The organism is Paenibacillus sp. P4_E11 (genome assembly GCF_056401635.1).
Genome location: NZ_JBFUIX010000005.1, coordinates 1 through 115343, shown reverse-complemented (window position 1 = coordinate 115343; position 115343 = coordinate 1). Strand labels below are relative to the sequence as shown.

The 115343-nt window shown below is 51.3% G+C and carries 95 protein-coding genes (1 of these 95 running past the window's edge); 27 read left to right on the top strand and 68 right to left on the bottom strand.

Going from position 1 to position 115343, the window contains the following annotated elements; translation table 11 throughout:
* Together AC1DWB_RS03985 and AC1DWB_RS03980 are read right to left on the bottom strand one after the other, a co-directional pair.
* Positions 1 to 33: the 5' end (the start) of an O-methyltransferase gene (locus AC1DWB_RS03985; RefSeq protein WP_477539733.1), read on the bottom strand. Its footprint begins 339 nt before the window's first position; 33 of the gene's 372 nt are visible here — the first part of the coding sequence; the start codon lies at positions 31 to 33; its stop codon lies off the left edge, out of view.
* 195 nt (positions 34 to 228) lie between these two features.
* On the bottom strand, positions 229 to 456 hold the full coding sequence (locus AC1DWB_RS03980) for a hypothetical protein (RefSeq protein ID WP_477539732.1): 228 nt from the start codon (positions 454 to 456) through the stop codon (positions 229 to 231).
* A 227-nt stretch (positions 457 to 683) separates the two neighbouring features.
* Between AC1DWB_RS03980 and AC1DWB_RS03975 the strand changes: the two genes are divergently transcribed.
* The gene (locus AC1DWB_RS03975; protein WP_477539731.1) at positions 684 to 1943 is read left to right on the top strand and encodes a methyl-accepting chemotaxis protein; all 1260 of its coding nucleotides are present in this window, start codon (positions 684 to 686) and stop codon (positions 1941 to 1943) included.
* Between the two features lie 36 nt (positions 1944 to 1979).
* On the opposite strand, the gene AC1DWB_RS03970 is transcribed toward AC1DWB_RS03975, so the two are convergent.
* Positions 1980 to 3770, bottom strand: coding sequence for a M3 family oligoendopeptidase (locus tag AC1DWB_RS03970; protein ID WP_477539730.1), 1791 nt, complete (start codon positions 3768 to 3770; stop codon positions 1980 to 1982).
* A gap of 150 nt (positions 3771 to 3920) precedes the next feature.
* On the opposite strand from AC1DWB_RS03970, the gene AC1DWB_RS03965 reads away from it, so the two are divergent.
* The 3 genes from AC1DWB_RS03965 to AC1DWB_RS03955 all read left to right on the top strand — a co-directional run bounded on the left by AC1DWB_RS03965 (position 3921) and on the right by AC1DWB_RS03955 (position 5495).
* Positions 3921 to 4076: a YycC family protein gene (locus AC1DWB_RS03965; protein ID WP_477539729.1), complete on the top strand. Its 156-nt coding sequence runs from the start codon at positions 3921 to 3923 to the stop codon at positions 4074 to 4076.
* Positions 4076 to 4318: a hypothetical protein gene (locus AC1DWB_RS03960; protein ID WP_477539728.1), complete on the top strand. Its 243-nt coding sequence runs from the start codon at positions 4076 to 4078 to the stop codon at positions 4316 to 4318. The genes AC1DWB_RS03965 and AC1DWB_RS03960 overlap by 1 nt, the downstream gene beginning before the upstream one ends.
* Positions 4319 to 4397: 79 nt before the next feature.
* A complete protein-coding gene (locus tag AC1DWB_RS03955; protein ID WP_477539727.1) occupies positions 4398 to 5495 on the top strand; it encodes a diguanylate cyclase in 1098 nt (365 codons plus the stop codon).
* A gap of 162 nt (positions 5496 to 5657) precedes the next feature.
* Here the strand turns inward: AC1DWB_RS03955 and AC1DWB_RS03950 are convergent, their stop codons facing one another.
* Together AC1DWB_RS03950 and AC1DWB_RS03945 are read right to left on the bottom strand one after the other, a co-directional pair.
* On the bottom strand, positions 5658 to 6374 hold the full coding sequence (locus tag AC1DWB_RS03950; RefSeq protein WP_477539726.1) for a DUF2225 domain-containing protein: 717 nt from the start codon (positions 6372 to 6374) through the stop codon (positions 5658 to 5660).
* 34 nt (positions 6375 to 6408) lie between these two features.
* Entirely contained in the window at positions 6409 to 6795 is a 387-nt protein-coding gene (locus tag AC1DWB_RS03945; protein ID WP_477539725.1) for a globin domain-containing protein, read from the bottom strand.
* A 418-nt stretch (positions 6796 to 7213) separates the two neighbouring features.
* On the opposite strand from AC1DWB_RS03945, the gene ylbJ reads away from it, so the two are divergent.
* Complete coding sequence (gene ylbJ, locus AC1DWB_RS03940; RefSeq protein ID WP_477539724.1) at positions 7214 to 8512, top strand: sporulation integral membrane protein YlbJ; 1299 nt, start codon at positions 7214 to 7216, stop codon at positions 8510 to 8512.
* A gap of 88 nt (positions 8513 to 8600) precedes the next feature.
* The gene (locus AC1DWB_RS03935; RefSeq protein ID WP_477539723.1) at positions 8601 to 9410 is read left to right on the top strand and encodes an NAD kinase; all 810 of its coding nucleotides are present in this window, start codon (positions 8601 to 8603) and stop codon (positions 9408 to 9410) included.
* A gap of 514 nt (positions 9411 to 9924) precedes the next feature.
* Here the strand turns inward: AC1DWB_RS03935 and AC1DWB_RS03930 are convergent.
* Together AC1DWB_RS03930 and lipA are read right to left on the bottom strand one after the other, a co-directional pair.
* A complete protein-coding gene (locus tag AC1DWB_RS03930; protein WP_477539765.1) occupies positions 9925 to 10566 on the bottom strand; it encodes a YutD family protein in 642 nt (213 codons plus the stop codon).
* 85 nt (positions 10567 to 10651) lie between these two features.
* Entirely contained in the window at positions 10652 to 11545 is an 894-nt protein-coding gene (lipA, locus tag AC1DWB_RS03925) for a lipoyl synthase (protein WP_477539722.1), read from the bottom strand.
* A gap of 193 nt (positions 11546 to 11738) precedes the next feature.
* Between lipA and larE the strand changes: the two genes are divergently transcribed.
* The 3 genes from larE to larC are packed head-to-tail and all read left to right on the top strand — an operon-like array spanning position 11739 to position 14439.
* Complete coding sequence (gene larE, locus AC1DWB_RS03920) at positions 11739 to 12608, top strand: ATP-dependent sacrificial sulfur transferase LarE (protein WP_477539721.1); 870 nt, start codon at positions 11739 to 11741, stop codon at positions 12606 to 12608.
* Positions 12608 to 13402 carry a nickel pincer cofactor biosynthesis protein LarB gene (gene larB, locus AC1DWB_RS03915; RefSeq protein ID WP_477539720.1) on the top strand — a complete coding sequence of 265 codons (795 nt, stop codon included), beginning with the start codon at positions 12608 to 12610 and terminating at the stop codon, positions 13400 to 13402. Before larE ends, larB begins: the two co-directional genes overlap by 1 nt.
* Before the next feature lie 8 nt (positions 13403 to 13410).
* Complete coding sequence (gene larC, locus AC1DWB_RS03910; RefSeq protein WP_477539719.1) at positions 13411 to 14439, top strand: nickel pincer cofactor biosynthesis protein LarC; 1029 nt, start codon at positions 13411 to 13413, stop codon at positions 14437 to 14439.
* 116 nt (positions 14440 to 14555) lie between these two features.
* Here larC and AC1DWB_RS03905 read toward each other — a convergent pair whose 3' ends face one another.
* From AC1DWB_RS03905 to larC2, 3 genes are all read right to left on the bottom strand, one after another.
* Positions 14556 to 16460: an LTA synthase family protein gene (locus AC1DWB_RS03905; RefSeq protein WP_477539718.1), complete on the bottom strand. Its 1905-nt coding sequence runs from the start codon at positions 16458 to 16460 to the stop codon at positions 14556 to 14558.
* Between the two features lie 254 nt (positions 16461 to 16714).
* Positions 16715 to 17740 carry an S-layer homology domain-containing protein gene (locus tag AC1DWB_RS03900; RefSeq protein WP_477539764.1) on the bottom strand — a complete coding sequence of 342 codons (1026 nt, stop codon included), beginning with the start codon at positions 17738 to 17740 and terminating at the stop codon, positions 16715 to 16717.
* A gap of 65 nt (positions 17741 to 17805) precedes the next feature.
* On the bottom strand, positions 17806 to 18297 hold the full coding sequence (gene larC2, locus AC1DWB_RS03895) for a nickel pincer cofactor biosynthesis protein LarC2 (protein WP_477539717.1): 492 nt from the start codon (positions 18295 to 18297) through the stop codon (positions 17806 to 17808).
* Between the two features lie 145 nt (positions 18298 to 18442).
* Between larC2 and AC1DWB_RS03890 the strand changes: the two genes are divergently transcribed.
* Positions 18443 to 19486, top strand: coding sequence for a M23 family metallopeptidase (locus AC1DWB_RS03890; RefSeq protein ID WP_477539716.1), 1044 nt, complete (start codon positions 18443 to 18445; stop codon positions 19484 to 19486).
* A gap of 66 nt (positions 19487 to 19552) precedes the next feature.
* Here AC1DWB_RS03890 and yunB read toward each other — a convergent pair whose 3' ends face one another.
* The 25 genes from yunB to AC1DWB_RS03765 form a co-directional block, all read right to left on the bottom strand.
* Positions 19553 to 20371, bottom strand: coding sequence for a sporulation protein YunB (yunB, locus tag AC1DWB_RS03885; RefSeq protein ID WP_477539715.1), 819 nt, complete (start codon positions 20369 to 20371; stop codon positions 19553 to 19555).
* 106 nt (positions 20372 to 20477) lie between these two features.
* Complete coding sequence (locus AC1DWB_RS03880) at positions 20478 to 21281, bottom strand: LamG-like jellyroll fold domain-containing protein (protein ID WP_477539714.1); 804 nt, start codon at positions 21279 to 21281, stop codon at positions 20478 to 20480.
* Between the two features lie 665 nt (positions 21282 to 21946).
* On the bottom strand, positions 21947 to 22717 hold the full coding sequence (locus tag AC1DWB_RS03875; RefSeq protein ID WP_477539713.1) for a DeoR/GlpR family DNA-binding transcription regulator: 771 nt from the start codon (positions 22715 to 22717) through the stop codon (positions 21947 to 21949).
* 25 nt (positions 22718 to 22742) lie between these two features.
* A complete protein-coding gene (rhaB, locus tag AC1DWB_RS03870; protein ID WP_477539712.1) occupies positions 22743 to 24218 on the bottom strand; it encodes a rhamnulokinase in 1476 nt (491 codons plus the stop codon).
* A 6-nt stretch (positions 24219 to 24224) separates the two neighbouring features.
* Positions 24225 to 25490, bottom strand: coding sequence for an L-rhamnose isomerase (gene rhaA / locus AC1DWB_RS03865; protein ID WP_477539711.1), 1266 nt, complete (start codon positions 25488 to 25490; stop codon positions 24225 to 24227).
* A gap of 23 nt (positions 25491 to 25513) precedes the next feature.
* The gene (locus AC1DWB_RS03860; protein ID WP_477539710.1) at positions 25514 to 25891 is read right to left on the bottom strand and encodes a sensory rhodopsin transducer; all 378 of its coding nucleotides are present in this window, start codon (positions 25889 to 25891) and stop codon (positions 25514 to 25516) included.
* Between the two features lie 27 nt (positions 25892 to 25918).
* Positions 25919 to 27988: a bifunctional aldolase/short-chain dehydrogenase gene (locus AC1DWB_RS03855; protein ID WP_477539709.1), complete on the bottom strand. Its 2070-nt coding sequence runs from the start codon at positions 27986 to 27988 to the stop codon at positions 25919 to 25921.
* A gap of 155 nt (positions 27989 to 28143) precedes the next feature.
* On the bottom strand, positions 28144 to 28704 hold the full coding sequence (locus AC1DWB_RS03850) for a DUF1700 domain-containing protein (RefSeq protein ID WP_477539708.1): 561 nt from the start codon (positions 28702 to 28704) through the stop codon (positions 28144 to 28146).
* Positions 28701 to 29045, bottom strand: coding sequence for a PadR family transcriptional regulator (locus AC1DWB_RS03845; RefSeq protein ID WP_477539707.1), 345 nt, complete (start codon positions 29043 to 29045; stop codon positions 28701 to 28703). The genes AC1DWB_RS03850 and AC1DWB_RS03845 overlap by 4 nt, the downstream gene beginning before the upstream one ends.
* A gap of 172 nt (positions 29046 to 29217) precedes the next feature.
* The gene (locus AC1DWB_RS03840) at positions 29218 to 29853 is read right to left on the bottom strand and encodes a hypothetical protein (RefSeq protein WP_477539706.1); all 636 of its coding nucleotides are present in this window, start codon (positions 29851 to 29853) and stop codon (positions 29218 to 29220) included.
* A 75-nt stretch (positions 29854 to 29928) separates the two neighbouring features.
* Positions 29929 to 30378 (bottom strand): YdeI/OmpD-associated family protein, encoded by a 450-nt coding sequence (locus AC1DWB_RS03835; RefSeq protein ID WP_477539705.1) that lies wholly within the window; start codon positions 30376 to 30378, stop codon positions 29929 to 29931.
* A gap of 138 nt (positions 30379 to 30516) precedes the next feature.
* A complete protein-coding gene (locus AC1DWB_RS03830; protein WP_477539704.1) occupies positions 30517 to 31362 on the bottom strand; it encodes a sugar phosphate isomerase/epimerase family protein in 846 nt (281 codons plus the stop codon).
* Positions 31363 to 31380: 18 nt separating this feature from the next.
* Positions 31381 to 32193 (bottom strand): carbohydrate ABC transporter permease, encoded by an 813-nt coding sequence (locus AC1DWB_RS03825; RefSeq protein ID WP_477539703.1) that lies wholly within the window; start codon positions 32191 to 32193, stop codon positions 31381 to 31383.
* A gap of 19 nt (positions 32194 to 32212) precedes the next feature.
* Positions 32213 to 33055 carry a carbohydrate ABC transporter permease gene (locus tag AC1DWB_RS03820; RefSeq protein ID WP_477539763.1) on the bottom strand — a complete coding sequence of 281 codons (843 nt, stop codon included), beginning with the start codon at positions 33053 to 33055 and terminating at the stop codon, positions 32213 to 32215.
* A gap of 156 nt (positions 33056 to 33211) precedes the next feature.
* Complete coding sequence (locus tag AC1DWB_RS03815) at positions 33212 to 34540, bottom strand: ABC transporter substrate-binding protein (RefSeq protein ID WP_477539702.1); 1329 nt, start codon at positions 34538 to 34540, stop codon at positions 33212 to 33214.
* 121 nt (positions 34541 to 34661) lie between these two features.
* Complete coding sequence (locus tag AC1DWB_RS03810; RefSeq protein ID WP_477539701.1) at positions 34662 to 35459, bottom strand: HAD-IIA family hydrolase; 798 nt, start codon at positions 35457 to 35459, stop codon at positions 34662 to 34664.
* A 303-nt stretch (positions 35460 to 35762) separates the two neighbouring features.
* Positions 35763 to 41885 (bottom strand): glycerophosphodiester phosphodiesterase family protein, encoded by a 6123-nt coding sequence (locus tag AC1DWB_RS03805; protein ID WP_477539700.1) that lies wholly within the window; start codon positions 41883 to 41885, stop codon positions 35763 to 35765.
* A 347-nt stretch (positions 41886 to 42232) separates the two neighbouring features.
* Positions 42233 to 42796, bottom strand: coding sequence for a glycerol-3-phosphate responsive antiterminator (locus AC1DWB_RS03800; protein WP_477539699.1), 564 nt, complete (start codon positions 42794 to 42796; stop codon positions 42233 to 42235).
* Between the two features lie 71 nt (positions 42797 to 42867).
* On the bottom strand, positions 42868 to 43776 hold the full coding sequence (locus AC1DWB_RS03795) for a response regulator (RefSeq protein WP_477539762.1): 909 nt from the start codon (positions 43774 to 43776) through the stop codon (positions 42868 to 42870).
* Positions 43751 to 45037, bottom strand: a complete 1287-nt coding sequence (locus AC1DWB_RS03790) for a sensor histidine kinase (RefSeq protein WP_477539698.1) — start codon at positions 45035 to 45037, stop codon at positions 43751 to 43753. Before AC1DWB_RS03790 ends, AC1DWB_RS03795 begins: the two co-directional genes overlap by 26 nt.
* Positions 45038 to 45125: 88 nt before the next feature.
* A complete protein-coding gene (locus tag AC1DWB_RS03785) occupies positions 45126 to 45776 on the bottom strand; it encodes an amino acid ABC transporter permease (RefSeq protein ID WP_477539697.1) in 651 nt (216 codons plus the stop codon).
* A gap of 13 nt (positions 45777 to 45789) precedes the next feature.
* Positions 45790 to 46443, bottom strand: coding sequence for an amino acid ABC transporter permease (locus AC1DWB_RS03780; RefSeq protein ID WP_477539696.1), 654 nt, complete (start codon positions 46441 to 46443; stop codon positions 45790 to 45792).
* Between the two features lie 65 nt (positions 46444 to 46508).
* The gene (locus tag AC1DWB_RS03775; RefSeq protein ID WP_477539695.1) at positions 46509 to 47351 is read right to left on the bottom strand and encodes a glutamate ABC transporter substrate-binding protein; all 843 of its coding nucleotides are present in this window, start codon (positions 47349 to 47351) and stop codon (positions 46509 to 46511) included.
* A gap of 37 nt (positions 47352 to 47388) precedes the next feature.
* A complete protein-coding gene (locus AC1DWB_RS03770) occupies positions 47389 to 48117 on the bottom strand; it encodes an amino acid ABC transporter ATP-binding protein (protein ID WP_477539694.1) in 729 nt (242 codons plus the stop codon).
* 451 nt (positions 48118 to 48568) lie between these two features.
* Positions 48569 to 51892: an FIMAH domain-containing protein gene (locus AC1DWB_RS03765; protein WP_477539693.1), complete on the bottom strand. Its 3324-nt coding sequence runs from the start codon at positions 51890 to 51892 to the stop codon at positions 48569 to 48571.
* Positions 51893 to 52416: 524 nt separating this feature from the next.
* On the opposite strand from AC1DWB_RS03765, the gene AC1DWB_RS03760 reads away from it, so the two are divergent.
* The gene (locus tag AC1DWB_RS03760; RefSeq protein WP_477539692.1) at positions 52417 to 53808 is read left to right on the top strand and encodes an ABC transporter substrate-binding protein; all 1392 of its coding nucleotides are present in this window, start codon (positions 52417 to 52419) and stop codon (positions 53806 to 53808) included.
* A gap of 74 nt (positions 53809 to 53882) precedes the next feature.
* Here the strand turns inward: AC1DWB_RS03760 and AC1DWB_RS03755 are convergent, their stop codons facing one another.
* The 7 genes from AC1DWB_RS03755 to AC1DWB_RS03725 all read right to left on the bottom strand — a co-directional run bounded on the left by AC1DWB_RS03755 (position 53883) and on the right by AC1DWB_RS03725 (position 63582).
* Positions 53883 to 54896: an FAD-dependent oxidoreductase gene (locus AC1DWB_RS03755; RefSeq protein WP_477539691.1), complete on the bottom strand. Its 1014-nt coding sequence runs from the start codon at positions 54894 to 54896 to the stop codon at positions 53883 to 53885.
* The gene (locus tag AC1DWB_RS03750; RefSeq protein ID WP_477539690.1) at positions 54893 to 56848 is read right to left on the bottom strand and encodes an FAD-dependent oxidoreductase; all 1956 of its coding nucleotides are present in this window, start codon (positions 56846 to 56848) and stop codon (positions 54893 to 54895) included. The genes AC1DWB_RS03755 and AC1DWB_RS03750 overlap by 4 nt, the downstream gene beginning before the upstream one ends.
* 65 nt (positions 56849 to 56913) lie before the next feature.
* The gene (locus AC1DWB_RS03745) at positions 56914 to 58488 is read right to left on the bottom strand and encodes an extracellular solute-binding protein (RefSeq protein ID WP_477539689.1); all 1575 of its coding nucleotides are present in this window, start codon (positions 58486 to 58488) and stop codon (positions 56914 to 56916) included.
* Positions 58489 to 58524: 36 nt separating this feature from the next.
* Positions 58525 to 59397 carry a carbohydrate ABC transporter permease gene (locus AC1DWB_RS03740; RefSeq protein WP_477539688.1) on the bottom strand — a complete coding sequence of 291 codons (873 nt, stop codon included), beginning with the start codon at positions 59395 to 59397 and terminating at the stop codon, positions 58525 to 58527.
* 10 nt (positions 59398 to 59407) lie between these two features.
* Complete coding sequence (locus AC1DWB_RS03735; protein WP_477539687.1) at positions 59408 to 60370, bottom strand: ABC transporter permease; 963 nt, start codon at positions 60368 to 60370, stop codon at positions 59408 to 59410.
* 150 nt (positions 60371 to 60520) lie between these two features.
* Positions 60521 to 62332 (bottom strand): sensor histidine kinase, encoded by a 1812-nt coding sequence (locus tag AC1DWB_RS03730; protein ID WP_477539686.1) that lies wholly within the window; start codon positions 62330 to 62332, stop codon positions 60521 to 60523.
* Positions 62329 to 63582 carry a helix-turn-helix domain-containing protein gene (locus AC1DWB_RS03725; RefSeq protein ID WP_477539685.1) on the bottom strand — a complete coding sequence of 418 codons (1254 nt, stop codon included), beginning with the start codon at positions 63580 to 63582 and terminating at the stop codon, positions 62329 to 62331. The genes AC1DWB_RS03730 and AC1DWB_RS03725 overlap by 4 nt, the downstream gene beginning before the upstream one ends.
* 127 nt (positions 63583 to 63709) lie before the next feature.
* Between AC1DWB_RS03725 and AC1DWB_RS03720 the strand changes: the two genes are divergently transcribed.
* The 7 genes from AC1DWB_RS03720 to AC1DWB_RS03690 all read left to right on the top strand — a co-directional run bounded on the left by AC1DWB_RS03720 (position 63710) and on the right by AC1DWB_RS03690 (position 74065).
* Positions 63710 to 65677, top strand: a complete 1968-nt coding sequence (locus tag AC1DWB_RS03720) for a sensor histidine kinase (protein WP_477539684.1) — start codon at positions 63710 to 63712, stop codon at positions 65675 to 65677.
* Positions 65655 to 67157 (top strand): response regulator transcription factor, encoded by a 1503-nt coding sequence (locus AC1DWB_RS03715; protein WP_477539683.1) that lies wholly within the window; start codon positions 65655 to 65657, stop codon positions 67155 to 67157. Before AC1DWB_RS03720 ends, AC1DWB_RS03715 begins: the two co-directional genes overlap by 23 nt.
* Before the next feature lie 104 nt (positions 67158 to 67261).
* Positions 67262 to 69220, top strand: coding sequence for an FAD-dependent oxidoreductase (locus tag AC1DWB_RS03710; RefSeq protein ID WP_477539682.1), 1959 nt, complete (start codon positions 67262 to 67264; stop codon positions 69218 to 69220).
* A 164-nt stretch (positions 69221 to 69384) separates the two neighbouring features.
* Positions 69385 to 70287, top strand: coding sequence for an ABC transporter permease (locus AC1DWB_RS03705; RefSeq protein ID WP_477539761.1), 903 nt, complete (start codon positions 69385 to 69387; stop codon positions 70285 to 70287).
* The gene (locus tag AC1DWB_RS03700) at positions 70281 to 71141 is read left to right on the top strand and encodes a carbohydrate ABC transporter permease (protein ID WP_477539681.1); all 861 of its coding nucleotides are present in this window, start codon (positions 70281 to 70283) and stop codon (positions 71139 to 71141) included. Before AC1DWB_RS03705 ends, AC1DWB_RS03700 begins: the two co-directional genes overlap by 7 nt.
* Positions 71142 to 71200: 59 nt before the next feature.
* Complete coding sequence (locus tag AC1DWB_RS03695) at positions 71201 to 72712, top strand: extracellular solute-binding protein (protein WP_477539680.1); 1512 nt, start codon at positions 71201 to 71203, stop codon at positions 72710 to 72712.
* A gap of 51 nt (positions 72713 to 72763) precedes the next feature.
* Positions 72764 to 74065, top strand: coding sequence for an FAD-dependent oxidoreductase (locus AC1DWB_RS03690; RefSeq protein ID WP_477539679.1), 1302 nt, complete (start codon positions 72764 to 72766; stop codon positions 74063 to 74065).
* A 124-nt stretch (positions 74066 to 74189) separates the two neighbouring features.
* Here AC1DWB_RS03690 and AC1DWB_RS03685 read toward each other — a convergent pair whose 3' ends face one another.
* Together AC1DWB_RS03685 and AC1DWB_RS03680 are read right to left on the bottom strand one after the other, a co-directional pair.
* Positions 74190 to 75092, bottom strand: a complete 903-nt coding sequence (locus AC1DWB_RS03685; RefSeq protein ID WP_477539678.1) for a TrmH family RNA methyltransferase — start codon at positions 75090 to 75092, stop codon at positions 74190 to 74192.
* A 7-nt stretch (positions 75093 to 75099) separates the two neighbouring features.
* Positions 75100 to 75762, bottom strand: coding sequence for a potassium channel family protein (locus AC1DWB_RS03680; protein WP_477539677.1), 663 nt, complete (start codon positions 75760 to 75762; stop codon positions 75100 to 75102).
* A gap of 172 nt (positions 75763 to 75934) precedes the next feature.
* Between AC1DWB_RS03680 and sspI the strand changes: the two genes are divergently transcribed.
* The 3 genes from sspI (at position 75935) to AC1DWB_RS03665 (ending at position 78502) form a co-directional block, all read left to right on the top strand.
* Positions 75935 to 76138 carry a small acid-soluble spore protein SspI gene (gene sspI, locus AC1DWB_RS03675; protein ID WP_477539676.1) on the top strand — a complete coding sequence of 68 codons (204 nt, stop codon included), beginning with the start codon at positions 75935 to 75937 and terminating at the stop codon, positions 76136 to 76138.
* Between the two features lie 121 nt (positions 76139 to 76259).
* The gene (locus AC1DWB_RS03670; protein ID WP_477539675.1) at positions 76260 to 76970 is read left to right on the top strand and encodes a winged helix-turn-helix domain-containing protein; all 711 of its coding nucleotides are present in this window, start codon (positions 76260 to 76262) and stop codon (positions 76968 to 76970) included.
* Between the two features lie 5 nt (positions 76971 to 76975).
* On the top strand, positions 76976 to 78502 hold the full coding sequence (locus AC1DWB_RS03665) for an ATP-binding protein (RefSeq protein WP_477539674.1): 1527 nt from the start codon (positions 76976 to 76978) through the stop codon (positions 78500 to 78502).
* A 119-nt stretch (positions 78503 to 78621) separates the two neighbouring features.
* On the opposite strand, the gene AC1DWB_RS03660 is transcribed toward AC1DWB_RS03665, so the two are convergent.
* The 3 genes from AC1DWB_RS03660 to zwf all read right to left on the bottom strand — a co-directional run bounded on the left by AC1DWB_RS03660 (position 78622) and on the right by zwf (position 83057).
* Positions 78622 to 80211 (bottom strand): peptide chain release factor 3, encoded by a 1590-nt coding sequence (locus AC1DWB_RS03660; RefSeq protein ID WP_477539673.1) that lies wholly within the window; start codon positions 80209 to 80211, stop codon positions 78622 to 78624.
* A gap of 49 nt (positions 80212 to 80260) precedes the next feature.
* Positions 80261 to 81337, bottom strand: coding sequence for a metallophosphoesterase family protein (locus tag AC1DWB_RS03655; protein WP_477539672.1), 1077 nt, complete (start codon positions 81335 to 81337; stop codon positions 80261 to 80263).
* Between the two features lie 148 nt (positions 81338 to 81485).
* Entirely contained in the window at positions 81486 to 83057 is a 1572-nt protein-coding gene (gene zwf, locus AC1DWB_RS03650; protein WP_477539671.1) for a glucose-6-phosphate dehydrogenase, read from the bottom strand.
* Positions 83058 to 83288: 231 nt separating this feature from the next.
* Here zwf and AC1DWB_RS03645 point away from each other — a divergent pair, with 231 nt between their 5' ends.
* Positions 83289 to 83750, top strand: a complete 462-nt coding sequence (locus tag AC1DWB_RS03645) for a hypothetical protein (protein ID WP_477539670.1) — start codon at positions 83289 to 83291, stop codon at positions 83748 to 83750.
* A 96-nt stretch (positions 83751 to 83846) separates the two neighbouring features.
* Here AC1DWB_RS03645 and AC1DWB_RS03640 read toward each other — a convergent pair whose 3' ends face one another.
* From AC1DWB_RS03640 to AC1DWB_RS03595, 10 genes are all read right to left on the bottom strand, one after another.
* Positions 83847 to 84287 (bottom strand): GNAT family N-acetyltransferase, encoded by a 441-nt coding sequence (locus AC1DWB_RS03640; RefSeq protein ID WP_477539669.1) that lies wholly within the window; start codon positions 84285 to 84287, stop codon positions 83847 to 83849.
* Positions 84288 to 84336: 49 nt separating this feature from the next.
* Complete coding sequence (locus AC1DWB_RS03635; RefSeq protein WP_477539668.1) at positions 84337 to 84522, bottom strand: hypothetical protein; 186 nt, start codon at positions 84520 to 84522, stop codon at positions 84337 to 84339.
* Positions 84523 to 84570: 48 nt separating this feature from the next.
* The gene (locus AC1DWB_RS03630; RefSeq protein ID WP_477539667.1) at positions 84571 to 91875 is read right to left on the bottom strand and encodes a cadherin domain-containing protein; all 7305 of its coding nucleotides are present in this window, start codon (positions 91873 to 91875) and stop codon (positions 84571 to 84573) included.
* A 1003-nt stretch (positions 91876 to 92878) separates the two neighbouring features.
* Positions 92879 to 93520: a response regulator gene (locus AC1DWB_RS03625; protein ID WP_477539666.1), complete on the bottom strand. Its 642-nt coding sequence runs from the start codon at positions 93518 to 93520 to the stop codon at positions 92879 to 92881.
* Positions 93521 to 93523: 3 nt separating this feature from the next.
* Positions 93524 to 94552, bottom strand: coding sequence for a sensor histidine kinase (locus AC1DWB_RS03620; RefSeq protein WP_477539760.1), 1029 nt, complete (start codon positions 94550 to 94552; stop codon positions 93524 to 93526).
* Between the two features lie 35 nt (positions 94553 to 94587).
* Complete coding sequence (gene liaF / locus AC1DWB_RS03615) at positions 94588 to 95235, bottom strand: cell wall-active antibiotics response protein LiaF (RefSeq protein ID WP_477539665.1); 648 nt, start codon at positions 95233 to 95235, stop codon at positions 94588 to 94590.
* 183 nt (positions 95236 to 95418) lie between these two features.
* Entirely contained in the window at positions 95419 to 96168 is a 750-nt protein-coding gene (locus AC1DWB_RS03610; protein WP_477539664.1) for a PspA/IM30 family protein, read from the bottom strand.
* 3 nt (positions 96169 to 96171) lie between these two features.
* Entirely contained in the window at positions 96172 to 96636 is a 465-nt protein-coding gene (locus AC1DWB_RS03605; RefSeq protein WP_477539663.1) for a PspC domain-containing protein, read from the bottom strand.
* Positions 96633 to 97307, bottom strand: coding sequence for a PspA/IM30 family protein (locus tag AC1DWB_RS03600; RefSeq protein ID WP_477539662.1), 675 nt, complete (start codon positions 97305 to 97307; stop codon positions 96633 to 96635). The genes AC1DWB_RS03605 and AC1DWB_RS03600 overlap by 4 nt, the downstream gene beginning before the upstream one ends.
* Before the next feature lie 48 nt (positions 97308 to 97355).
* Complete coding sequence (locus tag AC1DWB_RS03595) at positions 97356 to 97655, bottom strand: LiaF transmembrane domain-containing protein (protein WP_477539661.1); 300 nt, start codon at positions 97653 to 97655, stop codon at positions 97356 to 97358.
* Between the two features lie 287 nt (positions 97656 to 97942).
* On the opposite strand from AC1DWB_RS03595, the gene AC1DWB_RS03590 reads away from it, so the two are divergent.
* Together AC1DWB_RS03590 and AC1DWB_RS03585 are read left to right on the top strand one after the other, a co-directional pair.
* Positions 97943 to 98815 carry an ankyrin repeat domain-containing protein gene (locus tag AC1DWB_RS03590; RefSeq protein WP_477539660.1) on the top strand — a complete coding sequence of 291 codons (873 nt, stop codon included), beginning with the start codon at positions 97943 to 97945 and terminating at the stop codon, positions 98813 to 98815.
* A gap of 2 nt (positions 98816 to 98817) precedes the next feature.
* A complete protein-coding gene (locus tag AC1DWB_RS03585; protein WP_477539659.1) occupies positions 98818 to 99204 on the top strand; it encodes an ankyrin repeat domain-containing protein in 387 nt (128 codons plus the stop codon).
* 298 nt (positions 99205 to 99502) lie between these two features.
* Here the strand turns inward: AC1DWB_RS03585 and AC1DWB_RS03580 are convergent, their stop codons facing one another.
* Entirely contained in the window at positions 99503 to 100483 is a 981-nt protein-coding gene (locus tag AC1DWB_RS03580) for a Gfo/Idh/MocA family protein (protein ID WP_477539658.1), read from the bottom strand.
* A gap of 230 nt (positions 100484 to 100713) precedes the next feature.
* On the opposite strand from AC1DWB_RS03580, the gene AC1DWB_RS03575 reads away from it, so the two are divergent.
* Positions 100714 to 101187 carry a hypothetical protein gene (locus AC1DWB_RS03575; RefSeq protein WP_477539657.1) on the top strand — a complete coding sequence of 158 codons (474 nt, stop codon included), beginning with the start codon at positions 100714 to 100716 and terminating at the stop codon, positions 101185 to 101187.
* A gap of 24 nt (positions 101188 to 101211) precedes the next feature.
* Here the strand turns inward: AC1DWB_RS03575 and AC1DWB_RS03570 are convergent, their stop codons facing one another.
* The 3 genes from AC1DWB_RS03570 to moaA all read right to left on the bottom strand — a co-directional run bounded on the left by AC1DWB_RS03570 (position 101212) and on the right by moaA (position 105278).
* Entirely contained in the window at positions 101212 to 102405 is a 1194-nt protein-coding gene (locus AC1DWB_RS03570) for a GNAT family N-acetyltransferase (protein ID WP_477539656.1), read from the bottom strand.
* A 566-nt stretch (positions 102406 to 102971) separates the two neighbouring features.
* The gene (locus AC1DWB_RS03565; RefSeq protein ID WP_477539655.1) at positions 102972 to 104270 is read right to left on the bottom strand and encodes a molybdopterin molybdotransferase MoeA; all 1299 of its coding nucleotides are present in this window, start codon (positions 104268 to 104270) and stop codon (positions 102972 to 102974) included.
* A 3-nt stretch (positions 104271 to 104273) separates the two neighbouring features.
* Complete coding sequence (moaA, locus tag AC1DWB_RS03560; RefSeq protein WP_477539654.1) at positions 104274 to 105278, bottom strand: GTP 3',8-cyclase MoaA; 1005 nt, start codon at positions 105276 to 105278, stop codon at positions 104274 to 104276.
* Between the two features lie 260 nt (positions 105279 to 105538).
* Between moaA and AC1DWB_RS03555 the strand changes: the two genes are divergently transcribed.
* Positions 105539 to 105940 carry a response regulator gene (locus tag AC1DWB_RS03555; RefSeq protein ID WP_477539653.1) on the top strand — a complete coding sequence of 134 codons (402 nt, stop codon included), beginning with the start codon at positions 105539 to 105541 and terminating at the stop codon, positions 105938 to 105940.
* A 134-nt stretch (positions 105941 to 106074) separates the two neighbouring features.
* Entirely contained in the window at positions 106075 to 106482 is a 408-nt protein-coding gene (locus AC1DWB_RS03550) for a response regulator (protein ID WP_477539652.1), read from the top strand.
* Between the two features lie 60 nt (positions 106483 to 106542).
* Here AC1DWB_RS03550 and AC1DWB_RS03545 read toward each other — a convergent pair whose 3' ends face one another.
* The 7 genes from AC1DWB_RS03545 to AC1DWB_RS03515 all read right to left on the bottom strand — a co-directional run bounded on the left by AC1DWB_RS03545 (position 106543) and on the right by AC1DWB_RS03515 (position 115300).
* Positions 106543 to 107301, bottom strand: coding sequence for a sugar phosphate isomerase/epimerase family protein (locus tag AC1DWB_RS03545; RefSeq protein ID WP_477539651.1), 759 nt, complete (start codon positions 107299 to 107301; stop codon positions 106543 to 106545).
* A gap of 118 nt (positions 107302 to 107419) precedes the next feature.
* Positions 107420 to 108298, bottom strand: coding sequence for a helix-turn-helix domain-containing protein (locus AC1DWB_RS03540; protein ID WP_477539650.1), 879 nt, complete (start codon positions 108296 to 108298; stop codon positions 107420 to 107422).
* A gap of 77 nt (positions 108299 to 108375) precedes the next feature.
* Positions 108376 to 109119 (bottom strand): phytanoyl-CoA dioxygenase family protein, encoded by a 744-nt coding sequence (locus AC1DWB_RS03535; RefSeq protein ID WP_477539649.1) that lies wholly within the window; start codon positions 109117 to 109119, stop codon positions 108376 to 108378.
* A 136-nt stretch (positions 109120 to 109255) separates the two neighbouring features.
* On the bottom strand, positions 109256 to 110137 hold the full coding sequence (locus tag AC1DWB_RS03530; RefSeq protein WP_477539648.1) for a carbohydrate ABC transporter permease: 882 nt from the start codon (positions 110135 to 110137) through the stop codon (positions 109256 to 109258).
* A 25-nt stretch (positions 110138 to 110162) separates the two neighbouring features.
* Entirely contained in the window at positions 110163 to 111095 is a 933-nt protein-coding gene (locus AC1DWB_RS03525; protein WP_477539647.1) for an ABC transporter permease, read from the bottom strand.
* Between the two features lie 66 nt (positions 111096 to 111161).
* A complete protein-coding gene (locus AC1DWB_RS03520; RefSeq protein ID WP_477539646.1) occupies positions 111162 to 112781 on the bottom strand; it encodes an extracellular solute-binding protein in 1620 nt (539 codons plus the stop codon).
* A gap of 155 nt (positions 112782 to 112936) precedes the next feature.
* On the bottom strand, positions 112937 to 115300 hold the full coding sequence (locus tag AC1DWB_RS03515) for a helix-turn-helix domain-containing protein (protein ID WP_477539645.1): 2364 nt from the start codon (positions 115298 to 115300) through the stop codon (positions 112937 to 112939).
* Positions 115301 to 115343 lie beyond the last annotated feature (43 nt).

Genomic DNA, 115343 nt, shown 5'->3' with positions numbered 1-115343 from the left:
TTGGCGGGCAAGCGGAACTTGCGATACGATCATGTAATTCCTCCTTCCGTGCTGAATTTGTAATATTATGTATTTTCTTAGGTCCTACGACTTAATATAAGAACGGCAACTACCTGTTTCAACATTCTTTTACATATTATGTGAACGGGTCCTACAAAATTAATACAAAAGGCCCGTCTCCTCCGAAGAGAAAAACGGGCCCCTTGTGGGATCTATTCAGCAATGTGGTTATGAACTGAATGGGACGTATTCACTATTGCGAAGCTCAAGAATCTTCGAGACGGGTATCCCGGTCTTGGCATGGATCTCCATAACAGTACTCCTCGGATTGACCTTCAGAAATTCACGCATTTGCATGAAATATCGGTTATTCTGCGCTTGGCAATCGCTGCAATATTCGGACTTGATCTGTAAATAAAGCTTTCTGCAGTCTTTGCAATTGGATAGTTCTGGCATGGATATCCCTCTCTTCCGAACATAAACGGCTTCGCGGGCCTTCGTGATTGGATGGTTCCGTTTAGACAATAAGGGTATACAGACTCATTATATACCAGAGTTTACTAGAGTAATAGAGACTTGAGAACTAGCAGGTTCGACCTAACCTACGATAGACCGATTGATTTCGACATGTTATAATTTACCTGTTCTTGTGTTCCATCATTTATTGGAAATGGGGTCGTTCAATGTCTATGTTTCAAGCTCTATCCTTCAAACAAAAGCTGCTGGCTGGTTGTTTCACACTTGTCGGTATCTTCTCTGCCGTAATCTTAGTGTTCGCGGCCAGTTCCGATGTGTCTTTTGTCCTAGCCTGTCTGATCGTACTAGTCATGATCGGGGCCAGTTATCCTTTTATCACATGGTTGGAGAGAGCGCTTACAGATCCTATTGACAGCATTTCACGCGTCGCCTTGAACATCTCCAAGGGTGATTTCTCGATTAAGGTCGATGTGACGAGCAACGATGCACTAGGTGAATTGGGGCGTTCTTTCAATAAAATGATCGACAAACTTCGCGATATTCTGAATGAAACGACAGGTATCACGCGCAGCGTTGCCGATAACACCCGGAACAGCAGCAGCAAGAACCAGAATCTGAAGCAGGTGATGGGAGAAGTCACATACAGCGCGAATGAGCTGGCCTCCGGCTCTCAGCAAATCGCCATCGAGATTGAACGGATGGCTTCCGCCATTAAGGAGATTGAAACGAAGGTATCCAACTACACGAATTCGACCAAAGAAATGAACACCAAGTCGGATGCGATGCTGTCCTTGATTAATCAAGGGCGAACCGCTGTGGAGAGTCAAGGTGAAGGGATGCAGCGTAACGTGGAAGCGACCTCTACCCTATCCAAGACAATCGATCAACTCGCTCATGAGGCGAACGGGATCTCGAAGATCACCCATACGATATCGGAAATCGCGGAGCAAACCAATCTTCTCTCGTTGAATGCTTCGATTGAAGCGGCTAGAGCAGGTGAGCAAGGAAAAGGGTTTGCCGTCGTGGCGCAGGAGGTGCGCAAGCTTGCCGAGGAGTCGGCATCTTCCGCCAAGGCAGTATTCACGCTTGTCCGCAGTATTGGACAAGGCATCGATCAAGCGTTGCAGCAGATTAATCAGAACGAACGCATCGTCGATAAGCAGACGAGCCTGATCCAGGAGACTGAAGCGATCTTCACCCGAATTGTGGAAAGCATCAGTTTCATTACAGACCAAATTGCCCAATTCGCAACGGAGAGCGATCGAATGCTGGATAGTGCCAAGATGATCTCTAGCACGATGGACAGCATCGCTACCATTACGATTCAATCTGCGGCAGGCACGGAAAAAGTATCAGCGGCGATGAATGAACAGATCGCCGCTGTCGAAGATATGGTCGGTCAGTCCGAGCAGATGGCCCAATCGGTAAGCCAGCTGCAGCGGACGATCCAAATATTCAGATTGTAGGTATGGTAAGTAGGGTGAGAAGCGAACACGCTAAGCTTATGATTCTGTCATTTGCAAGAATGTGTTGACATCCGCTACGGCCAGGTCGACCGCACTCTGCCAGAACTCCGGCTCGGTCAGATCGACTCCCAGGTGCTTCATCGCCAATTGCTCGACGGTCATGCTGCCTGTGTCGCGCAGCAAGGCGATATAGCGGTCTTCAAATGCAGCACCTTCCTTCAGAGCACTGGCGTACAAGCCCGCGCTGAACAGGTAGCCGAACGTATACGGGAAGTTGTAGAACGGGACACTCGTAATATAGAAGTGCAGCTTCGACGCCCAGAAGTGGGGGTGATATTCGCTTAATGCGTCTTGATACCCTCGTTTCTGGGCGCTTACCATCAGCTCATTCAATTCTTCGACGCTGAGCAGTCCAGAGCGGCGTTTCTCATAGAACTCCGTCTCGAACAGGAATCTAGCATGAATATTCATGAAGAATGCGACTGATCGCTGAATCTTATCTTCCAATAGAGCTAGACGCTCCTCTTCGTTCGCAGCATGCTTGACTGCCGCGTCGGAGACGATCATCTCGGCGAACGTTGAAGCGGTCTCCGCTACATTCATCGCGTATTCCTGGGCTAGCCCTGGAATATCGTTCATCACATGCTGATGATAGGCGTGACCCAGTTCGTGTGCCAAGGTCGAGACGTTGGATGCCGTATTCGCATACGTCATGAAGATGCGCGTCTCTTCGCTAAGCGGTAAGGATGTGCAGAATCCTCCTGGACGTTTGCCAGCTCTGTCCTCTGCTTCGATCCAACGTTTCTCGAACGCCATCTCCGAGAACTCGGCCAGCTTCGGGCTGAAGCGTCGGAATTGATCGACGATAAGCGTAGCCGCTTCATCGTATGGGTACAGCTTGGTCGCGGAACCGATCGGCGCTTCGACATCGTGCCAGCTTAACTTGTCCACCCCTAGCAGACGAGCCTTGCGCTGCAAATAGGTGACGAATATCGGCTTGTTGCGTTCAATGACGTCCCACATGACCTGCAGCGTCCGGTCTGACATGCGATTAATTGCGAGCGGCTCCTTCAGAATGGAGTCCCAGCCCCTGTTCTTGTAAGTCTGCAGTCGGAATCCAGCTAACCGGTTCAAGGCATCGGCACAGAAATCCGCGGATTGCGACCACGTTTCTTCCCATTGCTGGAATACCCGCTCCCGGACGGTCCGATCTGGGCTATGCAGCTTGTTGTGTGCTTGTCCAGCGGACAACTGGATCGTCTTGCCATTCTCTTCATACGGAATGTTGAACTTGCTGACCGTCGTATTGTACAGTTCGCCCCAGCCATGGTACCCGTCCACGGCCAAATCGCTAATGAGCGATTCTTGCTCAGGGGGCAACTTCTCCTTAGCCTGCTGACGGCGTTCATCGAGCGGGTACGCAATCGGAACGATCGCTTCATCCTTGAGGAGAATCTCCCAGGCGTCGTCTGGTATTTGTTTCAGCAACTGATCGAAGTGGGTTAACGCCGAGTTGAACTGAGCGCCCATCACAGCGACACGTCCGTTCAATTGAACCGCTTTTTTATCGTTCTGATTCTCGGCTGTGAGACAGCTTACGAATGAATCGGCTTCACGAATGCTTAGCAAGATCGCTTGCATCGTCTCCACTAATGGCAACAGCACGGCAAGCGGCTCTGCAATTGGATGCTTCACCTGCTCCAGACTGGCACGGAATTCAATCATTTGCTGGTCGAGACGATCCAGAAACTGAGCGAACGTCGGGGAGGCGCTGCCTCCTGCAAAAATAATGTCCAAATCCCATACGACACTTAACGGTTCTTTCATGTCAATCTCACCTTTCTTTATATAGCTCAAGCTCTCTTTTATTAAATCATACTTCACTCTTGAATTAAAATGCTACAGTCGCCGCATACGGGTTGGACTTCCAGTAAAAGTAGTGTATAACTATAGTATTCAAACTTGGGAGGAAGCCATATGAAACCATTGCAAATATCTCCAGAAACCGCAGTGAAGCTGGCGGAACGATTGAATGTACCGTTGGAGCATTTGATGCACATGCCTCAGCACATCCTTATGCGCAAACTGATGGAACTCGCACAAGAACAAGACGAAGACGGGAAGAAAGAATAATGATTCCTTTTCGTCAAACCATGCCATACGAAACGATTCAAGGTGACGTCTATGTTCACGAATGCCCCTTCTGCCAACGATCGAATGTGATGCTCCCTCTCAAGAAGAAGCATCTGCAGACGATTCATGAAGGACGCAAGTGGTTGATCGTGTTCCCTTGCTGTCATGAGAAAGTAACCGCAATCGACGCGGACACGGACTATATCCTGACTGATCGAATCCTGCGAACAATTCCGAATTAAAGGAAAATAGATACGATATGTAGAATACATATCTTTTCACAAGGAATGTACGGTTTACGTTTCAGGAGCGAATGAACTTATGGAAGAATACCTCATCCCGGTTACGAATGCTTGCACGCTTGTTGCCTTAAGCTATATCGCGTTGAAGATTCGAAATCGCATTGTTGATGGAGCACTCGAATCGCTGATGGTCCCTCTGTTAACAGGTCTATCTTCGATACTAATGATGTTGCTCCCCATGTCTACGGATTTAATTATCCCGGATTTGCGATATATACCGATCATTATGGCAGGCATGCGGTTCGGGTGGCCAATCGGCCTCTTATCCGCCATTCCACCTGCCCTGTATACGTTATGGCTAAACCACCCCTATATGGTCTATGAGCTCCTTGACGGGCTCCTCATTCCCGCGATGGTCAGCATATTGTTCCACCAGAAAGATCGGGACGCAGGCTATGCCCACATCAAGATTGCGAAGGGGCTACAAGCTTGTCTCCTCTTGTTCGTATTCAAGCTGACGGCTGGCTCATTAGTACAGACTGCACCCATGTGGGACTACATCTTGATGAACATCTATATGTTGACCATCACTGTGATCTGCGTCGTCGTGTTAATCGTCATGTATAACGACGAACATACGAGTTGGATGATGCATCGACAGCTGGAACTTGAAGCGAATCAGGACCGGATGACGATGCTGCCGAATTTCCGTGGTTTTACCGAAATCGCCGCCAGTACGTTGCAGAAGCGCAAGATCAGTATTCTCATGATCGATATCGACAATTTCAAAAATTATAACGACACACACGGTCACTTGCAGGGGGACCAATTACTTCGGGAAGTCGGGCAACTGCTGCGTCATAGCGTCGGGGAGCAAGATTATATCGCGCGTTACGGCGGTGAGGAATTCATTGTGATGTGTCATTCGACCGATGTTCGAATGATCGCCTATCTGGCTCATCGGTTGTGCCAGACCGTGGTGGAGCATCCGTTCCACGGCCGCGAATATCAGCCGAGCCACTCCATCTCGATCTCAATCGGGGTTGCTATTGCCGATCGAGCAGGCGATGATCTAATGAGGTTGATGACCGAAGCCGATCAGGCGCTATACGCCTCCAAGCGCAACGGAAAGAACCGGTACACTTTCTTCGAGTTGCCGGTTGAGGAGTCGGTGTGATGGGTGACGAGTAGATGAGTTCAGTTTGGCACGTGAGGAGGGCGTGGGAGGAGATTCCGCTCCGCTTCTCCACCCCCTCCCACGCCCTCTTTCCTTCTTCTTTCGTTTAAGGAGTTACGTTTTACTTACTGGCGACAAACAAAAGCCCAAGGGTTAATTCCCCTAGGGCTTTTCCATTAATTCTTCCGGCAATTCCAACTTATCGGCCAGCATATCTTCCCGGGTAGCTACCCATTGTTCGCGACAAGCGCGGATCATGGCAGCATCCACAATTTTCTTATCGTTAATGACTTTGCCGAACCAACGAATCGCTTCGCCGTATTTCTTCAAGCGTCGGTTAAGCTCTCCCATCAGGTACATGAGTCGAGCGTTGTTCATATTGTCCTCTTCGCCCTCGAATACCCGGACATAAGCTTCCAGAGCATACTTCAGAAACCGGTCTTCCTGCTCCTTGTCATTCCGGACTCTATACAGCCAGGCGATGTGATGAAGCAAGCCTGCCAGGATACGGTCCCGCTCGCCTTTAATTTGCGCGCATAACAAAGCTAACTTGAACGTCTGTAGGGCACTCGCCCAATCTCTCTCTCCGCCATACTCGCGTGCGGACCAATTTTTCCCGAACCGCTCATAATAGTCTTCCTTCTGCTTAGGTGTCATTCGCTCCGAGAAATTCTCAGTTACGGCAAACCCGCAGAATGGGCAAACCCGTACCACATAAAAGTCCGGATTGATATCCTTGTAATGCATGCAGAAGTCGGTATCCGAGCCCTTGGACTTCTTGAAGCTGGGGCGTACCCGCGAAGTTTGAAAATTTTGCTCACAACACAAGCAGGTCACTTTAATTTGATATAACGGCGCTACTTCCACAACTGAGTCCATCCTTTCACGAACTGTACCCTGTACAGGTAACTACTTAGTCCGTATTCACAAAATGATGCGCAGGGCCTCTCAACCGTGTCAATACTGCTCGTTGCAGCTCCTCATCAAGACCAAGCGTTCCAAGCGCAGTGCCCATACAGGCGAGCCATGCATCGGCCCGTTCAGGTGTGATCGGAAACGGCATGTGCCGCCCCCGCATCATCGGATGCCCGTATTGATCGGAATATAGGGGAGGTCCGCCGAAAAACTGGGTCAGAAACATAAACTGCTTCTCCATGACAGGTGTTATGTCTGCTGGAAACAAAGGTCCGATTAAAGGATGCGATTGCACTAGAGGATAAAAAGCTTCAACAAGCTTGTGTACCGCATCCGCTCCGCCAATTGCCTCATAAATTGTCATCCCTTGTTGCTCCGAGTTCATACCTGAATAATCTCCTGACTGTTCCTAAATGTATGCTGAAGTACGATAGAAAGCGTCGGACTCCATTATTATACAATACAAAAATAAGACGATGCCATCTTTTCTGTCGAAAAGTCAGCACCGTGCTTACATGTGGTTCATCCTGAATGGGTCAATTCTCCATATCTTCTTCTGCTGAACTCATCAGCGTTTCCTTGATCACAAAAACGAAGGCACATACGATTAGTCCTGCTACCACGCTCATCATAAGCATCACTCCGTCGGCTTTTTTTCATTGTATCACACTATGGTCTAAAATTCAGCACACTCAACAACATTTTGTATTCGTTTTCATTTCAGGTTTGTCCGCATGACGAAGGACTTGCGAACATATACGTAGAGAGGACAAGATTTAACGCAATCACCTATCGGAGGTGACATGATGCTCACATTGCGGCACTGGTCAACCGCTGTATTCGCGGCTTCGTTCGTCGCTTTATTCGGCCTGATGCTCGTCTATCCAGGGGACGCTTGGCAGGCTGCCTTGCAAGGCCTTTCCATCTGGTGGGACATCTTGTTCCCCGCCCTGTTCCCCTTCTTCGTCATCGCAGAGCTAATGCTAGGCTTCGGTCTCGTACATTTCTTCGGAACCCTGCTTGATCCGATGATGCGTCCGTTGTTCCGGGTACCTGGTATCGGCGGCTTCGTGATGGCCATGGGCTTCGCCTCCGGTTATCCGGTAGGGGCCAGACTGACGTCCCAGCTATGGGATCAACGTCTCGTCACTCGGGAAGAAGGTGAGAGACTGGTAGCGTTCACTACATCGTCTGACCCGATCTTCCTGATCGGCGCGGTGTCGGTCGGCTTCTTCCATGACGTAAGCCTCGCTGTCATTCTCGCAGCCGCTCATTATGGTTCGTCCGTCGTCATCGGTCTGCTGATGCGGTTCCATGGCAGCAAGGAGACACTCCCTGCCCCGCTCACTCCTCTGGCTGGCGCGGCTGGAGCGTCGATCGTCTGGCGTGCGCTTGCGGCCATGCATCAAGCCCGTCTGCGCGATGGACGCTCTCTGGGGCTGATGCTGCAGGAAGCGATTCAAGCTTCCTTGAAGCTTATTATGGTCATTGGCGGCTTGGTCGTGTTCTTCTGCGTTTTCCTTGAAATGATGAGTGTCACGCATATGATGAGCCGCCTCTCTGACATGACGGCCTTTCTGTTGAAAGGCGTCGGCATTCCCCAGGAGCTCTCTCAGGCCGTCATTAACGGACTGTTCGAAGTAACCCTGGGTGCCCGCTCCTCGGCTGAGGCAGGCATCCATTTGCTGCTGCAACATAAGGTAGCGGTTGCTGCCTTCATCTTGTCATGGGGCGGCATATGTGTTCATGCCCAAATCGTCAGCCTGCTCAACCGGACAAACCTGCGGTATTGGCCCTTCATCGCCGCAAGAGGCATACATGCGGTGTTGGCAACTGTCTTCGTCTATGTGCTGTGGTCCCCCTTGCAGCCCCTTCGTAGCCTGATCGCTCATGCCGCAACGACGCTCAACCTTTTCCCCAACACGAGCCCTGCTGCTTGGACAGGCGACACGGCAATTGCGGTAGGGGCTACGTTAGGACACCGCCTTCAGATTGCGCTAGTCTCCGGATCTATCCTCCTTCCATTCGCCATCCTGACGGGCATCCTACTTCTCTTGGTGCTATATTCCATAATCCGGCCGATTCTACGCGCATTCTCCTAGCTCATCCCATTGTGTCTTGGACCGGAATTGATTATGATGAGACTATGTTCAAGCATTGTTCAAGCAGATACAAAGGGGAGAGCCCGTAGTGAAATATAACGTAGTCCATCGAGGCGACGACATATCCATTCAGACCAAAGACCGCTTCCATGAGCTGGCCGCTAGCCGCGGCATGGAGCAAGATAAAGACAGACCAGACATCGTCATCTCAGTCGGCGGCGATGGTACGATGCTACACGCGTTTCATATGTACGCCAACCAATTGGATTCCACTTCGTTCGTCGGCATTCATACTGGCCATCTTGGTTTCTATGCCGATTGGAAGCCGGCGGAAGTCGAAGATTTGGTCAACAGCATGGCAGCCGCTCAAGCGTCACCACCGCTCAGAACGGTCAAATACCCGATCGTGCAGATTGAAATCGAGACCGAGCGAGGCACGGAAACCCATCTCGCGCTGAACGAGTTCACCTTGAAGGGCGGAGAAGCAACGCTTGTGGCCGAGCTGCATATTAATGACGAGCGGTTCGAGATGTTCCGGGGCGATGGCATCTGCATCTCTACGCCATCAGGCAGTACCGGGTATAACAAAAGCTTGAACGGTGCCATTCTGCACCCTTCGCTGGATGCAATCCAGATCGCCGAGATGGCTTCGTTGAACAACCGGGTCTACCGTTCACTCGGATCGTCAATTGTGCTGCCGAAGCACCATCATTGCGACATTTATCCGAAGAAGAAAATGAATATGCTGCTCACCATTGACCATCTGAACGTACAAATGAACGATATCGTATCAATCCGCAGCATGGTCGCCGAACAGAAGGTCAGCTTCGCACGCTTCCGTCCATTCCCGTTCTGGAATCGGGTACGTGAAGCATTTATCGGTGAGATCGTGGAGTAATCCGGGAAGATATGGCTAAGAAAACCTGATCGGTGAATCGACCAGGTTTTCTTAGTGTTGGGTCAGGCTATGGGGATGCCCAATCTTCGTCGACGCCTTCCTTTAAGACAATCGTCCGGAAGATCACCGTACGGTCCTTGGCTGATGAGTTCAGTTAGTACGTGGGGAGAGCAGTCTGCCCTCTCTTATTCCACTTTCTATCAAGGCGTTACGTCTTACTTTCGCCTGATCTAATTCCAGAATGTTACAAAAGTGCAAAAGTGCAGGATTTACCCCATTTATTCGACTAATTCGTGGTTTACTGCATCCATTAAGGTAAGCAATTAAGGGACAGCCTCTGGACTCCCTCAGAAACTCGAGACGATTTACTTTCAGTTAAAAAAAGCTCCTATCGGAGCAACTCGGTGAAGCGGGTTCGTCTTTAGCGGTAACTTTTTATGCCGAATCAGGATGCAACCTCTCGAAGTTTATACTTTCTGATTCTGTTAAAAAAACAAGCTTAGGGACATCGTCCCTAAGCTTGTTCGGCTTTGCGTGAGTCTTGCTTGGCTTGTTGTTGATCTTGCTTCCCTTGTTGCTGATCTTGTTTGGCTTGCTGCTGTTCATGCTTGTTCGATTTATCATGTCTGCCGTGTTGCTCATGTCGATTCGGATGTTCGCGCTTGCCTTGGTGCTGCGGCTTGCCTTGGTGTTCATGTTTGTTCGAGTGTTCGGATTTATTCGATTGTTCGTGCCTGCCCTGAGGCCCGTGTTCCGACCTACCGTGTCTACCCGTCTGACTCTGAGTTTGATTGTGTGCTGGCTCTAGTGGTTGATCCTGAGTTGGCGTAAGCTCTTGACCAGGACTCGGATTCTCATCATTCACGAGTTGGGGAAGCTTGGGTGCATTCTTGGTGATCATCCGCTCAAGCACGAAATAGGCGCAGCCGAAATTGCAATATTCGTTCAAATAGTCGCTAAGACTTGCAACGGAAGTATCCCGGGTGGACTTTTGGTTGTTTTCCTTAAAAAATCCTTTCAGCCTCAGCTGATTGTAACCCCAGTCTCCTACGATATAATCGTAGCGCTCCAGCACTTCGCTGTAACGGTCGCGAAACGCCTCGAAGTTATAGGCATTCCGATGATCGACGACGATTTCGTACGTCCGACCTCCCATATGAATCACAGGCTTCCCCTCCCCGTCATCTAAAAATCCACTGTACGATCCTATCTATGGTGGGTGTCGATGCTAGTTATACGTTTTACGAGTTAACGGTTGCCTCGGCGGAGCGAACTTGTTCGTGGGCATGGTAGGAACTGCGCACGAGCGGCCCGGATTCCACGTGACTGAAGCCCCGCTTCATGCCTTCCGCCTTCAGCATAGCGAACTGCTCAGGAGTGTAGAACTTCTTCACGTCCATATGCTGCTTGGTCGGTTGCAAGTATTGACCGATCGTCATGATGTCGCAATTAACAGCTCTCAGATCGTCCATCGTCTGCAAAATCTCATCCCATTCTTCGCCAACACCTAGCATAATGCTCGACTTGGTTGGAATACCTGGCTGCATCTGCTTCGCACGGGCTAGCAGTTCAAGGGAACGGCGGTACTTCGCCTTAGAGCGGACGCGGTCAGATGTTCGTTCTACAGTCTCCAGGTTGTGGTTCAGAATGTCAGGCTTCGCGTCCATCACGATCTGAAGCGACGCTTCGTTCCCGAGGAAATCCGGGATAAGCACTTCGACGCCGCACATCGGCAGACGCTTGCGGACCGCCTGTATCGTGGCCGCGAATATCGATGCACCACCGTCGGACAGATCATCGCGTGCGACCGACGTGACTACACAATGGCGCAAGCCCATCTGTTCGGCTGCTTCTGCAACACGGTCTGGCTCCTGCATGTCCAACTCGGTCGGAAGACCCGACTTCACGGCACAGAACCGGCAAGCCCGGGTGCATATATCCCCCAAGATCATGAATGTTGCTGTACGGTTCGCCCAGCACTCGTGTATATTGGGGCATTTCGCCTCTTCGCAAACGGTATGCAGCGTCTTGGAACGCATCATTTGTTTCAATTCTTTCACATGGTGGAACTCATCGGCTGACGTCAACTTGATCTTCAGCCAGTCTGGTTTCCGCTGTATCGGTTTGGTTGCCATGATATTCCTGCTTTCCACATCAAAATGCACTTAGCTGTTTTTCTTTTTGTATTATATCATGAAAGCCGCGACTTGCCACACCCGCCTGACATTGTCCTGCAAATCCGTTCGGATATGGTATCAGTGCCCTCCCGCTTTATGTTACACTAAGGCATAAAGAGATCGACGTCTGTTACGGAATGGGGAGATGGAGATGAATATGAAAGCGGACAAGATGATGAATGGACTCACTTTGCAGCAGAAGGACGACAAGCTGGGTCAAATATTGCGGGAAATGGGCCGCGTGATGATCGCTTTTTCCGGAGGGGTGGACAGTACGTTCGTGCTTAAACGCGCGCATCAAGTGCTGGGCGATCAGGTACTGGCCGTGACGGCAGCCTCGGAGACGTTCCCTACGCGGGAATTCAACGCTGCTGTACACATAGCCGAAGAGATGGGTGTGAAGCTGCTCCGCACAGAAGTGAAGGAGTTCGACAATGCCGACTTCGTAGCCAACAATCCCGACCGTTGCTATCATTGCAAGACCGGTCTGTATTCCCATCTGCAGCGGTTAGCCGGTGAGATGGGCTATGACTACATTCTCGATGGCTCTAACATGGATGATCTGGGTGATTACCGTCCGGGCCTGCAGGCCAAGAAGGAGCAGGGCGTACGCAGTCCTCTGCAGGAAGCGGAGTTCTATAAGGAAGAGATTCGTCAATTGTCGAAGGAGCTGGGGCTGGTAACTTGGAATAAGCCTTCCTTCGCCTGTCTGTCTTCCCGGATTCCTTATGGCACGAAGATTGAACGTTATAAAATCGACCAACTCGACGAAGCGGAAGACTACTTGTACCAGCTAGGTTTCTGGCAAGTTCGGGTACGTCACCATGACAAGATCGCGCGCATTGAAGTGATGCCGGATGAAATACAGCGTGTTATTGAGTTGAAGGACCAAATATTCCAGAAGTTCACGGGTCTTGGGTTTACTTACGTGACGTTGGATCTCGCAGGATATCGGACGGGCAGCATGAATGAAGTGCTGAAGGCGGCGCAGAAAACCCCGGAGAAGGAAGCGGCGCTGTAATGGCACATGACAACGATTTGGATTTGGAACAAATTCTGAAGCAGGTGCAGACCGGTGAGCTCGACTTGAGCGAAGCGAAGCGGCAGCTGGAAGAGAAAGCCCGTCGAGAAGCTGACGGCAAGGTCGACGATATCGGCTTCGCCCAGCTCGACCTCGATCGCGAGAAGCGCACCGGTTTTCCCGAGGTCATCTATGGCCTTGGGAAAACCGCTGAGCAGCTGATCGCCATCTTCGAGCGGCTGAAGCTGCACTCTGACCGCGTGCTCGCCACGCGCGTCGACGCAGCCAAGGCCGATCAGGTGCTCACCGCTGTGGACGGCGTCATGTACCACGCGACCGCGCAAGCGCTCACGTGGTTCAAGAAGCCGATCCTCCAGGTGCACGACGGCTACGTTGCCGTCGTATGCGCCGGAACGGCCGACTTGCCGGTCGCCGAAGAAGCGGCGATCACGCTGGAATGCATGGGCAACCACGTCGAGAAAGTATACGACGTGGGTGTGGCCGGCATTCACCGGCTGTTCCGCCGCCTTCCTGTCATTCGTGAAGCGAATGTGATCATCGTCGTCGCCGGGATGGAGGGCGCACTCGCGAGCGTCGTTGGCGGCCTGGTGGCCAAGCCCGTCATTGCCGTGCCGACGAGTGTCGGCTATGGCGCCAGCTTTGGCGGGTTATCCGCTCTGCTGACGATGCTGAACTCATGCGCTAACGGCATCACCGTCGTCAACATTGACAATGGATATGGGGCTGGCTATAGCGCTGGCATGATCAACAAACTAATGTCGAGAAAGGCGTGAATGAAACGATGCGTATCGTATATTTGGACTGCTTCTCCGGCATTAGCGGAGACATGACACTAGCCGCGCTTGTAGACGCAGGCGCCGATCGTGACTATATTGAGCAGGAGCTGTCGAAGATTCAGATCGAGCCGTTCCACCTGGAATGGCGCAGAGTGAATAAGCGGGGGATTTCCTCGCTGAAGGTGGACGTGCTGCTCGACCCGAACCAACCGCCCACCCACCACAGACATTACTCGGACATCATCCGGATGATCGAATCGATTGACTTCAGCGATCGTGTGAAGGCGTTAAGCCTAGCAGTCTTCGAGAAGATCGGTATCGCGGAAGGTAAGATCCACGGCATTCCATTAGATCGCGTACATTTCCATGAAGTCGGCGCCATTGACTCGATCGCCGACGTCATCGGCATCGCCCTCGCGCTGGATTCCTTGCAGGTCGAGCGCATCTACTGCTCGCCTGTCCCGCTCGGCTCCGGTACGGTGAAGTGCGATCACGGCATCTATCCGGTACCGGCACCAGCCACACTGGAAATGATGAGGGGATTACCGATCGCCCCTACTCCGTACACAATGGAGATGACGACACCTACAGGTGCTGGGGTCGTCTCAGGGATCGTGCACGAATTCGCCAAGGGCTTGCCCCCAATGATCGTCGAATCGATCGGCTATGGGGCGGGGACACGTGATTTGCCGAATCAGCCTAATGTATTGCGGGCAGTAGTCGGGACAATCGAGCCTTACTTATCGCAGTGGCAAGTTCAGCACGGTATTGCCCAGTACGAGCAGCATGATCATAGCCATGCGGAGCAACATCATCATCATGACCATCACGATCACGGTCACGATCACCCACATGATCACGATCACCATCACGATCATTCCCATACGCATCGCCTTGGGTCCAATCCCCAGGTACATGAACGCAAAATTTTATATCGCCCTACCCACAGTCATCATGACCATCACCACCCTCATTCACACGAGCACGACCATAAGCATGATGATGAACACCGCAGCTCCACTCCCAAGCAATAAAAAAAAACCGATTCGCCGTGCCACGAGCAGGCGGGTCTTGCTCGCAACAAAGAAGCCGTTCACGGGGCCTACATGATCGTAGGACTTGTGAACGGCTTCTTGTCAATTTCCCAACCTCAGGTCCCGCCTCCATCGCCCGTACTTGCTGACTCTATKGCGGCTTCGGCCAATTTTCGAATATCGCTCTCGGTATAATACTTCGCCACGTACTGTTGGCCGAACAATTGATCATACTGCAGCTCACGGTACTGCTCGATCGTCGGCTTCACAGCATCCGGCACGGCCGAGTACAGATTACCCGCTGCATCCACGACCAGATTGCTTAAGAGCCCCGGAATACTCGTAGACAGTCCGCTGTTCAATGCGAATTGCGCCGGCTTCTCCAAATGCAGAGCATCGAGCACGAACGAACCCAGGAATGAATCGCTCAGCACAGGTACGGTCTGACTCGGCATGGCGAAATTCGACCACGTCACGAATGGAACGCTATGCATGCTCTTGAGCTCATCCAATGACCACTTCGTGGAATCGCTGGACTGAATGAATCCAGCTTGTTTGTATACATCATAATCGTAACCCAACATAGGCAGATGATCACCGAAAAACACGATAATCGTCGGTTCATCCGACTGCTCGAAGTGATCGATCAGCATCTGCAGACTTTGGTCCGCATCATAAGCTCCCTGGCTATAGGTCTCCAGCGTTTGCTTAGCCGCCGGCGTCAGATCCCCTTGCACTTGAATCGAATTTTCTTCGTACCGGAGGGTGTCATAAGGCCCGTGATTTTGCATCGTAACCGCATAGATGAAGGCCGGATCATCTGAATCCTCGACAGCCGTTACAATGTTACGTGACATTTCGGCATCGGAGATGTACGCCCCTTTGTACTCGGGGTTGTCGAATTGCTCCTGACTTTTGAAGCTGTCGAAGCCAAGTTGCTTATACACATTTTGCCGATTCCAGAACCATCCTTCATAAGTATGGAGTCCCATGCTGGCATAGCCTTGATTTTTGAAATAGCTGGCTAAGCTGGGGACGGGCTTGTTGATATATTGTTGATACGGTACCGAACCTGCTGGCAGGAAGCTCATCGATTGTCCAGTCAACACCTCATACTCCACATTGCTCGTTCCTCCACCGAACTGAGGGGATAGCAAATATCCAGATGTGCTTTCCTGTTGCAGCCGATGAACGGTAGGAACCGGGTCCGAGCTGAAACTGACGTTCGTCAATAAGGTCGGGTCCCAGAAAGCTTCGTTCATGATGAAGATCACGTTAGGCTTCCTACCATTCAATTCGTCCTTCACGTCCCAATTCTGTTGCAGCATTTGCGATTCCTGCTCGCTTAACGATTGGGCCAGTGTTGAGATCGAGGCTTCCCCGTAACCGGAAGGCTTCGACACTACTGAATTTTTCACGTTCATTGTAAAAGCGAGTGCTATTCCGTTGTCGGCATAGTTCTGCGGCTGGTTCCAGGCTACTTCATACACCCCCGCTTTATTCAGTAGCTGCTCAGCCCACGGGGAACGAATCCCGACTGAGTACAAGGCGAATAAAGCCAACAGCCCGATCGCCAGTCGGCTGAACGGATGAATACCGAATCGAGGCAGCACGAACCGCAGCATGACGATGAACAGCACGATAACGGTAATCAGTGCAATCCGCTTCAAGGCGGCCGGGCCGGCTACGAGCGGAGCGATGTTCATACTTTCCTTCTTCAGGAATACGTCCCAGGGGAAGAAGGGCTGCCCGATCAACTTCGTTTTGAAAAAGTTAATTAGTGCTGCAAGCGATACGATAGCAGTAGTCAGCCCAATTGCCGGAAAGAGCGAACCAAGCAATGCATATACGATCAAAAAGACAAACAATTGAATAATAGCATTCAGCAGCAGCAGCTTCGGATTCGCAATGACCCAGCTCATCGTACCTGTGATCGAGCCGCGCCCGATCCATTCCATCCCGAACACAAGCAGTACTGGCACTACGATACAGGCTAACAGCACCACCAATTTGCTTGCCATGCGATTATGATCCATCCAGCTCAATCTGGACCGCACATTCCTCCTAAGTTTACGCACTTGACCTACACTTCCTTTACTTTAATCTACAGGACACTCCATCCTCATAGGCTCTATTATATTTACATAACCTTAATACAAACTGAAAATAAGCCTAAATGGGACAAACTGGACAAAAAAAAACTGCCTTCATCCGGATTCCTCCTGGCTGAAAACAGCTCGTCATCGTATTTGTAATTCCGTTCACGAGATACTTTTTATTGTGGTACTGGTTTATATTCGATGTAAAACCAGGTGATCAACGCCGTCCCTTGTCTATGAACAACATGGGATTCAGATTCAACGGAGACACGGTAAAGCCCAGGAGATGGCATCACCAACTCCGCACGGAACGTTCCATCCTTCATCGGTGCAACAACAGTCCCAATCGGTGAAAACCCTTCTGGGGTACGGACTTCATCCACTCGTACGGTCAACGAGTCGCCATACGCCTTGTACACCGCTCCAGTTACTGTATATGTAGGCTTGTTGATAAGCACATACCCAGTTGTGGGCTGATCGAATCCGATATGCGAATATTGGAACATCGGGTCACCGGACGGACTTTGCACCTGAAGCGGCATGCTCTCGGCGGGACTCAACTGCCAAGTATTCGAATCGTAGGTCGTTTCTAGTCTTGGACTTGGGTATACCGTCATCATCTTATCTTTCAATCTGCGGACGAATGTGACCGCTTCTGCACGGGTCAGTGTATCGCTCGCCATATAGCCCTCCACTGAGGCACTGATTTTCCCTTCGGAAAAACCGGCATCAAGCACGTACTTAACGGCATCGATTCGATTATAATGTCGACCATTGGCCGCACCCACTAATTGGGCTACAAAACCTCTTGACGCATAAGGCTCCCCGTTAGTGTTCTTCACTTGGTCCGGCTCGTTGGCTTCACTAATATACCTCCACCTCATTTGCGACATATAGTTCATATAAGGCGCACTCCAAGAATTATCTTTACCCGCTTCTTCATTAAAGTCGCCTGGCTTGAAGGTACGAAGCAGCATCGCCATAAATTCCATCTGGCTCACAGGCTGATCGGGTTGAAATGTGCCGTTGGGGTAGCCGTCTACAATCCCGTTCGCACTAGCCCAAGCAACAGAATCGTAAGCCCAATGATTCGCCTGTATGTCTTGGAATCCGTCCTCACTCGCTTGTACCCCGATCGGCAAGACTCCGATGAGGCAGAAAACCGCACTTAGAAGCAACAATTTACGAAAGGAACCAATCATCACAGCTACTCCTCCTACCTCTTAAATGTTTGATATTTCCCACTTTCCCCATTTCACGCTCACTTCTAAATCTTTTTCTCCCGAACGGTCTCCAGAACCGCGAACGCACGACGGGCTTCTTCATACACTTGCTTGAGCGGCACTCCGTGGGTAAGGGCGGCCTGCTCACAATCTTTGAATTCCGGTGCAACCTGTACAAGCTTCCCTTGATAATAGCCGGTCTTCACTGTTATTGCGCCCCATGGCGTCTCAACTTGAACGAAAGCTCTTCCCAGCCGATGACAATCTGCGCGTAAGTATCTTAACCCGAGTGTCGTTGTCTCACTGAATATGACGTCCTCCATCGCTCCCAGACGCTCATCTGAGCATAATACGTTCAACATAAAGCCTGGCCGTCCTTTCTTCATCACGATTGGGACCCAGTACACATCATTGGCTCCGGCTTCGAACAGTCTGTCCATCACATAGGAGCACCACTCCGGGTTCATGTCGTCCAGATTCGCCTGAATCAATACCATACCTTCCTCGGTGTGCTCCGTTCTGTGCTGCTCAAACATAAGGACAACCCCCTCTGTAAACGCTAATATGACTTATCGTAGCAAAAGGAACGCTGGCTTGTAAACGTTAATCGGGTTCAGCATACAAAATGCCTCCCTAACGCATTCTATACTTATCCATCAATGTGCGTCAGGAGGATTACAAATGAGACCCGCTTCTTGGTACCGAATAGCATGCTTAGCTATTGCCGGCTTTGTTCTGTCTAGCGGCTTCTCCATGGACATCTCGGCTGAACCCGCTCCATCCACCACGAAGAACAAGCCGATGAAAATGATTTTCGCGGAAAGAAAAGCACTGTTTGATCAAGCCAGCCAGGCTACCGGAATTCCATGGGCTTATCTGGCAGCTGTCGATCAGTATGAAAGAGCGCTAAGTATAGCGAATCCTAAGAAACGACCGCCCCGTGATGGGTTGATCGGCATTTACTATTCCGAGCTCGATTGGGTGGGCATGCAAAATCCGGATCATGAGGATACCGATATTCGCAGCATCGCCGTGTTCGGAGGCAAGGGACGAGACGGATCAGGCGACGGACTTGCGGACCGCAACAACGATCAGGATCTGCTCTCTACAACCGCTGCTCATCTTGCTCAGTTCGGGACAAGTCCGGAGAAACTAAAAGCAGCCTTATGGGACACTTACAAACACGCACGAGCTGTAGACCGTATCGAACAATTCATTAAAATTTACGAAACGTTCGGCACGCTGGAACTACATGAACATGCGTTTCCCCTGCCAGTGGGTAACAACTATTCCTACAGAGGTACTTGGGGTGCAGCCAGAAGTTGGGGAGGGTATCGGATTCATGAGGGGACCGATCTGTTCGCAGGACACGGAGTTCCCGTACGGAGCACCTGTTATGGCATTGTAGAAGTGAAAGGCTGGAACAACTACGGCGGCTGGAGAATCGGATTGCGGGACCTGAACAGTGTGTATCATTACTATGCTCACTTATCAGGTTATGACAAGAGCTTAAAGCAAGGCGATCTTGTCAAGCCTGGCCAAATTATTGGTTGGGTCGGCAGTTCCGGCTACGGTAAGCCAGGCACACAAGGCAAGTTCCCGCCTCATCTGCATTACGGGCTATATCGGGATAACGGAACGAAGGAATGGTCGTTCGACCCCTACCCTTATTTACGCAAATGGGAACGTGAAGATCTACTGCGGCAAAAAAAACCGGCTTCGTAATCGTGCAGAGAAGGTAGCACCACGAGCTCGCTCGGAATGATTCGGTCATGTCCGAGCGGGCAAGTGCTAGTGCTTCGCTTTACTATCTGCTGCTGCTCCGGTGGATCCTGTCGCGCTGCCTGTTGTACCTTTAGTATCTGCTGTAGCGGCGGCGTTCCCGTTCGCAGCCGAGTCGCCCTTGACATTGGGCAATGAAATGCTCGGCGGTAAAGCAGGAGAATTGCCGGTTGGGTTCCCTTTATTATCCATGTAATACATCGGTACATCCCCAACAACCAACACATACGAGATCGGAATTTCCGTATCCACAACTTCAGGTTCTGAGTCAAACGGAATAATAATCGACACTTCTGCTGTGATCTTGATGAACACCTCAACGAGAATCATATTGATCCCTGCATTTTGCTGGCGGGTGCTCAAGTCGACTTTTACTGAACCGGCCGGAACGAGCTTAATCGGGATTTTCGGTCCGAACGAGGCAATGATCGCGCTGTCCATCGCTTGCCCAAGCGGAATATGCTCCGGTATTTCCTCAAGCCCTTTCAATGCGCTTTGAACGGTTTCGACGGCTTGTGATCGTATCTTCATATGCTCCGAGTAATTCAGCATGAATCCATTGATCTTGCCATTCCGATCCATCTTCCAATCAATCAATTTCTCCAAATCGGTTCCTTGGGAGATCCGTTCGGAGATCGCATTATTGATCGACTCCGTTGCAATCTGCTTCACTCGCACTTTGGCCAGATTCATAAGCGGGGGCCACAAGTTGCGATCTATGTATACAAACGACTGGATAAAAAACAAAAAGGAAATGACAAGCGCGATAAAAAACGCCTTTCGTTTCCCTTTTTTCGTGGAGCGGCTACGCCAGCGGCGCTTTAACACAGGGCATCCTCTCCGTTCACTAGATCGATCGGTCAGGTTTCCTTACCCAGTGTATGCGATCGTCCCAATAAAAAGACGAGCAACCTCATCCATAGCCACGTTGTAATTAAGATTTCGACTTCATAGTCTCGACAGCAAGTTGTTTCAATTCCTCATCCGACAGTGCGCGATCGAATATAGCCAAGCCGCCTAACAGTCCCGTGTAGAAGTTACCCGGTTCGCCAGAGCGATCCACCGCTCCAACTGTGAAGTCGGCCCCGTCTTCACCTCCGTCGAACAACCCGCCCTCGTAAGCGTACGGATTGAACTGTTCCCGTTCGTCCAACCAACCGTCCAAGTAGGCTTTGGCATAAGAGCCGTCGTATGTGAAGGCAACGAAATGCCATTCGTCCGGCGTGATCGCGGTCTGCCCAATAGCGGCGTCCATACAGTACTTGTAACCTTCTGTCGGTCCGCCGACGGAAGAGACGTGCCCGCATACCTGCTCCGCGCTGTCCCATATTCGCAAATTGAGGAATAGGCAATATTGCCGCTTCTTGCGTGTTTCATCCCACATCCCGGCAATAGCTTCACACCGGATGAAATCCGTTTTGTTCCATTTCAACCAGGCTATTACCGTTACCTGCTTGTTCGACCCATGCAGATTAAGTGCTGGGCACTCAGCGCGGGGGATGCGGAACCATTGGCCGAGGTCGAGTCGGGTGGAGTATGGACCGAATACGCCTTCCTCCACTTGGGCGATCGGTCCGCTCATCTCGGTAAGCCGGTATTCGAATGGCCCTCTTGCGATACGCTCACTACCAGAACTCTCTTGAAAATCCCAGAAGCTGAGCAAGCCTTCGCTCGACAGTACAGCTTGTGATCGAGTCTGTACTTTCCCAGATGCCGTGTAACCTTCTTGCAATGTCATCGTTGTGCTTCCCTCCTTTATCCTATCTGAGAACTATCATATAGGTTGTCGCCTTGGATTTACATGCACTGAATTTTGTTTTTCATATCCTTTTTTGCTTGTTGTACTGCTGCCTAGTTTGAAAAAACCGGCCAGGTACTTGGTCGTCGAGTTTAGTTTGCGCGTTTGGCGGAAGGCAGAGGGTTACGATCCACGCTCTTGTTCTTCTTTCCAATATTGAGTTACGTTAGCCGCACCCGAAAACTTCTCGCCAAAATGCTTTAGTGCGGTTTTTCCGCGCTAATCAGGTCTGAGGCACCCGCCGATAAGGCTGTAGCTCGGTTTTTGAGGCTGTCGATTAACTGTTGATAGAAGCAAAAACGGCCGTTCCAAGTGAAAAAGGACCCCTTTAGCTCAAACATCTTGTTTGAACCTCCCTGATTGTATAAGGGATCAAGTGGTATGGAGGTTCAAGCCAAAACTCGCCAGGGTCCTCTTTTTCACTCTCCACTCCTCTTGTCCACAGTTAATCGACATCCTCTTTTTCCGCGTTATTCGCGCCCGAAGGGCTCGCCGGGGAGGCTGTAGCTCGGTTTTTCCGCGCTATTCGCGCCACCAAAAAACAAACAGCAGGCCACGAGTTTATCGTGATCCTGCTGTTTGTTTTTCCAATAAGCTGCGCCGCGCTACACCATTGTGACCGCGATCCCCTGCTCCGTCAGACGCTCATGCGTCTCACGAGGGAGGTGGCGATCGGTCACGATCGCATCGACCTCGCCGAGCTCCGCCACGTGCGTGAACGCCTGCACGCCGAACTTGCTGGAGTCGGCGAGAAGAATAACCTGATCGGCCATGCCGATCATCTTCTGCTTCACCCTCGCCTGCAGCTCGTTCGACTCGCTGACGCCACGTTCAAGATGAACGCCCTTGCAGGAAATGAACGCCTTGTCGACATGATAAGCATCGAGTGAACGTTCCGCCAGAGGACCGACGTACGACAGCGAGCGTGAAGCCAGAATGCCGCCCGTGGAGATGACCTCGATCTTCTCCTTGCCGCTGAGCTCTATCGCTACCTTGATCGAATTGGTCAGCACGGTTAGCGGAATGTCAGGCAAGCTCGAAGCCATATACCAAGCCGTAGAGCTCGCATCGAGCAGGATTCGATCATGCGGCTGAATGAGCTTGATCGCTTCCTGAGCGATCTGCTTCTTCTCCTCAGCCCGCGTGATCTCCCGCTCGGTATAAGGAATTTCCGGCTGCTGCCGGGCCTGGTGATCCTTGACGCTTACCGCGCCGCCATGCGATCGAAGCAGACGCCCCGCGCGCTCCAACCGATCCAGGTCACGCCGGATCGTCTCCTCGGTCACCTGACATAGCTCACTCAGCTCGGACACCCGAATGCTTCCCCGCTCATTCACCAGCTGAACAATTTTCTCATAGCGCTCTGCAACAAGCATAGATGACCTCTCTTCCAGACATGTATTAAGACGTAAGCCCGGTAACTTCACAAAACTTGCCGTATGCGGACAACCAATCTCCCTGCTCGTTCGGCTCATACACCGTCACCGGGAACGACTCCCGGATGACCCGCCGCGCTTCCCAGATGTCGGACAACTGCCCTTGAGCAATCAACTGAACGACGAGATTGCCAATCGCACTTCCCTCAGCAGGACCGGCCCATACCGGCTTGCCGATGGCATTTGAGGTCCATTGGCAGAGCAGCGTATTGTGAATGCCGCCTCCGACCATATGCAGCCCACTGAACTGCTGCTCCGACAATTGTTCCGTCAGCTCCAGCACATACCGATATTTTAAAGCGAGGCTTTCCAGAATGCAACGAACGAGCGCACCAGGCTCTTCCGGCGGCTGCTGGCCGGTTTGACGACAGTACTGACGAATCTGCGCTGGCATGTCTCCCGGATGCAGGAACATCGCATCGTCCGGATCGATCCATGCCGCGAACGGCGGCGCCTGCTCGGCCATGTGGACCAGCTCAGGGAACGTGTAGGCATGCCCGGCCCGCTCCCACTCCCGCCGGCTCTCCTGCAGCAGCCACAAGCCCATAATGTTCTTAAGCAGACGGAACGTTCCGTTCACGCCTCCTTCATTGGTGAAGTTCATTCGCAGAGCCTGCTCGCCCATGACCGGCCGATCGACTTCCGTGCCCATGAGCGACCACGTCCCGCAGCTCAAGTAGGCGAACGAGCGTTCCGTAGCTGGAACGGCAGCAACGGCCGATCCTGTATCGTGCTCCGCCACCGCGTAGACCGGGATCGAATCGATCCCGAGCTCGGTGCACACGGAAGAGCGTAGACTCCCTACCCGCGTTCCTGGCTGCACGACACTGCCGAACCATGAAGAGGGAATGCCCAACTGACGTAGCAACTCACCGTCCCATCGCCCCTCTAATGGATTGTACAGTTGGGTTGAGGTTGCGTTGGAAAACTCATTGTGCATCTCTCCGGTCAGGAAATATCGCAGCAAATCCGGGATCATCAGAAATCGGTCCGCTTCCCGCAGCCAAGGCGAATCGGCTTGCTTCAACGCATAGAGCTGATAAATCGTATTAAACGGTAGAAACTGAATACCAGTTCGGGCGAAGATGTCCGCTGCCGGGATTTCCCCCAGCAGCTTCTCCATCGCACCATCCGTATGGTGGTCCCTATAGTGGTACGGATTGCCGATTAATTCGCCATTACGGCCGATCAAGCCGAAGTCAACGGCCCACGAATCGATACCTAAGCTCGATATGGCAATCCCTTTATGCTTCGCTTGCAGCAGCGCCTGCTTCATCTCGTGCAACAAGCGAAGGATGTCCCACTGCAGGCGATTACCGACCTGCACCGGATCATTCGGGAAGCGGTGCAGCTCTTCCACTTCTAGCTTGCGGTCCGTAAGACGGCCTAGAAGCGCTCTACCGCTGCTAGCACCCAAATCATACGCGAGCACACTCGTCATTGTTGGTTACCCCCGCTTCAGCAGCACTTCTTGTTCATAGACTTTGACCTCATCCAACCAGGCTTCTCGGACAGGAACGCCCATCTTGGCGCAATAATAGTCCCAGATCGCACCGAACGGATAAGACTTGAATTCCTCCGTAAGCGCCAGGCGAGTTGTATAATCGCCTTGCAACTCAGCTTGCTTTAACATCTCCGTAGGTTCCAGCATGGCGCTAAGCAGCGCCTTGATCGTGTTGCGCGTCCCGATGACCCACGCCGCTACACGGTTGATGCTGCCGTCGAAGAAGTCCAGACCGATATGTGTTGTGCCAAGCAGATTGTGGCGGACAAGTTCCTTCGCGATATCCTGCAATTCATCGTCGAACGTAACGACGTGATCGCTATCCCAACGCATCGGCCGGCTCACGTGCAGCAAAATGCCATCGGTGAACAGCGACAAAGAGGACAACTTGCCCGAAATGCTTTCAGTCGGATGGAAATGCCCGGCGTCAAGGCAGATCAACTTGTTATTTTGCATCCCATAACCCATATAAAATTCATGAGAACCGACGACATAAGCTTCCGAGCCAAGACCGAACAGCTTACTCTCCACCGCATCGAGATTGTGCGCCGGATTCAATTCCTCTGCGAATACAGCATCCAGCGAATCCTTCAATCGCTTGCGAGGACCGAGCTGATCAACGGGCTTATCCTTGAAGCCGTCTGGCACCCACACATTCGTAACACATGTCTGACCGAGCTGCTCCCCGAAGTAAGCACCGATCCGGCGTGACGCCTGGCAATGCTCAATCCAGAACTTACGAACCGCTGGATCTGGATGACTCAAGGTAAAACCGTCGCTCGACATCGGGTGCGAGAAGCAAGTGGGATTGAAATCCATACCGAGTCCTTGCTGCTTCGCCCAATCGACCCAGCTCTGGAAGTGGCGCGGCTCCAGCTCATTCAGATCAACCTTCTCGGTCGTGTCCGCATAGATGGCATGTAAGTTCAGCTTGTGCTTACCCGGAATTAAGGAGAACGCCAGCTCCAGATCGTTACGCAGCTCAGCAGGTGTACGAGCCGCCCCAGGAAAGTTGCCGGTAACGGAGATTCCCCCACTCAACGCCTCGTCCTGGAACAGAAACCCCCGTACATCATCTCCCTGCCAACAGTGCATGGAAATCTTAATTGACGCCAACTGCTCCAACACTTGGTCTACATCGATCCCATGTTGGCTATACAGGCTCTTGGCCCATTCGTATTGCGGCTGCAGCTCTTCTACTCGTGACATCGTCTTGTTCCCCGTCCCTTCGATTATCGTAATGGATACGCAATGACTGACATTAATGCGTTCTCGGCTTGCGTCGCGTCCAGTCGGCTGTACTGCACAATAATGGGAATGCTGCTTACAACTTCGATCGCATAAGGAACGCCTACAGGGATGTACGCGCCGTTATGATGCAGTCCACTTGTGCGAATATGGTGCGTGCGCCTGCCCGGTACGACGACCACGATGTTCTCAATCGGATCGCGATCTTCGAAAAATATCGTGAACCGAACTTCCGCGTCCTCCGAAGACGTGTTCAATACACATACCGATTCGTGGCTTTGCAATGTCCCTGTCTCTGCGCTTGTAGGAGGAATATAGCCATCCGGGATGATCCAACTGAGTTCACCTTGTGCTTTATACATCTCGATCTACTCCTTCACCAATATGGATTATCGGGTAAAAGCGGCCGGAACACCGCCGTCGATTGTCAGCATGCAGCCTGTTGTTTTGTCCGCCTTGGAGGAAGCGAAGAACGCAATTCCTTCGGCAATATCTTTGGGATAAATATTAACGAGTAATGTAGTCCGTTTACGATAATATTCTTCCAGCTGATCCGGCTCGATGCCATACGCGGCTGCCCGCTCATTGCGCCAGCTGCCGTTCCAGATCGTCGATCCTTGCAGGATAGCGTCGGGGAGAATCGTGTTCACTCGGATGCCGAATTCGCCGCCTTCCGCCGCGATGCAGCGAGCCAGATGTGCTTCAAGCGCCTTCGCCGCGCTATAGGCAGAAGCATTTTTGCCTGCATAGACAGAGTTCTTCGAGCCGATAAACACCATGTTGCCGCCAACGGCCTGCTCTTTCATCAGCTTGAACGCTTCGCGAGCGACGAGGAAATAACCGGTTCCTAGCACGTTGATGTTCAAGTTCCATTCCTTGAGCGACGTTTGATCGAACGGGCTGGAAGTAGCAAGCCCTGCATTGTTAACGATGATGTCCACACCACCGAACGCGATTGCAGTATCGGCATAAGCAGCAGCCACATCTTCTTCCTTCGTCACGTCCATCTTCACGGCAATCGCACGATTGTCGCCATACTTGGCGTTAATGTCGGCGGCTACCTTCTCAGCACCTTCCAAGTTCAAGTCGGCCAGTACGACATGCGCGCCTTCGGACACAAGGCGTCTTGCCGTCTCGCTGCCGATCCCGCCTGCGCCGCCGGTAATGAAGGCGACTTTACGTGAGAATTCGGCTTCCGCCGGAGCCAGCGACAGCTTGTAAAGCTCAAGCGGCCAATACTCTACATTGTACGACTCGTTCTCGCTCAGCGAGACGAACTGTCCAAGTGCAGTGGAACCGCGCATGACCGCAATCGCTCGGTGGTAGAGTGCCCCGCTTACCTTCGACATCGCCCAGCTCTTGCCTGTGTTAATCATCCCTACGCCCGGAATAAGAATAACACGCGGCGCCGCTTCGAACATGACGTCGCCTTCATTCTTATTGCGCTCGAAATATGCTTGGTACTGCTCTTTGTAGGAAGCGATGCCAGCCTTCAGCTTCGCCTTCAGGCCGTCGACATCATCCACATTCGGCGTCCAGTCGATATAGAGCGGTACTACCTTCGTATGCACGAGATGGTCCGGGCATGCCGCACCGACTTGCGACAGCTCTGCCGCATTACGACCGCCTGCGAATTGCAGCACATCGGCTTCGTCATCGAACGTCAGAATCATCTTCTTCGCATCGCTCACCGCTCCGCGTACAGTCGGCATCACTTGCGCCGCAACGCTTCTGCGAACATCGGCCGCGAGCGCTTCGTACTTCACGCCGCCGAACAAGTTCGCTTCCTCAACGCGCGCTTCTATGAACGCCTCCGCTTCGCTGATGATGGCAATCGTCTTGGCGTAGCACGCTTCCGACGTATCGCCCCATGTGACAAGACCGTGCTTCTCCATCAGCACCAGCTCGGCATTCGGATTCGCCAGCACGCCTTCTGCGATCATCTTGGATAGCGTGAACCCTGGGCGGACATAGGGCACCCAGACGAATCGGTCTCCGAAGATCGCCTTCGCCAACTCCCGCCCGTTGTCCGCGCAGCAGAGGCTAATAATCGCATCGGGATGCGTATGGTCGACATGCTTGAACGGCAGAAAAGCATGCAGCAACGTCTCTATTGATGCGCGAGGATGTTTGGCATCGATCATACAGTGCGCCAAATAAGCGACCATCTCTTCATCAGGCATCGCGTCACGTTCGAACAGCGGACGAATGTCCTCCATACGCAAGCCTGTGAAGTTGCCCGCCTTCATCGTAGCCAGATCGGAACCGCTTCCCTTCACATACATCACTTCGACATCGCGGCCGCGGAAATCCTTCACCGTCGTCTTGCTAGACGTGTTGCCTCCACCCCAGTTGCACACGCGTCGGTCCGCTCCGATAATGTTGGAACGATACACCAACTCGTTCAGTCCACCCTGCTGTTCAGATGCCTTCGAATTATCCCACAAGCTCTGTACCATGATATTGCCTCCATGTAATTAGTTTGTTTGTGTTTGTTTTCATATTATCATGTTTGTTTATTTTTGAATATACATACTTTAAATGCATCTGCAACAATAATAAAAGCAGACTGCCGATTCATTCTCGACCGCCTGCTTCATGTTACGGATTGAATTCAATGACGATTTCCCGGCAATACAGCCCTGTATCGAGCGGACAGAAACTCCATGTATTTCCGCAAATATTTCCAACTGACATACGCAATACCTCCAACGATACTTCCAACGACTAGAGAAAACACCATACTGTATTCCGTCGGCACTTCAATTCCCGGCCCGATATTCATAGTAATCCAGGTTACGCCGAACGATCGAATAATACCGGCAATAAGAATTAATACGGTGCAGAAGCCGAACCCATAGGCGATCGTCGCCAGCACCGGGATGACCATCACGCTCAAGAGTCCCGTCGTGCAGTAAAACCCAATCCATGCGAGTACATCCTTGATCTTATGAACGGATACTCCTCCTATGAAATGTTCGCTTCTGTAGGCTCTGGCCAGCTTCCGCGGGTCCCCGAGCCGATTGAGAATAGCCGCCTCCAGTTGGCCGTTCGCGATGCCTTCGGCTATATGGCTCTCGATCTCCCGAACAGCATCCAACCGTTCTTCATCCGGCAGCTTCACCAAATATCCATTCAACTTCTCCAGGTAGGCTCTCCCTAGTGGGCTAATCATCCTATATCTCCTCCGTACAATTGAATTTGTCCAACAGCTCCGCTTATTTTATCCCACTCTACGGCCATCATCTCCACCATACGTCTCCCAGAGGCAGTCAAGCTATAATACTTCCGTGGAGGCCCGGATTCGGATTCCTTCCAGAACGATTCAATAACCTTGTCCTTAAGCAGCCGACGAAGAAGCGGATATAGAGTCCCCTCCGTAACAGCTAGCGGCTCCCATTGTTCAAGTAGCGTCACAAGCTCATAGCCATATCGTGGTGCCTTACCGATAAGCTGCAAGATGCATAACTCCAATATTCCCCGACGTACCTGAGAAGTCCATTCCGACATATCCATCGATTCGACCGTCCTTTCACTACTATGTTATCACTTAGTACTATGCTTTGCAAGGTACCTGGCGTACAATGTTTTCATTCATCCCTTATAACGAAAAACATGCTGCCGAGCGGCAGCATGTAAGGTATAGTCTATGAATGGTATTTCCAATCGAACAATCATTTCAGTCAAGTTACAGGAGCTGTTCCATCTGCAGCCATAATTGTTGACCCTCCGGTGCATTCTCCCATGTGTGGAAATGAGGCAGCATGACCTCATGCCAATTCGAAGGCGAATTGTCCGTAGAGAGAAGTCCCTTCCGTTTCGATTCGCTCACAACAGTCGGCAACTCGTAGTAGGAGAACAGAAAAGCACCATGTGATCCAATCATATACGTTTTATTGAAGCTATCCGGTGTTTCCTCCTGCTTCTGGAAGTGGTAGTATATATAGCTTGCCACCATATCAGGCTTGAGTCTTGCCATTGAGCCGATCCGCTTGTCCACCGTACGATCTCTCCGCCACGTAATCGGGTCAACCGGAACTCCATCATGGAATATGTCGAGCATCGGTACCGATAGACTGTGCTTGTGTACCCCCGGCCATTCCTCCAACCATTCGCCATATGAAGCCGGCCATGTCCACGCGTATTCATCGACCGCCGTTTCTATATAGATGCACAGGACTGGGTCACTGACGAAGAGAGAGAAGGCTAGTACTCCTTCGGATTCCAATCGGGTGCGCAGCTGCTCTTCGTCTTGCTGGAGTGCGGAGCGAAAGTCGCCCAACGCATCGGTCTTCAATTGCGAATAATACATGTACCTCTTCATCACATGCCCTCCTTAGTTGAACCGGGAACTGTTCCTTCTGATCATTGGATACACGCCTACATACGCAAACCTAGATTACTGGGTTCGACCCTCTCTCAGCTGACTCATCACTTTGTCGATCCTTCGTTGCCGGGTCTCGGCTGCCTTGGCTTCTTCGATGGAGAGTACAATCCGCAGCTTGTTACTGTAAGACAGCGATTCAAAATAGTTTTTGGCAGCAACGTCTTGATCCAGCACGTCGGCGAAATCGGACGGCACGGTAACTTCGCGAGGCTCCGTATCGAGCACGATGTCTACATCGACCTCATCTCCGGCGGCGACACTGGCACCCGTCCGGTGCTCTGAACTGACAGGGATCATGAACCGTCCTCCCATAGATGCAACTGTGCTGCGGTACGTGTAGTCCCCTATGGTGACTCGGACTGCTGGCTTTTTACTTGACCCAAGGCTGGACACCACATCATCCGGAACCCGTATTCCCGTTGCTGACTTGCCGCTAAGCAGGATCGTGGTACGAAATTTCATACAAGAGCCTCCTCCAATATTCTATCTTCCCTCATAAAGATTATAGAGGATGACCCTGTATTTTCCAATACGCAATCATTAAGACCACCCTCCACGGAAACCCGTGAAGGGTGGTCTTTCATCCAGGTTTCTCCTACCTTACGCGAACAACTTCCCGACCGAATGATGCTGATTCAGCCAATCCGCCGAGGCAAGCGCGTCAGGCATATTACGCATCTCCAGCACCAAGACGCCCGAGTAACCGAACTGCTGCAGGGTAGCAACCAGTTGTTCCAATGGCACGCTCCCTGTGCCGAGCTGTAAATGATCATCATGTTCACCATGATTGTCACTTAGATGCACACTGATCACTTCCGCCATCACACATTGAAGCGACAGCAGGCATTGCCCCTCGCCTATCAAGTGGGCATGGCCGGCATCGAACACGATGCGGATGCGCGGCTTTGCCACCAACCGAAGGACGTGTTCCAGGAATTCAGTATCCACACCCAACAGTCCCGGATAGGGTGGAACATTCTCCAAGGCAATAACTACCTCTGACCCGTCGGTCGCTTGCAAGACTGCCTGCAGAAAAGCCGCTACCCGCTGTGCCGCCTCATCAGGAAGCGCCAAGCTGCCGCTCTCACCGTCAAGCTCTCCGGCGTGCAGCACAATGTAGGTACAATCGAGGTATTCCGCGATCTGCATCGTCCGCAGAAGCAACTCTTGCGAAGCGCGGACCGAATTGGCATCCGTTGCAGCCGGGTTACACCCCGTAATCGGAGCATGGATCGTCCAACGAATCCCGTTCACTTCCCCCACTTGCTTCAACCATGCTAGACGATCCTCCGACCAATCGAGCAGTTCGTCGTGCCGCCCTTCGCCCATGATCTCAATCGCTTTCCAGCCTTCCTCGATCAATTGGAGGACGGCGTCCTGCAGAGGGATCTCCAATAAGGCATATGTGGATATGGAGCAGTCGTTGCGCACAGACATGTTAGTCATCCTGGCTCCCCCTGTCATTTATTTAATTCCTGAATGGATAAAGCTGTTGATGAACTGACGTTGGAACAACAGAAACCCGATCATCAGAGGGGCAATCACGAGCAGCGTCGCCGCGCTAACTTCCGTCCACTGTGCGCCAATCTCGAACGACTGGGCGAAGATCGCGAGTCCAACGGTAAGCGGGCGGTTTTCCACAGAATTCGTGACGATGAGCGGCCATAAGAAGTTATTCCAATGATAGCTGACCGACACTAAGCCGAAGGCGATATAGGATGGGCGGGAGAGTGGAAAATAGATTTTCCACATAATCTGCCATTTGGAGTAGCCTTCCATGACAGCCGCTTCATCAAGCTCGGGCGGAATTGTCTTGAACATTTGCCTCAATAGGAACACACCGAAAGCCGAAGCAAAATATGGAATCATCACACCGAGCTTCGTGTCGAGCAGCGACAGCTCCTTCAGCACGTTATAGTTAGGGAAGATCAGGACGTCAGCTGGCACCATGATCTGGACGAGAAACAGCATGAACAGCACATTTTTCCCGCGAAACTCCACTCTTGCAAAGGCAAATGCCGCCATTGTGGCCGTTAGCATCTGAACCACGAACACGCAGACGACAATTATCACCGTATTGACGTAATACTGCGCGAATGGGGCCGCCGCCCAGACCTTCTGGAAATTATCCAGCGTGAACTCTAAGGAAAACGACGACGATAGCGCAATCTGTCTGGGACGGAACGCGGTAACTGTCATCCATACAAGCGGTACGAGCCACATTGCAGCCCATATATATAGAAGCCATTGGCTTATTTTCAACGTTTTATTGCGCATAGGATCGCCTTTCTTCCCATCAATGATAGTGAATTCGTTTATCCAACCCGAAGAAGTTCAACACAGCGAACAAGAGAAGCACTGCGATCATAACGACCGTTAAAGTGGAAGCTAACCCTTGATCCCAGAAACTGAAGGCCGTCTCGTAAATGTAATAGAGAAGTAGATTGCTGGCATTGTTCGGTCCGCCCTTCGTCATAATGACCAGATGATCGACGAGCTTGAAGGAGTTCGTCAGAGCCACAATCGTCACGAACAGCGTCGTCGGCATCAGCAGCGGAAATGTGATTCGGCGGAATACGGTCCAACGTCCCACCCCGTCCACTTGCGCCGCTTCATAAAGATCCGGTGAAATGTTCTGCAGCCCGGCCAAGTAAAAGATCATGAAATACCCGGCTTCCTTCCAGATAATCATGAAGATCATCGCCCACATCACAGCCTGCGGAGATCCAAGCCAGTTGATATCGGATAGGCTAACCGAGTGCATCACCCTGCTGAGCAGTCCATATTGAGGCGTATAGATGAACAGCCATACATTGGCAGCCGCAATCATCGGAATCAACGTTGGATAGAAGAAGGCCGTACGCAGGAAGTTCGTCCCCCGCAGCGCTTTATTAGCATAGACGGCCATCAGTAGGGCAAGCGCCATAGAAGTCGGTACCGTACCGAGCGCAAACCATAGATTGTTGGACATCACCTTCCAGAAGATCGCGTCATCCAACAGATGAATGTAATTGTCGAACCCAACGAATATCGGCACAGGTGTCGCCAAATCCGCTTGATACAGACTGAGGCGAATCGTACGGGCAATCGGGTAAAAGGTGAACAGGAACAAAAAAAGAAGTGATGGGAGAAGCAGCATCCAGGCAAAAACGTTAGTTCTCCATTGCAGAATCGATTTTCGAAACCCCAAAACGTGAACCTCCCAGCAAAAGTTGTTGATTCCGAGATAGCCTTGGCTGCGGCAGCTCATAGTCAAGTGCCGCAGCCTCGCTTCTCTTTACATTTGGTTGTTTATTTACTTGTTAAATGGAGCCAATGCTTTATCCGCTTCTTCCTGCGCTTTTTGCAAAGCTTCCGCCGGTGCCAGACTGCCGGTCAGGACGGCCTGGACTTGATCGCTTAACGCTTTTACCACTTTGCCGTTATTATGCGTGGACATCTCGGCTGCCGCATATTGAAGCTGGTCGCGGGCAACAAGAGCGGCCGGGAATTCAGCGGCATACTTCTTCATCGTCTCAGTCTCATATGCGGACTTCTTCACGGCAACATAACCTGTATCGATACTCCATTGGGCAGCGCGCTCGGTTTCGGTCATGAACTTGACGAATTTCCAGGCCGCCTCCTGCTTCTTCTTATCGATATCCTTGAAGATATAGAAGTTGCCGCCGCCGGTCGGACTGCCGAAGTTTTTGTTCTTCGGAAGGAAGCTGACGCCGAAATCGAATTTGGCATTTTTCTTCACATTGGTCAAGTTACCCGTCGTGTGGTACATCATCGCCGTCTTGCCTTCCAGGAAGTCCGAAGGCACCGTTCCCCACTCGGTAACCCCTAGTGGACTCACCTTTTCTTTCTTGGCCAGATCCATCCAATATTGGAGCCCTTCCACATTTTCCGGCGTATTGAACATGACCTTTTTACCGTCCTCAGTCATCAGGTTTTTACCATTTTGCAAGGCGAACGTTTGCAGCATCCAGTAGGCGTAGCCTGATACCGGAATTTCCAGGCCCCAAGTCCCGTCCTTGGTCAGCTTTTTGGCGTAGTCCTTCATTTCATCCCATGTTTGCGGAGCTTTGTTCGGGTCAAGCCCAGCCTTTTTGAACAAATCCTTGTTGTAGTAAAGTAGGATGGTGCTGCGTTGAAACGGAATGCTGTATGTTTTGCCGCCCGTTTGGGAGTTCGCCATGAAGGCTGGGTAGAAGTCTGCCAAATACTTGTCCCCGCCTTCCTTAGCGATGAACTCGTCGAGCGGAATAATCGCATTCATGTCGAGCAGACTGAACAGCTCCGTCGATTGAAGCACCGCGACATCCGGAGGATTCTTGCCTTGAACACCTGCTTGCGTCTTGATGGCTGTATCTGCGTAGCTGCCCGTGTATACCGGCTTGACGGTAATGTTGGGATTCTGCTTCGTGAATTCTTGCGCCATCCCTTCGATCGTAGCCGTTAGAGGCCCGCCTACTGCGATCGGATAATAGAAGGATAACTCTACTTTCTCTTCCTTGGCTGCAGTCGGTGAAGCGGTCGGACTTGATGCGGCAGGCTGCTCGGTTGGAGTCTTGGCGCAGCCCAGCATGATGGAGAAGCATAAAGCGAGACAAGTCATTTTCGTGGTAAGGGAACGCATGGGATTCTCTCCTTCGGGATATGGGTGTTGTTGTCTGATTGACACGCTCTTCCTGTCTACTATAGCAAGCGTATGTGTTCCTGGGATTTCGGCAGTGTCAAGCCGGGGTAAACTCGTATAGTTATGACTTAGCAGCTAGTTGTAGCAGTTCRTCCAGTGAGGACCATATATAATCCGGCTGTACGGGGTACCGCTCGGCATCGTGCTTCGTCGCGACCCCCGTTAGGACCAAGGCCGTGTACAGGCCGTTGTTGTGTCCGAACAGAATGTCCGTCTCCAGCCGGTCACCTACCATTAAGCACTGATGACCGGATAGGCCGGTCCATTCCAGTACTTTAGCGCCATAATACGCCGACGGCTTGCCGATGATCACCTCTGTTTCCATGCAGCAGGCCGTTTCGATCGCCTTCACCATCGACCAGGTGTCTGGAATCATGTCATCTTCCACGGGACAATACGGATCTGGGTTGGCCGCGATCAAGGCAGCCCCGTTGCGTACAGCCTTCATCGCTTGATGCAGCTTGTTATAGTCAAAATGCAAGTCCATCCCGACCAGTACATGAGTCGCTGCGTAAGGGTCCGATGTGTGCTCAACTCCTTTCTCCTCCAATTCATACACCATGGCCGGTTCCCCAACTACAAGCACTACCGGATCCTTTGCCTGTTCCTTGAAATACACCGCCGCGGTATATGAGGCTGTCACAATTTCATTCAGCTCGGCTTCCATCCCCAACTTGTGCAGGCGGTCCTTGCATTCCGCGCGTGTACGTGTGGTCGTGTTGCTGAGGAACCGCACCTGTTTCCCCTTCTTACGCAAATAAGCAAGTGTTTCCGAGACACCGGGAAGCAACCGTTCACCAAGCAAAACCGTTCCATCCAAATCAAAAAAATAACCTTCCAGTTCCATTACATCCGGCAAACTTCGAGCAGCTCCCTTCTAGAGAAAACAACAAAAAACCCTTTTACCCATCAAATAGAAGCGGCACGCCTGAATAAGGCTCCTCTATCTGGTGCATAAAAGGGTTTTCTCCTGGTCTCATACCCTTTATATATTCGGTTGTTTATCTCAACTCTTACTTTACCAGCCTAGTGTTAACGGGGTATCAAGCACATGTAAAGATTTTGTAAGGATCTGCAGGCATTCTGAATGCTTTAACTTTCTGGTAACGTCAGAATAGTCCGCCCAAGCTTTACGCCTGAGCGGACTATTGAATGGAGCCGGTTAGTTAATGAATTTCGCTTTGCTTAAGAATCGCATCAAGATCACGGCAGATTGAGCACGTGTGGCTTTACTGCTGGAATTAAGTGTATCTGCGGTCATCCCATTGACAAGGCCTGCATCGATCGCAGCGGCAATCTCCGCACGGGCCCAACTAATTTGGTTAGCATCTTTATACTTGCTAAGAATGTCGTCCTGCTTGGGTTTGGAAACCTTCGCCTCCATGTTAACATAGGCCAAGGCACGAATCATCATCGCCGCTTGCTCTTCGCGTGTGATGGACTGATTCGGGCGGAATGTTCCATCCTCGTAGCCGCTGATCACACCTGCAGCTACTGCTGCTGTCACATCACCGGCATACCAATCCGAGGAAGCAACATCATGGAAGCCAGCATTCGGAGTAGTCTCAGGAGTTAACCCTAACGCACGGACAAGCATCGCCGTGAATTCCGCACGCGTAATATTGCGGTCGCCCTCGAATCGGCTGTCACTGACACCCTCTACCACGAGCTTGTTGGCCARCAGTTCCACTTCCGCCCGGGCCCAATGATTAGCCATATCTGCAAAGCTTTTGTTATTCTCAACTACCGTATAAATACTGTTGCCGTTTCGTTTCATCGTTGCGGTAGTTTTGCCGTCTTTCGTCTCAAATACGGTTGGGACGAATCGAAGCTGCTTCGACTCTGGAATATATTGCACGCCGGTCGCTTTGTTCGGATTCACCGCTTTATGGATAATAAGATCACGGGAAACATAAGTCGAACCGAACGAGACTGTAACCGATTTGCTGTCTTTGCTTATCGCCTGCACTTCGAACTCTACCGCGTCAGCAACAACTTCGCCGCCTGCCGCATGCACTGCGCCACCGACTGCGGCAGCTTCATTGCCGCTTAACTTCTTCATCGTAATGGTGATCGACAAGTCGTTCACATCAACTTGAAGCTGTCGTGCCAAATCTTCGAGCTTCAATACGGACAAAGGTAAGTGATACGTGGCGTCGCCACTCACCAGCACAAGACTGTTATCTTGTTTCCGACTCGGTTCCAACAGCACCACAGCAGATATTTCCAGCTTCTCCCCTGACATACTCACTGCAACCTGGGATGCGGACTCGAATGATTTCTTAAGGGCAGCCTCATCCACTTTTCCGTCTTTGGCAGTGATTGGGTCTTTGCCTTTACCGGGAACGGTTGGTTTACCATCGTTCGGACCGGGATTTGTTCCAGGATTCGTTCCAGGATTCGTTCCTGGATTCGTTCCTGGATTCGTTCCTGGATTTGTTCCTGGATTTGTGCCGGGATTCGTACCAGGATCAGGATTTGTCCCAGGATCAGGGTTTGTACCTGGACCCTCGACCACAGTCGTCACCTTCGTGCTTGGACCATCGTTGCTCCATTTCCCGGCTTGATTACCCGCCTGCACGGTGAACGTGTACTCCGTACCTGCAATCAGTCCGCTCACTTCATAGCTAGTAATGTTGCCTGTGACTTGACTGATTTCTTTATTGCCTTGATACACGCGATACTCGGTTACACCATCTTTATCGCTCGCTCCGGACCATGTTAATGTCAATCCAGTTTGCGTAATCTTAGAAGCTTCCAGCTTGCCGTCCGTCCATACAGGGTTGACAGCTTCTGGCTGTTCTGTCGTCACCTTCGTGCTCGGACCATCGTTGCTCCATTTCCCGGCTTGATTACCTGCCTGTACGGTGAACGTGTACTCCGTACCCGCAGTCAGTCCGCTCACTTCATAGCTAGTAACACTGCCTGTGACTTGACCGATCTCTTTATTGCCTTGATACACGCGATACTCGGTTACGCCATCTTTATCGCTGGCTCCGGACCATGTTAATGTCAATCCAGTTTGTGTAATCTTAGAAGCTTCCAGCTTACCTTCCGTCCATACAGGATTGACAGCTTCTGGTTGTTCGGGGTCCTTACCTTTTACTACCAGCACGACCGGCTTCGTGTATATATCGTACTTGTTGTTGGCATCGATGACGGTCGTGTAACGGAGTAAGGCGTGCGCTGTCCCCGGCTTCTTGCCCGTGACCTTGTTCCCATTCACTTCCACTGCATCTTGTCCGTCAATCAGCACGAGATCAGGTACAACGGTTGCCTTCTTGCCTTCTGCGTAGCTTTCCACGATGGCCGACAAGGTTACGCTCTCCTCTTTGGCGATCTCATACTTGTCTTGTTCTGGCTTAATCGACGCTGCCCAATCGGAAGCCCACAAGGCAAAATCGGTTGTGATCCCATAAGCACCAAGCTTAAAAAATTGTATAAAGTCGTTTTTGTTATTAAACGTCCACGGTGAAATGATGATCCCGCGGTGCTTCGAAGCTTCCATGAATTTTTTGCCTACTCCGCCGTAGCTCGTATTATATGTGACATTCATAGGCTGAACCAACTTAAGCGTATCTCTGAGCGATTTGTTAACATTGGCTTCATTGGCGTAACCGCCGGTCAACAAGCCTGACGGCATCTCCGGCATCAGAGAAGCCAAACGCTTCAACTGATTGGAATCGAAGGACATCGTATTGATCACGTCCTCAGCCCCCATATCCTTGATCAGCTTGACAAAGGCGTCCACCGCGGCAGGCGTATTCGTCTTGATCTCGGCAAATACCATTTTGCCTTTTTGTTTGGCCAGCTCGATTTGCTCATCCAATGTCGGAATCGGCAAGCTCGGATATTTCGTTTTGTGCGTCTGATTCGCATCAAGCAACCGCAATTCCTCATATGTGTAGCTTTCTACAAGTCCGGTTCCATTGGTAGTACCATCCAACGTGAAATCGTGCACGATGACCAGACGGCCGTCTTTGGTAAGGAAAATATCATTTTCAATGAAATCGGCACCCGCTTCGAGGCCCAGCTTATTACTTACGATCGTATTCTCCGGTGCGCCGTCCATCGTGCCTCCAGCTGGCATCCCTCTATGACCGATAATGTAAGGCTTACGAACCAAGGTTGTCTGGTTGGCGTACACTTTGTATGCATCAAATGCTACGTTCGGGGAGTCGGTTACAATCCCGTTCGCTCCGGATGCAATCAGATTATGAATAGAAAGGCTCTTCTCTGCTTGTTTCGCTTCTTCCTTCGTCCATACTACGATCACCCGCTGTTGCAAGTAAGACACATTTTCTCGGGATGCCGCACTTTGAGGCAGCAAAGCAATTTTGGCCAAGCTAGTTGTTGTTTTCCTGCGGATATTCAGCATGTCATCCGGGGACAACTTCTTCTCCCCACTAAAATCTACGATTCCTCGAATGATCGGATAAACGGTTCTAGCTCGCTTCACAAGGTCTCCGTTATCCGAGATCACGAAGGCGTCTTCCAGCCCCTTATTCTTCAACAACTCCATCAATGCGTCTACAGTTGGCTCGTCCTTCACATAGAAAGCCGGCATCATCTTGGTTCCAAGCGTAGCCAACACCGAATCCAGGCTACCGATGTCCTTATTGCCCTTGGAGTCCGTCACCTTCAGCTCGCTGTTTACATGCACGATAACCGTTGCAGGCAGAGTCGGTCCGGCTAGACTCGCTAAAGCCTCAACGCTGTTAATCTCGGTCACTACGGATGGTGCCATGGAGATTTTGGTTTCCGGCTCCGTCACATTAACGAACAAGTCTTCTGGCTTGGGCGGCATAGGAGGCAACGGATCCTGCTGCAGCGAAATCCGGATATTGTCGATCTTCATTGTACTGCCGTTCGACTGCAGCCCGATTCTACCTTTCGCATAGGCAGTGGCCATATCGGTATTGACGATCAGCTTGTCACCAATCAATTGCTCGACTCGGTTCCCGAACGTCTTGATCGTATAATGATACAGCTTCCCCGGATCAATCGCTTCGGTGTAAGAACCTTTGTCCATCACGTTCCAGCCGTTGGACGGGGTTCGCTCGGCAAATTCCACTCCATTGACCGCCGTTGCATCTTTTCTGACCGCCATCTGATAGTACGGGTAGTCGTTGTTTTGAACCCTATACATGATGGAATGCCATCTTGCCGCGTCATTTGCCGCCAGATGCGTAACGTCCGCTTCGATCTTGTAATTGCCGAATAGCCCCAGGTAATCGGGCAGCAATACTCTTGAAGGATTGTCAGGAGAAGCGCTGGCATTCAATTCGAACGCCCCGGATTTGACCGCGGCCGCACTAGCTGTAGTTCCTTCCTTGCGCGTCCAGCCTTGCGGCAATGCGCCCTCCGCAGCGGTATCGAAGTTTTCTTCATACAGCACGTATTCCTGGTCTGCAGCATTCTTAGCTACTACAAGCATCGATACAGACTGGCCATCCTTTTGCACCGTAACCGGATAAACGCCTTTTCGCTGAACATGTATCGTGCCATTGCTGAACGAGATGTCACCGCTGCTTGCGGTCCAGTTCAATTCGCTGCCCTTCAGCGTACTGGAGGAAAAATCGCTGAAATCCGCTTTGAAATTAACTGTATTCAGATCGAACGTCTGGCCGGAAACGAGCACATAGCCATCGTCATGTTTCAGCGAAGTCACCTTGGCGCCCGTTGTAGAAGGTGTTACAGTTATGGGCTGCGACACTTCCGCGTTATAGAAGATCGTCTTCACCGTAGCTTGACCGGCTTTGATCGGATAAATCTGATTTTTCACGATCTTGATGATACTCTCGTCTGAGGAGTACAGCTTCAGCCGATCACCGTATACGGATTCGGTTACTCCGTCTGAGTAGTATACACTGCCCGTCACACTCTTTGGACCGGTCAGAGCTTCCATTGTACTCGGCAGCGTCAGATTAAGTCGATCGGCCGTGATTCTCGTTACTTTCAAGTTATCGAACGACACCTTGCTCTGATCGCCCTGAAACCCGATCTTCCCGCGCTCGAGCAGATCAGCCGTAAAGCTCTTGTCGATTAGCAGCTTATAAGTCGGGTCACTCTTGGCTTTGATATATTCCTTGACGTTGTTATCGAACACTCTCACTTTCATCGTATAATCCGTGTTCAGTGTGAGCGGCTGTGACTCTCCAGTCGCCATGACCGACCAGTTGTTATCCGGCTTGCGGTAAGCTACCTCATAGGTTCCTCTTTGGCGGATCGCCATTTGATTATAAGGATTTTTACCGTTCGAGGCTCCACGGAACATAAGAGATGCCCATCTTCCGGAGTCCAGGACGCTTTCGAATTTCACATCCGCTTCAATCACATAATTGTCCCATTGAACGGGAGCCGTAATTCTGGCCTGCTTACCGGACGCTTTCCCGTCGAACAGCATTCTACCATTCCCGTATGTATCCTGTACTACCGTGAATGGATTGCTGCCAGCGTTCACATCCGAGATCCAGCCGAACGGAGTCTGCCCTGTGGTATACCCGTCGAAGTTCTCCTCCAGCAGAACAGGATTCACATTCCCTGTAACCGGATGGCTGTCCGTCAGGACAAGGGTTCCATAACCCGACGTATCGTTCCAGAAGGACATCGTGTTGAATGCGCTCCAATAACTCGATCTTTGCTTGGAAGGGTCCGTATCATACCGATCCGTAACTCCGATTTCTATCCCTAGCTCTCGTCTCAGCACGGGATCCATATTCAACATGTCCCACGGGACCGCCACTTCCAACGACCAACCCGTATTCGTGGTCTGGATCGCTCTCAAAATCTTCTTCTCGTCTTTGCCGCTATGATTGTTAAGCGCTGCACCGAAGTGGAATTCCGGTGTAGTCGTCCCCGGCTGATACACGAATCCCAGCTGCATATCGTCACTAGCATAGGGAGTGGACCGATGTTTCGCAGGATCTAGAAAAATATTGATGTTGTCCTGCTCGAACCAATAGCCCGAGCCTTTATGGATCGGAGTATCGTCATCCGACTTCACGCCGATATACAGGTACTTATGATCCCACAACAATCCGAATTTGGAGTCCTTAAAGGTACCTTCTCCCACTCGGGCGTTTAGGGGCTGCTCAATCGTCCATACGGCATCGTCCAGTTTCCCGTCAATGATTGGAGCATTTAGCGTTTTATTGATTTCCAGCGTTTTTCTTCCCGCATCCTCGGCATGCGCTTGTGACTGTAACATGTCGAATGGGAGTATTCCGAATACTAACGCGACTATAACAGTAACAACTAATGATACCTTCGAACGTTTTTTCATAGATTCCATTCCCTCCTGTGCTTGGTTTAAGGTGGCTTCAGCTATCCTACTAGTGCAGGCCGCTCCCTTCCGGAGAAAAACACAAAAAACCCTCATCCAATCAAACGAAAGTTGCACACCTATAGATAGGCGCTTTCATTAGTTGCATACAGGGTTTTCTCCTGGTCTCGTACCCTTGAGTATTCGGTTGTATCTCACATCTTCTACTTTATCAGTCCTTTGTTAACGGGACATCAACTATGCGTGAAGAATTTGTAAATTCTACCCCACAAAGTGACGAGCTCCTTCGAAGCCAATTCCTATTACTTTGCGGGGACCCCGGGACTCTTACCTCACAAAGAGACCCCCTAGGTCCATAGCCGTTTGTTGCCCATGGATACCGCACTTGCGCCCGCTTGCAGCGCCGTTTCAATCTCGGCATGATCTTGAATTAATCCGCCTGCAATGATCGGAATAGCGATGCTGTCCCGGAGCTGCGTAATGACACGCGGGATCAATCCCGGCATAATCTCTACCGCATCAGGCTCGCTTTGCTCCATATTGTGAATCCCATGCTCCAACGCAGAAGTATCAATCAGGAAGAGACGTTGGATTGCTAATAGCCCATTCTTCTTGGCATGCTTGATGAAGTGGCTTTTGGTAGAGATAATGCCTGTCGGGCGCAGACGCTCTGCAATAAACTTCATCACAATCGGATCACCGCTCAACCCAGCGATAAAATCAACATGCAGGAACACCTTTTTCCTTGCTTGCAATACTTGTTGGACATAGTCTTCTACCGTAAACAAGTCACCGATCAACAAAAACACAGCGGGCCATTCGCTGCGGCATGCCGCTTGCAAATCCTCAGCCTTGCGCACCGCCGGAATAATTCGCTTGGGTCCCCAATAATCATGCAGATCCTGCTTCAATTTCCTTCCCCCATTCCATGTATGCTCTATTCAAGGTTAACAGAGAAGTGTTATTGGAATGTTAAAAACACTCAGCTCATCTTCAATTCCAAATAAAACGCCTGAAGAAATTTTTTGACGTTCACTTTGCTGCTTGTTCCTTCCGTTTCTTGTTCCAGCTCCCGCATGCGCGTTCGCACTTCCTGAAATTCGAACAGCCGGGAAGCGTAATGCTCGAATATCGGGTTTGCGTAATCGTTCAGCCCGAGCGAAGACAGATGGGTAAGCGTCTGCAGCACCATTCGGCGCATTCGCTGCTCTAGAGCGCGAACCTCTCTTTCCGAATGTTTGTCGGGTCCCGGTTGCGTTTCCATCCGCAGCACTTGACCGTACAATTCCTTCAAGGGCGGCAATTCCCGAAGAGGTCCGTTTCGGTGTTCTTCCTCTTCCAGCCAGTGGATCAGCTTCATTAAATCTCCAGCTCCCGCCTCGCCTGCAATCCCCAACTGCAGCATCAGCGTCCCGGCCCTTTCTTCCAACGAAATCTTCGGCTGCCGCTGCGGGGGGACCGTCGCGGCAGCCCCTCCCAAAGTACTTAGCGACTGGCGGATCGAATCGATGGAACGGACGAGGGTCAAATGGTGCTCGACGCGTTTTAATACCGACAACACTTCATTACGGTTGATCGGCTTCTGGATAAAAGTGTCGACCCCTTCCTGGTAAGCTTCTCCCACGAGCTCCTTATGCTCGACTTGCGAGATCATGACGAACGTTCCGGCGTAGCCTTCCCTTCGAAGTGCTTTGATCGTCTGGATTCCATCCCGGCCCGGCATTAACAGGTCCATGAGCACGACGTCAACATCCCCCAACTGCCTAGCCGTCACATGCAAGCCGTCCGCCGCCTCACCCACGACTTCCCCCATTTTGCTTTCCGTTATCATCCGCGACAGCATTTTACGAACTGCGGCATCGTCATCAATCAGAAACAGGTTCATCTTCATCATGTTCCCCCTTGCGCATCAACTGTTGAATAGGAACTTTCAGCTCGAAGCATGCCCCATATTCCGAACCCGGGCTCAAGCTCAGGGAACCGCCCATATCCCACGCAAGATCTCTCGCATGCGTCAACCCGATGCCCGTAGAAAAATATCCTTCCGGATTGAACTTCGTGGAATAACCCGGCTCAAACACCAGCTCCCGCTCCTGCTCGGATATGCCGGGCCCATTATCGATCACGCGGAACACCAGCCATTCCTCTGCCAATTCGGCTTTTACAAGGACAGATCCGTGCGCTGGAATCGCTTCCACTGCGTTGGTCAGCAAGTTGTTCAAGATAGACAGCAGCGCATAAGTTTGATTGGTGAACAGCTGGACATCTGCTGCAAGATGAAAGGTGATCTCTTTGCCGTGTACGGCCGCATACTTCTCATTCGCTTGGACGGCCAAACCGCAAAGCTCTATGATCCCCAACCGGTCTCCGGCCATCGTAGGCTGCATCAGCTTCGACAATCCGGCAACGGTCCGCTGTAAATCTTTTTTCAACTCATGTACGTTTTCCGCCAAATGCAAGGCTTCGCTATGTTCGGGCCGTCGCTGTTCCATTAATTTCTTATACAATCTATAGCTTTCGTGCGTGAGCTTCTCGACATGTGCCATCAATTTTCGCATATAAAACGATTCCGTGTACAGACTCGAATTCAGCAAAATCAGCCTTTCCAGCTCCAACTTCCTCCACTCCCCGAGTTGACGCACTTGGCGAATGGACAGCATGTTGTACAAACCTACGACAAAAAAACTGCGCAACACGCCGGTTATGCCGATCAAGATCAATCCTCTCCATGTTAACATGACCGCATCGAGGATCAAGAATCGGACGAATAATTCCACGCAATTGGAGATCGTATCTGCAGCTGCTCCGATTAAACCAACCTGTATCGGAAACTCAGCCTGTTTGCGAATCCGGAGCAGCTTCACGGTTACAGCGAAGGACAAATAAAAGCCAAAGGTTGGAATATGGTGCAGGAAGCTTGTAGACAGATCGGCACCGCTAACTGCATCCATTCCTACACGGAACAATACGACTGATGCTCCCGTATATAGGCCCGTTGATAGCACAGGAACGGAAAACCAGAGCAGTCCGAAAAAATAAGCGACGATTCCGAGCGAGAACCGAAACGAGTCTTCGAACGGATTCAATTTCACTTCTCCGAGCAAAACCGTACTCAGCAAAATTACGATCAGGATGTGAACGCGATCCGACATGACGTATTGGAACCTCCTTACAAAAAAGAAAGTAAAAGAGATCATCCTCTCTAGGTTGCCCAAGAAATGGAGATCCCTTTCAGCCCGGTCAAACGTGCTTATTTTCAAGCTTCCTGGAAAGGACGGACAACGCGTAATTGACCGCGAAGTATATGAACGCCACCAAGATGAAGGTTGGAATGACATAATTCACGTTGCGTCCGTTAATGATTTGCGCATGATTCATCAGCTCTGGAAGCGCGATGACCACTGCCAGCGACGTATCTTTCAGCAGCGAAATAAATTGGCTGACGAGCGGGGGAACCATACGGCGCAGCGCCTGCGGAAGAACGACGAACCGCATCGTCTGGATCGAGGACAAGCCAGAAGAACGAGCTGCTTCCACCTGCCCTTTGTCGATGGAATTCAAACCGCTGCGGACAATTTCCGCCAGCATGGCCGATTCGAAGATGACCAGCGCCACGATCGCCGCATTCATCTTGCTCATCTTGATTCCGACTTCCGGAAGCGCAAAGTACGTGAAGAAAATAATCAACAGCAGCGGTAAATTCCGGATCGTCTCCACCAAGACCCCCATTAAGGCGGAGAGTACGGGAATGCGCCAATAGCGTACAATCCCCATTACAGTACCGATCAAGAAGCTGAGCGCAATCGAGATGATCGCGACTTCAAGCGTCACCCATAAGCCTTGCAGCAAAAACTTCAAATGAGAAGGAGCATAGGCGCCGATAAAATCCATGTTGGAACCCTCCTCACCGTGCTCTCGCCATGCGGCGCTCCAGATAGCGGAGACCGAAGCTGAGCGGAATGGTTAATGCCAAATAAAACAGGGCTACGAATATATACACATCGAACGTAACAAAGGTAGACGCAGAAATCAAATCGCCGTAATACATCAGATCAAGGCCAGCAACGACCCCCAACACGGATGAATTTTTGATCAAATTCAGAAATTGGTTGCCGAGCGGCGGAATCACGATTTTGACGGCTTGCGGTAAAATAATATAACGCATCACCTGGACGTAGCCGAATCCGGACGCACGTCCCGCTTCCATTTGTCCCTTGGGCACCGACTGAATGCCGGCACGTATCGTTTCAGCGATGAATGCGGCGGTGTAAATCGTCAAACCCAAGGTCCCCGCCGTAAACGGATTCAAGCGGATCCCGATCGACGGGAGCCCGACAAACATAAAGAATACGACCACAATAAGGGGGACGTTCCGGATAAATTCCACGTACACCGCCCCGACCGCGTTCAGTATCCGTATGGGAGCTATGCGCAGCACCGCAAAAACGGTACCGAGCAAGAAACTTCCGATCAATGCTAGAAGGCTCGCCTTAATTGTATTCGTAAAGCCTGCCAAATATTGGTCCCAATGATTCGTCAGGATGGAAAAATCGATCATCCCTGCCCCTCCTTTCCTGAAATATCAGACGGGATAGGCGTAGTCGCTTCCCCCGTCGGCATTAGTCACTTCTTCTGTTTTTCACCGATCCATTTCTGATAAAGCTTGTCGTACTCTCCGTTTGTTTGCATTTCTTTAATCACAGAGTTCACCAGTGCGACCAAATCCTCCTCGTTTTTGCGCATCCCAATTCCGTATGGCTCTTCAGTAAACGTCTCTTGCACAACGCGATAGTTCGGATCTTGCTTCGCCATTCCGTACAGAAGCGCGTTATCTGTCGTCAACGCATCACCTTGCCCAGCCTTAAGCGCGGTAAAGGCTTCGGCATAGTTTTCAAATTCCAGAATTGGAGCTTCCGGAGCTTTCGCTCGGATATTAGTGGTGGATGTAGACCCTTTTGCAGTAACGATTTTGGTGTTCTTGTTCAGATCGGCGAGTCCGTTGATTTTGCTATCTTTCTTCACAAGCAATGACTGTCCGGCCATGAAATAAACATCGGAAAAGTCGATTTCTTTTTTACGGTCTTCGGTGATCGTCATCGTGGCTATGATCATGTCGATTTCGCCGTTCTTCAGCATCGGAATCCGCGTTTTGGACGTGACTTCCTTCAGCTCGATTTTGGTTTCGTCGCCGAATATTTTTTTGGCGATCGCCTTCGACAGATCAATGTCGAAGCCTTCCACTTTGCCGGAAGCCGGATCCTTCAAGCCGAATAAGTTCAAATCGTACTTCACACCCACCGAAAGCTTGCCTCGCGCTTTAATCTGTTCGACGGCTCCGGCTTTCGCACCAGCGTTCGCCCCTTGCGTCGGCTCCTGCCCAGATTTCTCTCCGCCTGCGCACGCCGCAAGAGAAACGGCCATTACGGCGGTCAGCGTTATACCTGTCAGCTTTTTCATCATGTTCATGTCAATCTCCCCTTTTCGGTTAATCAATCTAAGGTTATCAATGGTTCAAAACGCGGCTTAAAAACAAACGGGCCCGTTCTTCTCTCGGATCGGCGAAAAATTCGGACGGAGCCGCTTCCTCCACGATCCTACCTTGATCCATAAACACGACGCGGTCGGCCACTTCCCGGGCAAATCCCATTTCATGGGTCACGACGACCATTGTCATCCCTTCCAGTGCAAGCGTTTTCATTACATCCAGAACTTCTCCAATCGTTTCCGGGTCGAGTGCGGACGTCGGTTCGTCGAAAAGCATAATCTTCGGCTTCATCGCGAGACCTCTGGCAATGGCTACACGCTGCTGTTGTCCGCCGGACAGCTGCCACGGATAGGCATCCGCTTTATTGGAAATGCCGACCTTTTCGAGATAGAACATCGCGGTTTCCCGCGCTTCCGCTTTGGAAACGTTCGCCACCCGAAGCGGCGCAAGGGTAATATTGCTCAGAACAGACATGTGAGGGTACAGATTGAAATGCTGAAACACCATTCCGATGTTCCGCCGGAGCAGGTTAATGTCCGTTTTGTTGTCGTTGACACGGAATCCGTCGACAATCAGCTCCCCATCCGTAACCGCTTCCAATTTATTAATGCAGCGTACGAGCGTGCTTTTTCCGGAACCGGAAGGTCCGATTACGACAACCACTTCCCCGGATTTAACCGACAAATTGATGTCCTTCAGCACATGAAATTGCCCAAAATGTTTATTGACTTGGTGAAACCGAATCATACTACCCCTCCTTCCAAGCTTTACAAACGTTGACTTAGACATATTGTATTGAGCAACCGACCGAATCCGACGAGATACGACACAATCTTGTTCATTATTTATTAACCACTTTTCGTTCAACTTAATGTGTTGCCTTTGAAAAAAGAAAAACCTGACTTATGGCCAGGTCCTTAGTGGTTGTGTTCAGTTTGGCGCGTGGGGAGGGAGTAAACAGGAGGTTCCACCCGCTGTTGAAATCGATTCCTTTGATTGAAATGTTGTCGTGGTTAGGAATCGGTTTCAAAGGCGGACGCTTCGCTTCTCCACTCTCCTGCTCACTCCCTTTTTGTTCTGCTTTCCTTCAAGGAGTTTCCTTTGTCCGTACGCTCCACGTACGGTTTTTACAGGTCGTACATCTTCTATCCGGTATTCGTATCTGCTTCAGGCAGATCCTCCTATTTTTAAGTTATGGCTATTTCAAAGAGTGCTTCCACTGCGTGATCAAGGCATTCACATCGGAGACCAATGCGCGCTTGACCTGCTCCGAAATGCGGCCGCTCAACCCTTTGTTATCAAGCGACTTCAGGAAATCATCTAAGTGTTTGATTCCTTGGTCGTAAAGACCTTGATCCTTAAAATGTTCGGCCTGCTGCAGCCGGTTCGTCAATTGGGCGGCGAGCGGATGGTCGAGCTCCCCGTTCGATTCATAATTCTGAATCAGTCTGGTCATCCACTCCGTATCCGCCGTCACCGTAATGGTGATTTTATTGGATTCCACGGTTACTCCTTTTAACGTCACTTTCACCCATACATTTGCCGTTCCCGTATCATATACGGCCGATGTGACGCTTTGCGGGGAGATAACCGCAGGATCGCTGCTGAAGTACTCGATGGATGCGCCCGTTAAATCCGCAGTTTCTCCCGTGTTCAGTTGACCGTAAACGCTTAAGGTTACCGCTTCCGTCCGTTTTAGACCGTAACGGTCTGCAGACAGTGTGACATGCTCGAGTTCAACCGGCACCTCTACGGTAACTTTGTTCGTCTGGACGGTTACTCCGTCAAGTGTAACCTTTGCCGAGATCTCGGCTGTTCCCGGCTTATGGGCGGTCATCGACCCATTTTGAACGGTTACTACATCCGGATTGCTGCTGAAGTATTGGATGGACGCCCCACCCATAATCGCATTTTTGCCGTTAACGAGCTTGCCGGTTACAGAAACCGGGGCTGTATTGCCTTTCCGCAGTGACGTGGGCGCTGCCAGCGCCGCTTCCTTCAACGGAACCGGCAGATGAACCAAGTACGAATCATTGGCTGTGGCGTAGTAGATGCTGCCGTCATCCGCCAATGTGAACAAATTGACGTAGCCGTTCACGAGCTGCTTGTATTCGAGCGTCTCCGGGTCGAATACGACCAGATATCTGCCGATCGTCGTATACAGAAGCCCGTCATCACTCCATTTCATGTAATAAGGCCGCCAAGTGCTGCCCGTTGCTCCGTTTTTGAACAGTTTGCTCTTCACAACCGTTTTCGTGGCGGGATTCATGGCGAACAGCGCATACGCGTTATTGTTTGCCGCATCTTTGCCGTACACGATGCCCCACAGAAGACCATCCGGACCGATCGATAGCGAACCGATCATAATCGGCGTTTGAACGCCCGGCACCTTCAAGGCGAACTCTCCTGTTTTCTTGCCTTGGGCAACGTCGAATTCGAACATTTTAGCTTCTGTTGCGGCAGGATCGATGCCGAGTCCGCCATAAATGGTGGTGCCGCCGTACAAGAAGCCGTCTTTGTGCGCGAGTCCGATGACGCTTTGGTCCTTCACGATGTCCGGGTACACCGACCAGGTGCCGGCTTGCTCGTCATAAACCGTCAACGCTCCCGCAAGCTTGCCGTAGTCGGCAATGGTTCCGATGAACAGCTTGTTGCCCGCCGAAGTAAACGCGAACGGTCGGCTTTGTCCGTCATCGATATCATGAATAATACCCGGATTGGTTCTGGAGTTGTAAGGCAGGCTGGGGTCATACCGGTAAATAACGGCGCCGCCGTAGATACCGAAATACACCTTTCCGTTCATGACGCCGATGCCCTCAATTTGGGCAGGCCCCAGCTCTTGACGTTCAAACGCGGCTTTCTCGGGATCGTAGATGCTCATGCCGGCCTGGTACCCGCCCATGTAGATTTTTCCGTCGGGACCTTTCTCCAGACTTTGCACATTCGCCCCTTGCTTGCTGACGCTGAGCGGTATGTTCACGATCGAGTGATCGGCCGGATCATAGATGGAATAGGACACCGGGCTTTGGACGATGGCGAGAACGGTCCGCCCTGCCTTTTCCCCGCTTGTTAGCGTCATCCATTTGTAGCTTTTCACACTGTTGTCGACTTTTATCCGCGGTTCAACGGGGTTAATTTCATTCGTACTCGTGTTATAGGTCCACAGTTCCGACGTATTTTTGTTGCGGAAATAAATTAAATTCGGGCTAAAAGGAGCAGGGGAGGAAATCATCCCGTCAAAGGTGGCGGCGTCCATCCAGCTCATCACTTTTTTCACGTCGTCGGTATTCTGTTCGTCCATAATCGCCAAGGAGGTTCCGTAAGCCATAAACAATAAACCGTTATACGACCATATGTTGGAGACGAACGTGTCCGCTCCTGTTGCGGGAGTTTGGATTTCCTGCTTCTCCAGCGTCTCCCTGTTGATGCGGATCAAGTGACCTACGGCACCGATACCCGCATAGTAGTATTTATCGGTGACACCGCCTCCCCGCACGTAGTCCTGGCCCGGATAGAGGGTGCCCAAGTCCTGGAACGTCCCGGAAGCGATATCATAAACGAACGCCTTGCTGTTCGGATACGTGGAGCCGAAGAGTTTACCGTCGCTGGTAGCGTCCAGATCCCACACCCATTTGTTGGATGGATTCTGCCCGAGATTCTCGACCCTCTTCTCTTTGGGAAGGTATCGGTAAAGAACCGCGTTTTGCGTGCCCGAAAAATACACATTGCCGTCCGAACCCATCGTCATGGCCCAGATGACATCCAACCCCGGCAACGACTCTTCATGCTTCACTTCGCCGGTCAAAGCATCCAAGGCATAAAACATCGCGGGGGACCCGCTCGGTCCAACATAGATTTCGCCGTCCCCAACCGCTGCCGCACCGGCATTGGAGGTGACGGTTGCAGGGCCCATCTTGACGGGAGCGCCGAATTCAAAAGGAAGCTGGAACGTTTTCTTCATCTGCACGGAAACATCGTCGTAATACAGCGTGCTTTTCGCCGCTACCGAAACGTAAAGCAGAATCTCCGCCGTTGCTGCCGGTGCCGGTGCGATTCCTTCAGCGTTCAGTTGATTCCATTGCTTGAGCGGCGAAGTCACGGATGCGGTCACGTCCGCTCCCGAGATTTGTTTGCCTGCGCTATCGTAGAAGCGCAAGTACATAATGGTGCCGCCGGACTCCAAGTATACGTTACTCTTGGCGGTATACGTGCATCCAGGCGTAACCGCGAACCGGTCGCTCGTGACACCCAGCGAGTTTGTGGTTGAGCTCTTGTCGATTTTCAGACTGGAGGTCCCGCTAAGGCTCTTCTCCTGCGAGACCTGAACGATGTTGCCAGTAGAGTTCGCCGGACCGTAATAGCTCCAATTCGGAATTTTGGTTCCCGTGACGGGCGCTTCAAACCCCGGATTGGCTAATGTAGGGGAAAGGCACTCCGCTGCCGAGGCGGCGGAAGAGAAAGCAGGGATAACCCCTAGACATAGACTTGCAGCAAGCACGAGAGCAAATACTCTTTTGATCATTATGAGTGGTCTCCTTTTTTTAAGCATCAAATTTCGGATTTTTTCTGTAAGCGGTTTCAAAGGGACTCCAACTGTTATTGCATGCAAAAAAAACTGGCCCTGCACCCCCCTCCTCCAGTTCTAGTTCATTTCTAGATCATACCGTACACCAAGTTTATGATACGATTCTCCGAAATTAGGCGTCAATGCTGCTATTGTCCTACTAATCGCAATTATCGCGCAAATCGTTCGACACCAATCTTTCCTTTATAACCTGCGAAAATCGCAACTTGCCTTCCTTCATGCCCTCTTTGGTTCCCGCAAAAAAATCAGAAGTCCTGAAAAGAATGGCTGATTTTGGCGAAAAATATCGCAATTTTATATGAACTAGATGAAAGACTGGTTCAGAAAGGGGCAGCGTTGTAGTTCACATTTGTGGAGCTTACGGGACTTTGGCACGTTGATTATCTATTCATTTTCATTTACATTTATTTGGTATGTATCATTTAGATCCATGTATTAAGCTTGGATGAGAGGTCGCAGATATGCAGAACAAGCCTAGTCGAACTACATTTCATATTAGATTAGAAGCCATGGTTCAACAATTGCGAGCCGACATTCGATCCGGCAAGCTAGCCGCCGGCACTTATCTGCCCTCGGAAGAGGTCCTGGGGAGACAGTTTCTGTTAAGTAAAAATTCCGTAAGAAAAGGGTTAGCGGCTTTAGTCGAAGAAAAAATAATCGTCAAGAAACCGAAAGTAGGAAACATGGTAACAAGCCCGGATGCAGGAAAGGAAAAGGTGGTAATCCGGTTTTGTTATTATTCCACCGCAGAACATGAGACAGGGATTTCCACGCTATTGGACAACTTCGAGCAGAACTATCCGCATATTCAAGTGAAGCGTCTAAACATACATTTCAACCAGTACCCGGAACAGGCCATGGAATTCATGAAAGACAATATGGTCGATGTGGTCATGCTGAACTATGGTACTTTTCGTTATTTCTACAATAACCACGCTTTGCATTTACTTGCGGAGCAGGTCGCTGATTCTCGCATTTATCCCTTTCTAAACCAAGCCTTTACGGTAGATAACACCCAATATGTAAAGCCATTTGTGTTTTCGCCGGTCATCCTGTGCTACAATAAGAAGCATTTTGATGAAGCGGGCTTGCCGGAGCCGGACAGCAGCTGGACGTGGAACGACTTTAGCCAAGCGGTTACCCGCCTGGCAGACGCAACTCCATCCCGAAAAAGGTTTGGTTTTCATTTCCATTTGTTGTCTGAAAACCGATGGCCGCTGTGGTTTCTTCAAACTGGCTTTTCCCTGCAGAAGAACCATGATGGAGCCTACTCTTTACAAAATGCCGTCTTCATGAAGAGCATGAACCTTGTTAAAGATTTGCTTACGCGGCAACAGGAGATCGCTTCGTTTACTTCGGAGAGCGATCTCGATACAGAACGCCTTTTCGCCGAAGAGAAAACGTCTATGATCTTAACGACATACTTCAACTTAAATAACCTTAAAGATGTCCCTTTTACGTACAATATTTCACCCTTGCCCTATACTACCAGCCCTCTTACATTGTTATTAAATATTGGACTTGCCGCCAGCAATCTATCCAGTCACAAGGATGAAGCTCAGCTGCTGATTGACTTCCTTACCTCCAAGGAAGCCCAGGAGCAAATTCGAAATGACACCCTTTCCCTCCCCAGCATGAAGGAAGTTGCCGAACAGGTACCTGCCCAACCGAAGAATGAACCTTCTAGATTTCAGATGTTTAGAGAAATTATTCCAACCTTTCGTTATTACACAGCCATGAATGTTGAGAGTCACCAGCTGAACCAGATGATCTACCACTTAAAATTGTATTGGTCCAATATGGACTCTCTAGCGAATGTGGTGACCGGTATAGAGCAAGCGTTAAATGAGTAGGGAGAGGGCTGGACGGTTCCTCCGCTCCGAGTTTCCGAACTACTTTCCAACACAGGAAAGTAGCCTCGATTCCGTTAATCGCTGCGTGCGAATCGGCTGACATGATATTGGGCCGCTTCCAGCGCCCACTCCGTAAGCAGCTTGAGTGCCGATCCCCCTTTATCCCATAGCGGCATCCCGTTCAGAGCCGCTACGCCCGCTTCCGTCCAACAGCCGACTCCGATTACCGAACCGTCCTCGCTGCCGATCCATCCGCTTTCCCGTACTCCGACCTCTCCGCCCGCTTTCGGCGTTACGACAAACTCAGGCGTTGACCAGCTTCTCTCGCTGACATGGAGCAGCGAACCAACCTGCAGCTCTTCCCGGCGTTTAACCTCATGAACCAGCTGCTCCAAAACGGCGGCAAAATGAAGTTCTCCCCGATGGGCGCCCGACTCGGAAGAAACGGCAGCCATGATGGACAATTCATTTTGCCAGTAAGAGGGTTCGATGCGGACTTCACAGTTCATATTGTGCAGCTGACAGCTGAATTTGGCCGGAAGTGCAGAATCACCCTCTTGCAAGGCCGTCAGTGACCAGAACGTGTGAATGCTTGCAGGGGCTGCCGGACGAACTCCGGTAAGTTCACGAATGAGTACAGCCTTGTCGCTGCAATCGACGACAGCGCTACATCCCAGATCGATTAACCCTTCACGTGTAGCAAGCTTTACACCCTCCAGCTTCCCGGCTTGTCCGCCGCTTGCCTGCTTCCGTAACAGCTGGACAGGCAGCGTTTCGAACAGAACGTCTATGCCTTTCTCTCGGACGAATACATCGGCAAGCAGTTGAGTCAGCACCGGCTCGAACCGGTCCTCCTTAACACCGTTATAACCTTCCAGCAGGCGAACCCAAGCCTGAAGCAGCGGATTGCGTGTGATCAGCTCCCTAGTGTCCTTTAGCGGCATCCGGGACAAACCGATCTCATGGGCCAGTGAGGTGCTGTCAGCAGCTATCGCCACCTTGTATCCATGCTCCGCCAGGGAGCGTGCATAGAACATAGCGGCTATGCCCCCACCGATCACAACGGTATCGTAATGCTCACGTCTCACCCTGCTGCACCTCCTTTCTGAATCATCGTATCCGGCAGCTGCTCCAGCTCCTGAAGAGCTTTTGCTGCCGCTTGTCTGACATATACCCGAGAATCTTTCATGTACGTCATACACATGTTGCAACCGCTTCGGTCTCCGTTCTTGACCAATATGCGTCCAACCCACAGCACCATATTCCAGCGAATGGATATGACCGCATTCTCCTTCTCGGTTAAGTATCCGTCACCGATCCCGGGTCTGCTCACCCACATCTTCAACCGGGTTGCTAACGCGTTCCTCTCATACTCACTTAGTTCCCCGCTCGCCAGGTAAATAAATTGCAACAGAAAGGTATGAATGCCGGCGGAATGGGTTTCCTCCAGCGCTGCCACGACATCGTCCAAGGCCGCCCTGCAGTTTAGCAAGCGCAACACCACAACGGCGGAGACCCACTTGGGAAGGGATCTTGCAAGCGGACCGCGTTCATCCTCTCTGTCGCGCAGCACCTGAAGCAAGAATGGCTCTGCCTCTTTGCTGCCAAGCAGCCCAAGAGCAAACGCGGCCGTTCTGCGCACCTTATGATCCTGGTTACCGTTCAGCAGCGCCAAGAGCGGCGCTTTGGCCGGACCGCCAAGCTGCATCAACCACCATACGGCCGCACCTTCTTCTTCCGTGCCCACATAATCGGCCAGCTGCTGAGCCATCACATCTGCCTGTTCTTCGTTAAGACCTCGAATCGACTCGGGAGATATCGGTATTCCTCCAAGCGTCCCCTCCTGCAGCATAAGATTTGTCGTTTCCGTTCGTGTTAAGTCGTCCGGCTTCAGCACGCCATGCTCAATCAGCTTTTGCTGAAGCGTTTCGATCGGGAGTTCCCTTGGCTCGACTCCCTTGATCGCGCTGCATGCGGCGGCGATACCTGCGGCCTCCCCGATCTTCTGGATATCCCTTTGCATCCGAACGCCCATGGATACCTCGCGATCCACTGAAAGCGCCCGGCTTGCCACGAGCAGGCTGCTTATCCCCTTGGGCAGCAAAGAGCGATAGGGCACATCGCACCAAAGGCTTCCCCTCTTGAACATGTCGAGCACGGCTAGCCAGATCTGGGCAAAGTCCGACTCGTTGCCCAAATCCCGGGCGTGCGTATCGTAATGCGAGCAGGAACGGGTAATAACGTCTTCAAATCTGCGGTCATATAAATAGTCGTCCAGCGTCATGACGTAATCTCCGATAATATGGCGGCCTTCTCTGACCCCCAGCTTCGGGGCCACGGAGATCAAATGTCTGCCAACCCCATTGCCTTTGGTCAAAAACGTAATCAGATGTGCCCTGCCCTCCATGTAAGCGGAGCTGATATCCTCCACGCTTAGCGAATGTACCCAGCCTGCATCGAAGTTCCGCAGGCTGATCTGGGGCTTCCCTGTCTTCGGATGATCGTCCAGGATGCGCGGCGTCAAGGAGTAAGCGTGCGAGACGCCGTCGAACGGTCTGCCAACCGTATAAGCGGCGCCGGCCGAAGCCGCAACATCCCCTTCGGACGTGCAATCAATCGTGACCTTCGCACGAATTTCCTTCAACCCGTCGGAGCCCGCAGCCTTAACGCCCACTACTCGACCTCCCTCCACGATTGCTTCATAGGCGATGTGCCCGAGCAGCACCCGAACGTTATAATCGCGGAGCATTTCGCTGTACACGGAGCGCTTGGCCTCCGGGTGGGACAAGGAATCGCGTCCGCCGAAAACTCGCTGCCGCGCCATGACCCTGCGGTCTACCTCGTCCTGCAGGCCACCCCGAGAGCCAAAATGATACCCGCTGATGTTAGCGCGGGTAGCGACTCCGCCGACAGCGTCGTCCATGTCTATAAGGAGCACACTCACTCTTTCCCGCGCTGCGGCAATCGCAGCGTTGCAGCCTGACGTCCCGCCGCCTACAACCAGTATATCTGCCGTTAATAGGGTCTTGTCGTTATGCATGAATTATCGATCCTCCTGCCTAAATAGATGGAGAGAGCACGGAAACGCGCTCCCTCCATCTTTGTTTATTTTCCGCCTTCCATCTTCTTGATATATTCGTTCATCTGTTTCATATAATCTTCGCCACCGTTTTTATACCAGCCGTTCAGCAACTCGTCGAACTTGGATACCGGCTCTTCTCCCATAATCATTTTCATCGTGGTTTGCTGCCATACTTTAGAGTAATCCAAGAAATTCGGCTTCTTGGCCGCATCGGGAACGAAAGCATTGTCTTTGGCCGGAACTACGGTTGCAATCGACTTTTCCAACCAAGGGACTACGAGATCCAGCTGTTCCTTTGACATGCCGACCGACAAGAAGAAGCTTGTGTCATTTGAGCGTCTCATGCTGGAGCGGCGGAAATGGGCGGCAGGCGCAGCCGGTTCCATAGCTGCTTTAACGCCGTTTTTAACCGTATAATCGATGCCTTCGTAACCGTCTCCCGTTTTCTCCCACATTTCATCGGAAATCCACGAGTTCAGGACGTCTACAATTTTTTGCGGATTTTTTGCAGCCGTGGTGATGCCCCAGAAGCCCCACAGCCCGGTTGAGGAGGCGCCCAGCGAACCGCCCTCCACTTTGCCTTGATCGTTCGTGACGAATACGTAGGCCAGCTCCGCCGACGGGCTGTTTTTCTTGATATCATTATTAAGGCCTACATAGTGTCCGGCAAAGCCCGGGTATACGCCCGTTAAGCCTCGGACGAAGCGCTCCCTCTGCTTAGCGGCGTCGTTCGTCGCGGAATCCGGGTCGAAATAGCCGTTCTTATACATTTTGGCGGAAAACTCGAGCGCTTTCTTGAAAGCGTCGCTTTTGCGGTCGTACATCGGATTTATGTACGGATACTCCCCACCCTTGGTGGCCTGCCACCCGGTAAGTCCGAAGGCGCCCGGCACGATAACCTCCAACATCTTATTGGAAGGATTGTAGCCTCCGCCATAGCCGTAGGTATCTTTTTTGCCGTTCTGGTCCGGGTCGTTATTCGTGAACTTGTTCAGGATTTCCTCGAATTGAGCTAAGGTGATTTCTCCGTTAGCCGGAAGCGTAAAGCCGATGTTTTTCAGCCAATCCTTCCGGACGTAGTAAGCATCGTTTCGTACGACCGAGGTGCGGGGGATGCCGTAAATTTTGTCGTCCTGCTTCACCCGAAGCTGGTCCCAGGAAGCTTTATACGTGTACTTTTGCAAATACTGCGCATTTTTGACGTATTCATTTACGGGCTTGATAATGCCGTCCTTGATTGCATTCTGGAAGCTTTGATCCGATGTATCGGGAAACATGACCACATCGGGATAATCGTTGGACGCAAGCATTAGTTTCAGGCGTTCATTATAACCGGTTGCCGGAGGCACCTCGAAAACCAGCTTGACGTTGTTTATTTTCTCTAGCTCGGCGATAAATCGCTTGTCGCTTTCCGTCTGCTCCGGTGTATTGTAGTTGGCCATGATCTTGATTGTAATCGGCTCCGACGGTTTGTCGGGCGTAGTCGAACTACTTGGTTGATTGCCTTGACTCTGCTGACCGGAGCTTTGGGAGCATGCCGCGAGGGAAGCTGCCAACACCGTAGAGCATGCGATGAGTATCACTTTGTTCCATTTCATATAAACCCCTCCTGTATTTATGTATCTGGACTCTTCTTAGCCCTTTACCGAGCCGAGCATGATGCCTTTGACGAAATATTTTTGCAGAAACGGATAAATGGATAAAATCGGAACCATGACAAGCATCAGCGTTGCATATTTGATCGTTTCGCTCGTCATCATTTCCTTCCCCATCTCCGCCGTGTTGGCGGTTTGGGCCAATGCGCTTGCTCCTTCGATGACTTCACGCAGATAGAGCATTAACGGCCAATTGTCGCTGCTGCGTATATAAATAATGGCGTTGAAGAAATTGTTCCAATAGCCGACAGCCGTAAACAGGCAAATTGTCGCGATAATCGGCTTCGACAGCGGAACGATAATACGGAACAGGATGTAAGGATCGGATGCGCCGTCTATACGAGCCGCCTCCTCCAGCTCCTCCGGAAGCGACTCAAAGAAATTTTTCATCAGAATCAGGTTGAACCCGCTAACCAGAGCCGGAAGCACGAGCGACGCCAACGTATCCAGCAGATTCAGAGAACGCATTAGATAATAGTTCGGAATGAGTCCTCCGTTGAACAGCATCGTAGCGATGATCATGAGCATCAAGACGCTTCGTCCCTTAAGCACCTTTTTGGAAAGCGGATATGCGGTTAGGATGTATAAACAAATTCCAATTCCGACACCGGAGACGGTCACAATAATCGTATTCAGGTAGCTGCGCCACAGCATCCCCTTCTTCATGATTTCCTTGTAGGCGCCTAGCGTAATGTCCTGCGGCCACACCATCATCGGATTATTGACGTAAGCGTTGTAGGAACTGAGTGAAACCGATGCGACATTCAAAAACGGGTATAGCATAACGAGACATACAATCGTAATCAGGATGTAGTTGACGACATCGAACAGTTCAAGTCTTGTGCGGGTCATATCTATTCACCTACCATAGTTGTTTTCCGAAGATGCGAGCAATCCGGTTCGCCAGCAGGATCATAGCCAAACCGACAACAGCTTTGAATAATCCAACCGCTGCCGCAAACGACATCCTGCCGTCAATAAGCCCGATCCGGTATGTGTAGGTCTCGAACACGTCAGCCACGTCGTAGGTAGATGGATTATAAAGCAGGAACACCTGCTCGAAGCCGTTGTCAAGTACATGCCCCATCTGCAGAACTAGCAATACCGTGATGGTGGTGGAAATACCCGGAAGCGTGATATAGCGGATTTGCTGGAATCGGGACGCCCCGTCAAGCTTGGCTGATTCGTATAACGAAGGGTCGATACCTGTCATCGCCGCCAAATAAATAATCGTTCCCCAGCCCGCCGATTTCCATATCTCTGCCGAGACTAGTATCGTTCGGAAATATTCCGGCTTCAGCAGAAACGATACCGGTTCGTTGCCCATCTCTTTAATGAGATAGTTAATCGGTCCTGTCGATGGTGATAAGAAATTGATCACCATCCCCGCCAGCACTACCCAGGAAATAAAGTGCGGCAGGTAAAGCACCGTCTGGCTGAATCGTTTGAACATCAAATGTCTCATTTCGTTCAGCATGACGGCCAAAATAATAGGAGCCGGAAAACCGAATAAGATCTGGTAGAAGCTCAGCACTAACGAATTTCTCAACACCTTGTAAAATTCGGCCGATTGAAACAAATAGTCGAAGTTCTCGAATCCGATCCATGGGCTGGCCCATATTCCTCTAACGATACTAAAGTCCTGAAATGCGATGAGGATGCCGAACATAGGCACATATTTGAAAATCATTAAATAGCTGAAGCCTGGAATGAGAAACAAATACAGCCATTTGTGCTTTTTCAGGTGACTGGATAAGGACCCGTATCTGACCTCCCTCCTCGTTCCGTTCAAACCCGCTGCTTCCGTCGCTTCTTGGTGGGACATGATATGCCACTTCCTCTCTTGTTGATTAAGCGGCTGATCTGTTCGTCCCGGTTCGAAACCGCTTACGGAACCTGCACTCTTATGTTAAATTTGAACGAGCATTCAAACAATCCCGCTGTCTTTACTTTTGAGGTGACAAAATTTATATCGCTATGAAAGTATTTTCATTTCCGGAAGGGTCAGATCGACAATGGTCCCCGCCCCCACCCTGCTGCGGATCTTTAATCCGTACTGCTCGCCGAAGGCTAGGCGAATTCGCTGGTTTACGTTCCTTAACCCAATGTGCTCGTTCTCCTGCAAATGCTCTCTCCGGAAGCTTTCATTGAGCTGCAGCACCGTGAGCGGCGGAATGCCGACACCGTTATCCATTACCCGCACGACAATCATATCCCCTCTCAGGAACATGCGAATCCGAATGATTCCCTGATTGGGGCTTTGTTTAATTCCAAAATAGATGGCGTTCTCCACGATCGGCTGCAAGACGAGCTTTACAATTCTGCACTCCAGCAGATTATCTTCCACGCGGATGTCCAAGCTGAACTTGTCCTTATAGCGAAGTTGCTGCATTTCCACATAGAGCCTTACATGCTCCATCTCCATGCGGATCGGGACAAGGTCTTCCTTCGTCTCGAGCGTCAATCGCAGCAGTGCCGACAAGGACAGCAGCATCTGCGAGGCTTCGTTCTTGCCATTCGTCAGCCTCATTACCTTCCAATTGATCGATTCGAGCGTATTGAATAAGAAATGAGGGTTAATTTGAGCCTGCAGCGCAATGGCCTGAGCCTTGCGTAAAAGCTCGTACTTCTCCTGCAACTGCACCTCGAAGCTGTGACTTTGATGGAACGAATCAGCCAGGTTGGAAAGGATATAGCCCGTTTCGTTCCAATGGTTCGACGGGACCTTGTTCAACATCATGAAAGGGTTCTTTTTATGCTCGATCAGGGATAGGATTTGTCGGATCGGGCGATAGCTTCTGACCGCGATGATAAAGGCGAGTATGATCGACGCAAGCGCGCTGACAGACAGCAGCACAACCATAAGCTCGATAATTCGGGAGCGTTCGGCATGATACGCCTGCAGCGGGACAACCGATACGTATTTCCAATTTTTGATCGAATTGGAGGTCATCGATGAAACAACCTGGTCTTGTCCGTCCAAGCTGATAATCCGAGAAGAGAAGCCTCCCTCCAGCAGTTTGTTCAAATCAGGATCGGTCTCCGCAAGCGTGCGGTTCAATTTCGCCCCATCACCGCTGTACATAATGCGACCCTGCCCGTTCAACAGCAGAATGCTTTGCTGTTGGGGGGAATGGTCGAGCAGGGCTCTCATACTGTTCATATTCATATTGATAGACACGGCTCCGCCGTTATTGCGCTCCGTAATGCTCGGCGACACCTGATTGACGAAGCTCAGCAGGTTTACTTTTCCGCTTGGCGCGCGACTGGTAACCCAATAAAAGGAGCTATCTGACTTCTCCTTATAAATGTGCGGCCATCGGTCATAGTATTGGTCCGATAATGTGCCGCCGGAACCGGCTGTAATCAGATAATCGTTGAAAGCCGAGTATAGAAAGATGGAATCGATATACGAGCTGGTAAGCTTCACCATCTGCAGCACCTGCTGAATACGCAGAATCATTTGCGCCTCCGCATACGTGAGCGGCGAGGATAGCTGCTTGTTTTGAAACGCTTCGACGTCAGGGTCCGACTTCAGCCTGACGGATAGTTGCTCCGCGTCGAATAAAATCATATCGACGGAATCTCTTGTCCTCCCTAGCTCGCTAAGCGCGGATCGCTCGATTTCCGCTCGCATATCGGCATCGTTATGGGTATAGACGATCAGGCTGATACTAACCAGCGGCACGATGATGAGCAGCATGATCAGAACGAAGTTATGCCATAAGATGCTGTTGAATCTGTACTGCCTGATGTAGCTCCAAACATCCGCCATCGCTGTTTTCATAGCTGTGCCCTATATTCGGACGGCGTTAATCCGGTCTGCCGCTTGAACAACTTGTGAAAATATTTCGTGTTCTGGTATCCAACGAGAAAACCGATCTCATACACCTTATATTTGGGGTCCTTCAAATAATCCATCGCCTTTCTTATCCTCACGTCGATGACATAATCCGAATACGTTTGTCCGGTCTCCTGCTTAAAGAGTCTGCTGAAATAAGCCGGATTCAACCCGACATGCCGTGATACCTCTGTGAGCGACAAATCCATCTCGAAATGCTCCTCGATAAACTGCTTGGCGTGGCGAATAATGACCCGTTCATGCTCCGGCTCGACGATCGGCAGAGATTCCTCATCCGCTGCGCGCACCTCCGTCTGTGCAGCACAATCTTGGATCAGCTCCAGGAGGCTGTTATACAGCTTCATCGTGACAAGTCGGATGGACAATCCGAGCAGGGAGGATAAGGCACTCTGCGTTTGCAGGAAATACTTTTCGGCTTTTTTCTGAAAGTCATCACGGGAGCAATCGATCAGCGAATTGGCGACGATGACGAAGCGATAGCCCTCCTGATGGAGGCACGTATAGTGAATCTGATCCCGATCTTTCGTAATGGCGACGCTTAATGCCTGGCGATCTTCCGGCTTTCGCTCCGCTAGTGGTTCCCCGGAATTGCTGGACCAATCCACACTCATGATACAGGCGTGTCCTTCGGACGGATTGACAGCAAGCCCCAACTGGCGCAGTTTTCTGCCAAGCTCCGCAAGATCATGCGTCCAGCCGCCTCCGAACAGCATGTTGAAGAAAAACTGTTCCATCAACAGCTGCTTGAGCGTTTTGACGTGCTGGTTTTGTTTCAGTTGAAGCTCACACTCGAGCTTTTCTTCCTCCAATTCCTTGGCCAGCCGCCGGAAAACGCCTACGACTTCATCCAAATCGGTAGGCTTGAGTAAATAATGAACCACATTATAGCGAATGGCTTCTCTGGCCAGGGAGAATTCCTGAAAACCGCTCAGCACGACGACTTTGGCGGTCAATTTGTTGTCATGGACGAAACGCGCGATATCAATACCGCTGGCGAAAGTCATCTTTATATCGGTCAGGATGACATCCGCTCCATGCTCTTCTAAAAAACGAATGGCATCAGCCCCGTCTGAAAGCTTCGCCTCCACCGTATAGCCTAACCCGGTCCAATCTATCATCTCTGCTAAGCCGTCTCTGATCTCTTCCTCATCATCGACGATAATGAGTTTATACATCTCGTCTCCCCCTTACATTGCAAATCAATTGAAAGCGTTATCATCGTATAATCAATCCTTTAATTATAATAGCGACCTTCAATCGCAACAAGGCAACAGTTTTTACATTTAGGGGGACAATGACTACATGGCCTGGTCCACCGCGGAGGGAATCGATGCTTATAGCCGGCCCTTAGATCATTTCACAAGAAATAACGGGCAGCCCCCATCACGAWTCGTGATGGGGGCTGCCCGCGCCCCATCTTCCATTTTCGCGGAGATTCAGGTAGAGTTGACTTCATACATTGACGCGGGGGGATGCGATGTGAAATTCACCGGCTACTTGGCTCTATCTTCTTTGAAAAACCGCCTCTTTCTAGCTTTCCTATTGATCATCATTCTACCTTATGCCTTTCTCCAGTTCCACGGCATCAACCAGATTGAACAATCGTTCGAGCAGCAAATCATCCAGCAAAACACTAGGCAACTAGAGCAGCTCAAGATCACATTTGAAGATCTTAGAAGTGCGGTATTCCGCGTTGCGGTCCGGTTGGAGAAAGATCCGGCTGTCGTCGCCCTATTGCTCGCAAGTCCAACCTCCGATCAAGCAACGAGCGACAATCACCGAATGATGGACGCCATGTGGAATGAAATCAAGAGCCAGACGCTCCCTTCCCCCTATGTCTACTATTCGCTGACGGACCTGCAAGGCAGGCAATACGCCTCCTATTCCCCAACAATCGCGTTGTCCTACAATGGTTACATGGAGCAACGAGGGGTTGATGATCTGAAAAGAGGCAAGTCCTCTTACGTTTGGGTGTCCGATCAGGAGTCGGATTTGCGGCAAGAAGACAGTAAAAGTTCGCGTATCGTCATGTTATATTCGGTTCTGAAAGATGGGGCAGGCCGCGATATAGGATTGCTTCGGATCAGCATCGACTTCCAGACGTGGCTCTCTTCGATGGCGAGGAGCTTTCCCATTAACCAGGATTTCTTTTTGTTGAACGAAAAGTACGCCGTAATCGGAGGAAATGGGGATTCAGCCGATCAGGATCTCACGACTTTCCTTCGGGCGGATTCCGGACAAACGGATCATTCCCACCGGATCGAAGGCGCTTACCTGTACAATCGGATGAGCGTGCCAGCTATGCAGTGGACGCTAGTCAGCCGGTTCCCGCTGCAGTTGTTCTTCGGCAATATCGATCAAACGAAGCAACAGATGGTCACTACTTTCCTACTCTTCACGCTGCTGTTCATCTTGATCACCTTTTTCATCTTGTCCACCATCACCCGGCCTCTAAGGCTGCTCCAGAAGAAGATGTTGGAGATAACGGACAAAGGTTTTCTGACGCTGCTGTCAACGGGCAAGTTTAGCGGCGAGGTACTGGCACTCGCGAAGGCGTTTAACAAGATGGTCCACGATCTGCAGGCGCTCATGCGCAGGCTGAAAGAAGAAGAACGGCAAAAGGAAGCCGTTCGCTTCCAAATGCTTCTGTCCCAAATGAATCCCCACTTCCTGCTGAACACATTAAATGTGGTGAAATGGAATGTGCTTGGCAAAGGTGATGATGAAACCGCTAACATCTGCATGGCTCTCGGCAAGCTGCTCGAGACGAGCTTGAACGAGGAGGCCGATCTGATTCATCTGCGCGAGGAGCGGGAATTGACGGAAGCGTATGTGTCCATACAGTCGTTCCGGTACGAGAAGAACTTCGAAATCCGCTGGGAAATTGACGACAGCATCGAATACGCGCTTGTTCCAAAGCTTAGCCTGCAGCCTCTCGTGGAGAACGCCATTTTCCACGGATTGGCGCAAAAGGATAGAGAAGGCGTTATCTGGATCCGCGCTTATGCGGAGCGGGGACGGTGCTGCCTAGAGGTGGAGGACAACGGGATCGGCTGGAAGCCGGACACTTCGGTCAACGCGGGCCGTAAGAGGAAAAGTATCGGACTTAAAAATGTAAAGGAACGGCTCGAGCTGTTATTCAAACAGGAAGCCCGGCTTGACATTCAGCCGATGCCGACGGGAACCCGGATTCACCTTACGTTTCCGTTGCTCATCTCGGCACCTTATTCCGAAGGAGGGACAGGCGATGTGGAACGTGTTGCTCGTTGAAGACGAAGTGTTCGTAAGGCGCTCGCTCAAGCAGCTGATCCGCTGGGAAGACATGGGGTTCACCATCTCCAATGAGGCAGGAGACGGACAAGAAGCTTTGGAGATGATGCGTGCAGACCCTCCGGACCTTGTCGTGTCGGACATCATTATGCCGGGGATGGATGGGCTTGAGCTGATGAAGCAGGCAAGAGCAGAAGGACTAGACGCTTCCTTCGTCATGCTGACCTGCATGAATGAATTCGAATATGCCCGTCAAGCCTTGGAATACGGAGCTTCGGCTTATTTGCTTAAGCTGTCGATGAACGTCCAGTCGCTGGAAGAAACGCTGACCAAAGTGAAACGGGAATTGGCGCACAACTTGAACGTACGATCACAGACCATGGCTCAGCCGTTCCATCGGTTGTACCAGGAAACTTGGCAGTCGATTCACAAAGCCGGTGGGACCGTGTGTTCGCCTAAGCTGCAGCAGACACTGTTGGAAGACGTCGGCCTGCTGCGCAAGGACGGCAGGACGGAGTCGATCTGGATTGGTGCATTCCTGCATGGATCCACCCCGTTCACGTTGGACGATTTCCAGCAGCTCGGAATCGTGACGCAAGGAAATCGATCAATCGTTCATACGTTTGCTCACTCCGGGCAAACGACGGTATTCGTGTGGAACCCGGAGGCGTTTCGGCCTTGGCCGGAAGAGAAGGGTACTTTTCCATGGATAGCCGCTTGTTCGTCTGTAGAAGCAGGTGTGGAGATGCCGTCGGCATGGAATCGCGTCTTGCGGACGTTGGATCGCGCTTGGTATGAAGGGCGACCCGGTCTGGATCAAGCTGCCGCTGCCTCACCTGTCCCCTCTTCCTCCGAACCACTGGCCTGGAGGACAGAACGGGAATTAATTCACAGTTTCGAGCTGCGCAAGCTGGACGAATTCAAGCTCCGTCTGAAAACCGGCTGGGAGGAGGCATGGGAACGCAGCTTGCCAATGGCGGTCGTGAAGGAAATGGCGCTGCGCGTCGACCGGCTGCTCTCCCGAATTGCAGGCTGCAGCGCCACAGCCGAAGAGGAGCTGCTCCATTGCATGAGCCACGCGGAGCTAGGAGAACGTCTGCTCGCGAGCGCCGAACGTTACGCCAACCGCAACATCGCGGCGGCTCAACCGCTTACCGGACATCGGGAAATCGATAAAGCCATGGCGTACGTCCACCAGCACTATGCATCTGACATTAGCCTGAGAGCGGTTGCCGCTCTGGTGGCGATGGATGAGGGGTACTTCAGCGGTCTGTTCAAGAAGAAGACAGGCGTCACGCTCATTCATTACATCCAGCAGGTACGAATCAATCATGCCAAGGGGTTGCTGGAACAGACGAAGCTGCCTGTTATAGAAATCGGGGAGCGGGTTGGGTTCCCTAACGCCAACTATTTCATCAAAATATTCAAGCGGTGGACGGGACAAACACCGAGCGAATACCGGACGGTTGAATCGAAGTAATGAAATTTGTTCCATCAAATGACGAAAAATGTTCCTTATGCCCCTCTTTCCCCCATGCTAATGTTAAGACATGAAGCAGCGAGCATCAGCAAGGGGGTTGGAGCATGTCAGTTCAACTGTATGAGACAGTAGTTTATGGAGCGACACCGGGCGGAATCGGAGCTGCGATTGCCTCGGCCAGGTGTGGACGCGCTACTCTATTGATAGAGCCTTCTACGCATATCGGCGGGATGATGACCGGAGGACTTGGCCGGACGGATATCGTCTCGTTGGATTCGGCAGGCTCTATTTTTCGTGAATTCGCGGCCCGGGTGTCTGCCCATTATTCCAATACGTATGGACCGGACTCCGAGCAAGCTCAACAGTGCAATCGCGGACTATGGTTTGAGCCCTCCGTAGCGGCTGGAATTATACGGGATATGCTGGTCGCCGAAGAAGCGCTGCTTGATGTTCGAACTGCCTTGACGCTGGCGGGGGTGCGTGTGCAAGATGGGAAACTGGTGGAAATTACGGTTCATGACGAAACAAAAGAAAACGCTTACACAATAGGTGCGAAAGTATTTATTGACGGGACATATGAAGGCGATCTGGCCGCAATGGCAGGCGTGCCTTACGAGCTGGGGCGCGAATCGCGGGACGTCTGGAACGAGGAATATGCCGGCAAGCTCTATATGAATTTCGACCCGTCCAAGGAAGTATTCCCGGGTAGCACCGGAGAAGGGGACGATCTGATCCAGACCTATAACTTCCGTCTGTGTCTGACTACAGTGCCGGACAATCGCATCCCGTTCCGGAAGCCGGTCAGCTATGAACGGGACCTGTATGTCAGCTTACTGGACGACGTACGGGCAGGTCGGGTCTCCTCTATTCGCAGTGTTATGAACATGCTTCCCGTACCGAACGGCAAGACGGATTGCAATAACCATCATTACTGCATGTGCTCGACGGATTATCCCGTGGAGAACCTGGATTACCCGACAGCAGATGCGAAGACACGGCAGACGATCATAGACCGCCACCGGGCGTACGTTCAAGGTCTGCTATGGTTTCTGCAACATGACGAAGAGCTGCCGGAGCCGTTCAAGCTCGAAGCGCGGGAATGGGGCTATGCTGCAGATGAATTCAGCGAGACGGACCATTTCCCGCCGCAGATTTACGTGCGGGAAGCGCGACGCATCTGGGGTGAATATGTCTTCACCGAGAACGATGCGCGGCTCGCCCCCGGGCTTGAGGGGGCACCGCTGCAGTTCGACAGCATAGCAGTCGGCCATTATCCGATCGACTCGCACGCCACTCGCAAGCGGGAGCCGGCTGGGCAGCACAAGGCATTGGAAGGCTTCCTCGGCTTGGGTTGGCTTACGGAGATGTATCAGATTCCCTATGGCGTCATTGTTCCGCAGACAATCGACGGATTGCTCGTCCCAGTCGCCGTCTCCGCTACACACATGGGGTTCGGCACGATCCGGATGGAGCCGTGTTGGATGCAGCTAGGTTTCGCGGCGGGCATGGCGGCCGATCTCAGCATGACTAGCGGTCTGAACCTGCGCGACCTGTCCATTGATCAGTTGCAGGACCGCCTGCTTGCGAGCGGCCAACGCATCGCCCCGCTCGAGCCGCAGGAACTGGACAGCAAGGCTGCGGACGCTGTGCAGTACTTCAGGGCTAAAGGAATATTCGCCGCCGGCGTCCCGGCCGGCCTGGATGAGCCGCTGGCGGCGGCAGACGCCGCGTGCTGGATCGCCCTCGCGCGCTCGCTTGAGGGCGGCCGATCGCTCCCGGCCTTGCCTGCCTCGGCGCGGCTGCTGCCAGCCGGCGCCGACATGGGCCCGCGGCGGCCGAAGCAAGAGCCGTTGCCGCGCGAGCAGTGGGCCGCGCAGCCGCTGCTCCCGCTGGCGCTGGCCCAGCGCTGGCTGGCCTCGGCGCGGAGGCACAACGCGGCACCGCCGGCAGCGGACGCCTTGCCCGCGCCCGGCGCAGACCGCGCCGTAACGCGCGGCGAGTTCGCCGCGAGCCTGTACGCGCTGCTGCTGGAGAACCGCAGCCGTAGCAGAGCCCAAGGATAAACGCCTACCGGCGTCTTTTGACGCCATTCGTTTACCGAGACGATGAACAATCAGCGAAGTTTACTTTCTGAATCGTTGAGAAAGGATGTGATCTGGTGCAGCCAAATATAGACACATTGGAAAACAAAGACGTCGGTGCGCCTCAGACCCCTACCCGGCTGCAGATGAAGCTGAAAGCCGTATGGGCCTTCAAGGAATTTTACATTATGCTGCTGCCCGGCGTGGTGTATTACTTAGTCTACAAGTACTTTCCTATTTACGGGGTCATCATCGCATTCAAAGACTACAACATGATGGAAGGAATTCTGGGCAGTCCATGGGCGGATCCATGGTACAAATATTTTTTACAATTTTATGACTCGCCTTATTTCACCCAACTGCTCACGAATACGTTTCTGATCAGTGTGTACAAGCTGATTTTTGGCATGGTTCCACCTATTATCCTGGCCATCCTGTTGAACGAATGCCAAGTTCGCTGGTTCAAATCGCTTGTTCAGACATTGAGCTATATGCCCCACTTCCTCTCCTGGATTATTATCTACGGAATTCTGCTCTTGTTCTTGTCCCAGGATTCCGGCATCGTGAACCGCTGGCTCATCGATTCAGGCGGTCATGCGATTCCGTTCTTAACCTCGACCGATTGGTTCCGAAGTGTATTGGTCGGCTCAGAAATTTGGCAAAATCTTGGATGGGGAGCCATCATCTATCTGGCAGCCATCGCCGGCCTTGACCCTACGCTCTACGAGGCAGGACGGGTGGACGGCGCCAGCAGATTGAGAATGGTATGGCACATTACCCTGCCTGGGATCCGTCATGTCATTATCCTGCTGTTGATTCTTCGCCTCGGTCATATGCTGGATGCGGGCTTTGAACAAATTTACGTTTTGTACAACATCCAAGTATACCCCGTTGCGGATATTCTCGACACCTGGGTATTCCGTACAGGACTAGAGCAGTGGAACTATAGCTTGGCTTCTGCGGTAGGGTTGTTCAAATCAGCCATCGGGCTTTTCCTCGTCTATATCTCGAATTCCTTATCGAGACGTTGGGGGGAGGGCATATGGTGAGAAATGTGGAAGACAGACTGTTCCAAGTAATTAGTTATGTGATATTGGCGATTGTTGGTCTTGCGGCGGTCATTCCCTTGCTGTATGTATTATCCGTCTCCATGACCCCGTTTGCCGTTGTGCTCAAGCATGGCGGGTACGTATTGTTTCCAAAGGAACTGACTCTTCATGCTTACAAGAAGCTGATCGGCTCATCCGCAATTCCTCGGTCGCTTGGCGTCACCGTATATATTACAGCTATAGGGACTACGATCAATCTGATCTTAACCGCTCTGCTCGCCTATCCACTCAGTCGCAAGCGGTTGCCTGGAAGAAATATATTCCTTGGGATGATTGTTCTCACGCTGTTGTTCAACGGGGGCATTATTCCAACCTACTTGGTTGTGAAGGCTACGGGGCTGATCGATAGTCTCTGGGCGTTAATATTGCCTACGGCCGTAGCGAGCTTCAATGTGCTGATTATGAAAAGTTTTTTCGAGCAACTGCCCGAAGAACTGTTCGAATCCGCACGAATTGACGGCGCCCGGGAATTCCGAATCCTATTTCAGCTTGTGGTCCCGCTGTCGCTGCCCGTCATGGTTACAGTCGGTCTGTTCTATGGAGTCGGGCACTGGAATTCCTTTTTCAGCGCGATTATGTACATGACGGATCGTTCGCTGTACCCGCTGCAGGTTGTAGTCCGCGAAATTCTGATGCTGTCCCAGCAGCAAATCGACAACCCGGAAGAACAGGTGCCGACCGTCACGATGCAGATGGCCGCCGTTATGTTCGCAAGTGCACCTGTTCTTATTGTTTATCCATTTCTGCAGAAGCATTTCGTGAAGGGCATGCTGCTCGGCTCAATCAAAGGTTGACTGTCCGGACGTATCCGGCTTCAATAATAGACTTATTTGAGATGAAAGGGGTAATGGATATGATCAGGAAAAAGTGGGTTCCTATTGGATTGACTGTGGTATTGACGGGGGGAATCTTGGCTGGATGCGGCTCAGGAGAGGGTAAATCAAATTCATCCTCCTCTTCGTCCGGGCCGGTAAAAATTCAAATGGCGATGAATGCTTCCGGGATGCCGGCGCCTGAAGCGGATGACATCAAAAAGGCGCTCGATAAGAAGCTGAATATCGATCTCCAGCTAACGGCGATCGCCTCCGGTGAAGATTACAAGAACCAAATACGTGTCCGTCTATCAGGTGGGAACTTCCCGGATTTATTCTCAGTTGGATTTGCGGATGTGAAAGAATTTGCCGACAAAGGAATGCTGCTTGACCTGACGCCATATTTCAATAAAGAGCTGAAGCCCGCCAAGGAATTCGTAACCGGGCTGACGCCGGACATTATGAAGAAAGTGGTGGTGAACAATAAGACTTATGCCGTTCCCCGCGTTGGCGACGTTCCGTTCTCTTCCATGTGGGTGCGCAAAGATTGGCTGGATAAGTTGAAGTTGAAGGTTCCGACCAACCTCGAAGAATTTATGGCCGTCGCCAAAGCCTTTACCGAGCAGGATCCGAGCGGCTCCGGCAAAAAGGATACGTTCGGCATTACGGGAGCGAAGCTGTATTCGTTTGCAACATTTTTCGGAGCGTACGGCGTCGGGCTCCCCGGCTCGTTCTACGAAAAGGGAGGCAAGGTGATTAACGCCTATTATGATCCAGGTATGCCAGATGCCTTGAAGTATATCAAGTCTTTGATTGATGCTGGCGTGGTCGACCCCGAGATCATGATCAATAAGGCGAATGCGGACATCCAAAAGGCGTTCCAAGGCAAAGCCGGCTTTATCTTTACAGGGTGGACCAATATAGCAAAAGATGAATTCATCGCTCAATACAAAGCCATCAACCCGAACGCGGATTGGGTGCAAATGGCCCCTTTAAAAGGGCAGGGCGGCCAGTTTGACGGCTCTTACGATTATGATGCGCCCTCCCGTTATTGGGTCATTCCAAGAACGCTGGAGAAAGATAAGGTCAAATTGCAAAAGGTATTCGATCTCATTAACTATGTATCCGGCAAAGAGGGCATTACCCTTGCCATGTATGGCATCGAAGGCAAGCATTACAACATGAAGGACGGCAAAGTCGTACCGACGGATCTGATGGCCAAAGAGGGCAATTATTTCAGCGCGTATCAAATTACCGGCCGTCCGAATAAGGAATATTTGGCGATCAAATTCCCGAACCAAGCCGCCGCTACCGACTTTGCCATTAAGACGCCGCGCATCAAAGCCTTCGACAGCTCGGTTATCCCGCCTTCGGACTTCAACAAAGCCGATGCGGACCGGTTCGCGGAAGAGGAAATGATCAAGTTCGTTACGGGTAAACGTCCGATCACTGAATATGCCGACTTCCTCAAGACACTCGATACGACGTTCAAATATAAGGACTATGTGGACACCGGAGCAAAGCAAATCAAGGAACAAGGGTTTGTAAAATAGCAGGATCCGATTGGCACAAATCGTGTTTAGAATAGAGAGGAGCGGATTGGTTTGAGTAAACCAATGAATACGTATGATGTGCTTGTAGCAGGAGGCGGACCTAGCGGGATCGCGGCTGCTGTAGCAGCCGCCCGTCAAGGTGCCAACACACTCTTGGTGGAACGGTATGGTTTTCTGGGAGGCGCGGGAACGGCCATGATGGTTAACCCGTGGATGTCTTATTGGGCTGCAGGCGGGGTCAACGTACAGTTGATCTACGGCGTTCTTCAGGAATTGATCGACCGGATGACGGCGATGGGCATGTACGGACATCCCAAGCAGAAGACGGCATTCGATCCGGAAGCGTTGAAGGTTGCGGCAGAGGAGCTTTGTCAGGAAGCCGGTGTAAAGCTGTTGTATCACTCCTTCCTAGGGGAAGCGGTCATGAATGAGACAGGCACGCGGATTGAGACGGTTCGTTTCGCCAATAAAGCGGGATTGGTCGATATGACGGCGAGTATGTACGTCGATACGACCGGCGATGGCGACTTGGCAGCGCTCGCCGGAGCCATCGTTGAGAAAGGCCGGGCGGTAGACAGCCTAAGCCAGCCGATGACGCTTAACTTCCGGATGGCTAACGTAGACATGGACCGGATGATGACGCGACAGGAGATTACAGACCTTTATTTGGAGGCGAAACGCAGGGGCGAGATTGATTGTCCCCGCGAGAACGTGCTATGGTTTTATGCGAATCAGCCGGGCGTTATTCATTTCAATACGACCCGAGTACTGCGGAAGGATGCAACGGATCCATGGGAGCTGACGGAAGCGGAGATCGAAGGACGACGTCAAGTGCAGCAGCTTGTGCGCTTCCTGAAAGCCGAAGTGCCGGCTTTCGAGGATGCCTACCTGCAAACGACCGCTCCGCAGATCGGCGTACGCGAATCCCGCCGGGTAATCGGCGAATACTTGCTTACGGCGGAGGAACTGCTCGCCTGCTGCCGGTTCGACGATGTTATTGCCCGCGGCTCGTACTCGGTCGATATCCACAATCCCGATGGCGCGGGTACGCTTATACAGCATTTGCCCGAGGGAGAGTGGTACGATATTCCGTTCCGTACACTCATACCGAAGAAGATTGAGAACCTGCTGATCGGAGGGCGTCCGATCTCGGCGACGCACGAGGCTCACTCCGCCATCCGCGTACAACCAATCGCGATGGCCATCGGTCAGGCAGCGGGAACCGCAGCGGCGTTGTGCGTGAGCGAGCATGTGCTGCCGCGTGAGCTTGATGTACGTCAGGTGCAGGAGGCGTTAACTGCACAAGGCGCGGTGCTTGGGCTGCCGGCCCAAGTTACGAGCGAGACGATTTAATGGTATGACAATAGCCCCCGTCCTCTTTTGGAGGATGGGGGCTATTATTGTCATGCCAAACGCACGCAGGCTCAGCTTTACGAAATCCGGCGCCCATTCAAGTGTTCAACTATTGAGTTAGCCGTTAAAACAGCCGCTGCCGCGAAGCCTCGAACAACAGCACTGTGGCGGCCATCGCCACATTCAACGACTCCGCCCCGCCGGACATCGGAATAATCACGTGTCGATTCGCGTGAAGGCTGACCGATTCCGATACGCCGCGCCCCTCATTGCCAACAACGAACCAAGTGCTGCGGGTAAAGTCCACCGCATAACACGACTCGCTCGCTTGTAGGCTAGTGACGACCAGTTGAATATCACGCGCTCCCGCTTCCACCAATAACGGCTCCAAGTCAGCTTCGACGATAGGAAGATGGAACAAGGACCCCATCGTGGAACGGACAGTCTTGGGGTTGTACAAATCCACGGTGCCCCGTCCAAGAACGACAGCCGTGGCACCAACCGCATCGGCACTGCGAATGATCGTGCCTAGGTTGCCAGGGTCCTGCACGCCGTCGACGACGACGACCAAGGATGCCGCTGCCGCATGCGAACTGCGTGCTGCCGCTTCTTGACCCAGTCGTTCTGTCCCACGCACAGCCGCTTCATAGCCCTCTCGGTCTGTCACACGCTCGTCTCCCCCGCGACTTCCGTCCATGCCCCACAGCACATCCTGCCCCCAGGCAGGCTTGTTCACAACCGCGAATATCCCCTGAGGCGTCTGCGCATCCGTACATTTGCTCAACACGTCTTCGCTCACGCTTACCCACTCGATCGCCGGCGAGCACTGTTCCGCCAACTCGCTTACTTCCTGCGGAATACCTCGAGCCGCTGCATACACAACCGTCAAGGAAGCTCCCGAACGGATCGCCTCCATAACCAGATGCGGGCCCTCCACCAGGAATCTTCCTTGCTGGTCCCGTCCCTTCTTGTCCAGCAGGCGGCTCCACTGCTTGACACGCTCATTATTCACAGATGCAATGTCCATATAGCGGCTACTCCGCGAACGTGCGTTCGAATTGCTGCAAGTTTTCGTTGCGGCCCACGACGACGAGAATGTCTGTATCTTTGATTTTATCTTCCGCATGAGGAGCAATATTCATCTTGTCACCTGTCTTGAGCGCCATCACGTTACACCCATACTTGGCACGAATGTCGAGCTCCCGCAAATTTAGGCCAACCATCGCACTAGTCGCTCTAATCTCTACAATGCTGTAATCGTCGGACAGCTCGATATAATCCAGAATGTTAGGGGATATTAAATGATGAGCTACTCGCAAGCCCATGTCACGCTCCGGATACACCACTTTGTCCGCGCCGATCTTGGTCAGCACTTTACCGTGAAGCTCGTTCTGCGCTTTGACAATCAGAGCGGGTACGCCCATATCCTTGAGAACCAAAGTGGTTAGTATGCTTGCCTGAATATCTTGTCCAATTGCCACGACGACAACGTCGAAATTACGAATGCCAAGCGCGCGAAGCGCTTCCTCGTCCGTGGAATCGGCCTGCACAGCGTGGGTGACCATATTGACGACTTCCTGGGTGCGCTGTTCGCTGGAATCGATAGCCAACACTTCGAAACCCATGCTGTGCAGCGACTTGGCGACACTGGAACCGAACCGCCCCATCCCGATAATGGCAAACTGTTTCGCTTTCATATGGCAAGCTCCTTCCCTTTCGTGCTCGTGTTATTTTCCAACATTATAGCATATTTCATACCATTCCCCTACCTCCTCCCATGTTCGCTCATACATGAACTGAGCCCTTTTGCGCAACCTAACTTAGGTACCAGTGGCATTCCAAAGTTCAGTCAACGGAGGGACTCCTTGCATGGAATTAAATTTACGGCAAGCCATCACCCAGCAGGTCCATGGCAAGACGACCGAAGAGCTGCACGAAATTATTCAAGACTCCATCAATGGTGAGGATCTCTTATTACCAGGATTGGGTGTATTGTTCGAAATCATCTGGACGAACTGCGGACAAAAGGTGCAAGACCAGCTCGTCCAAACGTTGCATGATCATCTCAACTAATGCGAATACTGCTGAAAATGCCGTCCCTTTTGCCTAAGGAACGGTATTTTTGGGTATACAGGAATATCTTGCTTCTTCCCAATGTTCTCGAATATGCTAGATGGAGAAGGAGGCATGCAGGATGAAGCTGTTGATTGCGGAAGACGACCGCTCTGTGTGTGAGATGCTCCGCCTTTTTCTGCAAAAGGAGAACATGGAAGCCTGTTATGTCCACGATGGGCTTGAGGCGGAGCGGTTGATGACAGAACAAGCTTGGGACTTGGTACTGCTGGATTGGATGCTTCCGGGTAAAGACGGCATTCGCGTGTGTGAAGATATGCGGGCGAAGCGTATCGATGTTCCGATTATATTACTAACCGCAAGAGATCAAGAGCATGATCGCATTCTAGGCCTCAATCTGGGGGCAGATGATTATGTAACCAAGCCCTTCAGTCCATTAGAGCTAGTGGCTAGAATGAACGCTGTATTACGGCGCTATAAAGCAACTGGTAGAGATGGCGTACCTCACTCAGATGATGATACGTCTCATGACGAGGATACGATTCGCTATAAACAATTAACGGTTCATCTGCAGAGCCGGGAAGTGATCGCCGGAGGACGCAAGCTGGCACCGCTGACGCCCAAAGAATTCGAACTGCTGCGCTTGTTTGTCCAATATCCGCGAAAAGTGTTTTCACGCGAGCAATTGATCGAGCAAGTGTGGGGTTACGATTTTTTCGGCGAGGACCGCACGGTAGACGTACATATCAAACGGCTGCGCACCAAAATCTCAACACCCGATTGCCCCTGGATTGTGACTGTCTGGGGAGTCGGCTATAAGCTGGAGGAGTAACCCTGATGCGTCGTTTGCTGCCGAGGTACCGGTTCACTTTTTTTCAACGCCAGTTTCTGAGCCATCTGTTCATTGCCCTTCTTCTGCTAATCCCCCTTGGGTTCGGGTTCTATTATTTCACCAAGCACTCGATTATCGACAAGAATAAGAGCGAAGAGCTGCTGGGCGTCAGTAAAGTCGTCACAAGGGCTATTGGTCGGGAAGAAAAGGATAAGCTTGGACCCATACTCACTGACTACAAGGCATTACTGGTGGAGCGGAAAATATCAATTATCCTGATGGACCGCAAAGGGGATCTGATTAACACACCTGCGCTCTGGACGACCGACCTGAGGAATAAAGCGATTCTGGACAGTCTGCGCAAACATCTCTTCTACGTGGTCAACGACTCGGTATTCGTACTGGATAACGGCGAAGGGACCGTTCCGATCATGGTTGCACCTAGGATTATTAAGCCGCTCGGAGAAAAAGAAAACATATTCGTGTTCGCCATCTCCCCGGTGCAAGGACTGAACAGCATTATTGGCAGCATCAACACTGCCGTTCTGTATACGGGTGGCGCCATCTTCCTACTCGTGATTGGAATGAGCTACTGGCTTTCCCGCAGCATGAGCCGTCGAGTCCGTCGCTTACAGGAGGCCACGCGGCAACTATCCGGTGGTGACTTCGCGATACGAATGGAAGAGAAGCGAACCGATGAGTTGGGCGACTTGTCCCGCGACTTCAATTCCATGGCGGCGCAGCTCCAGGAAGCTTCAGAGAAGCTGACGCAATTCGAGGCACGCCGACAGCAGTTCATGAGCGACGTATCGCATGAGCTGCGTACCCCGCTCACCTCGATACGAGGTATAATTGAAGGCTTCCGCAATAACCTAGTGTCTCCAGAAGATCAAGCCAAGTATTACTTGATTATCGAGAAGGAAACGTTCCGTCTCATCCGTCTTATTAACGAGTTGATGGATCTGGAGCGCATCCGGACTAATATGATCCAGCTTGATCAGCAATGGCACAAAGCGGTCGATATACTCGAAGTTGTAAGTGAATCGCTTGATGTCCTCGCAACCGAAAAGCAACTGAAGCTGAGTGTGGACTGTAAGGACGACGTTCAAGTATTCGGCGACTATGACCGGCTGATGCAGATTATGATCAACCTGGTGAAGAACGCGATCCAGTTCTCCGAATTCGGTACGGTGCGGTTGAGAGCGGAAGAGCTGGAACGAAGTACGCTGATTGAGGTGTCTGATCAAGGCCGGGGTATGACCCGTGTGCAGATCGAGCAGATGTGGGAGCGTTTCTACAAAGCTGATCCTTCACGCGCCAAGGCGACCAGCGAGACCGGACTCGGCCTCTCGATCGTCAAGCAGCTCGTGGAGGCCCACGGCGGCACGATCGAAGTGCAGAGTGAGCCCGGGATCGGAACGAAGTTCTCTCTGAAATTTCCGAGAAATGAGGAAATGCACAGCATGATTGAGTCGGGTGAGGATGGCTCCAACGAATCGGACGGCTCAGGTGGTACGCAAGCGGCAGGGTAGGTGGCTCTGCCGGGGCGCAACTTCCGCAATCTTCCGCCACTTGGCAACTATCTATTAACAAGAGAGCCTCCGCAGCAGACTAATCTGCAACGAAGGCTCTTTCCTTGTCATTCCTTATCTTACGGTGCCGTCTCCAGAAACTTCGCGGTCGGCATCTTCTCCATCGCGGTGCGCATCGCATATTCATTCTCGAACAGCGCCACATAGTTGTCCTTCTTATCTTTCACCAGCTGCGAGTTAATCCGGAATTTGGTCGGATCGAGCTTGTCGTCGACAACCCATCTCGCGAACTGATAGGGTAAGCGATGCAGTATTATATCGACCCCATACTCGCTGCGCATCCGGTGCTCCATTACCTCGAACTGCAGTTGGCCGACGACGCCAAGAATAATCTCATCGAAGCCTACTGTTGTGCGGAACACTTGCACGGTGCCTTCTTCGGTAAGCTGGTCGATCCCTTTCTGGAACTGCTTCTGCTTCAGCGCGTTCTTGATCGTCACCTTGCTGAACAACTCTGGCGAGAAGATCGGCAGCTCGTCGAAGACGATCTCCTTCCCTTGCGACAAAGAATCGCCAATCCGGAAGATGCCCGGATCGAACAGTCCGATGATGTCGCCTGGATAAGCGGTGTCGACAATGTCCCGATCCTGCGCGAGAAATTGCTGTGGTTGGGACAGCTTGATATCCTTGCCCGCGCGAACGTGCTTGACGCTCATCCCGCGTTCGAACTTGCCTGATACGATACGCAGGAAAGCGATTCGGTCCCGGTGCGCCGGATTCATGTTTGCTTGAATCTTGAACACATAACCTGTGAAGCCGCTGTAGCTCGGATCGATGTCCCCTTCACTGCTCTTCCGTGGGGCAGGTGTGGGCGCGAGCGACAGAAAGTTCTCAAGAAACGTCTGTACTCCGAAGTTGTTGATTGCACTACCGAAAAACACAGGTGTCAATTCGCCTTCACGTACTTTCTCGAAGTCGAATTCATCGCCAGCCACGTCTAGCAGCATCAAATCCTCTTGCAGCTGAGCGAACAAATGCTCGCCCGCCATTTCCCTTATCAACGGGTCTTCATACCCGCTAACTGGTGCCACGCTGATCTCTTGGTGATCATCGCCCTTGAACAACTCCACCTGTGTCTTCTGGCGATCGTACACGCCGCACAGTTGCTTGCCGGAACCGATCGGCCAGTTCATCGGGTAGGAACGAATGCCGAGGACATTCTCCAGCTCTTCCAGCAACTCGAATGGATTGCGGCCTTCACGGTCCATCTTGTTGATGAACGTGAAGATCGGAATGCCCCGCTTGCGGCATACTTGGAACAGCTTCTTCGTCTGCGTCTCGACCCCTTTCGCAGAGTCGATCAACATGACCGCACTATCGGCAGCCGTTAGCGTTCGATACGTATCTTCGCTGAAATCCTGGTGACCTGGTGTATCGAGAATGTTGACCCGATGGCCATTGTAGTCGAATTGCATCACGCTTGAGGTAACCGAAATTCCCCGTTGCTTCTCAATCTCCATCCAGTCGGACGTGGCATGCTTGCTAGCTTTGCGTCCCTTGACCGTACCAGCCAACCGAATCGCGCCCCCGAACAGCAGCAACTTCTCAGTCAGCGTCGTTTTCCCCGCATCCGGGTGAGAAATAATGGCGAATGTACGCCGTTTCTTCACTTCTTGTTCAATCTCATTGTCTATCGCCTTGTTACTCATGCAGCCTATCCCTTCCTGAATCCCACAAAGTTAACTACTATATTGTCGATCATGCCTTCGCCTTATCCAGCTTCACTTTCCAGTTAGCCGCTTCGATCCAGGCTTTCTTGGAAAACTCGCGGCCTCTTAACTCGACCCGATCTTTGAATACCTGAACATACAGACCTTGAGACTTCGTCTGCCCATTGGACCTCGTACGCCCAACGGAAGCATTAGTAAACCAATGGAACGTCTCCTTCGTATAATGCGTAGTCCCGTTGTCGAAATCCTGATGCGTATGGCCCGAGATAACGAATACGTTCGGATAGTTCTTCAGAATGTCGCGGAACGCCTTCGCCGGAATAAGCCGGTGAGACCCGCCATCTTCGCCGATATTAGGAAGCGGTTGATGAATCAGGACGAAGATCGGTTTCCCATCATTATGCTCCGCCAGCTTGGCCTTGAACCATTTGAGCTGTTCCTCGGAATACCAGGCACCCTCACCAACCTCCGGCCGTTCCTGCATGTATACCTCTTGAGACAACATAATGAGTAGAACACCATTCAGGACAACGTCATGATAAGGCTTCGCATATCCCATGAACTGCTGAAACCGCTGACGCGACTGCTCATCAGTCTTCCCATTCGGAAGCGCGCCCGTGTTGAATCCGCCGTTTTTATCAATCCATACGTCATAATAGTCGTGGTTGCCCATATTCCCGTATATCTTCGGAAGTTTGTACGCGCCCAGAATCCCCTTAAGTTGGTTGTATTCAGTCTGCGTCCCGTAATCCGTTAGATCGCCGCCCATTAAGATGGCATCGATATTGGATTCGAAGCTCGTCACGTCATCCAGAGCCATCTTCAGCTTCACTGATGTAGACTCATCGTACATCGAGACATGCATGTCACTGAACACGAAGTATGATAATAACGGCACGGTTGTCGGAGGCTCGGCCTGCTCCTCCTTCTTCACCTTCTCTATGTTGGTTGGTGCAGGCGAGGACGGATCGGGTTTAGCATCAGAACCAGTTAACACCGAATACGGACTGTCCGAACTGGAAAGCCATTTGAAGAAGGTAAACCAGGCAGCCGCCAGCATTGCGGATAACCCTATTACCCATTTAAGAAAAGAACGTCTGGACATCCCTTCACTTCCGTTTCGGCAAGATTGCATTCTTATTATATCCGTTTTATATGTCAAATGTAAGAGAACTCGGCTCCTGTGCTCAAAAAATCACCCCACCAAAAAATAATGGACAAATCGGTCACCCGATTCATCCATTATCATTAGACTATTCTCGTTCTGCTCCATCCACGGATGAAACCCATACGACGTCACCCTCACGCTGCCCATTTACCGGCCACCAGCGGAAGCCGTCACGTTCCAACAGCTCGACAGCCGCCGTCGGCCCCCAAGAGCCAGCCGGATACAAGTGCAGCTCGCCGCGTCCCGAGTCCCAGGCTTGTTCGATCCGATCGACGAATTTCCAGGCCAACGCCACTTCATCCCAACGGGTGAAGTAGGTTGAATCACCACGCGCCGCGTCGTACAACAACCGCTCGTATGCTTCCGGCGTGTTAATCCCGGCCTCGGCACTCTTGGTGAACTCCATGGCGATCGGGAGAATCCCCCATTGTGAGCCAGGACGTTTGGTGTTCATCTTCAGATAAATACCTTCATTCGGATTCACCCGGAACACGAGTAAGTTCGGCTCAAGCGGAGTCTTCTGAGCGAAATAAATGTTGTCCGGCATGTTCTTGAACTCAATTACTACTTCCGTCGTCTTCGCCGGCAGTCGCTTACCCGTCCGTATGTAGAAGGGCACCCCAGCCCAGCGGAAGTTGTCCACGTACACCTTGGCGGCGAAATACGTTTCCGTCGTTGAATCAGATGGCACCGCATCTTCCGTACGGTAAGCCGGCAGCGGCTTACCCTGGTGAGTGCCAGCAGCATATTGTCCACGTACGACATTAGCTTGTACATCCTCATCCGTTGTGTAAGCTCGTAAGGAACGAAGCACCTTCACCTTCTCATCGCGAATGTCTTCCGGGTGCAGTCGGCTTGGCGGTTCCATCGCCATCATCGTGACCATTTGCAGCATATGGTTCTGCCCCATATCCCGCAAGGCTCCCGAGTGATCGTAATACCCGCCGCGCTCCTCCACCCCTACCGTCTCGCTAAGCGTAATCTGGATGTTGGCAATGTACTTGTTGTTCCACAGCGGCTCGAACAAGGCATTCGCGAACCGCACGACCTCAATGTTCTGGACCATTTCCTTACCTAGGTAATGGTCGATCCGATATACTTCATCCTCGCGAAACACTTCGCGAATCTGTTGATTCAGCTGTTCCGCAGACGCGAGATTATAGCCGAACGGCTTCTCGATCACGAGTCGATTCCAGCCTGTACAATCGAGCAAGCCCCCGGATTTCAAGTTATAAGAGACGCTGCCGAACAATTCCGGAGCCAGCGCCAAGTAGAACAACCGGTTGCCACCGACCTGGAACTGTTCATCCAGCTTGTCCGCCAAGCCTCGCAGCTGAACGAACCCGTCAACATGGTTAATATCAAGCGACATATAGTGAAAATGATTGGCGAACACGCTCCAGTTGTCATCGCTATCCGCCTTGTGCCGAGCAAATTCCTCAATCGAGCTATACAGATCGGAGCGGAATTGTTCATTCGTCCGATTACGGCGCGCAAGGCCGATAACCGCAAAGTTCTCAGCCAGCTTCCCCTCACGATACATGCTGTATAACGCCGGGAACAGCTTCCTTCTAGCCAAGTCCCCAGTAGCTCCAAAAATAAAAAATACGGCGCCATCCGCAATACGTGACGCGCTAACCGAATTTACGTCGCTCATGTTCATCATTCTTTCTTATGTAAGATAAATACCCCTCTAACAAATCCTTCGACTATGTAAAGTAGTTTAGCATATCGATGGCACACAATCCAACCCTCTGTATACAAAGTATAGCGAGATTTTATCTCTTGATCAAAAATGGGCGGCCGTACGCTGGGCTTACAACCATGCACAATCGCCTCGGGGAGAATAGCCTAATATCAGAAGACTCGAGGAGGTGCGATAGAGCACATGCAATATGCTCACCCGATAAAACAAGAAGAATGCCGATCACTAGTAGGGATGTACGTATGCGCCGTGATGCAAGATGGCAACCGACATTACGGCATCGTTAGCCGGACTAATAAAAACAGGCTGTATTTAAACGAACATGTGACAAGCGGCGGGAGAGGAAGCGGTGGAGGGAGTGGTAGTTCACCGTTCAAGAACGCCGGGGCGAATCACAAACCGAAATCTGCATCCATGCCCAAATCAAAAGCCAAGACCAAGACTAAAGCAAAAACCAAACAGAAAGCATGGACTAAGCAAACGATCGAATTAGCTAAGTCCCAACAAATGGAGGATGGAGACCCGTTCGAATCGTCCTACCCAGACCAATTGTCCAGTGACCAGCCCTCTTCCTATTCTCCATTCGGAACCAAGGCTGTGCTGGACCTGAATTCAATCGCCTATCTGTTCCCCGTCATGATCTAGTGTGCACATCTAGGGATACACTGACCGCCGCAGTGCCTACTTCGGTTCACGAAATGGGCACTGCGGCGGTTTCGTATGTCCTGTGCAATACCATGATTAAAGGCGCTTGCTCATCTCATAGCATTGGAACATGGCAATCTCAGCTTGAATGGTATACCCTTTGCGTTCATAAAATCGTTGTGCTTTCCGATTCGCTTGATCCACATACAGTACCGCCTGGTCGCAGCCATGCCGTCTGCCGAATCGTTCAGCTGTCTTCATCAACTGAGAACCTAACCCCTTCCCTTGGGCCTGTCTGTCGACCGCGATCATATCGATATTCAATTTCCTCCCGCGAATCAGACAACTGACGAAGCCGATCGGCTGGACGCCGTTCCTCACAAACACATACGTTGTATCGCCCGATAACCGCTTGGTCAGCGTACGCCGGTCCAGGGTCACACCTGGCATGGTCCGCTTCGTATAAGGCAGTAGTTCGCTGCGAATGAGATCTAATATTGATCTGTCGTCTCGTTCCGGTATACGTTTCCTTATCACTCGCCTCATCCCCCGACACCTGTTGAGCTCGCTACATCTTATGCGAGCTTCATCGGTTTGGCTTGGATGGATCAGTTATTTGAACAACAAAAAAAGAGCCATCACTCTTTGTGCCTATTTCACCCTTATCACCTCTAACACCATCTTCGCCCTTTACACCCTTATCACCTTTAGCACCTTTTAGTTCGTTCTCTGTGGTAGCTTCCACGAAGAACGCAGCGGATGAAGCAGCCATTTCACAAAGAACCCCACAAGCCGAAGCCTGCGGGGTTTATTACGCATTTTATGGATTGTATGTCTCAGAACCATCAAGTTCACGGATTGAATGATGTTTCAGCGAAGCTTCCTCAATATCCGGAAATGCCCAGTAGGATGAAGGGACATCGGTCCAAGTCGGCGTCGTAACCTGATGGAGTGGTCTACGATTCAACATCCGGTTCATGATCGTGACCGCTTCAGCCCGAGTGAGTTTTTGGTCTGGACGGTATGTGCCGTCCTCATACCCGCTAATAATGCGCTTCTCTTGTACTCTGTTGATTTCATCCTTAGCCCAATGCCCTTCAATATCTTTGAAGCTGCTGTTGCGCGTAATGACCGGAAGATTCAACCACCTTGAGACAATTGCAGCAATTTCGCCGCGGGTAATCGAATCATCTGGGTGGAATGTTCCACGATCATCGCCCACCATCAGCTTAGCCTGCTTCACCTGGACAATGGCTTGGAGAGCCCAATGATTTTGTGACACATCGGGGAACGGAGAACTGGTTCCAACAATGGTGTTGTTCGATTGAACAAGCAAGCGAGATAACATCATTGCCATTTCAGCACGGGATATGGCGTGATTAGGACGGAATGTCCCATCATCATAACCTTCCAAATACGGATCATGCTGGACCGCATTCCCCTTGATCGAAACGATCGTAAACGTACTGAATTTCTCAATTGCAATTTCTATACCTACAGGAACTCCCTTATCATCGAAAACAATCTTACCCTGTTGAAGCACCTTCTCCCCATCCGAGTGCTCAATATATACAGCTAGGGATGCCAAAAATTGTTCTTTCATACGAGCATCTGTCGGAATTTCGATGCCCCGGATCGGGAATGTCACCTGAACTGGCTTCTTCGAGAGATTGGTTTCGATGATCATCGGCACACCGACTATCTGTACATTCCGACCTCCCGCCACTTGAACAACGACTGGTGCTACAACCGTGCGTTGCTCAACCTTTTGACGCTCTTGTTCTTTCTTGATAGGAGTAATCTTGAAGAACAGATCTTCTGTATCTTCGATCTCTTTAAGCGAGTCTTGAGGTATCGTAATAACCGCATGCTCTGTCTCAATAGTCAGCCCCATGGTGTTCTTCGACAGCAAACCAATCGATTCCTTCGACAGGTTGACAATTACTTCGTCAACAGGCTTATCCTTCAGATCATCAATCAGAATTCTAATCTTATTGCTACCAGCTTCCTTTGAACGCGATATTGCTTCTTCTGTCGTCTTCTGACCTATATCAACCTGGTCTATAGCTTTTCCTTCTGGGCCTTCTATACGAACAATAGTAACTCGCACTGATGTCTTACCATTTCCATCATCCACTATAACTTGGCGACTGGATCCAGAATTCGTTGCTATTGGCTGTGGCTGCTGTGGATCCGGGTCATCCACTGTGACGATCAATTGTGCTGAGAACGTCCCGTACTTCGCCTCAAGGACCGTACTGCCTTCCCGAATACTCATCAGAACGCCTTGGCTAGAAATCGAAGCGATTCCTGCTGCGGTGAAGGTATAAGTCGCTTGAAGAGTTACCGGCTTCAACGAACCATCTGAATATTTAGCATTCAGAAGTAGAGCCAAGGACTGATTGGAAGCCAATGTAACAGATGCTGTCTCGAATTGTATACCTGTAATGATCGGATCAATGAACACCTCAGCCATTGCGGTGTAAGACCCATATACTGCAGTTACGACAGTATGACCAGCCTTCACACCTTGAATGTTACCAGCAGATGTAATCTGAACAATATTTGCCACAGAGGCCGTATAGGATGAAACTGCAGTCACATCCGCTTCTTGACCTGTTGAATATCTCATTTTAACGGAGAACGTGGTGGCATCGTTTTGCATCAACCGGTAGGACAAGGAATCAAAATATAATCCCATCGGCTTAGGCACTACATTCACAATGCGCGTTTGTTCCAAGGCTGGGTTGCCCACCAAGTCTACTGCATTATATCTTAGCGTGTAGCTGCCTACCGCACCCGAATATACACTGCCCGTAACCGTCGCTGTAAGCAATGACGGCACATTATCCGATACAAGTGCGCCTGGATCGGTAAATGGATCGCCAAGATAAATCGTAATAACTGATCCCTGGTTTAATTGAATACTTGGTGCTGTCTTGTCAATACGGATAGTTGCTTGTTCAATGGCGCTTACATTCCCGGCAGGATCCGTTTGTTTGACAAACAGAACTTGTTCTCCCTCTGTAACTATGCTTAATGGAGCTGTATACACGGACCAATCTGCGGAATTACCCAATTTGTATTCCAACAGATTATGCGTATCTCCATATACAGAGGCTGTCACATCGGTTCGTGTCCACTGGGTATGGCTTAATGTGATCGTCGGTTTGCCAGGTACAGTCACATCGACAAAGAAAGGAATAGAAGCGGTAAAAGCGCTTGTATTGCCGGCTTGGTCTTGTACCACCGCTTTCACGGTATGAGCACCCTCTGATAGACCGGAAATCGTGATTCCCCAGCTTCCGCCAGTAATTGAACCTATGTCGTATAAAGTATCGTCAATAAACAGCTGAATTTGTGCCCCCGATTCGCCAGTTCCCAGAATGGTAAAGGTGTTGCTAGTGAAGTACACATTTTGGGTTACACTCACTACTGGCGGTGCCGGAGGAGTTGTATCGACGAGAATTCCAGTAGTATTGGCCACGCTGTGTAACGTAAGATCGGCATTGTTCCCAGCTGCGTCTCGTAGGAAAGCACCATTCAGAGCTAGAGGTCCCGATACTTCAATCCCATTAGCATCATTATCCCCCGCCTGGATGACATAGCGAAATGCTAGCGCGTTACTGCCAGACCCAGACTGGTACACCGCTGATAAGGTATTGTTAGATCCCACTGTAAGTCCAAGGCTAGGTGAACCATTACCAAGAGTAACGATCTCATCGAAGCTAATTGTAAAATCTAGCGCATCCCCTGCGACGTAAGCTCTGTTCACCGGTACTTGCACAGATTGAACAGTCGGAGCTATTGTATCCACTTTAATGCCGGCAGTGCTTCCGGCACCTGACAGAACAAGCCCAGAGTTATGACCCGATAAGTCTTGCAGCGAGCTGCCGTTCAATACAATGGCTGGATCCATAAGTATACCGTCTGTATCTTCATCGCCAGTTTGAACGATGTAACGGAACAGCAGCTGATTGGTGCCGCTACCGGAAAAATACAAGGCCTGTTGAGCGGCTGCCCCGATTGTAAGCGCAATGGTTGGAATTCCACTCGATACTTGGACAGGTTCTGAGAAGAGAACACTAAAGTCCAATGTTTGTCCCGCACGGTAAATACCATCGCCAGGTATCGTTACCGATTGAATGCCTGGAGCGATATTATCGATAATGGTCACGGAGATTGATTGGACGTCCGTATTCGTACCGTCCGATACTTGCACGGTCACCTCATAAACATTGTTGTGGTCAGCGTCAGTAGGAGCAGTGTGATTGGGCGATGTATGGAAAGCTAACACGCCGGTTGTCGCATTGATGGTAAAGGCCGTCGCATCCGTTCCACCAGAGATGGAGTAGGTCAGCGTCGCGGTCGTATCTGCATCCGTTGCCGTTACCGTTGTCACTGCCGTCGTGTTCTCGTTCACGCTCACGCTGGCTGTCGCACCGCCACCGTTCGAGGTGATCACAGGTGCCGTATCATTCACATCGTTCACGGTCACCGTGATCGCCTGCGTATCCGTATGGACACCGTCCGATACTTGCACCGTGACGGCATAGCTTGCCTTCACTTCATGGTCAGGCGCTGCCAGGAATACCAGCACGCCAGTCGTTGGATCGATCGTGAACGACGACGCATCCGTTCCACCAGAGATGGAGTAGGTCAGTGCCCCGGTCGTATCTGCATCCGTCGCCGTTACCGTTGTCACTGCCGTCGTGTTCTCGTTCACGCTCACACTGGCTGTCGCACCGCCACCGTTCGAGGTGATCACAGGAGCCGTATCGTTCACATCGTTCACCGTCACCGTGATCGCTTGCGTATCCGTATTGACCCCGTCCGATACTTGCACCGTGATGGCATAGCTTGCCTTCACTTCACGGTCAGGCGCTGCCAGGAATACCAGCACGCCGGTCATCGGGTCGATCGTGAACGACGACGCATCTGTTCCGCCAGAGATGGAGTAGGTCAGCGTCCCGGTCGTATCTGCATCCGTCGCCGTTACCGTCGTGACCGCTGTCGTCGTGTTCTCGTTTACGCTCACGCTCGCCGTAGTGCCGCCTCCGTCCGAGGTGATAACGGGAGCCGTATCGTTCATATCGTTCACCGTCACCGTGATCGTCTGCGTATCCGTATTGACGCCGTCCGATACCTGCACGGTGACGGCATAACTTGCCTTCACTTCACGATCAGGCGCTGCTAGGAATACCAGCACGCCGGTCGTTGAGCCGATTGTGAATGACGACGCATCTGTTCCGCCTGAGATGGAGTAGGTCAGCGTCGCGGTCGTATCTGCATCCGTTGCCGTTACCGTCGTTACAGCCGTCGTATTCTCGTTCACGCTCACGTTCGCCGTCGCGCCGCCTCCGTCCGAGGTAATCGACGGGGTAAATTCGTTCACATCGTTCACCGTCACTGTGATCGCCTGCGTATCCGTATGGACACCGTCCGATACTTGCACCGTGACGGCATAGCTTGCCATCACTTCATGGTCAGGCGCTGCCAGAAATGCCAGCACGCCGGTCGTTGGGTCGATCGTGAACGACGACGCATCCGTTCCGCCAGAGATGGAGTAGGTCAATGTCCCAGTCGTATCTGCATCCGTCGCCGTTACCGTTGTCACTGCCGTCGTGTTCTCGTTCACGCTTACGCTCGCCGTCGCGCCGCCTCCGTTCGAGGTGATCACGGGAGCCGTATCGTTCACATCGTTCACCGTCACCGTGATCGCCTGCGTATCCGTGTTGACACCGTCCGATACCTGCACCGTGACGGCATAGCTTGCCTTCACTTCACGGTCAGGCGCTGCCAGGAATACCAGTACGCCGGTCGTTGAGTCGATCGTGAACGATGACGCATCCGTTCCGCCAGAGATGGAATAGGTCAGCGTCCCGGTCGTATCTGCATCCGTCGCCGTTACCGTCGTGACCGCTGTCGTATTCTCATTCACGCTCACGCTCGCTGTCGCACCGCCTCCGTTCGAGGTGATCACAGGAGCCGTATCGTTCACATCGTTCACCGTCACCGTGATCGCCTGCGTATCCGTGTTGACACCGTCCGATACCTGCACGGTGACGGCATAACTTGCCTTCACTTCACGGTCAGGCGCTGCCAGGAATACCAGCACGCCGGTCGTTGAGTCGATCGTGAACGACGACGCATCTGTTCCGCCTGAGATGGAGTAGCTCAGCGTCGACCCGGCATCCGCATCTGTAGCCGTTACCGTCGTCACCGCCGTCGTGTTCTCGTTCACGCTCACGCTGGCAGTCGCACCGCCCCCGTTCGAGGTGATCGACGGGATAAATTCATTCACATCGTTCACCGTCACCGTGATCGCCTGCGTATCCGTATGGACACCATCCGATACCTGCACCGTGACGGCATAGCTTGCCTTCACTTCATGGTCAGGCGCTGCCAAGAATGCCAGCATGCCGGTCGTTGGGTCGATCGTGAACGCCGACGCATCTGTTCCGCCAGAGATGGAGTAGGTGAGTGTCCCTGTCGTATCTGCATCCGTCGCCGTTACCGTTGTCACTGCCGTCGTGTTCTCGTTCACGCTCACGCTCGCCGTCGCGCCGCCTCCGTTCGAGGTGATCACGGGAGCCGTATCGTTCACATCGTTCACCGTGACCGTGATCGCCTGTGTATCCGTATTGACCCCGTCCGATACCTGCACCGTGACGGCATAGCTTGCTTTCACTTCACGGTCAGGCGCTGTTAGGAATGCAAGTACGCCGGTGGTCGGGTTGATCGTGAACGACGACGCATCTGTTCCTCCCAAGATGGAGTAGGTCAGCGTCGACCCGGCATCCGCATCAGTAGCCGTTACCGTCGTCACCGCCGTCGTGTTCTCATTCACGGTCACGCTCGCCGTCACGCCGCCTCCGTTCGAGGTAATTACAGGCGGGTTGGCATTGCCAGAACCTATACTATGTAGCACAAGATGACCGGTAGATCCGTTATACAATCCGAACCCGCCGTCATAACCCGGGAAATAATAATAAAGAGTACCATGTCCATCGTTATCGACTTGTTGCCAGTCTGATACTAGCGTTCCGTTGTTCTGATATTGTTTCCCGTATCCAACACGAGCTGCTGACGAATCATAACTGCCAAGAAGGAAACCGCCGTCTGCTAATGGAACTACCTTAGGTACAGCTATAGTCGTCAAATATTTCAAATCTGGATTGGTGATTTCCGTTACAGCCGTCCCATCGTCTTTCATAATTTTCAGATAGTGGTTTGAATTCGTTCCTGAATTGTACAGAATGGCATAACTGTCATTGGATAAACCAAATACCGAGGCGTTAGCACTACCGGGTATCTGGTTATTGGATATTTTAAAATGGTTATACCCGTTGATCGTTTTTTGTGTACCGTTGTTATTGTAGATGACACCATAATAATAAGTGCTGTTGTATGTATTGTAGGTAATCATGAATGTACCGTTATTGTTAGCCGCAATGCTGTGAGTGTAGGTAGAATCATAGGAGCCTAAAGCCTCGCGTGTACCTGTCTTATCGATAGAGGCAGGGGTTGTGACTGAATTACCAGAAGCATCAAAGATGCGCATGAAATACTCGTCACCGGCATTCTGCCATATAAAAGCGATATTCCCGTTCGATAGTTCGGCCCCATTTGTAAAGCAATTATAACTGGCAGTTTGCGTGCTGATATCCGTTGCTGATTTGCTGAGATTACCGGCTGCATCCAGAATAATGAATTGGATCATATTCCCCGTGTTATTGTCGCATCCATTGCTGGTGCCTTCCCAGGTAATGATCGTCTTACCGCCAGCAATCGGATAAGCTTTCAATGTACTGACATTTGATGCACGAGAGCCCATAATCGTACTGATATTTTGGGTAAATACGATGGTTCCCGTCTTGTCCATTACCTTATAATAATACGTTGTATTCGTAGAATCTTTATACAAAAGACCTGTCTTTCCGCCTGCAAGACCGATTGCTCCTCTCTCAAGAACAGCAGGATCCAAAGCCGTGAATTCAATAGCATTAGCATCTACCACCCCTGCGATCGCCTTCGGAATGAGCGGTCCTTGGAAAATCAAAGCAGCCATCAACAACCATACTAAAGTCCGTGCAATTGCTCTTTTCATTTGCTTATTTCTCAAAATATTTCCTCCAATGCATGTTGTGAAATCGATGGCCTAATAGCAATAAGAATATACTTGATTATCTTACTACACATCGGAATTCCTGTAATATAAAATATAGGTAAAAAGAACTAAAAGTTCGTCATATGCGCTTGCTCGAGAACCTCTGCCTGCGTATTCCTCCTTATTAGAATAATAGATTGTGAAAAAAGTAGAAGAAATCAACTGTAATTACTACATAACTGATACTTCGATATGAATTCTAGTGAAGGAACGCAGCTACCCAACTCACGATACTATCGGTTACGATCATGCCGAGAATCGTTATCTTAGGGACGTTTAAGTCGACATGAATCGACATATATATCATAGCAAAACTATTTGGACTAGATCTGAACTTACCCTTTATTTTTCTGAACAAAATCTGAACAAATGAAGACGAGATCAGGTCAAACCAACACTTGTCCCAATCTAGGAGCGGACGTTCGCCGCAAAACTGAATTCATTCTCCGACCAGCTGAAACCAATAAAAAAAGCTCCTATCGGAGCAACACGGTGAAGCGGGTTCGTCTTTAGCGGTAACTTTTTATGCCGAATCAGGATGCAACCTCTCGAAGTTTATACTATCTGATTCTGTAAGGATAAACGCCTAACGGCGTCCTTTGAAGCCGTGCGTTTGCCGAGACGATGAACAATCAGCGAAGTTATACTTTCTAAATCAACAAAAAAACGGCTATTCGCCGTTTATCCATGTCCGCTACCGTCCTGCCCCTCTAACAGGGCAACCGATTATCACGTTATTTACGCCACTTCTTACTCATCGCCCAAGTGAATGCTACAGTCAGGACGATGAAGATAACAAGCACAACTGCTTGCAAACCGCTCATCCGTCTACGTTCTCCTTTATTCCCGTTACCTACCCTTCGTACTCGCCAATAGAGATTGGGCTGGTCGTCACTCGCCTCTATTGTATAACCTGCAACAGCTTTAGTCAAAATGAACATTAAGACACCACTGCCTGCTATTCCGCTAGTCCGTTCTTGAACGCATAGATAGCCGCTTGCGTACGATCTTCCACACCCAGCTTAGCCAAGATGTTCGTGACGTGGAACTTCACCGTCTTCACCCCGATGAACAAGTCGTCCGCGACTTCCTGATTGGACTTGCCCTTGGCAATGAGCCGTAACACTTCCATCTCCCGATCAGTCAGCTCTTCATGTGGAGCCGCTTCCTGCTTCGGTTGGCGGAATCGGTTCATCATCTTCGCTGCGACCTGTGATTCGAGAATCGATTGGCCGCGTGCTGCGGCGCGGATCGCTTGAGCGATCTCAGAAGCGCGGGACGTCTTCAGCAAATAGCTGAATGCGCCTGCTTCGATAACAGGATACATCTTCTCGTCGTCCAAGTAGCTGGTCAGAACGATGACCTTGCAGTCCGGGTGCTGCTGAAGCAGCTTGCGGGTCGTCTCGATCCCGTCCATGCCATCCATAACCAAGTCCATTAATACGACATCCGGCCGATATTCCAGCGCAAGGCGGATCCCTTCGAGCCCATTGCTGGCTTCCCCTACTACTTCGATCTGATCCTCTGTTCCAAGAACAGCTGCCAACCCGATCCGTACCATCTCGTGATCATCCACGAGCAGAACTTTGATCTCATCCATTACTCACATCTCCCCTTCTTCTTCCGCCAATATAGGTACTCGTATTTCGATCCGGGTTCCTTTGCCAGGCGCAGTAATGAAGTGAACCGTTCCCCCGATCTCGTTCACCCGCTCCTTCATCGATTGTATGCCGTAAGAGACGTGTTTGCCCTCGTCCAGAACGAAACCAACTCCGTTATCACGGATGGATAAGCGGATGTTATCCGAAGGACGAACGAGCTTGAGTTCCATATGGGTCGCCTTGGAATGTCGTAACGTGTTCGATAATGCCTCCTGGACGATGCGGAACAAGTGATCCTCGATGCCCTTCGGCAGCCGAATACGTTCGTCCATATCCCAGGAGATGTCAATCGGCACCTTCGCCTGTAGCTCCTGCAAGAGCTCCATCAAGCCTTGAGAGAGTCGCTTGCCTTCCAGATGCACCGGTCGTAGATGCAGCAGCAATGCCCGCATCTCGGATTGCGCCACAGATGACATCTCCTCGATCAACGCTATCTGCCGCTTCGCCTTCTCGAAGTCCTTATCGAGCGTCCTGCCGACCGCAGTCGCGGTCATCGAGATGGCGAACAGCTGCTGGCTGACAGCATCGTGCAGATCGCGAGCTAGCCGCTGGCGCTCTTCCACAACTGCAGAGAGGCGAGCCTTCTCAGCCAGCTCCGCATTATTCGTCGACAGCCGTTGAAGCGATGATACCTGCTCCTCCCACTTCGTACTGATACGGCTCAACTGCTCACCCAGACGCCCGATCTCATCGTAGCCGAGCTGCGGGATCGGACGGCTGAGGTTGCCTTTCTCCAAATGCAGCATAGAATCTCCAAGCTGCTCCAACCTACGCTTCGACCGACTGCTTGACCAGAAGCCGTACACCCCGCCAATCAGTACAACAGCACCGATCAGCAGCAAGCTGAATCGAATCCCTTCCACCCAGGACGGGAAAGGGCGAATATAATCGTAATAGTACAACAGATAGACGACCATGCCGAACATCGTGAGACTTAGAAGGATCGATTCGCCCATACTGCGCCATATCATATTGGTCAGTTTTTTATCCAACGGCCGGTCCCCCACTACACGATTTTTATGTCAATATCCCCTATGAGGTAGGAGACGATCAGTTTCACCTTTTGATCACTCGAAGCGTAGTTCGGTGATTCCCATACAATCTTGTTCAAGACGCCGGTTTCCTTCTCGCGAGCTACGTCGATTTGCCCTACGATGACAGAAGCGGTCACGCTGACACCTAGGTCCTCCGGTACGATAATATCCACATCGCCCAGTACACCTTGCAGGACAAGTGTCGTTTCCTTCTGCTCGGGCAGAGCGAGTGACAAGTCAATGTAGATTTCACCGATCAGGTTCCACATGCTGGCGTTTTTGAGCACCCATGATTCCTGGTTCCATTTAATGCTTTCGATGAAATTATGCTTCTGGTAATGCCCTTCTCCGCGATGCGCCCGCTTGGAATTCATATAGAACAACCCGAGCGAGATCAGCACAATCGCGAGAATAAACGTAAAGTGTCTACTGAAAAAAATAACGACTCCGATGCCCAGAATCAAATAGCCTGATTTGTCCGGTGACGTTCGAATCTTGTACAACCCTAACAGAACGAGAACGAGGGCGGCAGTGGTAAAAAAACTTAAATAATGATCCATCAAAATAAACAACCCTGCTACGATCAGCACCAAAGCTGTATTCCGATTTCGTTGATCCATTGCCGCACCTCCTTAATCATATTTCAAATGAAAGTCTCTTCGCAATCACAGGGTGTCCACGCTGCGTTATCATAATTCGGTTAAGATGGAGAAGAGCCATAGAGGCGACGTTCGGCCGTCCTATGGCTGGCTTTACTTAGAATATCACAGTTGGTTAACGCCTTCCAAGCTTTTGTTTGCAGCTTACTCGGCTGCAGCAGCGCTTACGGCATTCGATTCGACTGGAATCGATGTAGCAAGAGGTGCTGCGAGCGGTGCTTCAGGCTGCAGTTTCGCTTTCAACAAGGCCAATTGCTGATCGACCTTCTCCTGCTTCGCGAAGTCTAATGTAGGTGCTGCGCTCAGAGCAGACGATGGGATGAATGGCTTGCGGGTGATTTCCGCTTCTACTTCCATCTGCATAATCTTCTCTTCCATGCGGTGGAAGCCGCGGGAAGCACTGCCGCTCTCGATCGTGTTCGAGTAGCTGACTTGGGCCATCTGTTTCTTGGCATTCGCCAATTGAGCACGGGTAACGAGCTCGTTGCGCTTGTTGCGCATCTTGTAGAACTCATCCTTCATGTCATGCAATTGTTGCAACAATTCATCGGCCTGACCTTTGGACTGCACATGCATGTCACTATATTCGACAATCTTCTGATCGTAATACAGCTTCTCTTCCAAGGCTTGACGTGCGCTTGCCTCCTGCCCGTTCTTCAGAGCTTCTCCCGCTCTACCTTCCCGATCGGCGCTCATGCGAACTGCCTCGTTCAGACGTTCTTGCAGCTTGCGCTCATTGGCGATTTGACGGGCAACCGTCACTTCAGCTTGAGCGATCTCTTCCTCCATATCACGAATGTACTGGTTCAACATCATGATCGGGTCTTCCACCTTATCCAACAACTCATTTACCGACGCCTTCGTCATATCTTTAATCCGTTTGAATACTCCCATTTTTTACACTTCTCCCTTCTCATAGTTAGACAGTTTAGTTTTCAATTCCTGAATTTCTTTCCACATGGCCTTCTTCTCGATATCTTGCATGACATCATCCAAACGCGATTGCTCGGCTGGCGGGACTTTGGAAAAGGATGACATGTTATTCGCAGGGTACGTACTCTTCATGGTGTTGCTACCGAACATGGTACCTTGACCGTAGCCAGACATACCCGCTGACATCGGTGCCCCAGCTGTGCCATACTCGTTCCAACCGCTCATCATCGGAGAGTTGAATGTGGGCTCCTTCGGGATAATCAAGGCTGCGATGAAGTAGATCGCGATAAGAGCGCCCCCTGTGAAGAACGTCGTTACTACGACGACCAGTCGCAGCAACGTAGCATCCACGCCTAGCATATCCGACAGGCCTCCGCACAATCCGAGTACCTTCCTGTCTCTCTGGGAACGATATAGCTTCTTGCTCATTTCAACCAACCTTCCTTCTCGAGCTTGTTCCGCAGGTTTTGCATCTCGCGCTCCAACACTTGCTGAACGGCAGTACCTGCTTGCGATAGCTCACGGCCCATCTGCCGGACATCCCGTAAGGAACGAGCTTCGAATTCCATGTCCGAGATACGTTCCTCGAGACGGGTGAAGGCTCGGCCTCCAGTTCCTTCGCTCATCCCGCTCATGCGGGCATTCATCTGCTGCTGCAACCGTACCGACTGCAGACGAGTCATGTAGTAATGGCGCTTGCTGAGCACTTCGTCGAAGTCTTTCTTCAGTTGGACGAGACGCTCCTCCAGCTCTACGATCGATAGCTTGCTCTGTTCGTATAGTCCGGCGTACCGTTCGTACGTTTCTTCATGCTGCATCTTCTCTTGTAAAGCTAACTTCGCCACTTGCTCTTCGCCAGCCTTCAAAGCCAACATCGCTTGCTGTTCGCGCTTGTCTTTCATTTGCTCCGCCGTCATCACTTGACTGCGAATCGTCTGAGCGTGCACCATCATTTGTTGGTACAGTCGTTCGGATTCTTGAATTTGCTGCTTTTGAGCGGTTAAGTATTGGTCGATCAATCGAACCGGATCTTCCGCATGCTCCAGCTTCTCATTCAGCGTAGCAACTGTAATGTCTCTCACCCGCTTCATCAGGCTCATCGATAGGTTACCTCCCTTAAGACTTTTTCCATTTAATCGAATCTGACACTAGTTGACGTTCGGACTTCGCTTGAGTAGGGTGACACCGTACCCGATCAACCCGGCTGCTATGATGATGGCGAACAGACCTGAGAACTTGCCGAGAAGAGCTAGCAACCCAATGACCAGAATCGCCCATCCCCAAAATTTACTGCCGTTCCGGATGCCGATGTAACCTAGCCCGATCATGGCAATTGGGAACAAGTACCCCAGTAGATGCCCTAAGCCGAATCCCAGCTTGCCGATCAGGATCAGACCTCCACAGACGATCAGGAACAGCGCCCATCCTGTATTCCGATTGATTTTCATCGTACTCACCGCCTTTCGTTGTTTGCGTGTTGTTCATGTCTTTATTCTAGGTCATATCGCAATTGTCTAAAACGGACCACCGACGGTTTCTGTACTGGACCTTGGTCGAGTGGACGAGCCCACCCCGCGGTACGTTCAAGCAAGGCCTGAGATGGGCACATCTGAACAAGTTGGAGTTGAGGCTAGTTGTTACCGTTTTCACAGAGGGATATTGCGCATATAGGCATATTATGGTAACGTAATAATGTAATAAATATTACACTACATGATTTAGCGAGGCTTCTACCATGAGCAGGAAAAAGAACCCCAGACAAACGGTGCTTGTCGTGCGCTTGAACGACACGGATCTATCGGCCGTAGATCTGTTAGTTGAAGCCGGCTTAGCGCAAAGTCGCTCCGAGGCCGCCTCTCAGTTGATTGCCGTGGGGGTGCAATCGTCGGAGGATCTGCTGCTGCGTGCCAAGGATTTGGCCAAGACCGTGCAGAGCTTGAAGAACGAAATGCTAGATGCGGTGAAGACCAAGAATGCGGAGCGAGTAAAGCAATTGCTCAGTAAAGATTCCGGACTCGTGCACGCTAATAATGAAGAAGGACAAACCGCCGTCCTTCTCTCTGCCTACTATCATGCCCATGAAGTTAAGGACTTGCTGCTGGAGCGAGGACCGGAGCTGAATCTGTACGAGGCGGCTGCCGTTGGAGCTACAGAGCGGTTGAAGGAGCTACTGCACCATAAGCCTCAGCTAATCGGTGTCCTTAATGCGGATGGGTACTCCCTGCTTGGATTGGCCGCATTCTTCGGCAATGAAGAGACGGTACGGGTTCTGCTCAACGCGGGAGCCGATATCAATCAGCTTAGCCAAGACGGCAAGCTGAACAATACGGCGCTTCACGCTTCTATCGCAGGCAATCATGAGAGCATTGTCAGCTTGCTTGTATCCAGCGGAGCAAATGTGAACGCGGCTTGCCAAGGCTCGATCCGTTCCGGGTTTACTCCGCTGCACGTCGCCGTTCATTTCAACCGCTTGGCCGCGGCCAAGCTGCTACTGGAGCACGGAGCGAATCCAACTATTCTTAATACAGATGGACTAACCCCTGCCAGCTATGCGGAGCAGAAGGGAAATCAAGAGATGATTAGCTTGTTAGAAGGAGAGGAGCATTAATAATGGCCGAAACATTGAACCCAGAACTCGTCAAAGAATTCGTTTATCATGCGCATGGAGATTTCGTGAAGGTGCAGCTGTTGCTGGAGCAAGAACCCGGCTTAGTGAACGCAAGCTGGGACTGGGGTGGCGGTGACTGGGAGACCGGACTTGGTGCAGCGGCGCATACGGGGAGAACAGACATCGCTGTCTATTTACTGGAGAAGGGTGCAAGAATGGATGTATTCGCAGCCGCTATGCTGGGGAAGCTGAACATCGTGAAGGCTTATCTGGATAACGATCCGGCGCTGCTGCAGGCCAAGGGACCGCATACGATCCCGCTGCTTCAGCATGCCAAAGCCGGCGGTGAGCAAGCGAAGGCGGTTCTTGCGTACTTGGAGAACTTGTAATAGCTAAACCGTCGATTCATTCCTAAATGTAGCATAATCGGCCGTTCCAAGTGAAAAGGACCCTTAGTCATCCCCACAAAGTGAAGCGAAGCTCTGTAGTATTTCCGAGTACTTTGTGGGGGCCCCGGGTTTCAAACATCTTGTTTGCCTCCCTTGATTATATAAGGGCTTTCGCAGTATGGAGGTTCAAGCCAAAACTCGCCAGGGTCCTCTTTTTCACTTCCCACTCCTAGGTCCACAATGAATTGACAATCTCAAAAGCCGCGCTGCAGCTCTCTCAGCGCGGCCTCCGGGCCGATTATACTTCTATAGCTAACTCACTACCTACGCGGTGCGACTCATACATCGTATTGACCACGTTGACGACGCTGCGCGCATATTCGCCAGAACATCCCGGCTCATTGCCGCTCGCAATCGCTCCAATCAAATCCTGGAACTGTAAGACGAACGAATTAACCGCACCCGCCATCTCCACCGGCTCGTATTGTCCATTCTGGCTCAGCCACAGTCCGGCACCTGTAGCGAGTTTCATCATGCCGCCTGTGAACAGAAACTCCGCTTCATTCCGGTTTACGCCGCCATGACCGCTTTGTGAGATCGTGGCTGCTACACCAGAGGCCGTCTCCACATAAGCAATTCCACTGGACTCCACATCGCCAATCGGAAACCCATAAGAGAATGATGCTTTCACCTTCACGATCGGACTACCGGTAATCCACTGCACACGGTCGATGGAATGCGTGCCCAAGTTCGTGAAGATCCCGCCACCCGCTTGTGCTTTCCAATAGCACCATGTTGGCCGATTCGGCTGATAGTAGGTCAAGTGCCGGGAATCGGTAATCATAATCAGATCGCCCAGCTGCTTGGATTCAATGATCGACTTCGCCACGATATTATCATGGATATAATGTATCGTATGTCCGACAAGCAGCTTCACATGATGACGTGCTGCCGCTTCCATAATAGCGTTGCAGTCTTCGAGTGTAGGAGCCATCGGCTTCTCCAATAACAAATGACAGCCTTGCTCCGCACACCAGACCGACACTTCCCGGTGCAGGAATGGCGGCAAAGTGTTTACGACGATGTCCGGCTTCTGCTCCAGCACCATTTCCTTATAGTCTTGATAGGCTTTCGTCCCGTACTTCTCGGCAGCGGCTACCGCCCGCTCCAGAACGACATCGGCCACACCCGCAAATTCCAGCTCTGCCATCCCCGCAATGGCCTGCAAATGTCCGCTGGATATGTTCCCCGCTCCGATAATCGCTACTTTGTATCCCATACAAGAAGCCTCCCGATGTTTGTCACGCTCCCTACCAGAAGAGCGGCACATGGCACCGTCGCTAGCTGTTCGGGTAGCTTATTAAGCTTATTGTAGAGCTTCTTCCATCAACTGGACAAGTCTATTAATCGTCTCTAACACCGGAACATCGGCAGCTCAACGCATAAAATAACCCAGACAGTACAAGCTAGTCCAAAGTATCTTCCATTCTCTCCAAAAGGGGCATCGCCATGACCATACCAGGCACCCGATTTGCCACTCGACTACTCGTAAGTTTGATCATCGTAATGGCCCTCACCCTATACACCTCCCGAGTTCTGACCGTTCATGCTCAACCTGCCCAAGTGGAAGTATTCGATGTGTCGAAAGGCCGAGTCGTAGACAAGTTCGACAACTCGCCTGACATTCGTCGGGAAGCGCTGAACTGGATCGGCTCCATCTCTGATATCGTCACGAGCGTGAATCCCGAGCCTAAAGAAGGTATCATCGTGGGCATCGCCCTGGACCCTCCGCTGTTTGTGCAGAATAAATGGATGCAAGATCACGCGGCAGTACTATTCGTTATAATCAGCCGGGCCACAGTCAACCATCCCACGTTATTGCTGATTGACGATAAGAGTAAGCCGCATCTTTTCCAAGCTCAAGTTGATCTGAGTGATTTTGTGAACAAGCATAACTTGCAACGATTTCTGCAACAGCCGTAATCCCCAGCCCACAACTAAGAATAACTAGAAATAATCGGACAAATAGGTCGAGCTTCGAGGAATGAGCCGCTCCAGCATCGCAACTGTCTGCTCGTCAGCAATTAGAAGTCCGAACCGTTGCAGCTCACCAGGCCGCTTATAACCCATCAGCATAGCGGTCAACGCCCGAATGTCACAACGAACCTCGGCGGATGATCGCGCCCCCTCCTCCACTTCACCATAATCTGCCCCAGCTACTTGTACCGTCCCAGCGCTCAGAACGTGAACGTCGAAACGGCCATTATTCCACTCCGCCTGTCCATCTTCAACAAGCAACATAAACCGCTCACTCTCTCCAGGTGCGACAAACGCATACTGCGTCAGAAATGCGGGAACATCAACAATCCGGGCCATGAAATACGGCTCCGTCTCTTGCTTGACTCTAGGGTTGTGCAGCAAAAAAGAGAGTGGGTCGTCCACAGGGGTTTGAACTGTAAGCTGCTCGAACATCGAATCATGATTACCGATGAATTTCCAGAGACCATACCAGGCATCCATATCCAGCGCTACGAATTCGCCCACCTTCAAGTGTTTGTTCTTGACTTCGTATAGCAAGTAACCGGCTGCATGTCCTTCCTCATTCTTATAGACGACCGCCCGGCCCGCCTTCCTCTTGAACACTGACTGATTCCACCAATGCTCGTCCCTCACCAACATGCCGTTATACCGCGAAGCATACGAACTGTACAGATCGTGTAACAAGGTCCAATCCCGAGCCACCCGCTCCACAGAGCCCGATGCTGGTACTCCAACTGGCAGATGCGAAACGTTCAACTCATATTGAACATAATCGGTATACAGCTCCCAGCCGAACTTCCTATAGAACGGAATAGAGAATGGATGCAAGAAGGAAATCGTCTGGCCCTGGTCCTTCATCACCTTCAGTCCGTTCGATAATAATTGACCCACCATCCCCTTCCGCCGAAATTCAGGCCATGTCGCTACGCTCGCCACACCGCCCATAGCCAGCTTCCGTCCATTGATATACGTATGCATTGGATGGATCGTCATCTTGGCGGCCATCTTGCCATCCACGAAGTATCCCCAGATCGTTTCGGGCTTCGAATACGCCTTTCTCTCGGCTCGTTCCTCCAGCGTCAGCTCATATTGGAAGGCAAAGCTTGATAAATCCAGGCTTTCATCCATTTCGTCTTGTCGTAAAATACGAATTTCATCCATACCCTAACCCTCTTTCCCATAATAAGTAAAAATTCACGGCACAACTTAATTTGTATACCTAGATGACCAATTAATGGAGTTATCTTTCACAAAAAGACGAAACCGTCGAAGTGTTGTCCTAGTCAATTCCAGTTGCCTGCAGGTCTGTAACAAAAATGGCATCATCGGCTATGTATCTCCCGAAACTTATACTTTCATGCATGTAAAAGCTCGGCGTTCCCTTGCGGGAATGGCCGAGCCTTTTGGATTTGTCAGCAAATCCGGGCGCCTGCACAGGGCTAATGTCCAGTCTCTTAGGCAAAAGCGGCATATGCTGGACTATCAAGACTCGAAAGGGGGATGCTTGCATGGGAGTTGTTGGTGGATTCCACACAATGATTGGCATAATTCTGGTACTATTCATCCTGTTGGTCATCGTTTTAGAGGGCTGCTGTTTCTAATCTCGCCTTCATATGTCGCAGCCTGAAGAGCATGCCCAGCGCCATGAGGTGCTGGGCATGTTTGATTCACGAGCAGCGTGAATTACGACGGACGCGATGCAAGGCGACATAAGCGGCAGAAGTACGCTAAAGATTAATACCGCTGCCTCCCATTGCCAGTACATCAACAAGACTGCCTGGATGAATACCTTCTCCGCCTGGCGGCACTACAATGAGATATTGTGCATCCTTCAGCGAGAGCAGGTCACTCGATTTGTTCCCGCCCGCGGGACATACATAGAGGGTGCCCGCAACGACTCGAAGCTGCCCCCTGACGAATCGCTCATAGGCGATACCCTTGATCGCATCGCCCTCCAGAATCGCCTGGATCGGTCGAACACCATCGATAACGTCCCCGCCTTGCATGCGCAGGAGCGCGGGACGAACCATCAGCTCGAAGCCTACCATACATGCACCTGGGTTGCCTGACAGCGCGAACAACAGACGGTCGTTCCAAACCCCGACAGTGGTTGGACTGCCTGGGCGCATCTGTACTTTATTGAACAGCAATGTACCTTCCCATTGCTGGAACAGTTCGACCATTACATCATAGTCGCCGACGGAAACGCCTCCGCTCGTAATGACGGCATCGTATTCACCCGAGGTGAGCGCCTGCCGAATGATCGGAAGGACGTCTTCCAGCCGATCGGACACGGCGCACAGCAGCTCCGCCTCGGCTCCGGCCGACAGCGCCAGCGCGGCGAGCATCGCCGAGTTGCTGTCGCGGATGCGGCCCTCCGCGAGCGGCGAAGGCGTCGCGACCGGCATCAGCTCCGCGCCGGTCGCGAGCACGGCCACACGCGGTCGCCGCCACACGGCGACGCGGGCATGGCCGAGCGCCGCGAGCACGGCGACCGCGCCAGCGCCGATGCGCGTGCCAGCGGCGAGCAGCCGCTCGCCGACCGCCGCCTCGTGGCCGGCCGGCGTGACGTTGGCGCCCGGCGCCACCGGCTTGCCGAGGCGCACGCGGCCGCCCTGCGGTGCCTGAGCCGCCGCAGGGGGCAAGGCATCGGTCATCTCCAGCATGATGACCGCATCCGCCCCTTCCGGCACAGGGGCGCCGGTCATAATGCGCGCGGCTTGACCCGCGCCGATAGGCGCTTGCGGCACATGGCCGCAAGCGATCGTTTCCGTGACGTCCAGCTCAGCGGGACGTCCGGGTTCCGCGCCGGCGGTGTCGCGCGCGCGCACGGCGTAGCCGTCGACGCCGGAGCGACGGAAGTGCGGGACCGGCTGGTCCGCGCACACGTCGTACGCCAGCCGGCGGCCCAAGCTGTCGAGCAGCGGTACGTGCTCGACGGCAAGCCCGGCCGGCACATGCGCGGCGATCCGCCTCCGCGCCTCCAGAACGGATACCGCTGTTCTACTCGGTATGTGGCGATTCACGGCTCACCCGCCGATCTGCGACATGCGCCGAACAGTCGGGGTATGGGACTGAGCTTCCTGCGACAACGCTTGCGCCATCTCGTGGTTGAGCGGCTTCACATCCAACGCACGGAAGAACATTTGCTCCATCCCGGCTGTATCGCCTATATACGTCCGCACATTAAATTCGTCCGTCCAATACAAGCAAGGCTTGATGTTGCCATCTGCTGTCAACCGCAGTCGGTTGCACGTTTCGCAGAAATGGTCGCTCACCGGATGAATAAGCCCGAATGTGCCCTTAGCTCCTTCAATACGATAGTTGCGGCTAGGTCCGTTGCCATACACGTCGCCGAAGGGAGCTGTTTCCCAGCCGTTCGCCGTACATACATCCAATACCGTAGATAGCGGTACATACTTATTTCGCCAACCGTCGTCCTCGTGTCCGATTGGCATGTATTCAATAAAGCGCACCGTCAAGTCGCGCTCCATCGTTAGCTTCAGGAAGTCGGCGATTTCATCATCGTTCACGCCCTTCATCAGCACGACATTAAGCTTGATCGGCTGAAATCCGACCCGTACGGATTCCTCAATCGCAGCTAGCACTTTGTTAATATCCCCACCGCGAGTAATGGTCGCGAACCGATCCGCACGCAGAGAGTCCAGGCTGATGTTCACCCGGGTTACACCCGCTTCCTTGAGTCTTGCCGCCTTAGGTGCGAGAAAGATTCCGTTCGTCGTCAATGCAATATCCTCGATCCCTGGAATAGCGGATAGCCTGGCGATTAACGTTTCAAGGTTTTTGCGGACAAGCGGCTCTCCGCCCGTAATGCGCAGCTTCCGCACGCCAAGCCGAGCCAATACACCCACAACTTCGGTAATCTCGTCGAACGTCAAGATGCGGTCGTCCGGCTCGAATTCCATACCTTCTGCCGGCATGCAGTACACACACCGGAGGTTGCATCGATCTGTGACGGAAATACGCAAGTAGTCATGCACTCGGCCAAATCGATCCACTAGTGTTGGTTCCATGCTACCCCCTCCTCCTTGATTGAGTCGTTTGTTTCCTTTATTTTAACATAGGAACGACGATTGTGAGGTACAAAAACAAAAAGGGCTAAACGACATTTTTCAACCCCGTTATTGAGCATCTATGCCATAAGTCCTATACTTCAACAAAGAAAAGGTGCCGTGAGTAACTTCTCAATCCGGTGATCGACCCCCTAATATAGTAAGTAAGTACTTAATAGTAACTCCGGACGATTTCACAGCCGTGGGAAAAGGTGATCAACATGCACACTGTAATGATCGTAGACGATGCCACATTCATGAGAACCATATTAAGAGATATCGTTTGTGAGATCGGCTGCAGTGTAGTAGCAGAAGCCGTCAACGGGGAAGAAGCGGTCATTAAGTACAAGGAGATGCTGCCTGATCTCGTCACCATGGACATTACGATGCCGCTTATGGACGGGATTACTGCTCTGCGCAAGATCAAAGCGATCAATCCACAGGCCAAAGTGATCATATGCTCCACGATGTCTCAGCAGCCGGTGGTGATTGAAGCTATTTATTGGGGTGCAATGGATTTTATTACCAAGCCCGTACAGAAAGAACGCGTACAGAACACCGTTCGCAAAGTATTGGAACTGAGCGAGGACGACAAAACATCCCCGACTTCATCGGGTCTATGAATCTATGGAAACCGTTCTTCGGTTAAGCCCACATCCTTTTTGCATCGCGCCCAAATACTCGTTCTAAGAAAGCGTTGGCTTTAATAGATTGGTATAGAAGGGATAAGCGAGTAACTGCGAAAGGGTGTAATCCCGTGGCGAAAATAATGATTGTAGACGATGCCGCTTTCATGAGGGCGATATTAAGTCAAATGCTTCGCGAATTCGGATATGACGTCGTTGCGGAGGCGGCGAGCGGCGAGGAAGCGATCCAAATGTACAGTAAATCACGGCCAGACTTAGTTACGATGGATATAACGATGCCCGATATGGACGGCATTACCGCGATGCGGCAAATACGCATACTCGATCCAACAGCTAAGATTATCATCTGCTCGGCTATGTCGCACCAGCAAGCCGTTATAGATGCAATCGCAAGTGGTGCCCGAGATTTCATTGCCAAGCCGCTGCAAAAAGAACGGGTATACAGTGCAATCGAGCGAGTGTTGGCCGAGGTAAGTGCTGAAACTGCACCTGCCAAGCAACACCTCACATTAGAATAGCAACCTATACAAGAAACCCCCATTCCAACACCTGGACGGGGGTTCTTACATGTAGCCACATTATTTCGCCGCATTCACCTTCGCGACTATTCGCTTGAGTACGGCCGCGTCCTGTAGGAACTGCTGTGGCGCGTCATCCTTCACGAACTCCAACATCACATATCGCTTATCACTTGGCGGCAGCGCCTCCAAGTAACTCAACCAAGCTTGCTCGCCTTCCTCCAGTGGATAGCGCAAGCCCGGTGTAATCCAATACGCGTGAATGTTAGCCAGCCAAGGAGTCAGCGCAGCGATACCAGGCAAATACTCGTCCGTATTAATCGTAGGGAGCGGCTGCCAATAGATGAAGGCGTTAGGATGGTCAACTCCACGCATAAGCCGAAGCGCCGACTCCAGCGTATCGGTCAACGTATGCCCGTGGAATTCGAAACCGATCCGAATACCTACAGCTGCAGCTTGCTCAGCAATGGCCCGTGTGTCTTGAATGACCGTCTCCCACCAGGATTCGTCTGCGGCCTCAGAGCCCTTGTCGCCCGCCCAGACGCGGATAATCGGAGCGCCTAGCGCCACAGCCGATTCCAACACGTCGGCAAAGTTCGTATGACTCCCCACGCGGTAATACGACCCATAGGAAGCCACCTTCAGGCCAGCGGCAGCCGTCAGCTCTCTTACCTCATTAGCTGTCTTCACATTCCCTGGGGGCACATGGATGTCCCCGCCCCACTCGATCGCATCCAGACCAGACTCGACTACAAGTGAAATAATTTGCTGCGGTGTCAATTGACGAAACGTCACGGATACTAGTCCGGTATACAGCATCTGACATCAACCCTTCCCTCATTGAGCTTGTTGCACATGATCATCCTTCTATTATAACGCTTTCAGCGCATTTCGGAATATATAATTCCGTCAAAAGGAAGACAGGGCAAGCGGCTGATCATTCCTTCGCCTCTCGTCGTCCTTGCTGCTGGTATTGACGAGGGGAACAACCGTATTTGCTCTTGAACACCCGCTCGAAGTGGGTGAGGGTATGGAAGCCTGAGGCGAAGCAAATATCCGTGATGGGCCGTCGTGAGGCTAGCAGCAGCGCGGCTGCAAATTCAACTCGCAGATTCTGCAGGTAATGCTGGAACGTGGTGCCTGTCGTCTGCCGGAAGCAATAGCTGAAGTAGCCCGGGGCTAGACTAGCTTCGCGGGCGGCGTCTTTCAGGCTCAAAGGCTCACGGAAGTGATGCTGAATGTAGAGCAGGGCACTTGCAACGGCGATATGACCTGATGCCGAAGCTGCTCCCCCCGGGAAACTCCGGTTATCCGAACCGAGCTCCCGCTGTCGCAGCAGTTCGATCAGAATGCGCTCAAGCGCTCCTTTCACCATCAGCCGCTGGCCGGTTCTGAGCTCCCGTACCTCTCGATCGATAATCTGGTACTCCTTCTCCACCCACTGCAGCGTTTCCTCATCCAGCTCAAGCATCCGGCTTGCATTCCCATCAAGCAACAGCTCGCGCAAATCGCCCACTAGCATCTCTTCCGAGAATATCACATTATAAATGTGCATCTCAGCACCAGGATCAGGGTATACCTCGTGGAAATCAGCAGGAGTAAGCAGGAACAAGCTGCCTCTGGAGAGGGCGTAGGACACCCCGTTCACGATGTTCGTTCCGCTCCCCCCTACAATGACACACATCTCATAGAACTCGTGCCAATGAAGCGGAGACGGCTCCTGCAGCTTTTGCACGAATATATTGAACGACCGGTTAAGCTCCATATACTGCTCATTCAATAACCGCGTCGGCTGCACCGTTTTCTCCCGCACCATCGACAGTTCCCCTTCCGCTTACTTTGAGTCTGTCCGACGAATGCAATTCGGTGAATCTCGAACAGACTCCTAGGTCGTTATACGTTCTCGAATGGACTCCCTGCTACATCTCGTCCACGGGCCAGCCACACCTTATGAGTCGGATTCTTCTCTGGAATGACACGCGCTTCTGTTGAGAAATAGCGCATCGTATACCCGCACCTGCGATAATCGCTTGTATTGGCCTTCGCTCCATGTATGATCCGACTGTCGTGCAACGAGCATTCGCCACGTTCCAGCTCGAAGTATACGGCTTGTGAATCATCGATATTTTTCACTTGCGAGTTGAACAGGTTATTGCTTTTGTCCACAGCTTCATATTCAGAGAATCCGTTGTTATGAGTGCCCGGAATGACGCGCATGCAGCCATTCTCTTGATTGCTGCGGTCGATGGCCAGCCACACGGTTACGATGCTGTCGAAACTGCTAATCCGACCTTTCCAGTAAGCGGAATCCTCGTGCCAGGGCGTGGCGCGCCCTACGACCGGATCCTTGCAGATGAAGTGACTCGACCATAATCCGATATTCGGCCCCAGAATGGGCTCCACCAGATCCAACACCTCATCCGCCAACAGAAACTCCAGCAATCGCTCATCGCGAAAGTGCGGGGTATCCAGCTCATCTGACAGCTTCTTGCCCTTCAGCGCCAGTTGCTCCTCGAAGATATCCGTCAGGCGACTCAACTTTTGTTCAGAGAAGAGCGGCTTTTTGTACAACAAATATCCGTTATCCCTATAATAGGCTGTATCCTCTGGTGTTAGCAAGCTCGTATTACTTTGCATGAAAAGTCGCCTCCGTCAATCGATTGTAAGTTCATCCTAACTGTAGCAAATCGAGTATAGAAGGCGCTCATCATTCCATCCGGTATACTTAGCATATTATCAGATCTTATAGCGGCGGACGCGACGAATCTTACGTTCACCCTTTCAAAGCACCAACCATGACCCCTTTGACAAAATACTTTTGCACGAATGGGTACACGAGCAGGATGGGCAACGTCGCTACGATAATCGTTGCATACTTGATCGACTCGCTGATTTGTGCGATCTGATCCATATTGGCCGAACCGAGCATCGCATCCGTCGAGTTGGAGATCAGAATTTCCCTTAATATGAGCTGCAGCGGGAATAGAGCTCGATCCTTCAGGAAGAGAGACGCATAGAACCAGCCATTCCACTTCTCCACCGCATAATACAGCGTCATAACGGCGATCACCGGCAGTGAGAGCGGCAGAACGATGCGGGTGAAGATCGTGAAATGATTCGCCCCGTCGATCTTCGCCGATTCCTCCAGGCTGTCGGGGATCGCCATGAAGGCCGTTCGCATAATAATCATGTTGAACGTATTCAAGGTGAACGGAATAATGAGCGACCATAAGGAATTCATAAGTCCGACGCCCTTGACGATCATATAAAACGGGATAAGCCCACCACTGAAGAACATCGTGAACACGATAATGAACATGAACGTTTTATTCCAGAACACTAGCTTGCGCGACAGCACATACGCCGTCATTGCGGTCACGCTCATGCTGACAAGGATTGCTCCGATCACGACGAAGAGCGTATTCCCATAGCCTCTAAGAATACTCGGATTCTCGATCACCTTCAGGTAAGCGTCCAAGTGGAACCCGTACGACTTCCAGAGCAGACCACTATGTGCAATCATCTGTCCGCTGTTGCTAAGAGAGGCTAGGAGCACATAGATTAACGGGTATGCGGTGAGAATCATGAGAACAGTCAGAACCAGAATAATGATCCAATCGGCAATCCGGTCGGTGAGTGTCGGCTTCAATACCATGTTGTAGTCCTCCTTTTCATAACAACTACCATAAGCTGTTCTCGCTGACTCTGCGGCTAATGTAGTTCGCTGCGATGAGCAGCGCCAAATTAATGATAGAGTTGAACAACCCTACAGCCGTACTGAAGCTCCAGTTGAACTCCAGCAGCCCTTTCCGGTATACGTAGGAAGAAATCACATCCGCTGTATCATAAATGGACGAATTGTACAGTAGGATGATCTTCTCGAATCCTACGTTCAACAGATTCCCCATGCGCAGAATGAGCATAATCGTAATCGTTGGCAATATGCCCGGTAGTGTAATGTTCCACATTTGACGCCATCTGCCTGCCCCATCCATGCGTGCGGCTTCATACTGCTCCTGATCGATGCCGCTCAAGGCGGCGATATAGATGATCGACTCCCAGCCGATTCGCTGCCAGATCTCCGAAGCGATGTAGATTGGGCGGAAATAATCGGGGTTCTGCAGCATAGTCTTGCCATCTCCCCCGAAGTACGCGAATGCTGAGTTAATAATGCCGCCGCTGTTCGTGAAGTCTTTCACGATGCCGCATATGACGATCAGCGAGATGAAGTAAGGCATATACGTAACCGACTGCACGATACGCTTGAACTTATTATTGCGCAGTTCGTTAATGAGCAGAGCCAGAATGATCGGTGCTGGAAATTCGAATATCAAGGTGTAGACGCTGATTAGGACGGTATTCTTGAGTATACGCCAGAAATAATAGCCGCTGAAGAAATCCTTGAAATGTGCGAAGCCTACCCACTCGCTGTTCAAGATACCCGTATTGGGGGAGTAGTCTTTGAACGCGATAATAGCCCCATACATCGGGCCGTAATGGAAAATAAAATAGTAAGCCAATGCCGGAATCATCATGACATACAGCAGCTTGTTACGCAGTAAATCCTTGAGGAGAAACTGCTTCCATCCGATCTTGCGAGTCGTCGTTTCCATCTCGTTTCTCCTTTCTTGAATAAGAAACAGGGAGGGATGTAACCCTCCCTGTTACTACAGTCGTGCTTATCGCTTGTTATATCGATCCAGGGCAGCTTGTTGAATTTCCACGGCGCGATCAATCTTGAGAGATTTCAGCCGATCGAGGAATTTATCATATGCCTCAAGCGGATCGGTTCCGAGCACGATACGGATCGTCGTTTCATCCACCAGAGTGTTCACCTCTGTCATGATCTTGGCCATCTCTGAGCTCTCCTCCGGTGTTGGCGAAACCGGTGGCAGCATATATTTGTCTACATCCGTCTTGAACCAGGTGGTGACGGCATCTCTCTGCTGAGGAAGTGCGGCGAACTGCTCATAATAGCGTTTGTCCTGAATCGTCGGGCCACCTGTCGAGCGCGTGTATAGACCCAGATTCAAGGAGTAGTCTTTCTTGATTAAGTCGGTGTAAGTCGGATAACCGTTAATCATCGTATGTGTCAGGCCTTCAGCCCCGAAGTTGAAGAAGATGGAACCCTCTGGGCTATATCCGTAATCCAACAATTTCACAGCAAGCTCCTGGTTCTTACTCTTAGGCGAGATGGCATACGTACCGCCGTTCGGAGCCGTGTAATCCTTCTGACCGAACTTCGGCTTGTCGCCTTTCTTCAATACCGGGTATGGCGCCCCGACCAAGTTATACTTCGGGTTATCTTTAACCGCGCCCAGCCATTTCCCGATACCGCCGCCTGCGAGAGCGTACGTTGCGCCGGATTTGCCAGACGTCATGTTGGCATCCTGGATTTTGCCATCGACCGTAGCAATATCTTTGTCCAATAAGCCTTCGGCATACCATTTGCGCATTGTAGCAAGGAACTCCTTGTACCCCGGTTGTGCAGGACCGAACTTGACTTTGCCACTCTCCATATAGAAGCCGCGGGTTACACCGAATGCGCCGATTATAGTCCCAGTAGCCAATCCATCGAACAGCCGCGGTACGCTTCCGAATGTAAGTGGGGCTGTGGCGCCTTTCTTTTCTTTGAACGCCTTCAGCATCGTATACCAATCGTCAATCGTTTCAGGCACAGTCAAACCCAGATCATCCAGCCAGTCCTTTCGGAGAATCGGTCCTCCGTACGTTTTCAGCCATTCATCCCCACGAATGAAAGGAAATGCGTAATAGGAACCATTGTCCGTCTTGATCTGTTTGTCCACATCTGGATGTTCTTTGAGATATTTCTTCAAGTTCGGCGCGAATTTATCGATCAGATCATTTAGCTTGAGAATATTGCCGTCTTTGATCGCCTTCTCAGGACCACCTGGATAATCATTCAACCAGTTCCATTCAATAATGTCGGCATACTCGCCAGAAGCGAACATGACATTCAACTGCTCCTTCTGCTGATTGACCGCTGGTGAGATGTATTTCTCCTTGATGCCGGTCCGCTTGGCCAACTCTTGAAAGATCGGCCAGTTGCTCACTTCTGGAGTTACAGCTAGCTGAGCTCCACCTGCTACGTACCAGTGAGTCAACACTGCGTCAGTCTTGATCGGATAGGAGGTTGCTGCTGCCTCCGCTCCCTTGGTACCATCCGGCGACGTACCCGGGTTGGATGTATCGGTACCCTTGGAGCAGGCAGCCAGCACGGTTCCACTCATCATGATGGTCGCCAGTGCGATGACCGAGCTTTTGGATAATGCGCTCATACGTTCATTGACCTCCTCATAATCTTTATTCCCTGTCGGGGACTACACACCTGATTATGCGATAGAGAGGTTTCCGGCTCTATAGTCAGTACATCCAAAATCATGCGCAAATTCATCGCTAAACATCTCAAAATATCCAATTCAACCGTCGAAAATCATTCCAACACTTTATATTTGCCCGGCGTAATCCCTTCCCATTTCTTAAACGTACGCATGAACGTATTCATATCGCTGAAGCCGCAACGGCTGGCCACTTCTTGCAGTGGAGCACGCTCCAGCTTCAACAGCTGCTTTGCTTTCTCAATGCGAATCTTATTAATGGCATCAGGTAAGCCTTCCCCAGTCTGATCCTTGAACAGCTTGGAGAGATACGTAGCCTTCATACTGAACTGCTCCCCTAGCAGGGATACGTTCAGATTCGTGTCCTGGTAGTGGCTCTCAATATAGCGAATAATCGACTGCGTGAACTGCTGAAGCTCATCTTGTTTATGCCTATTCTTGTTGGCGCAATTCTTGGCAAGCGTGTAACGGCATACCTCTTCCAACATGATACCTAGCTCGCGGTGCATATCCGACACTGTTTCGGAAGCGACCAGCTTCTCAATTGCCCGGGGATTGTTAGCAAGGAACGTTTCCTGTATATCTCCAATCTCCTGAATAGTCTTGACGAACGTGCTGATCAGATCGAATAGCAGACACTTGGTCAGCTCAACCGATAGCGTAATCCGATTGAAATTCCGGTCCATAATATCGTCGAGCGTTCGCCGAGCTTTATCGACATCCCCAACCTTGACGTAATTGATAAGCTGTTGCTCTACCTGCAACGGGAAGAAGTAGCCATCCTTCAGATCCGACAAGCTGTCGAATTGCAATTGGTCGTAGACGATGATCTCGCGCTTTCCCATGACAAGCTTGTATTCCATCGCATCCAACGCTTCTTTGTACCCCTGTGCTATACCGGCAAATGAGCCATGAAGTCCGCCAATTGACACCGTCACGTCGATTTCAAACTTAGTTTTCAGGAATTGCTGTGCTTCCTCCGCAATCTGGATAATCTCATCATGAATACGATTTTGATCAAGCGCTTTCATATTGATGAGGCAAGCCATCATATCGTCAATTTCTGTCATATACCCGTTATGCTTTCGCTTGGCGACCAATTCCTCCACAACGTTTGTAGTAATGAATTGCAGCAGCTTCAGCTTGTCAGGAACCGTCATTTCCTCCATCCGCTGAAAAAACTTGTAGTTATCCTCCAAGTAGAAGAGCACTACACAAAAATCTTCCTCTTCAAACCTCAAATCGAAGGCCGAAAAAGCCTCCTCATTCGGAATTTGACTCTCCAATCTGCCTTTCATGACTCTAGTCAAGAAGTTGGAGCGCAACTGATATTGCTGCTGCTTCATTCGAAGTTTGATTTGATCCTTTTCATCTAACGTCTTGGATAACGCATTCTGGATGAACAGAAATTCATTGGCGCCTTTCTCTACCGATACCCCAACGTGCAGCGCCATCGCTTGCAGCAACTTCCCGAGCGGCTTGTAATTACGTCGGAGAAAGATGAGCGTTAACAAGACTCCGCCAATGACACTGAATGCGATGCTGGAATAAGTCAGATTACGGACATACTGAGCTTCCTTCCATACCATTCGACTCGGTGTAACCGTTAGGTAGGTAAGACCGGAATTGTCAGACTTTCTGTATGTAAACTGTGACCATTCTCCCTTATAGCGCTCGTTGAAGCTCCCTCGATCCCCGATCAAGTTGCCGATTGGAAACGCAGATCGATCCATAGGACCATTGGAGACGAGCACCTGCTTCTGCTCATTCAACACCATGACCTCGCCGCCATTGAACTGCTGCACATTATCGATAGCCTTGAACAGTTGCTTCGTATCGATCATCGTTACAACCGATCCGACAGGCTGATCGTTGCTATCTGCCGGGAAGGAACTAATCAGATTGACGAAGCTGCGCTTCTGAGTCCCCTCCGACTCCAGGGTACTCAGCAAATACTGTCGAGAGCTTGTGCTCCGAACCAATTGTGACCAATCCTTCTGGCTAAGCAAACCGCCCTTGTACAGATACTCGAATGCCATTTCACTAGAGCGGTACAAGTTGGGCATGATGACAAGATCTCCAGTCGCCCAATAAATATAAAATTCGTAGAACATGGAGTAAGAAGCTTTATAATCCCTCAAGTCCTGAACAATCTTATACAACTCATAGCGATAATCATCCCGATAAAATTTATTGGAATAAAATAAGTCCTGCACCCGCACATTCGCATATATTTGCATCGTCAGCCGCTTGGCCGCTTCCATCTCATTGTCCACCACTTCCTGCAGTTGACGAATGAGCGAATCGTTCCCACGGACGATCTGGTTTTCTAATGTAATCTTCGTTTGCCAATAAACAGCCGCGCTGAATAAGATTGGGACGAACAGCACGACAATATAGGATAAAAGCCATGTCATCATCACACTTTTCCTGAACATCCATACCTTCCTAATATTCATTCATAATCAACTCCAATGATTGTGATCGTATTACACATCGTAG

What these genes read in the sequence shown, in the direction of transcription:
- AC1DWB_RS03515 (WP_477539645.1), bottom strand. Translation starts at nt 115,300, where the DNA reads ATGAATATTAGGAAGGTATGGATGTTCAGGAAAAGTGTGATGATGACA.
- larB (WP_477539720.1), top strand. Translation starts at nt 12,608, where the DNA reads ATGGCACATGACAACGATTTGGATTTGGAACAAATTCTGAAGCAGGTG.
- AC1DWB_RS03730 (WP_477539686.1), bottom strand. Translation starts at nt 62,332, where the DNA reads ATGAAAACAGCGATGGCGGATGTTTGGAGCTACATCAGGCAGTACAGA.
- moaA (WP_477539654.1), bottom strand. Translation starts at nt 105,278, where the DNA reads ATGGAACCAACACTAGTGGATCGATTTGGCCGAGTGCATGACTACTTG.
- AC1DWB_RS03610 (WP_477539664.1), bottom strand. Translation starts at nt 96,168, where the DNA reads ATGGGAGTATTCAAACGGATTAAAGATATGACGAAGGCGTCGGTAAAT.
- AC1DWB_RS03750 (WP_477539690.1), bottom strand. Translation starts at nt 56,848, where the DNA reads ATGCATAACGACAAGACCCTATTAACGGCAGATATACTGGTTGTAGGC.
- rhaB (WP_477539712.1), bottom strand. Translation starts at nt 24,218, where the DNA reads ATGACGAGTGTGCTCGCGTATGATTTGGGTGCTAGCAGCGGTAGAGCG.
- AC1DWB_RS03890 (WP_477539716.1), top strand. Translation starts at nt 18,443, where the DNA reads ATGAGACCCGCTTCTTGGTACCGAATAGCATGCTTAGCTATTGCCGGC.
- AC1DWB_RS03965 (WP_477539729.1), top strand. Translation starts at nt 3,921, where the DNA reads ATGAAACCATTGCAAATATCTCCAGAAACCGCAGTGAAGCTGGCGGAA.
- larE (WP_477539721.1), top strand. Translation starts at nt 11,739, where the DNA reads ATGAATATGAAAGCGGACAAGATGATGAATGGACTCACTTTGCAGCAG.
- AC1DWB_RS03825 (WP_477539703.1), bottom strand. Translation starts at nt 32,193, where the DNA reads ATGCGCAATAAAACGTTGAAAATAAGCCAATGGCTTCTATATATATGG.
- AC1DWB_RS03590 (WP_477539660.1), top strand. Translation starts at nt 97,943, where the DNA reads ATGAGCAGGAAAAAGAACCCCAGACAAACGGTGCTTGTCGTGCGCTTG.
- AC1DWB_RS03795 (WP_477539762.1), bottom strand. Translation starts at nt 43,776, where the DNA reads ATGAAGATGAACCTGTTTCTGATTGATGACGATGCCGCAGTTCGTAAA.
- AC1DWB_RS03745 (WP_477539689.1), bottom strand. Translation starts at nt 58,488, where the DNA reads ATGAAATGGAACAAAGTGATACTCATCGCATGCTCTACGGTGTTGGCA.
- larC (WP_477539719.1), top strand. Translation starts at nt 13,411, where the DNA reads ATGCGTATCGTATATTTGGACTGCTTCTCCGGCATTAGCGGAGACATG.
- liaF (WP_477539665.1), bottom strand. Translation starts at nt 95,235, where the DNA reads ATGGATCAACGAAATCGGAATACAGCTTTGGTGCTGATCGTAGCAGGG.
- AC1DWB_RS03780 (WP_477539696.1), bottom strand. Translation starts at nt 46,443, where the DNA reads ATGATCGATTTTTCCATCCTGACGAATCATTGGGACCAATATTTGGCA.
- AC1DWB_RS03945 (WP_477539725.1), bottom strand. Translation starts at nt 6,795, where the DNA reads ATGAACTCGGAGCAACAAGGGATGACAATTTATGAGGCAATTGGCGGA.
- AC1DWB_RS03785 (WP_477539697.1), bottom strand. Translation starts at nt 45,776, where the DNA reads ATGGATTTTATCGGCGCCTATGCTCCTTCTCATTTGAAGTTTTTGCTG.
- AC1DWB_RS03770 (WP_477539694.1), bottom strand. Translation starts at nt 48,117, where the DNA reads ATGATTCGGTTTCACCAAGTCAATAAACATTTTGGGCAATTTCATGTG.
- AC1DWB_RS03525 (WP_477539647.1), bottom strand. Translation starts at nt 111,095, where the DNA reads ATGGAAACGACGACTCGCAAGATCGGATGGAAGCAGTTTCTCCTCAAG.
- AC1DWB_RS03725 (WP_477539685.1), bottom strand. Translation starts at nt 63,582, where the DNA reads ATGTATAAACTCATTATCGTCGATGATGAGGAAGAGATCAGAGACGGC.
- AC1DWB_RS03775 (WP_477539695.1), bottom strand. Translation starts at nt 47,351, where the DNA reads ATGAACATGATGAAAAAGCTGACAGGTATAACGCTGACCGCCGTAATG.
- AC1DWB_RS03670 (WP_477539675.1), top strand. Translation starts at nt 76,260, where the DNA reads ATGAAGCTGTTGATTGCGGAAGACGACCGCTCTGTGTGTGAGATGCTC.
- AC1DWB_RS03575 (WP_477539657.1), top strand. Translation starts at nt 100,714, where the DNA reads ATGACCATACCAGGCACCCGATTTGCCACTCGACTACTCGTAAGTTTG.
- AC1DWB_RS03660 (WP_477539673.1), bottom strand. Translation starts at nt 80,211, where the DNA reads ATGAGTAACAAGGCGATAGACAATGAGATTGAACAAGAAGTGAAGAAA.
- AC1DWB_RS03950 (WP_477539726.1), bottom strand. Translation starts at nt 6,374, where the DNA reads ATGGACTCAGTTGTGGAAGTAGCGCCGTTATATCAAATTAAAGTGACC.
- AC1DWB_RS03700 (WP_477539681.1), top strand. Translation starts at nt 70,281, where the DNA reads ATGGTGAGAAATGTGGAAGACAGACTGTTCCAAGTAATTAGTTATGTG.
- AC1DWB_RS03735 (WP_477539687.1), bottom strand. Translation starts at nt 60,370, where the DNA reads ATGTCCCACCAAGAAGCGACGGAAGCAGCGGGTTTGAACGGAACGAGG.
- AC1DWB_RS03960 (WP_477539728.1), top strand. Translation starts at nt 4,076, where the DNA reads ATGATTCCTTTTCGTCAAACCATGCCATACGAAACGATTCAAGGTGAC.
- AC1DWB_RS03715 (WP_477539683.1), top strand. Translation starts at nt 65,655, where the DNA reads ATGTGGAACGTGTTGCTCGTTGAAGACGAAGTGTTCGTAAGGCGCTCG.
- AC1DWB_RS03635 (WP_477539668.1), bottom strand. Translation starts at nt 84,522, where the DNA reads ATGGCTGCTTCATCCGCTGCGTTCTTCGTGGAAGCTACCACAGAGAAC.
- AC1DWB_RS03900 (WP_477539764.1), bottom strand. Translation starts at nt 17,740, where the DNA reads ATGATTGGTTCCTTTCGTAAATTGTTGCTTCTAAGTGCGGTTTTCTGC.
- AC1DWB_RS03835 (WP_477539705.1), bottom strand. Translation starts at nt 30,378, where the DNA reads ATGAAATTTCGTACCACGATCCTGCTTAGCGGCAAGTCAGCAACGGGA.
- AC1DWB_RS03605 (WP_477539663.1), bottom strand. Translation starts at nt 96,636, where the DNA reads ATGAGCAAGAAGCTATATCGTTCCCAGAGAGACAGGAAGGTACTCGGA.
- AC1DWB_RS03875 (WP_477539713.1), bottom strand. Translation starts at nt 22,717, where the DNA reads ATGCTTGTTGCAGAGCGCTATGAGAAAATTGTTCAGCTGGTGAATGAG.
- AC1DWB_RS03520 (WP_477539646.1), bottom strand. Translation starts at nt 112,781, where the DNA reads ATGAGCGCATTATCCAAAAGCTCGGTCATCGCACTGGCGACCATCATG.
- AC1DWB_RS03555 (WP_477539653.1), top strand. Translation starts at nt 105,539, where the DNA reads ATGCACACTGTAATGATCGTAGACGATGCCACATTCATGAGAACCATA.
- AC1DWB_RS03880 (WP_477539714.1), bottom strand. Translation starts at nt 21,281, where the DNA reads ATGACATTGCAAGAAGGTTACACGGCATCTGGGAAAGTACAGACTCGA.
- AC1DWB_RS03850 (WP_477539708.1), bottom strand. Translation starts at nt 28,704, where the DNA reads ATGATTAGCCCACTAGGGAGAGCCTACCTGGAGAAGTTGAATGGATAT.
- AC1DWB_RS03820 (WP_477539763.1), bottom strand. Translation starts at nt 33,055, where the DNA reads ATGCTGCTTCTCCCATCACTTCTTTTTTTGTTCCTGTTCACCTTTTAC.
- AC1DWB_RS03930 (WP_477539765.1), bottom strand. Translation starts at nt 10,566, where the DNA reads ATGGGAGGTCGGACGTACGAAATCGTCGTCGATCATCGGAATGCCTAT.
- AC1DWB_RS03655 (WP_477539672.1), bottom strand. Translation starts at nt 81,337, where the DNA reads ATGTCCAGACGTTCTTTTCTTAAATGGGTAATAGGGTTATCCGCAATG.
- AC1DWB_RS03530 (WP_477539648.1), bottom strand. Translation starts at nt 110,137, where the DNA reads ATGGTATTGAAGCCGACACTCACCGACCGGATTGCCGATTGGATCATT.
- AC1DWB_RS03585 (WP_477539659.1), top strand. Translation starts at nt 98,818, where the DNA reads ATGGCCGAAACATTGAACCCAGAACTCGTCAAAGAATTCGTTTATCAT.
- AC1DWB_RS03790 (WP_477539698.1), bottom strand. Translation starts at nt 45,037, where the DNA reads ATGTCGGATCGCGTTCACATCCTGATCGTAATTTTGCTGAGTACGGTT.
- AC1DWB_RS03970 (WP_477539730.1), bottom strand. Translation starts at nt 3,770, where the DNA reads ATGAAAGAACCGTTAAGTGTCGTATGGGATTTGGACATTATTTTTGCA.
- AC1DWB_RS03620 (WP_477539760.1), bottom strand. Translation starts at nt 94,552, where the DNA reads ATGATATGGCGCAGTATGGGCGAATCGATCCTTCTAAGTCTCACGATG.
- AC1DWB_RS03595 (WP_477539661.1), bottom strand. Translation starts at nt 97,655, where the DNA reads ATGAAAATCAATCGGAATACAGGATGGGCGCTGTTCCTGATCGTCTGT.
- AC1DWB_RS03760 (WP_477539692.1), top strand. Translation starts at nt 52,417, where the DNA reads ATGCAGAACAAGCCTAGTCGAACTACATTTCATATTAGATTAGAAGCC.
- AC1DWB_RS03580 (WP_477539658.1), bottom strand. Translation starts at nt 100,483, where the DNA reads ATGGGATACAAAGTAGCGATTATCGGAGCGGGGAACATATCCAGCGGA.
- AC1DWB_RS03600 (WP_477539662.1), bottom strand. Translation starts at nt 97,307, where the DNA reads ATGAGCCTGATGAAGCGGGTGAGAGACATTACAGTTGCTACGCTGAAT.
- AC1DWB_RS03705 (WP_477539761.1), top strand. Translation starts at nt 69,385, where the DNA reads ATGAAGCTGAAAGCCGTATGGGCCTTCAAGGAATTTTACATTATGCTG.
- AC1DWB_RS03740 (WP_477539688.1), bottom strand. Translation starts at nt 59,397, where the DNA reads ATGACCCGCACAAGACTTGAACTGTTCGATGTCGTCAACTACATCCTG.
- AC1DWB_RS03540 (WP_477539650.1), bottom strand. Translation starts at nt 108,298, where the DNA reads ATGGTGCGGGAGAAAACGGTGCAGCCGACGCGGTTATTGAATGAGCAG.
- rhaA (WP_477539711.1), bottom strand. Translation starts at nt 25,490, where the DNA reads ATGTCACGAGTAGAAGAGCTGCAGCCGCAATACGAATGGGCCAAGAGC.
- AC1DWB_RS03855 (WP_477539709.1), bottom strand. Translation starts at nt 27,988, where the DNA reads ATGGTACAGAGCTTGTGGGATAATTCGAAGGCATCTGAACAGCAGGGT.
- AC1DWB_RS03975 (WP_477539731.1), top strand. Translation starts at nt 684, where the DNA reads ATGTCTATGTTTCAAGCTCTATCCTTCAAACAAAAGCTGCTGGCTGGT.
- AC1DWB_RS03625 (WP_477539666.1), bottom strand. Translation starts at nt 93,520, where the DNA reads ATGGATGAGATCAAAGTTCTGCTCGTGGATGATCACGAGATGGTACGG.
- sspI (WP_477539676.1), top strand. Translation starts at nt 75,935, where the DNA reads ATGGAATTAAATTTACGGCAAGCCATCACCCAGCAGGTCCATGGCAAG.
- AC1DWB_RS03830 (WP_477539704.1), bottom strand. Translation starts at nt 31,362, where the DNA reads ATGACTAACATGTCTGTGCGCAACGACTGCTCCATATCCACATATGCC.
- AC1DWB_RS03645 (WP_477539670.1), top strand. Translation starts at nt 83,289, where the DNA reads ATGCAATATGCTCACCCGATAAAACAAGAAGAATGCCGATCACTAGTA.
- AC1DWB_RS03860 (WP_477539710.1), bottom strand. Translation starts at nt 25,891, where the DNA reads ATGTATAAAGCACAAGGTGAACTCAGTTGGATCATCCCGGATGGCTAT.
- AC1DWB_RS03695 (WP_477539680.1), top strand. Translation starts at nt 71,201, where the DNA reads ATGATCAGGAAAAAGTGGGTTCCTATTGGATTGACTGTGGTATTGACG.
- AC1DWB_RS03570 (WP_477539656.1), bottom strand. Translation starts at nt 102,405, where the DNA reads ATGGATGAAATTCGTATTTTACGACAAGACGAAATGGATGAAAGCCTG.
- AC1DWB_RS03845 (WP_477539707.1), bottom strand. Translation starts at nt 29,045, where the DNA reads ATGGATATGTCGGAATGGACTTCTCAGGTACGTCGGGGAATATTGGAG.
- AC1DWB_RS03955 (WP_477539727.1), top strand. Translation starts at nt 4,398, where the DNA reads ATGGAAGAATACCTCATCCCGGTTACGAATGCTTGCACGCTTGTTGCC.
- larC2 (WP_477539717.1), bottom strand. Translation starts at nt 18,297, where the DNA reads ATGTTTGAGCAGCACAGAACGGAGCACACCGAGGAAGGTATGGTATTG.
- AC1DWB_RS03765 (WP_477539693.1), bottom strand. Translation starts at nt 51,892, where the DNA reads ATGATCAAAAGAGTATTTGCTCTCGTGCTTGCTGCAAGTCTATGTCTA.
- lipA (WP_477539722.1), bottom strand. Translation starts at nt 11,545, where the DNA reads ATGGCAACCAAACCGATACAGCGGAAACCAGACTGGCTGAAGATCAAG.
- AC1DWB_RS03840 (WP_477539706.1), bottom strand. Translation starts at nt 29,853, where the DNA reads ATGAAGAGGTACATGTATTATTCGCAATTGAAGACCGATGCGTTGGGC.
- AC1DWB_RS03535 (WP_477539649.1), bottom strand. Translation starts at nt 109,119, where the DNA reads ATGCAAAGTAATACGAGCTTGCTAACACCAGAGGATACAGCCTATTAT.
- AC1DWB_RS03680 (WP_477539677.1), bottom strand. Translation starts at nt 75,762, where the DNA reads ATGAAAGCGAAACAGTTTGCCATTATCGGGATGGGGCGGTTCGGTTCC.
- zwf (WP_477539671.1), bottom strand. Translation starts at nt 83,057, where the DNA reads ATGAGCGACGTAAATTCGGTTAGCGCGTCACGTATTGCGGATGGCGCC.
- ylbJ (WP_477539724.1), top strand. Translation starts at nt 7,214, where the DNA reads ATGATGCTCACATTGCGGCACTGGTCAACCGCTGTATTCGCGGCTTCG.
- AC1DWB_RS03710 (WP_477539682.1), top strand. Translation starts at nt 67,262, where the DNA reads ATGTCAGTTCAACTGTATGAGACAGTAGTTTATGGAGCGACACCGGGC.
- AC1DWB_RS03685 (WP_477539678.1), bottom strand. Translation starts at nt 75,092, where the DNA reads ATGGACATTGCATCTGTGAATAATGAGCGTGTCAAGCAGTGGAGCCGC.
- AC1DWB_RS03815 (WP_477539702.1), bottom strand. Translation starts at nt 34,540, where the DNA reads ATGCGTTCCCTTACCACGAAAATGACTTGTCTCGCTTTATGCTTCTCC.
- AC1DWB_RS03665 (WP_477539674.1), top strand. Translation starts at nt 76,976, where the DNA reads ATGCGTCGTTTGCTGCCGAGGTACCGGTTCACTTTTTTTCAACGCCAG.
- AC1DWB_RS03980 (WP_477539732.1), bottom strand. Translation starts at nt 456, where the DNA reads ATGCCAGAACTATCCAATTGCAAAGACTGCAGAAAGCTTTATTTACAG.
- AC1DWB_RS03545 (WP_477539651.1), bottom strand. Translation starts at nt 107,301, where the DNA reads ATGCTGTATACCGGACTAGTATCCGTGACGTTTCGTCAATTGACACCG.